The sequence below is a fragment of the Hydrocarboniphaga sp. FW305-C-57 genome (assembly GCF_058783045.1).
Genome location: NZ_JBYSYG010000007.1, coordinates 110,268 through 225,610 on the forward strand (window position 1 = coordinate 110,268; position 115,343 = coordinate 225,610).

The following is a 115,343-nucleotide window of genomic DNA, read 5'->3' on the forward strand; positions in this document are numbered from 1 at the left end:
CTATACGCCGCCGGGTCACGATCCCGAGGACGCCTTGCGCAAGGAGGCTGATGCGGCGGCGGCTTCGTCGGTGTTCTTCCGCTCGGGCGGCCAAGGCCAGGCCGCCTCCACGGTGGCGCAGGCGGCGCCTGGCGCTGCCAGCGCGCTCGCGGCCTTCGACCCACTCGCTGCCGGGCCGGCCTCGGTGGCTTCGCAGCCAGCCGACCCGACCGCCGTGCAGAACCGGCAAGACCAGAAAGAGGCATTCCTGAAAGGCGACTCTACGGAAACCCGCAATTCCGGCAACCTGGCGCTGCCGGCATCGCCTTATCAGGTGATGGCGGGCACGGCGATCGCCGGCGCGCTGGTGACAGGTATCAAGTCGGACTTGCCCGGCGACGTGATCGCCACGGTGACGGAGCCGGTCTTTGACACGGCCACGGGCAAGCTCCTGCTGATCCCGCAGGGATCGCGCATCCTCGGGCGTTACAACAGCCAGGTCAGCTACGGGCAGAGCCGCGTGCAGGTGGTATGGAACCGGGTCATCCTGCCCGACACGTCCTCGCTCACGCTCGACAACCTTGTCGGCACCGACCCGGCCGGCTACGCCGGCCTGGAAGACGACATGGACTGGCATTGGGATCGCATCGTCGCGGGCGCTGTGCTGACGACGCTGCTGGGCGTGGGCGCCGAGCTGGCCGCGCCGGAAAACCGCCAGGACGGCGACCGCATCGTCATCGCCGGACGCGACAGCGCACAGGACAGCATCAATCAGGTCGGCCAGGAGATCACCCGGCGCAACATGAACATCCAGCCCACGCTGACCAGCCGGCCCGGCCTGCCGGTGCGGATCATCGTCAACCGGGATCTGGTGCTGCGGCCGTACCAGCCACTGTTCTTCAACCGGGGAGCCTCGCAATGAGCACGGCCAAGAAGCTGCGGCTCGGGCCGCTGCCCAAGACCGAGAGCGTCAAGCTGACCTTCGCTTGCCCGGCCAGCCTGAAAGCCGACCTCGACCGCTACGCCGCGCTGCACGCCCAGGCGTATGGCGAGGCCGTCGATGCGACAACCCTGATTCCGTACATGTTGGAGGCCTTCATGACGGGCGACCGTGGATTCAAAAAGGGGGGGGCGACCAAGGTCGGCTCCCAGAACTCAAGCTGACGCGGTCAGTTTCCATTGGGTGGCATCGGACAGGATGACCATGGGATAGGTTGCAAAAAGGGCCACAAAACGGAGTAGACTCATTATCGAGTTCACTCATTGGCTAGGCTCATGCACGAGACTGATGCGACCCTCCGCCAGGGCCGGCGCGACCGCAACATGCAAGACAAGCACGGCCGCATCTTCCAGGCGGCCGCAGCGCTGTTCGAGGCGCATGGCTATACCGGCGTCACCACGCAAGCGATCTCCGAGCGGGCCGACGTGGCGGCGGGCACCTTGTTCCGCTACGCGTCTTCCAAGGACGAGCTGCTGATGATGGTCCTCAACCAGGCGCTGCGCGCGGGTCTGGCGCAGGGTGCCGAACAGGCCCATGCGCTGCGTGACCCGGTGGATGTGGCGGTAGCCATGGTTGCGCCCATCCTGCAGTTGGGCAGCCGGCACGCGGAAAACCTGGCGGTCTACCAGCGCCAGCTGATGTTCGGCGCCCCGGGCGAGAAATACCGCAACGAAGGCCTGGCACTGCTGGCCGGGCTGGAGGCGGCCGTGGCCGCCGGCCTGCTCGAGCAGGCCGGCGCGCGCGGCCTGCCGGCACGCCCGGAGCTGGCGCGAGTGGCCAGCATCTCGATCTTCGGCGCTGCGCATCTGGCGGTCTCGCGCGCCTCCACCGGCGCCCATCCCGGCCATGTCCCGATGGACGACCTGCGCGCGCAGGTCCGGCAAATCGTGGACGGCTATTTCGCGGGCCTGGCTACCGAAGGGCCAGCCTAGCCCTGTTCCCTTCGATACAAGGAGTTGTGCTTTGGACAAGATTAACAAGGTGACGGTGCTGGGCACGGGCGTGCTGGGTTCGCAGATCGCGTTCCAGACCGCCTACAGCGGCTTCGAGGTATCGGTCTACGACATCGACGAGGCGGCCATCGCCAAGGCGCGGCAGCGCCTGGACGGGCTGGTCGAAACCTACGAGGAGGAGGTGGCCGGCGCCGACGGCGACAAGCTGCACGCCGCATTGGCGCGCATCGCCTTGCACACCGACCTGGGTGCGGCCGTGGCCGATGCCGACCTGGTGATCGAGGCCATCCCCGAAGTGCTGGAACTCAAGCGCCAGACCTACGCCAGGCTGGACCGGCTGGCGCCGGAGAAGACCATCTTCGCCACCAACTCGTCCACGCTGCTGCCGAGCGCGATCCAGGACGCCACCGGCCGACCCGACCGCTTCATCGCCCTGCATTTCGCCAACCAGATCTGGAAGTACAACACCGCCGAGGTGATGGGCACGCAGGACACCGACCCGAAGGTGTTCGACGCGCTGCTGGCTTTCGCCGCCGACATCGGCATGGTGCCCATCGCGCTGCATAAAGAAAAAGCGGGCTACGTGCTCAACTCGCTGCTGGTGCCGCTGCTCAACGCGGCCGCCGAGCTGGCCGCCGGCGGCTATGCCGACCCGCACGACGTGGACAAGGTCTGGCGCATCGCCACCGGCGCGCCGCTGGGGCCGTTCCAGATCTACGACATCATCGGCCTGACTACGCCCTACAACATCCTGTCCCACGGCAACACCCACACCCAGCAGCTGGCGGCCTGGCTGAAGGAGCACTACATCGACCACGGCAAGCTCGGCGTCGCCTCCGGCGAGGGCTTCTACCGCTACGACAAGACCCCGAACTGACCCCTCATAAGGAAAGGACAACGCATGTACTACAGCAGCGGCAACTACGAAGCCTTCGCCCGCCCGCGCAAGCCGGCCGGGGTGGAGAACAAGACCGCCTGGTTCGTCGGCTCGGGCCTGGCTTCGCTGGCCGGCGCGGCCTTCCTGGTGCGCGACGGACACATGCCCGGCGAGCGCATCACCATCCTGGAGCAGCAGGCGATCGCCGGCGGTGCGCTCGATGGGCTGGACGTGCCCGAGAAGGGTTTCGTGATCCGCGGCGGGCGCGAGATGGAGGACCACTTCGAGTGCCTGTGGGACCTGTTCCGCTCGATCCCCTCGCTGGAGATTGAAGGTGCCAGCGTGCTCGACGAGTTCTACTGGCTCAACAAGGACGATCCCAACTACTCGCTGCAACGCGCCACGGTGAACCAAGGCGAAGATGCGCGCACCGATGGCCTGTTCACGCTCAGCGAGCAGGCGCAGAAGGACGTGATCAAGCTGTTCCTGGCCACGCGCGAGGAGATGGAGAACAAGCGCATCGACGAGGTGCTGGGCCGCGACTTCCTCGACAGCAACTTCTGGCTCTACTGGCGCACCATGTTCGCCTTCGAGGAATGGCACTCGGCGCTAGAGATGAAGCTGTATCTGCACCGCTTCATCCACCACATCGGCGGGTTGCCGGACTTCTCGGCATTGAAGTTCACCAAGTACAACCAGTACGAGTCGCTGGTGCTGCCGCTGGTGAAGTGGCTTCAAGGCCACGGGGTGAAGTTCCAGTACGGCACCGAGGTGACCGACGTCGATTTCGACATCGCCCCGGGCCGCAAGCAGGCCACCCGCATCCACTGGAAGCGCGACGGCGCCGATGGTGGCGTGGACCTTGGCCCGGACGACCTGGTGTTCATGACCATCGGCTCGCTGACCGAGAACTCGGACAACGGCGACCACCACACCCCAGCCAAGCTCGATGAAGGCCCGGCCCCGGCCTGGGACCTGTGGCGCCGCATCGCGGCCAGGGCACCGGACTTCGGCCGCCCGGATGTGTTCGGCGCGCATATTCCCGAGACCAAGTGGGAGTCGGCCACCGTCACCACGCTGGACGCGCGCATCCCGCAGTACATCCAGAAGATCGCCAGGCGCGACCCGTTCAGCGGCAAGGTGGTCACCGGCGGCATCGTCAGCGTCAAGGATTCGAGCTGGCTGCTGAGCTGGACGGTCAACCGCCAGCCACATTTCAAGAAACAGCCCAAGGACCAGATCGTGGTCTGGGTGTACTCGCTGTTCGTGGACACGCCCGGCGACTACGTCAAAAAGCCGATGCAGGCGTGCACCGGCGAGGAGATCACCCGCGAGTGGCTGTACCACCTAGGCGTGCCGGTGGAGCAGATCGACGAACTGGCCGCGACCGGCGCCAAGACGGTGCCGGTGATGATGCCGTACATCACCGCGTTCTTCATGCCGCGCCAGGCCGGCGACCGGCCCGACGTGGTGCCGGAAGGCGCGGTCAACTTCGCCTTCATCGGCCAGTTCGCCGAGTCCCGGCAGCGCGACTGCATCTTCACCACCGAATACTCGGTGCGCACGCCTATGGAAGCGGTGTATACCCTGCTGGGTGTGGAGCGCGGCGTGCCAGAGGTGTTCAATTCCACCTACGACGTGCGCACGCTGCTGGCGGCGACCGGCCGCCTGCGCGACGGCAAGGTACTGGACATTCCCGGCCCGGCGTTCCTGCGCAACCTGCTGATGAACCGGCTCGACAAGACCCAGATCGGCGCGCTGCTGCGGGAGTTCAAGCTGGTCACCGAAGATTGAAAACGCCGCGCGTGTAGACGCACGGCCTCATGCCGGGAGGCTCCATGCACACACCTCATCCGCCTGCCGGTCAGGCAAGCACAAGCGACAAGACCACCAGCCCACAGGTGGAGCATGGCCCTGGTGCGCACGGCCCTGGCAGCGCGCACCAGGTCACGCCGTTGCACGACCCGGTCTGCGGCATGGCGGTATCCGGGGACTCGCCGCACCGCGTCGAGCATGCCGGGGCCACGCAGGTGTTCTGCAGCGCCCGCTACCTTGAGAAGTTCGTCGCCGAGCCCGATCGGTATCTCCGGTCCGTGCAGGCGACCGCTGCGGTGCCATCCGCCCCTGGCGGGCACGGGGCACACCATGGCGAACATGCCGCACGGGCCGCTTCTGCCTCGCAGGCAACAGGGGCGCCGTCTCGCGCCGGGATGCTCTACACCTGCCCCATGCACCCGGAGATCCGCCAGGACCACCCCGGCACCTGCCCAAAGTGCGGCATGGCCCTGGAGCCGGAATTGCCCAGCCTGGAAGACGACGACAACCCCGAGCTGAAGGACTTCTCGCGCCGCTTCTGGTGGACGCTGCCGCTGTCGGTGGTGGTCATGCTGCTGGCAATGGCCGGCCACCGGCTGCACCTGTTCGACATGGCGACCCAGAGCTGGGTGGAACTGGTGCTGGCCGCGCCCGTGGTGCTGTGGGCTGGCGCGCCGTTCTTCCAGCGCGGCTGGCAATCGCTGGTCCATCGCAGCCCCAACATGTGGACGCTGATCGGCCTGGGCACCGGCGCAGCCTTCGTCTACAGCGTGGTGGCCACCGTGGCGCCGGGCGTCTTCCCCGCGTCCTTCGTCTCGATGGGGCGGGTCAACGTCTACTTCGAGGCGGCGGCGGTGATCATCTCGCTGACGCTGCTGGGACAGATGCTGGAACTGCGCGCGCGTTCGCAGACCTCGGCAGCGATCAGGTCACTGCTGGGGTTGGCGCCCAAGACCGCCCGGCGCGTGCGCGAGGATGGCACGGAGGAGGACGTGCCGCTGACCCACGTGCAGGTGGGCGACCGCCTGCGCGTGCGGCCCGGCGAGAAGGTGCCGGTCGACGGCATCGTGCTCGAAGGCGCAAGCGCGCTCGACGAGTCCATGCTGACCGGCGAGCCGCTGCCGGTGACCAAGCGCGCAGGCGACCGGCTGATCGGCGCCACCCTCAACACCAGCGGCGCGCTGCTGATGCGCTGCGAGCGGGTCGGTACCGACTCCGTGCTGTCGCAGATCGTGCAGATGGTCGCCCAGGCGCAGCGCTCCAAGGCGCCCCTGCAACGCATGGCCGATGGCGTGGCCGGTTGGTTCGTGCTGGCCGTGGTCGGCGTGGCCATCGTCACCTTCTTCGCCTGGGGGCTGTTCGGCCCCGCCCAGGGCTGGGTGTTCGGCCTGATCAACGCGGTCTCGGTGCTCATCATCGCCTGCCCGTGCGCGCTGGGCCTGGCCACGCCGATGTCGATCATGGTGGCGACCGGGCGTGGCGCCAGCCAGGGCATCCTGTTCCGCGACGCGGCGGCCATCGAGAACCTGCGCAAGGTCGACACGCTGATCGTGGACAAGACCGGCACGCTGACCGAGGGCCGCCCGGCCTTCGACCGGGTGGTGCCCGCCGAGGGCTTCGCCGCCGAGGAGGTGCTGCGCCTGGCGGCCAGCCTGGACCAGGGCAGCGAGCACCCGCTGGCCGACGCCATCGTCCGCCAGGCGCGCGAACAGGGCATCGCCTTGGATGCGGTGGAGCAGTTCGACTCGGGCTCGGGCATCGGCGTGCAAGGCCGCGTCGCCGGCCGTTCGCTGGCGCTGGGCAACACCGCGCTGATGGCCCGGCTCGGCGTGGCCGTCGAGGTGCTGGCGGCGCCGGCCGAGGCCCTGCGCCGGGAAGGCGCCAGCGTCATGCACCTGGCCGTGGAGGATCGGCTGGCCGGGCTGCTGGCCGTTTCCGACCCGGTCAAGGCGAGTACGCCCGAAGCCCTGTCGGCGCTGCACGCGGCGGGTATCCGCATCGTCATGGCCACCGGCGACGGCGTGACCACCGCCCGCGCGGTGGCCGCGCGCCTGGGGATCGACGAGGTGCACGGCGAGGTCAAGCCCGAGGACAAGCTGGCGCTGGTCGAGCGCCTGCAGGCCGAGGGTCGGGTGGTGGCGATGGCCGGCGACGGCATCAACGACGCCCCGGCGCTGGCGCGCGCCGACGTCGGCATCGCCATGGGCACCGGCACCGACGTGGCGATGAACAGCGCCCAGGTGACCCTGGTCAAGGGCGATTTGCGCGGCATCGCCGTGGCGCGCGGGCTGTCGCAGGCCACGGTGGCCAACATGCGCCAGAACCTGGCGTTCGCGCTGGTCTACAACGGCCTGGGCGTGCCGCTGGCCGCCGGCGTGCTTTACCCGCTGACCGGCTGGCTGCTCTCGCCGATGTTCGCGGCCCTGGCCATGAGCCTGAGCTCGGCCTCGGTGGTGGGCAATGCGTTGCGGCTGCGTGCGCAGCGGAGCAGCCTTGGGCCGGATTCTAGCGCGGCGTCCTAGACGGCCCCCTGACTCGTTGCGTCGGACGCCATCCTGTCTGCGACGAACGCGATCGGCCCGAAGTCAGTCTGCAGCGCATCGAAGACCAGTCCTGTTCGTGCCTGACGATCCGATCGTGCTGGTGAACAGTTGGGGTCGGCCGCCAACTCGCGTCTACCTTGAGAAGCAGCCCGTTGCCGCGCACCCTGCGATGGTCGTGGTGCCGATCTGGATGTGCGTATAGGCCTCTCGGGATCCCACAGGTTGCCCGGATCTTTGAGTGGCGGTTCGCGACAAGCGGGGACTATCATGACTATACGATCTTGCCTGCCGTGTCTTCCCTGGGGTTACCTCCGCGAAGCGCCTATGCGGCACCTGGCTAACAAAGGGGCAGCAGCAAGCGATGGTCAGAATCTGGCCTAACCTGTTGCCCCACAAGACCTTTCGCACTGCTAAACGTCTGTGCCAATGACTTGACAGCGGACATTTTTCATCGCCGAGAGTCTTACGAGGCGTGGGCATACAGCGGCATCACCGCCGTGCGACGCACCCAGCCGACGTGATCCTGATCGATCGCGATCTGCGACCAGGTCAGGAAGCTGCGGCGCGTCTGCACGATGGTGCCGGCGTTGGCGGGCGAGGTTTCTTCGCGCGGAACCAGATCGGTCGGCGCCGGGCTCAGGTTGATCGGTTGCAACAGGATGCAGGCGCTCGCGTCATGCAGCTTGCCGTAGGCGTTCCAGCTGCCGATCGCCAGCGTCATGAGCAGCAGGCCGGCCGCGATGCCGCTGCCTCCGCCGATCAGCAGCGGCTTGCGCATCGGGAGGTAGATCGACAGCACCAGCGCCGTGAGGCTCGCAGTGAGCAACAGGCCTGCGAACAAACCGAGACGCTGCCAACCCGATGCCGACAGCAGCGCCGGAATGCGCTGATACCAGCTGCCGAACAGCATCGGACGCAAGGTGGAATCCACGGCCTGTGCCTGCGTGATCGCATAGCGCAGGTTGTCGCGCGTCTCCTTCGCCGACGGATTGAGCAGGAACGATGCGGTGGCATGCGCGATCGCGGCGTTCCAGTTCTCGTGCTGGATGTTGTAGGCGGCGACGTTGTAGTGCGCGGCCCAGTCGTTCCAGTTGGCTTCGAGCGCCTTGAGCGCGGCTTCGTTCGCCGTGGTCAGATCGACGATCGCGGCCGCGGCCTCATCGACATCGGCATGTGCAGGCTGCACGCTCATGAAGCAGCTCATCGCGAGCGTGGCTGCGGCCAGCGAGGGAATCCAGTAGGCGAGGCGGTTCGGAAACAGGCGCTCGCGACGCGGAGGCACGACGGCGGCCGCGGCTTTGGAAGCGTCGTCGAGCCAGCCGCTCGGCGCCTTGCCGCCGGCTGCGAACAGACCGCGCTCGGTGGCCTGCCAGAGCTCGCGCCAGTTGCGCGTGACCGCTTCGTCGCCCGTGAGCGACAGCGCGGCCTGCGTGACCTGCTTGGCGGTCGGCGCGGAAACGCCGACGCCCCAGGTGCGTGCCGCGGCGCGCAACCAGGCGTGCAGGTATTGTGGCTCCAGCGTGCCATTGGCTCTGCGCATCCTGGCGAGCAGCTTGCGCAGCTCGCGCACGCCGGAGCGGCGCAGGCGCGTCGGATCTTCGTCGAGCGCCCGCTTCCAGGCCAGTCCGATCCAGGTCGCAGCGGGCAGCACGAGTGCGAGCAACAACAGCCAGGCGGGATTGAGCGCGCTCGGCGTGTTGCCGTTGCTGCCGAGCGGCAATGCGTCGTAGTGCACGGGCGGCGGTGCTTTGGGCTCGGTGCTGTCGCTTTCGTCGGCACTCGCCACGGCCGCTGCGGTCTGGTCCGCAGCAACAGCCGCAGCATGGTGCACCGATACGGCGCACAGCAGGCTGCCGCAGAGCAACCAGGGTTTCAGGCGGTCGCGAGCACTGGTGAAAAAGGTCATGGTCACAGTGGTCTGATGATGATCGTGGCGGGCGTTCGTCGAGTGATCGAGCCGATCACCAGTCGAAGGCATTGCTGTCCTGCTGCTCGAGGCTTTCGGCGAGCAGCTGATGCAGGCGGCCCGGAGAGTCCTTCTTGTTCACTTCTTCGAGCCGCTTCATGTTGAGCGCGAGAATCGGATCGTTGCTGACGTCGTTGCCGCCCGAGCCCGAGCTGGCTTTCGCCGTCATGCGCGCACGCTTCGGCGGCGGTGGCAGCTTCTTCGGGCGTGGCGGCGCGAGCTTCTGATCCGACGTGAGTTCGCCGAGCGCCGCGTCGGTCTTCGCCGACGAGCCCTGGCCGAACGAATCGCTGGCCGCCTGCGAACTGCTCTGCCCGGTGACTGTCGGAGGATTGTCTTCCTCGTCGAGCTGCTCTTTCTTGGCCTGCGATTCTTCCTCGCGCTTGGCTTCTTCCTTCTCGATCGGCTCGAGCATCGCGGTGAGCTGGCTGCGGTAGTAGTTCCAGTCGGCGACGGAGGTATCGAGCTTTTCGCCCTGGTAGGTGGCGTCGATCGCATCGCGAATGACGCCTTCGGTGACTTCGGTTTCGGTGCGCTGCGAGTCGAGTCCGTACTTGATGGTCTCTTCGACGAGCAGGCGCAGGTCGTAGGCGTCGTAGTCGTATTCGGCGAGATGCTCGGTGATCGCGCGCACACGCTTGATCGGATTGCTGTCGAAGACCTCGCGCACCTCGAAGCCGGCATCAGTGTCGAAGTGCGCGCGGGCTTGCGGAGCGGCCGCCGCGATGGCGATGGCCAGCGTCGCCCCCATCGCGAGTGCGGACTTGAGCTTGCTTCCACCCGTGTACTGCTTCTGCCGGATCTGGCGCGGACGCGGGCGCTGCTGGAATTCCTTGAACAGGCCGTAGAGCCCGAGCAGGATCGCGGGTAGCAGCACCCACTGGAAGCGCTCTTTCTGCGTGTTGCCGGATTCCTTGTTGAAGCGGCCCTTGCGGCCTTTCTCGACGGTGTCGGCGAGCAGCGCCTTGACGTCGTCGATATCGTTCAGCGAGCTCGCGTTGATGTACTTGCCGTTGGTGCGCTTGGCGATCGCTTCGAGCGTCGTCGTGGTCAGCTTGGAGTAGATGGTGTCGCCGTCTTCGTTGACCAGATAGCCGCCTTCGCCGTCCGGAATGAACGCGCCTTTCTCGGTTCCGAGGCCCATCGAGACGATGTGCACGTCGCGTTCGATCAGCGCGTCGAGCTTGGCGTTCCAGCCGTCCGTGCTGCTCTCGCCGTCGCTGAGCACGACCAGATAGCGATCGGTGTCGGCGGTTTCGCTGAAGCCCTCGAGCGCGGCCTGCAGCATGCCGGTGTAATCGGTGCCGCCCTGCGGCAGGTAATCGGTATCGAGTATCGGCAGGAACTCGCGAATGATGTGGTAATCCGGGCTCAGCGGAACCTGCACGAACGAAGTGCCCGAGAACACGACCAGGCCCACGCTTTCGCCCTTGAGGCTGTCGAGCAGATCGGTGGTGATCTTGCGCGCGTGCTCGAGACGCGAAGGTTCGACGTCCTCGGTGAGCATGCTGCGCGAGAGATCGAGCGCGATCATGACTTCACGCGTGTTCGCGAACATCTCTTCGGTCTGCTCGCCCCAGCGCGGCTTGGCGAGCGCGAGTATCACCAGGGCGATGGCGCCGAGCGTGATGAAAGCCGGGCGCATCGCTTGAGGCGCGGCGAAACGCACTCGGTTGCCGAGTATCGACACGCGCCGAATGACCTGCCAGCGCGGCTTGGGCGCCTGCATCGTGAGCCGGCGAATGCCGACCGCCGCGATCAGCGGGAAGATCAGTGCGAGCAGAAACCAGGGGTTGCCGAAACTCATCGATGAAGCTCCTGGGCGGCAAATGGCGCAGCGCCCATTATTGGTCTCAGAGGGTTATCCACCGAAAGCGCGCTGCACGAACCACACGACGGCGCACAGGCAGGCGAGGGCGGAGCCCACATGCAGCACGCCGATGCGATAGAAAGCGGTCTTGCGCAACGCGAATGCGATCGGAAGAAATGCGGCTACGATCGCGAGCTGGCCGAGCTCGACGCCGAGATTGAATGCGAGCAGCGTACGCCCGATCGGCCCCGCGTCCAGATCGAGCTCGCTGAGCGCCCCGGCGAAGCCGAAGCCATGCAGCAGGCCGAACGCGAATGCGAGCCAGGCGCCACGCCCGCCTGCGGTCCTGGGCAAAAAGTTATGCAGGGCCGCGAGCGCCACCGAGGCCGCGATCGCCGACTCCACGAAGCGGCTCGGCAGACGGACCCAATCGAGCATCGCGCAGCTCAGCGTGATCGAATGCGCGACCGTGAAGGCGGAGACGATGACCACTACGCGCAGCAATGCGCTGCCGAAGCTCGAAGCCGGCTCGCGTCCATTGCGGGTGCGCTGATAGACGGCCGGGATCAGCAGCACGAGCAGGAACAGAATGTGGTCGTAGCCGATCCAGATGTGCCAGACACCGGATCGCAGGAACTCCATGAAGCCGCCGTCGAGCGCATCGTCCGCCGTGAACGTCTGCCTGCCGGTCTCGGCGGAGATCACGGCATTGTTGCGGCGCTTGTCGGGCCAGACGATCTTGAGATGGCAGGAGTGTCCGGCGTTCAGCTCGGCCAGCAAGGTGTATTCGACGCCGAGCGCGCGCGTCTGCTCGGGGAGCGGTGACTTGATGCGCGTGAGAATGAAGTCTTCGCCGTTCTGGCTGCCGAACAGCAGGCGGTCGAACGACAGCCCCAGCTCGACTTCGTCGACCACGACATGCAGGTTCGAGCGCAGGTATTCCTCGATGTCGGCCTTGCGGGCGTTGATCTCGTCGCCCTTGATCTCACCATCGCCGTTGGTGTCCAGATGCAGGGCGGCACCGAGATCGGCGAGCTTGATCACCCATTCCCCGCTCAGGCTGCTCTCATGCACTTCCAGCGTCAGGTAGGCCTCGTTGGCTACATGCGCGCCCGCCGCGCCCGATAAAAGGACGGTGAGAGCGCAGAGAGCCCGGAGCAGAGATTTCATGAAATTTTATTTAATTTTGTCTCTATCGGCGTTTTCCGGCTCCGATGAGCACATTAATACGAATTCGTCGATCTGTTCATGGACGATTCTCGAATAGGGCACCAATTTGGGTTCCTAATTTGGAATCAGACCTTCCGACGATAGTGCACCAAATAAGTGCAAGCAAGGAGATGGCCGCACCGCCGCCCTTACCCTGCGAAGGTAAGGGCGGCGTCGATGATCAACGGGCCAGCGCGAGCTTGGGCATCGTCGGCTGGATGGCGCCGATGCAATCGCTGGCGACGTTCTTCACGCACTGCATGAAGCTGCGCTGCACGCTGTTGAGCGGGCCGTCGATGCGGTAGACCGCATAAAGCGGCACCGGCACCGCCGGCTCGACGAGGCGCACCTGCAGTTCGGGGCCGCTGTTGGCCGCGGTGAACGGGTCCACGAGGGCGAAGCCCTCGCCATTGGAGACCAGATCCTTGGCGATCTGATAGGTCTGCACCCAGATCGAGACGCGCGGCGGCGGATCGAGCAGTTCGAGGTGCGTCTGCAGCTTGCGGCCGAAGCTGTCGGACGTCGTGATGCCGACCATCGGAGCGTCTTCGAGATAGTCCATGCCGATCGGCATGCAGGCCTCACGCGGGCTCCAGCTGCCTGCGGGCGCGATCATCGCCAGGGAACCCGTGCAGAGGGGCTCGCAGCGCACGTCGGGGTGGTTGAGCTCCTGCAGCGTGAAGCCCACGTCGACTTCGCGCAGCACGATGGACTTGAGCATGTCCGGAGAATGCTGGGTGGAGAGCTCCACCGCGGTCTGTCCGAGCTGGCGGCGCAGGCGGGTGATCGACTTCGGGATGATCGCGTTCGCCAGCGTCGGCGTGCTCACCACGCGCAGCAGGTAGTTCTCGGCGCGGGCGATGTTCGAGGCCAGGCGCTGGAGGTCGCGAAGCTCATCGAAGATGCGCTCCATCTGGCCCTTGAGCATCTGGCTTTCGGGAGTCAGATGCAGGCGCCCCTTGGCTCGCACGAACAGCGGAAAGCCCAGGCGCCGCTCGGCCTGCTGCAGCAGCTTCGTTGCCGCCGGCTGCGAGATATTGAGCAACGAGGCCGCATCCGTAAGGGTTCCGGCCTGAACGATGGCCTGGAACATCTCGATGTAGCGGAGATGCATCGTCCCGATGGTCGAGACAGGAAAATCAGAGGATTGCGTCTTTGCGTCCATATTGATTTCACCGACTTAGTGAAATCCGAAAATCGCAGCATTCATGCCACGGAAAGCTTGGAACCGGGGACATGGGCCATGACAAATTCGCATAGCACTGCCGGCCGGCGGCCGTGACCTCCACCGGGCGGTCGCCCGGGCTCTCGTGGAGGGGTAAACCCTCATAAACAGGCAGGAAAGCCCACCTGATCGGGTAGTCAGACGGTGGCTCGGCACCGATATGGAACGGCGATTACCAGAACCGGGCGCGGTTGTTGCCTAGTGGGGCAAGTGCATAACACGAGGTTATGAACTTTCGCGTCTTTTTCATTGGTCGGCCCCAAAACCGCTTGCTAGCGTGAAAAAAGGGTTGAGCTAGCCGATCGCCGTTGAGACACACCAGCGAGCGATTGGTTTCATCAACGAATGCAGAGATCTCGCATTCGCCGCTGGCTTCCTTTCACCGCCGCTTCGCTGGATGTCCTAGGTAAAGCTGCGTAGGGAAAGCGCTTGGCCCCGTTCGCATAAGGGTTTTGCTCTCATGCAACTCGTCACGTCAGCAGTGACGCCTCGTTCTTGCGTAGCAGTAGTGGCTTTAGTGATGCGCCGGCATCAAATCAAAAAATCTGTTGAGAACCATCGATCATCATTTTGGGGGCTGTCCTGTGTTCATACCGAAGAAAACCACTGTTTCCGACCGCAGCGAGCTGGGCGGCCGGACCTGGAAAGTAGCCGCGGGATCGGCCAAGCATCTGCTTGGAGCGCTCGTCATCACCGGTGCCGCACATGCGCAGGAAGCGCCTGTAACCGAAGTCGCTCAAGCCGCGGCTCCTGCCGGCAGCACCGCTGTCGAAGTCGAAGAGATCATCGTCACCGGTTCGAGCCTCAAGCGTGAAGACGACGCCGCTCTGCCGGTTACCGTCGTCAGCAAGGAAGAGATGGACCTGCGTGACGCAGGTACTCCGGTCGACCTGCTGACCTCGCTGCCCGCCGTTACCGGCGTGCCGCTGAACGAATCCACCCAGGGTGGTGCAGGTGCCCGCGGTGACGTCGCCGGTGTTGCGATGCGTGGCCTGGGTACCGGCTCCACGCTGCTGCTGCTCAACGGCCGCCGTATCGCCGCGCACGGCATCGCCTCGGGCACCAACATGACGGTCAACGCCAACACGATGCCGGCTCGCGGCCTCGAACGCGTCGACGTGCTGCGTGATGGTGCTTCGTCGATCTATGGTTCCGACGCCGTCGCCGGCGTGGTCAACTTCATCGTCGACAACAAGTTCGTCGGCAACGACATCGAAGCGCAGGTCGGCATCACCGAAATCGGCTCGGGTGCCGATCGCCGCATCACGCTGACCCACGGTGGCTATTACTTCGATGAGAAGCTGCACTGGATCACCACCCTCGACGCCTACGATCGCGATCCGCTCGAAAGCTCGGACGTCGGTGGCGACTCGAACAAGCTCTCCAAGGCTCCTTACGGCTTCGATTCCACCAGCGGTCCGTTCTTCGATCGCAACGTCTCGAGTCAGTATCCACGCTTCACCATCGCCGGTGTGAGCGGCACGCGCTACATGGTGCCGACCGCCGATGGCGCGATCGTTCGCAACACGCAGCCGGATCGTACCGATCCGATCGAAGGTCAGGCCTACTTCGACATGAACGAAGGCTACTCGCTGCCTTCGACCACGCGCTTCAACTGGTTCAATCAGGTCGACTACAAGCTCAACGACAGCGTCACGCTGTTCGGCGAAGGTCTGCTGTACTACGCCAAGTCGACCATGGAACGTCCGCCGGTTGCGTACAGCAGCACGGCCGATATCCCGATCGTCATCTCGGCCAGCAACCCGAACAACCCGTTCGGCTCCGACGTCACGCTGCTGAACTATCGCTTCGTCGACAACGGCAACGAGCGCGCCGAAGTCGAAACCATGGCCTACCGTCTGGTGGCTGGTGCTCGTGGCAACTTCAGCGACGCCTGGAACTGGGAAACGGCCGCCACCTATTCGCGCAACGGCACCCACGACATCTCGCAGAATGCGATTCGTGAAAGCGCCATGCGCGCCGCCATCGCCAGTGGCGCCTACAACCCGTTCGGTTATACCTTCTCGGGGACCGGCGCCGGAGCACAGCCGGCCGCGCTTGATCCGAACGACCAGGACGTCATCGACACGTTCTCGCAGCACTTCCGCCAGACTGGCCGCGATATCTTGACCACGGTGGATGCGCGCGTGACCGGCGAGCTGTTCGATACCTGGGCCGGTGCGGTGCAGCTTGCTGCCGGTGGCGAGTACCGCTTCGAGGACTACGCGCTGTATCGCCCGCAGTTCCACGGCATGAACTACGAGAACGATGCCGGCCTCGATCCCGAGAACAACGACTTCGTCCAGGCTTCGCCGGTCGATAACATCTTCGATGATCGCACGGTGACTGCCGGCTTCCTCGAGACCATCATTCCGCTGGCGGCTCCTGAGAACGAATTGCTCGGGCTCTACAGCCTGTCGATCGGTGCTTCGCTGCGCTATGAGCACTATGACGACTTCGGCAGTACTACCAATCCGAAGTTCACCATGGACTGGCGCCCGATCCGCGAGGTCATGATTCGCGGTTCGTACAACGAAGGCTTCCGCGCTCCGAACCTCGCGATGATGAACTACTCGCGTGAAACGGTGGCTTCGTATGCTGACCCGTATCGTCAGGGCCTGTCCGGCGGTGAATCGTCTCCGCGTCTGCAGACCAGCGGTGCGCTCGGTGAGCTTGGCCCGGAAACCTCCAAGGGCGTCACTGCAGGTATCGTGGTCGACATTCCGTGGGTCGAAGGTCTGCGCTTCTCGGTCGACTACTTCCAGATCAAGATGGATAACGTCATCGCGACGCCGAACGCCAGCCAGATCCGCAACGACGACGCCGCGCTGCTGCGCGCCGCGACCGCCGCTGCGCTGGCGGCTGGTCAGTCGATCGACCAGATCGACCTGGGCAGCGGCACCGACAGCTACGCCGGTAACCCGAATGTGGTGCGCGCCGCCGTCACCGATGCCGATCGCGAGGCCTTCGCGGCCTATAACTCCAACCCCGCCAATGCGAACAACCAGCTCGCGACGGTCGGTGCGCTCGTCAACACGCTGACGCCGTTCGCCAATGCGGACAAGCAGGAAGTGGCGGGTTACGACTTCAACATCACCTACAACATGCCGGCCTTCGATTGGGGCAAGGTGTCGTTCTCGACCGACTGGACCTACCTCGACAAGTTCACGCAGACCGGTGGTCTGAGCGGCGTGTCGAGCGTGCTGCTCGGTGCGGATGGCAACACCCGCCTGCGTGGTTCGGCGGCGCTGTCGTGGTCTTACGAAACCTGGGCGGCTGGCCTGTCGGCCTACTACATCGGTGACTACGCGGATACCTCCGCAGTGTTCGCTCCGACGGCTGGCGACACCAGCGTTCCGAACTACGTCAAGACCGTTGGTGGCGTGAAGTACTGGAAGGTGGATGACAACATCACCTTCAACGCCTTCGTCTCCAAGACCCTGGTTTCCGAGAGCAAGCTGTTCGACGGCATGACGGTTCGCGTCGGTGTGAAGAACCTGCTCAACGAAGAGCCGCCGCTCTCGCCGGACATCGCGGGCTACGATGCCGAGGTTTACAACAGCATCGCGATGGGTCGTACCTGGACGCTGCGTCTGAACAAGTCGTTCTAAATCGGTTGTAGCTATACACGCCCAGCAAAGGGTCCGATGCAGCCGCAATGCATCGGACCCTTTGCCGGTCCGTCATCACTCGGTTCATCGAGTCACTTTCCAACAATGGCCATGAAACAGAAAAAACACGTACTCGCGAATCTGATTGTGGGTGCCGCGCTCATGCAGGTGGCTCCGTCGGCTCTCGCGGCCAAGCCTTCTCCGGGGTGGGAGTCCGCGGCGGGCAAGTCCGATGAAATGGTGTTCGCGCTGACTGGCGACTCCATCATCAACCGTCGCATCTCGGTGCAGGCCGTGCCGGGCGGAGACGATCTCTACGGCGTCATTCGCGGCGCCGACGTCGCTTTCACCAATTTTGAAACGCTGATCCACGGTTTCACCGAAGCGCCGGCCGTGCACAGCGGTGGCACCTACATGGGTTCACCGCCGTTCATCACCGATGAACTCAAGTGGGCCGGTTTCGATCTGCTCGGCGCCGCCAACAACCACGCCAACGACTACGGCGTGGAAGGGATGCGCAAGACGATGGAAGCGCTCGACAAGACCGACTTCACCTACGCGGGCATTGGCGAGAACCTCGCGCTCGCGCGTTCGCCCAAGTATCACGACACTTCCAAGGGGCGCGTCGCGCTGATCGGACTTTCTTCGTCGTTCCCGTCCGAAATCGCCGCTGGCGCCCAGCGCAAGGACATTCGTGGCCGCCCGGGCCTGAATCCGCTGCATCACGAAACCACGCATACGGTTCCGCAGGCGACCTTGGACACGCTCAAGCAGCTCAAGGGCCCGAGCAGCTTCACGCTCGGTGGCGCGGACAAGGGCTTCAGGTTCGGCGAAGATTTCTACGTCGTCGGCGACAAGGTTGGCACCAGCACCAAGGCCGACGAGCGCGATCTGAAGGAGCTCGTGGCGAGCGTCAAGGATGCGAACAAGATGGCCGATTGGGTCGTCGTCAGCATTCACGCTCACGAAGGCATCACTGGCGATCGCAGCAAGCCGGCCGAGTTCGTCGAGGAGTTCGCTCACGCGATGATCGATGCCGGTGCCGACATGGTCGTGGGCCACGGTCCGCACATCCTGCGCGGCATCGAAGTCTACAAGGGCAAGCCGATCTTCTATTCGCTCGGCAACTTCATCTTCGAGAACGATCTCGTCGAGTTCCAGCCGTCCGACAACTACGAGAAGACCGGCCTGCCGGCCGATGCACTGCCGGGCGACTACTTCGCCGGCCGCACCAAGAACGACACCGTCGGCTTCCCGGCCGATCGCAAGTTCTGGCAGTCGGTGGTGCCGGAAGTGATCTACAGCAAGGACCGCACGCTCAAGTCGATTCGCCTGCATCCGGTGGCGCTCGGCTATGGCACCTCGCGCGCCAAGCGTGGCCAGCCGTATCCGGCGACGCCCAAGGATGTCGCAGAAATCTTCGGCGACCTCAAGGCGCTCTGCGAGCCGTACGGAACCAGCATCGCAGTGAAGAATGGCGTTGGCACACTGTCCTGGAAGTAAATCTTGAAGCGGCACTCGCCGCGACATTGGAAGCAAGAGCAGCGGGCATCAGCTGCATCGTGGGACACATCGGCCGGGCCAGCATGGTCCGGCCGATGGGAGCGGAAAGCGGAGGACGGTCACGCTGGATCAGCCTCCGTTCGCGGATGTAGTGCAGCAGTAAGGAAAGCAAGCGGCCTGGGGACCGTGAGCTGATGGTGGATGCACCGATCGGTGCGCCATCCGGTCAATCGTTGAGCGAGTCGCGACGGCAGCCTCGATGCTGCCAGGGACGCGGCTTGCCGACGACAACTCAGTCATCGTCTCTAACTCAAGGGGGCTGTCGTGTCATCGCAAAACGTTTCATCCCGTTCCGATCAGCGCAACGCAAGCGCTTCGATCTGGAAGCTTTCCACCAAGGGTCTGCTGAGCGCCCTGGTGCTTGCCACGATGGCGAGCGCGCATGCTCAGGAGGCCGCTCCGGTTTTGCCCGATCCTGCCGACGCATCGCCCGGCCAGGTCGAAGTCGAGCCTAATGCACCGACCGGTGCCACCACCGCCGCCGAGGCGCCGAGCACGCCCACGGCTACCGCCGATTCCACTGCGGAAGTCGAAGAGATCGTCGTCACCGGCTCGCGCATCGTGCGCAATGGCTACGACACGCCGACGCCGGTCACCGTGATCGGTGAAGCCGATCTGCAGGCTTCGGGCCGATCCAACGTCGCCGACTTCGTCAACGAACTGCCGTCGGTCGCCGGCAGCACCGCGCCCGCGACGTCGAACCGCAGCATCAGCGGCGGCACCGCGGGCATCAGCTCGATCAACCTGCGTAGCCTCGGCAACAACCGCACGCTCGTGCTGCTCGACGGCAAGCGCTCGGTGGGTTCGATCGCCAACGGCACCGTCGACATCAACACCTTCCCGCAGGCACTCGTCAAGAACGTCGAAATCGTCACCGGCGGCGCTTCGTCGGTGTACGGCTCCGACGCCGTCTCGGGCGTCGTCAACTTCATCCTCGATCGCAAATACACCGGCCTCAAGGGCAGCGTCGAAGCCGGAGAGACCACCTACGGCGACGATCGCAGCCTGCTCGGCACGCTGACCTTCGGTACCGGCTTCGCCGGCGGCCGCGGCCACTTCCTGATCAACGGCGAAAGCTCGCGCCGCGACGGCATCTTCGGCGTTCCGCGCCAGTGGGCCGAGAAGGGCTGGTACATGGTGCAGAACCCGGCCTACACGGCGACCAACGGCCAGGCGCAGTACATGCCGACCAGCCAGGCCGGCATGGCGGTGATGACGCCGGGCGGCATCATCACCTCGGTGGGCTTCCGCAATCCCGACGGCACGATTACGCAGCGCACGAATACCGCGCTGCAGGGCAACTATTTCGGCGGCAACGGCGTCGTCAATCAGTTCAACTACGGCGCGGTCGGCGGCCAGTGGACCGTCGGTGGCGACTGGAAGCTCGGCCAGTCCTACGACCGTACCTCGCTCGAGCCCGAGAGCAATCGCGATGGCCTGTTCACGCGCCTGAGCTTCGACGTCGCCGACAACCTCAATGTGTTCGCGGAAGCCTCGTACAACAAGAACGAGGCGTATCAGTGGGGCGGCACCAACTCGGACAAGGGCAGCGTCGTCATTCGTTCGGACAATGCTTTCATTCCGGATGAAATCAAGTCGCAGCTCGATGCGCTGGGGGCGACGCAGTTCAACCTCGGCACCTCGAACGCCGACATTCCGACGCGCATCACCGACAACGAGCGCGAAGTGCAGCGCTACGTGCTCGGCTTCGAAGGCAGCTTCGACGTCGGTGCACAGGGCTTCAAGTGGGACGGCTACTACCAGAAAGGCATCACCGACGCGCACGAGGGCCTGTACGTCTACAACACGCAGCGCCTGGCCTGGGCGCAGGATGCGATCGAAGTCAACGGCCAGATCGTCTGTCGTGCCACCGCCAACGGAACCGCGGGCGCCGAGAACTGCGTGCCGTTCAACCGCATGGGCGTGGGCATGAACAGCCAGGAGGCGGTGGACTACATCATGGGTTCGCCGTTCCGCAAGCAGAAGTTCGAGCAGGACGTCGCCGCGGTCAACTTCAGCACCAGCATCGACAATGTCTGGTTCAATCCGATCGGCATCGCGTTCGGCGCCGAACACCGCATCGAAAAGATTTCGGGTGAAGTCGATCCGCAATACTCGAGTGGCTGGGCCTTCGGCAACTTCCTCGTTACCGACGGCAAGTACGACGTGACCGAGGCCTACCTCGAAGCGCTCGTGCCGATTACCGACAGCCTCGAGTTCAACGGGGCCGTGCGCGGCACCGACTACAGCGAGTCGGGTTACGTGACGACCTGGAAGGCGGGCCTGACCTGGTCGCCGTTCGACGACCTCAAGTTGCGCGTGACGCAGTCGCGCGACATCCGTGCGCCGAACCTGCAGGAGCTGTTCCAGGCCGGCCAGCGTCGCACGAACTTCCTCGGCAATCCGTATCAGCTCGATGAAAATGATCAGCCCAAGTCGATGCGTTTCACCGAAACCACGATGGGCAATACCGACCTCAAGCCCGAGAAGGCCGATACGCTGGGCCTGGGCCTGATCTATCGTCCGTCGTTCGTGCCGGGGCTGGGCTTCTCGGTCGACTATTACGACATCGAGATCAACGACGCCATCGGCACGGTCGTGGCCCAGGACATCGTCGACCGCTGCTTCTCCGGGATCACGCAGTTCTGCGGTCAGATCGGGACCGTCGATGGCCGGGGCCTGGATACGACGCAGAGCGACATCCTGATCACGAACCAGCCGTTGAACTTCGTCTCGCAGCGTGCGCGTGGCCTCGATCTGGAAGCCAGCTATTCGGTGCCGATGGCGATGATCTCCGATGGTCTGGAAGGCATGCTGTCGTTCCGCGCGCTGGCGACGCACTATCTCGAAATGTCGTCGGACAACGGCGTGGATGGAGAGATCGATCGCGCGGGCCAGAACAGCGGCGATGGTCCGCCCGACTGGCGCTATCGTCTGTCGGCGACGTACAACCTCGATCGCTTCACGTTCATGCTCACCGGCCGTGGCATCAGTGCCGGTACGTATGACAACACCTACATCGAGTGCAATGGCGATTGCCCGGCTTCGACCGGCCGGAACCGCACGATCACCAACAACAAGATCGCCGGCGCGTTCTACGTCGACACCTTCTTCTCGTACAACCTCGGTGCGAGCGGCAAGTCCAACAACCAGGTGTTCTTCAAGATCATGAACTTCTTCAACGAAGATCCTGAAGCCGTGGGCCTCGGTCCGTCGGACAGCTCCAACGTGGAGCCGGGCGTCAACCGCGCGCTCTACGACTACCTGGGGCGGACCTTCCGCGTCGGTTATCGCTTCGAATTCGGGGCCTGATAAACATCGTGTAGAACCTAGCAAGGGTTGGAGGTGCCCAGCTTGATCGGGCACCTCTTTTTTTGATCACGGGTCATACAAAAGTGAAAAACTTCTTACGTCGCGTGCTGGTTCTGGGCCTGCTCGGTTCATCGGGCTCGGCGCAGGCGCACAACGTCTCGGAGCTCGCCAAGCAGCGCATGCTGGATGGCAACTACCTGGACTTCGCGATGGTGGGAGCCGAGCACATGCTGACCGGCTACGACCATCTGCTGTTCCTGCTCGGAGTGCTGTTCTTTCTCAAGAGCTTCATCGACATCGTCAAGTTCATCACCGCGTTCACCCTGGGCCACACGCTGGTGCTGATCTTCGCGACCAGGGCAGGCATCGGCGCCAATCCCTATCTGATCGATGCGGTGATCGCGCTGACGGTGATCTACAAGGCGTTCGAGAACCTCGATGGCTTCCGTCGCTGGCTCAAGTTCAATGCGCCGAGCCTGTTGCTGATGGTGTTCCTGTTCGGACTCATCCATGGCTTTGGCCTGTCGACGCGCCTGCAGCAGATGACGCTCGCCAAGGACCCGATGCTGGTCTCCAAGGTGATCGCGTTCAACGTCGGCGTCGAGCTCGGGCAGATCGCGGCGCTTACGGTGATGGCCGCGGTGATTCGCCTGTGGCGCGAGACCTCGGCCTGGCCCCTGGTCTCGCGTGTCGCCAACACGGCGCTCATCTGCGCCGGCGCGGTGTTGTTCGTGCAGCAGTTGCAGGGCTATGCGAGTACGCGCGGGAAGGCGGTGACCGAACAGGCGAACGTTTCATTCGAATCGGCCCGTGAAAGGTTTCATCGGGCCTGAAGGCTGTAAAACCCATCACTCGAAATCCAATGATCAAACCCATCATCCCGGCGGCGAGCGCTTCGACTTGCCCGCTGTTCCGCAAGCGCAGCATGGCGGTCGTCGCAAGCCTGATGCTGGCTCCGGCCTATGCCCAGAGCCCAAGCGGCACGAGCGACGTCCAGATCGCCGCCGCCGAAGTGGCCGTCATGGAAGAGGTCATCGTCAAGGGCCAGTCCTTGCGCCGTGCAGACAGTGGCTACTCGTCGACGACGCTCGATCAGCAGCAGATTCGCGACGAACGCGTCTCGCAGGCGCAGGAGCTGTTTCGCCAGGTGCCCGGCATGAACGTGCTCGACTACGGCCTGCCGGGTGTCGGCAGCGCGGTGGTCATTCGCGGCTTTGGCGGCGGCGGTCATGGCGGCGATCTGGGTACCGTCCTCGATGGCATTCCGCTCAACGAGGCGATGTCGCACGCCGATGGCTACGTCGACTTCAGCGTCGTGGTGCCGCTCGAGATCGATCAGATGACGGTGTTCAAGGGTCCGGTGTCCGCGCTCTATGGCAACTTCAATCGTGGCGGTCTCGTCAACCTGGTCACGCGCAAGACCGGCGACTACCTGCAGGCCGACTTCGCGCTCGGCGCTTTCGATACCTTCGATGCACAAGTCGCGACCGGAACACCGATCGGCGAAAGCCAGCAGCTCAACCTCGCCGCGCAGGCGTATCACAGCGATGGCTTCCGTCCGCAGTCGCGTACCGATCGCGGAACCTTCGCGGGGCGCTGGAGCATCGCCGCGACCGAGAAGCTGCAGTTCGCGGTCTCCGCGCGCGTGCATGAGGCGAACTCGGCCGGTCCCTCGTACATGACGCAGTCGCAGTTCGACCGTGATCCTTATGGCATCGATCCAAACGTGCAGAACGACGGAGCGGAAAAGGGCTTCTCGACGTTCAGGCTCGATGCGAATTACACCCTGAGCAAGACGCTCAAACTGCTCAGCTTCGCTTACACCACGCGGCAGGACTTCACGCGCTGGTTCACGCGTCCGGTCAATGCGACCGAATGGCGGCAGCGGGAGGAGACCTACGATCGCGAAGTCTACGGCCTGGGTACGAGTCTCAATGGCCGCCAGCAACTGCTCGACAAACCGATCAACTGGGTGGCCGGCGTCGAGGGCTTTACCGAGCGGACCGACTATGCGTACTACGATGGCCTAGACCATCGGCAGCGTCTGAATCCGGCGATCAACGATCGTCGCGCCGAGCTCGACAGCCTGTCGGCGTTCGCCGAAGCGGACTGGAGCCTGCATTCGCTGTTCATGCCGTCGCTGGGCCTGCGCGTCGATCGTTTCAGCGGCGATTGCTCGCTCAATGGCCCGGAGACCAGCACGAGCCCCTGCGGCGACCTCAACGATCTCGACAACCTGAGCCCCAAGCTCGCGCTGCGCATGCAGCCCTGGAGCTGGCTGGGGCTGCGCGCGAGCTGGGCGCAGGGTTTCGCGCTGCCGAGCGGCTTCATCAAGTACGCGGCGTCGGCCAGTTCGCTCGATCCGAACGTCTTCAAGCAGACCGAGATCGGCGCCACGATCAAGCCCGTCCAGGGCGTTGCCTTCGACATTGCCGCGTTTCGCCTGAGCTCGACCAACGAAGTGCGCACGCTGGCGACCGGCGATTACGACAACTTCGGAGCGACCCTGCGCCGTGGCATCGAGAGCAGCCTGCAATGGCGTCCGCTCGCTGCCTTGGAACTGTCGGCCGTCTATGCCTACACCGATTCCGAGATCAGGAAGAACGGCAACGCTGCGCTGATCGGCAACGAGGTTGCGGGTGTTTCGCGTGACACCGCGACGCTCAATGCGCGCTGGCTGCCGGATCAGGACTGGGCCTTCGATGCCACCTGGCGTCTCGTCGGCGACTACGAGATCGATGCGGCAAACTCCGAACGATCGGCCAGCTTCACCACGGTGGATGTCGGCGCGACGCGCGCCGTTCGCAGTGGATTACACGTATATCGCTTCTACCTGAGCCTCGACAACGTCACCGACCGTGTTTACTCCGCGTCGACGACGCGCATCGGCGGACAGACGCTTTACGCACCGGCCGCACCGCGCACGTTGCGCGCCGGCGTTCAATTCGATTTCTAAGGAGACCTTCATGTCGATGAACATCGTTCGATCCATCCGCTCTCTGGCCGGCATCGGCTTCGCCGCCGCCACGCTGTTCTCCGCCAGTGTTTCGGCGCACACGGTGTGGCTGCAACCCGATTCGACGCCGGGCGTCTACCGTGTCTACTTCGGTGGCCATGCGGGCAAGCTCGAATCGTATCCGGCCGACAAGCTCAAATCCGCCGAGGCCTATGACGCAAGCGGCAAGCGCATCGACATGATCAGAACCGATGCCGCCGACGGTGTGCGCCTGCGCCCGGCGCGCGAGCCGGCGCTGATCGCGATGCATTACGAAAACGGCATCTGGGCGCGCACGCCCGAAGGTCGCAGCGTGAACAAGACCATGGATGCCGTGCCTGGCTCCAAGCAGGCGACCAACGCGGTCAAGTATCACAAGACCATCCTGCAGTGGACGCCGTTCGTGACGCAGGCGATCGGCCAGCCTTTCGAAGTCACGCCGCTCGATGTCAGGGCCCCGCGCGCGGGCGAGCCGCTGCGCGTGCGCGTCACGATCGACGGCAAGCCCGCGGCCGGCATCAAGATCGGTCGCGACGAAGAAGGCAGCGAAGGTGTGACCGATGCGGACGGTGTGACGAGCTTCGTGCCGACGAGGGGCTTCAACAAGCTGTGGTCCGGCCAGCGCACGAAAGTCAGCGGCAACCGCGAGTTCACCGAGTTCAGCTACGAGTACCTGTTCGGGTTCTATGCGGAGTAATGCAATGCGAAAGATCAAGCCGATGTGCGCGGGCCTGCTGTTGTCGATGGTTTCGCTCGCGGTGCACGCTCATGGCTTGCTAGTGAGCGTGAAAGGCGAGGGAAGCAGCATTGTCGGTACTGTCTACTATTCGGATGGAGCGCTGGCGGTCGGCGAGTTCGTGCAGCTCATCGACACTGACGCGCCTTCCGAGCCACCTCGCACTGGCAATGCCGACAGCGACGGTCGTTTCCGCTTCGATGACGCGACGGTCGGACATCGCTATCGCATCATCGTCGAAGGCGAAGAGGGACACGTCACCGAAATGGAGCTGCTGCTGGCCGAAGGCGAAAAAGCCAGGCTCAACGATGCCGATGGCGCCGCCGAAGACGAGGGCGGGTTCCCGGCCTGGCTGGTGATCGGTGGCTTGCTGGTGTTGTCGGCGATCCCGGCCTATCTGCTGAAAAAGAAGAAGCCGTGAGCGGCGTTTGAAAGAAAAAAACCCGGAGCAGGCTCCGGGTTTTTCTGATGCGTGATCGAAGCGCGCTTTTCGATCCGCTCAGCCACCGCCCCAGACGTAGCCTTCGGGCGCGACGAGCTGACCATCACGCAGATAGGCGCCCCCCTTGTAGTCCTGCTCGAGCCAGAGCGGGCCATCGAGGTCGACGAAGCTGGCGTGGCGTGCGATGTGAAAGGCCGGCGCGATGCCGAGCGAGCTGCAGATCATGCAGCCGCTCATGATCTGCATGCCGGCCGATTGCGCGTTCCACAGCAGTTGCAGGGCACCCGTGAGTCCGCCGGCCTTGTCGAGCTTGATGTTGATGGCCTGATAGCGGTTCAGCAGTCTCGGCAGGTCTTCGGCGACGTGACAGGATTCGTCCGCGCAGATCGGGCGCAACGGAACGAAGCCTTCGAGCGCCGCGTCTTCGTCCGCAGGCAAGGGTTGCTCGACGAGGTCGACGCGCGCCTCGACGAGAATCGGCTGCATGGCCTTGAGGATCTCGAAGGTCCAGCTCTCGTTCGGATCGACGATGAGCCTGGCGTCGGGCGCCGCGGCGCGCACCGCGAGCAGCTGGGTCTCGGGATCATCGGCATCGACCTTGACCTTGAGCAGCGGGGCATTGCGAAGCTTGAGCGCCGCCGCGTGCATGGCCTCGACGCTGTCCAGGCTCACGGTCAGCGCGCTGACGAGCGCAGGCAAGGGGCCGAGCCCGAGCTGATCGTGCACGGGGCGGCCGATCTGCTGCGCAGCCAGGTCCCAGTACGCGCAGTCGATCGCATTTCGTGCGGCGCCAGGCGCGAGCGCCTCCTGCAGTTGCGATTGCGAAAGCCCGCTGGCAATCGCGTCGGAAACCTCGTTGATCTGCTCGATCACCGATTCCACGGTTTCGCCGTAGCGCGCATAGGGAACCGCTTCGCCGCGTCCGCGCCGATCGCCCATCCGAAGCTCGACGACGACCACCTCGGTCGCCACCCTGACTCCTCGCGAGATTCGAAACGGAGCCGTGAGCGGCAGCGACTGTCGGATAACGCTCAGCGTGGGAAACATTGGAGAAGTTGGTTGGTGATGCGTTCGACGCCGCTGGCGACCGGATCTTCGCAAGGCAATCCCAGGGCGTCTTCCGCGGCCTTGCAGGCGTCGACCGCAGCCTGTGGCGTGAGCCTGGAGGTGTTCAGCGCGATGCCGACGGCGACGACATCGGGCTGCGTGAGACGGGCTTGCTGCAGGTTGGATTCGAGCGTGGCTTTGAGACTCGGCAGCGCGTAATGCGGCAGGCCGCGCATGTGCGGACGCAGCGGCTCGTGGCACAGCACGAGCGCATCGGGCTGGGCGCCGTGCAGCAGGCCGAGCGAGACCCCCGCGTACGACGGATGGAACAGCGAGCCCTGGCCTTCGATGAGATCCCAGCCGTCGTCTTCGCGGCCCGGCGTGAGCCACTCGGCGCCGCCCGAGATGAAGTCTGCGATGAGCGCGTCGATCGGAACGCCGGAGCCCGCGATGAGGATGCCGGTCTGCCCGGTGGCGCGGAAATCGGCAGGGATGCCGCGCTTGCGCAGCTCGCGCTCGATCGCCAGCGTCGTGTACATCTTGCCGACCGAGCAATCGGTGCCGACCGTGAGCAGGCGACGGCCCGGACGTGGCAGGCCTTTGCCGACGGAGAGCTCGTACGGGAAGCTGCGCGCATCGAACAGCACGCGCCCGGTGCGTCGCGCCGTCTCGGCGATCTCGGCGACCGAATCGAGCCGCTGATGCAGGCCCGAGGCGACGTCGAGTCCGGCCTCGAGCGCGGCGACGATGTCCTGCACGTTGTGTGCGCTGAGCTTGCCGCCGGCATTGGCGAGCCCGACGACCATGGTGTTCGCGCCGGCGGCCCTGGCCTCGGCGAACGTGAGTTCGCGCAGCTCGAGGCTCGCACGGCAGTCCGGCCGGCGGAATTGCCCGATGCACCAGTCGGGCCGCCAGAACGCGAGCCCGCGAGCGGTCTTGATCGCGAGATCGTCCGACGCGTCGCCGAGGTACAGCAGATAGGGCGGCCCCCAGGCTGGCGCGGGGGACGGGTTGAGGATCATGAGGTCAGGCTTGGCTGGAGCAGCGTGGGTATCCGAAGAATCACTGAAGTCCCGGGCGCACCACCGGCGATGAGCGCAGTGGAATATCGCGGCGGAGACGTCGAAGTGAGACGGGCCGATGCTTGAACGATAGCCGTCCCTACGTAGACCTATCTAATCAAAAGACGGAGGGAATACATAACCACGAGTTATTCGCGTGCGATGCCGCGATCCATCGATGCAGCGGTGACTCAGTTCGAGCTGCTGCAGACGCTGAGCTTGTAGTCGACGAACAGCCGGGCGAACGACTTCCAGCGTTCCCCCGGAATGCCGTGACCGATCCTGCGCGTGTCGACGCTCACGATCGGGGTGATGTCCTTGGTCGAGCTGCTGATCCAGATCTCGTCCGCATCGTAGAGCTCGGCCTTGGAAATCTCCCGTTCCTCTAACGGAACGTGGTGGCGCGCGCACAACTCGATGATCAGCTCGCGCGTGATGCCGTTGAGAATGCGCGTGCTGCGCGGCGGCGTGCCGATGCGTCCATCCTTGATCAGGAACACGTTGGTCGAAGCGCCTTCGGTAACCATGCCATCGCGGATCAGGATCGCCTCGGCCGCGCCCATCGCATAAGCCTGCTGCTTGGCGAGCACGTTCGGCAGCAGCGAGACCGACTTGATGTCGCAGCGTCCCCAGCGGATGTCCTCGAGCGTGATCGCGGCGAAGCCGAGCGCCGCGTCCGGATCGTGGGTCGGAGACCGCGTCATCGGCGTGGCCGACATGAAAACCGTCGGTGGTACGGCCGGATACGGAAACGGGTGATCGCGCTTGTCGGGCGCGCCGCGCGTGACCTGCAGGTAGAGGCTCAGTTCGCCGCCGCCGTTGCGGCGTACGAGCTCGCGACACAGTTCGATCCATTCGGGGACGCTGTGAGGCGAGGGAATCTGCAGGCCATCGAGCGAGCGTTCGAGCCGGCGCAAATGCTGCTCGGCGCGGAACGCCACGCCGTTGAATACCGGGATGACTTCGTAGATGCCGTCGGCGAACAAGAAGCCCCGGTCCATCGGAGAGATGCGGGCCTGGCTGGCTTCGATGAAGCTGCCGTTGAGGAAAACCTCGCTCATGCGGATGCGGACCGGAAAACTTTTCGAATGATTGGCGACGACGCGCAAATCATATCAGGAGGCCACGGCCGGTCAGCCCGGAGCCTTGGCATTAGAAGGAGCCTGGGCGCATAACCGGAAGTTATGCCGGAAGCGAATCATTTCATTGGATCGATGCGGAACCGAAACCTACTTTCCCAGGCCATGGACCGCGGGGCCATGGCGATCAGCGGACCCGGCGGCCGAACCTTTCTCCACACCGGACAAAATCTAAGTGAAAATGTTCCAGCGCTTCACGGCCGTGCTTGCCTTGGGGGCGGTTGCCTTGCTGTCGTCCGTGCAGGCGCAAGCGGCCACCGCCACCTCCGCGAAATCGGGCTCGGCGCAAAAGCCGCTGCGCATCGCGGTCATGCGCTTCGAGCACGAGACGGTCACCTTCCTGCCGTTCGATACCGTCAAGGACGACTTCATCTACGAAGGCTCGCCCGCGCGCGGTGATGCGCTGCTCGAAGGCGCCAGCTATGACAAGAGCCGTTCTTCGATCGGCGGCTTCGTCAAGGTGGCTCGCGAGCATGCGAACGTCGAGCTCGTCGGCATCGAATCGCCGCTCGGTTCGAAGAAGGGGACCGGCTCGGGCTGGATCACCAAGGAAGCCTTCGATTACTTCGTCGACAACATGATCAAGGACATCAAGGCGCAAGGGCCGTTCGACGGCGCCTACCTGTCGCTGCATGGCGCGATGGGTGTTCGTGACGTCGCCAAGCCCGAAGCGGTGATCGCGCGCCGCGTGCGCGAAGCCATCGGCCCGAAGGCGATGATCGTCGGCACCTTCGATCCGCACGGCAACGAGGACGAAGACTTCCTCAAGTACGCGAACCTCGCGTTCACGATCAAGTACTACCCGCATTACGACGGCTATCTGCAGGGCGAGCGTGCCGCGCGCACGCTGATCCGTGCGCTGCGTGGCGACTACAAGCCGACGACCGCGACGCGCAAGCCGCCGATCATCACGGCGTCGGTGCTGCAGTGGACGGGTGCTTCGCCGTGGATGGATCTCGTGCAGCGCGCGCTGGTCTGGGAAGCGCGTTCGCCGGACGTCTACGTGAACTTCTACTACGGCTTTGCGTTCGCCGACGTGGTCGATGCGGGCATGACCTTCCAGGTGATGACCAACGGCGATCCGGAACTCGCGAACAAGATCGCCGACGACATGGCGAATACCGCCTGGCGCCTGCGCAAGGAACTCGTGTCGGGCACCAAGGTGTACTCGCACACCGAGGGCGTGAAGCTCGCCAAGGAAGCGATCGTCAAGGGCAAGACGCCGTTCGTGCTGGCCGACCACAGCGATCGCTCGGGTGCCGCGACCTGGCTGCTCAAGCAGATCATCGACCAGAAGCTGTCCGGCACACTGATCGGTACGATCGCGGATCCCGAGGCCATCGAGACGCTGCGCAAGAAGGGCGTCAAGGTCGGCGACAAGTTCGACATGATGATCGGCGGCAGGCTCGACGAATCGGCCGGCGATCCGGTGCGCGTGGTTGGCACCGTGAACACGGTCAGCGGCCCGGCCGGCGACGCCAAGGGCGCCCAGCTCTGGGTCAGCGTCAAGTTCGGTGACGGCAACGTCGTCATCATCAGCCCGAACCTGTTCCAGGTGCGCTGGCCCGAGGTGTTCAACGACATCGGCATCAACCCGGCCGACTTCAAGGGCTTCGCGATCAAGTCGCGCGTGCACTTCCGCCGCGGCTTCTACGACAACGGCTACGCGCCGACGATCCTGCTCGTCGAGCCCGACCAGCCTTTCCTCGGCACGGTGCGCCTCGAAGGCCTCAAGTACCAGCATCTGAAGCTCGACAAGTTCTACCCGTACGGCAAGAACGTGACGTATCCGGCCAAGTAAACCTGCCCCGAAATCGCGAGTCTCGCTTGCAGGAATGTCAGGGGCGGCACCAGCACGGTGCCGCCCCTTTTCGTTTCGGTGCGGTACGCGGTGGGCTTCGGGAGCCTGCCGCGACTCGATAACCCCAGGTTATGCGTCCCCAGCGTCAATTCATTGGATCACGGCGCAATCCGCCCCCTATCGTCGGTAATGGACTGCCACGGCTCGACCAGCGTCGTCTGGTCGATACGCTGGTTCTCCACCCTCTCATCGCTCGCCGGCTGACTCCCATGCACATGATTCGTCGCTTGCTCGCCGTTCTCGTTGTCGGATCCTTCGCGCTGCTCAGCGCTCCTGCTCTGGCCGCGCCCGCCAAATCATCCTCGGCGCAGAAGCCCATCCGCATCGCCGTCATGAAGTTCTCGCACGAGACCGTGACCTTCCTGCCATACGAGACGACCAAGGACGATTTCATCTACGAAGGTTCGCCGGCGCGCGGTGAAGCGCTGCTGGAATCGCAGCCGAGCGGCTACATCGGCGGCTTCGTGAAGGTGGCTCGCGAGCATGCGAACGTCGAGCTCGTCGGCATCGAATCGCCACTCGGTTCGAAGAAGGGCTCGGGCTCGGGCTGGATCACCAAGGAAGCCTTCGATCACTTCGTCGACAACATGATCAAGGATCTGAAGGCGCAGGGCCCGTTCGACGGCGCCTATCTGTCGCTGCACGGCGCGATGGGTGTGAAGGACGTCGCCAAGCCCGAAGCGGTGATCGCGCGTCGCGTGCGTGAAGCCATCGGTCCGAAGGCCTACATCGTCGGCACCTTCGATCCGCACGGCAACGAGGACGACGAGTTCCTCAAGTACGCGAACCTCGCGTTCACGATCAAGTACTACCCCCACTACGACGGCCAGCTGCAAGGCGAGCGCGCAGCGCGCACGCTGATCCGCAGCATCCGCGGCGACTACAAGCCGACCACCGCGACGCGCAAGCCGCCGATCATCACCGCGTCCGTGCTGCAGTGGACGGGTGCCTCGCCGTGGATGGACCTCGTGCAGCGCGCGCTGGTCTGGGAAGCCCGCTCGCCGGACGTCTACGTGAACTTCTACTACGGCTTTGCGTTCGCCGACGTGGTCGATGCGGGCATGACCTTCCAGGTGATGACCAATGGCGATCCGGAACTCGCGAACAAGATCGCCGACGACATGGCCAGCACCGCCTGGCGCCTGCGCAAGGAACTCGTCTCGGGCACCAAGGTGTATTCGCATACCGAAGGCGTGAAGCTCGCCAAGGAAGCGATCAAGAGTGGCAAGACGCCGTTCGTGCTGGCCGATCACAGCGACCGCTCGGGCGCCGCGACCTGGCTGCTCAAGCAGATCATCGACCAGAAGCTCAGCAACACGCTGATCGGCACCATCGCCGACAACGACGTGATCGAAGCCCTGCGCAAGAAGGGCGTCAAGGTCGGCGACAAGTTCGACATGATGGTCGGCGGCAAGCTCGACGAATCGGCCGGTGAGCCGGTGCGCGTGGTCGGTACCGTCAACACCGTCAGCGGCGGCATGAACCGTCGTGGCGGTGGCAATGCGGCTTCGTCGCAGCTTTGGGTCAGCGTCAAGTTCGGTGACGGCAACGTGCTGATCATCAGCCCCTACCTGCATCAGAACACCGAGCCGGAAGCCTTTCTCGACATCGGCATCAACCCGGCCGACTTCAAGGGCTTCGCGATCAAGTCTCGCGTGCATTTCCGCCGTGGCTATTACGACAGCGGCTATGCCAAGACGATCCTGCTCGTCGAGCCCGACCAGCCCTTCCTCGGCACGGTCCGGCTCGAAGGCCTGGATTACCAGCATCTCAAGCTCGACAAGCTGTATCCGTACGGCAAGAACGTGACGTACCCGGCCAAGTGATCGGGCGGGTGGCCTCTCTCCGATTCAACAACAGGATTCGCATCGACACATGAAAATCACGCGCAGAAAAATGCTGACCGCTTCGACCGTCGCAGGCCTGTCGGCCACCGGTCTGGCAGGCGGCGTGCAGGCGGCCGAGAAGAAGTCCGGCAGCAGTAGCAACAGCAGGCCGATCCGCATCGCGGTGATGAACTTCATGCACGAGAACGTCACCTTCCTGCCGTACGACACCGTGCTCGACGACTTCATCTACGAAGGCTCGCCGGCGCGCGGCGAAGCGCTGCTCGGCTCGGGTTTCGGCACCATCACCGGTTTCGTGAAAGTGGCGCGCGAACACGCGAACGTCGAAGTCGTCGGCATCGAATCGCCGCTGTTCCCGAAGCGCGGCTCGGCCTCGGGCTGGGTGACCAAGGACGCCTTCGAAACCCTGATGGCGAACATGATCAAGGACCTCAAGGCGCAGGGTCCGTTCGACGGCGCCTACCTGTCGCTGCACGGCGCCATGAGCGTGCGCGATGTGCCGCGCGCCGAAGCCGAGATCGCGCGTCGTGTTCGCGAAGTGATCGGTCCGAAGGCCTTCATCGCCGGCACTTTCGATCCGCACGGCAACGAGGACCAGGAGTTCCTGCGCTACGCGAACTTCGCGTTCTGCATCAAGTATTACCCGCACTACGACGATCATCTGCAGGGTGAGCGCGCGGCGCGCATGCTGATCCGCAGCATTCGCGGTGACTACAAGCCGACCACCGCGACGCGCAAGCCGCCGATCATCACGGCCTCGGTGCTGCAGTGGACGGGCGCTTCGCCGTGGATGGATATCGTGCAGCGCGCGCTGGTGTGGGAAGCGCGTTCGCCGGACGTTTACGTGAGCTTCTATTACGGTTTCGCGTTCGGCGATGCGGTGGACTGCGGCATGACCTTCCAGGTGATGACCAATGGCGATCCGGAACTCGCGAACAAGGTCGCCGAAGACATGGCGACGACGGCCTGGCGCCTGCGCAAGGAGCTCGTCTACGGAACCAAGGTGTACTCGCATGCCGAAGGCGTGAAGCTCGCCAAGGAAGCGCTCGCCAGCGGCAAGAACCTGCCGGTGGTGCTGGCCGATCACAGCGACCGCTCGGGCGCCGCCACCTGGCAGCTCGAACAGGTCATCAGCCAGAAGCTCAGCAAGACGCTGCTCGGCACCGTCGCGGACGAGCAGGCGATCGAGGCGCTGCGCAAGAAGGGCGTCAAGGTCGGCGACAAGTTCGACATGGAGATCGGCGGCCGTCTCGACGAATCGGCCGGCAAGCCGGTGCGCGTGACCGGCGTCGTTCACACCGTCAGCGGTGGCATCGGGCGTTTCGGCGGTGCGGCCAAGTCGCAGCTCTGGGTCAGCGTGAAGTTCGGCGATGGCAACGTCGTGATCATCAGCCCGTACCTGTACCAGAACCTCGAGCCCGACGAGTTCCTGGACCTGGGCATCAATCCGGCCGACTTCAAGGTGTTCTGCATCAAGTCGCGCGTGCATTTCCGCCGCGGCTATCACGACAACGGCTACGCCAAGACCATTCTGCTCGTCGAGCCCGAACAGCCCTTCGTCGGCACCGTGCGGCTCGAAGCGCTCAACTACAAGTACGTCAAGCTCGACAAGTTCTATCCGTACGGAAAGAACGTCACTTATCCCTGAGGCGATCTCGCCCGAGGCCAGGCGCCTCGGGTGTTCTCTTCGGGTGTCGCGAGCGCCACGAGCCGGTTGGGGAGCCGGCGAGTGGCGTTTTTTCCAGGTGCATCACGTGCGGTTTGAACCATTCGGAAAGTACGTCACGGAGTACAAGGGAGCAGCATGAAGATCACTCGAAGAGAAGTCATCAAAGCCATCGGCCCGGCCTCGCTGGCCGGGGTTTCGCTGGGGCTCACAGCGCAGGCGGCCGAGAAGTCGGCCTCGTCGAAGCCATCGGCCAAGCCGCTGCGGATCGCGGCGATCTATTTCGTGCACGAGACGGTGACGTTCCTGCCGTACGACACCACGCTCGAAGATTTCATCTACGAAGGTTCGCCCGCGCGTGGCGAGGCTTTGCTGTCGTCGGACCCGCAGGGTGCGATGGGCGGCTTCGTCAAGGTGGCGCGCGAACATGCGAACGTGGAAGTCATCGGCATCGAATCGCCGCTGATGCCCAAGACCGGCTCGGCCTCGGGCTGGATCGACAAGACCACCTACGATCATTTCGTCAACAAGATGATCGACGAGCTCAAGGCGCAGGGGCCGTGGGACTGCGTATATCTGGCGCTGCACGGTGCGATGGGCGTGCGCGGCGTCGAGCGTCCGGAGGCCGAACTCGCCAGGCGCGTGCGCGCGGTGGTCGGGCCCAAGGCTTTCATCGGCGGCACCTTCGATCCGCACGGCAACGAAGATCCGGAATTCCTGCGCCACGCGAACCTCGCGTTCTGCGTGAAGTATTACCCGCACTACGATTACTACCTGCAGGGCGAGCGCATGGCGCGTGCGCTGATCCGCTGCGCCCGCGGCGACTACAAGCCGACCACGGCCACGCGCAAGCCGCCGATGATCACGCCGTCGGTACTGCAGTGGACCGGCCAGTCGCCATGGATGGACATGGTGCAGCGCGCGCTGGTCTGGGAGGCGCGTCTGCCCGACGTCTACGTGAGCTTCTATTACGGCTTCGCGTTCATGGATTCGGCCGAAGCCGGCATGACCTTCCAGGTGATGACCAACGGCGATCCGGAACTCGCGAACAAGATCGCCGACGACATGGCGATCACCGCCTGGCGTCGCCGCGAGGAGTTCTACGCGACCAAGGTACTGTCGATGAAGGAGGGCGTCGCCAAGGCCAAGGAAGCGATGAAGGCCGGAAAGACGCCGATCGTGCTGGCCGACCACAGCGACCGCTCCGGTGCGGCGACCTGGCTGCTGCGCGAAGTGATCGATCAGAAGCTCAGCAACACGCTGATCGCCACGGTCGCAGACAAGGACGTGATCGAGGCTTTGCGCAAGAAGGGCGTCAAGGTCGGCGACAAGTTCGACATGACGGTCGGCGGCAAGCTCGACGTGTCGGCCGGCGAGCCGGTGCGCATCGTTGGCACCGTCAACACGGTCAGCGGTGGCTCGGGTGGCCGCCGTGACGGGCGCGTCAGCGCGGCGGCCTCGCAGCTCTGGGTCAGCGTCAAGTTCGGCGACGGCAACGTGCTCGTGATCAGCCCGTACCTGCACCAGAACACCGAGCCGGATGCGTTTCTCGACATCGGCATCAACCCCGACAGCTTCAAAGCGATCGCGATCAAATCACGCGTGCATTTCCGTCGCGGCTACTACGACAGCGGCTACGCCAAGACGATCCTGCTCGTCGAGCCCGACCAGCCCTTCGTCGGCACCGTGCGTCTCGATGCGCTCGACTACAAGCATCTCGACCTCAAGAAGTTCTATCCGTACGGGAAGAACATCTCGTATCCGTAGCGACATCCGGCCGGAGCGTTCGGGGGCACACAAGGCTGCCGGATTGGCGGCAGCTGCGGTACCGGCAGGCCCAGGCGATCGCGTTCTTCAACCTGTAACGCGATCGCTTTATTTTTGTTAAAAAATTTTCGATTGGAAACACATAACTTCGAGTTATGTCGGCAGTCGATCAATTCATTGGATAGGGTGATGCCGAAATCCTATCTTCCTACGGTCACGATTCATTTGGCCCTGAGTGTGAAAGCGCACATCAGAACCCGCCTGAAACTTTTTTCATCATCGCGATTTATGTGATCCATCCAAAAAACAGCGCAAGAAACAACAGAGCCCACCCGTAGGAGCGGCGACGGCCTTGTGAAGCACCTTTGGGAAAGCGCCCTTCGCTTTCCGCCATGCAGGAGTTAAATGATGGAATTTGGCAAACGCCAAGACCCCAAGAAGCGGTTGTACGGCATTGTGGGTGTGGTGCTTTTTCACGTTTTGCTGGTGTGGGGTCTCGTATCGGGTCTGGCTCGCAAGGCGATCGAAGTGCTGCCGTCGCCGATCGAAACCCAGATCCTCGAAGACGATGTTCCGCAGGAGGAGCCGCCACCGCCACCGCCTCCGCCGGATCTCGATATTCCGCCGCCGCCGTTCGTCCCGCCGCCTGAAATCAATATCGCGACGCCACCGCCGCCGTCACAGAACACGCTGTCCGCTGTGTCGACGACGCCGCCTCCGCCGGCCCCGCCGCCGGTCGCCGCACCCAAGCCCGCTGTTCGCGTTGCGCCCGTCGTCAAGGCCAGCGCATGCCGTCAACCGGAATATCCGCCGGTCTCGGAGCGCCTGGGTGAAGCCGGAACCGTGGTGTTGCAGATGCTCGTGGGAGTCGACGGCAAGGTGACCGAGAGCCGGATCGAGACGAGCAGCGGTTTCGAACGTCTCGACAAGGCCGCTCAGCAGGCGCTGTCGCGCTGTCGGTTCACGCCGGGCACCGTCGACGGCAAACCCGAGCCGAGCTGGGCCCCGCTCAAGTACACGTTCAAGCCGCAGTCCTGACGTCAATCTGACCCCATCATTTGGAGATTAATTCGATGTTGTTCAAAGCCTCTCTCAAGGCGCTGATCCTGAGCGCCACCGTGTTGCTGCCGACGGCGCTGATGGCGCAGGACGCTCCCGCCGAAGCCCCTGCCGCCGAGGCACCTGCCGAGACCGTCGCTCCGGCTCCGGTCGCAGCCGAAACCGCCGCTCCGGCCGAAGCCGCCGCGGGCGAGACCGAAACCATCGCCGTCGAAAATCCCTATGGCATCGGCGCGCTGTGGGCGCAGGGTGACTTCGTCGCCAAAGGCGTGCTCGTGCTGATGCTGATCATGTCGGGCGCCACCTGGTACATCATGATCGTCAAGCTGATCGACCAGACCAAGCTGTTCAAGCAGGCCAAGGAAGCCAACGCCACGTTCTGGAGCAGCAAGTCGGTCGCCGAAGGCCTTTCGAAAGTCAAGACTGGCACGCCGTTCTGGTACATCGCCGATCGCGGCGTCGCCGCGAGCCAGCATCACGAAGGCACGCTGGTCGAACAGATCGACCTGTCGAGCTGGGTGACGATGAGCATCAATCGCGCCGTCGACGAAATCCAGAGCAAGCTGCAGGGCGGCCTCGCGGTGCTCGCCACCGTCGGCTCGACCGCTCCGTTCGTGGGTCTGTTCGGCACCGTCTGGGGCATCTATCACGCGCTGACGGCCATCGGCATCAGCGGCCAGGCCTCGATCGACAAGGTCGCCGGTCCGGTCGGTGAAGCGCTGATCATGACCGCCATCGGTCTGGCGGTCGCCGTTCCGGCGGTCATGGGCTACAACTGGCTCGTGCGCCGCAACAAGGCGGGCATGGAAACGGTGCGCAGCTTCTCGGCCGACCTGCATTCGGTCCTGTTGTCCGGCACGCGCGTCGGCAACAAGTAAGACCCAAGGTTGTGAAGGGCAAGTACGCGAGGCGAGTTTCACTCTCCCCACGTCTCAAACGGCTTGCCTTTCACTTTTTGTTCGGGAATCGAGAATCGGTAGCCGGGAATCGTAACCAGGCAGACGGCCTGGGCGATCCCGCCTCAAGGTTTTTTCCGATTCCCCATTTCCAGTAGTTCGGAGAACGCCGCATGGCGATGCAAGTAGGTGGAGACGACGAAGGCGAAGATGCCGTCGTCTCAGCGATCAATACCACGCCACTCGTGGACGTGATGCTGGTGCTGCTGATCATCTTCCTGATCACGATTCCGGTGGTGACACAGACGGTGCCGGTGAAGCTGCCGAACGAGCGCAACCAAGCGCTGCAGACCAAGCCCGAGAACATCGTGATCGCGATCGACAAGGACGGGAACATGTACTGGAACGTGCAGAAGGTTCCGGACGCCAACGCCTTGTTCGAGAAGCTGAAGGTGGAAGCGGTGAAGGTCCCGCAGCCGGAAGTGCACATCCGCGGCGATCAGACCAGCCGCTACCAGGCCGTGGGGCAGGTGATGGTGACCTGCCAGCGTGCTGGTATCGCCAAGGTCGGGTTCATTCTCGAGCCGCCGCCGCGCGGCTGATGACGTCAAGCTTGTCCCCTCTCCCGCGTGCGGGAGAGGGTGGTGCGAAGCACCGGGAGAGGGGCCGATCGGAAAGAGCGTCCCACTTTTCAGATGAACCCTCTCTCCCCTCGCTCACGCGAGGGACTCTCTCCCGCAAGCGGGAGAGAGGACCAACCAAATCGAACGGAGCAATCCCATGGGTATGAACGTAGGAAGCGGCGGTGGCTCCGGAGATCCGGAAGTCGTCGTCGACGTCAACACCACGCCGCTGATCGACGTGATGCTGGTGCTGCTGGTGATGCTGATCATCACGATCCCGATCCAGACGCACGCGGTGAAGCTAGACATGCCGCAGGCGAACAGCCCGCCGTCGGATGCGCCGCCGCCGCCGGCGGTGGATCTCGAGATCGACTTCGACGGCACGATCCTGTGGAACGGCTCGCCGATGGACCGCGGCACGCTCGAAGCGAACTTCCGTCGTGAAGGTCACGCCGACGCGGCCAACCAGAGCGAGTTCCACATTCGTCCGAACAAGCTCGTGGAATACAAGTACGTTGCGGGTGTCTTGGCCAGCGCGCAGCGCAACGGCGTGACCAAGATCGGCATCGTCGGCAACGAACAGTTCATGTGAGCCTGATGACCATGAAGAAGCATTCCAATCGAATTCGCCTGTCGGCTTTTGTATTCCTGCTGGCCGTCCAGGCGCCTTTTATCGGCTCGGCGTTCGCCGCCGAGAAGCAGAGCCTGCGCGCCGAAGTCGGCGCTCCGCTGCAGGAGGCGCAAAAAGCGCTGCAGGCCAAGGATTACAAGGGCGCGCTGGCCAAGATCAATGCAGCCGAAGCCGTCAGCAAGCTGACTTCGTACGAGTCCTACATCATCAACGGCCTCAAGGCTTCGGCCGCGCTCGGCGGTGGTGACTACAAGACGGCGCTGTCGGCATTCGAACAGGTGCTCGAATCGCCCGAGCTTCCGCCGGCCGAAAAGCTGCAGAAGTACGATGCGTACGTGAAGATCGCCTACAGCAGCAAGGACTACGGCAAGACCGCCGAAGCGATCGAGAAGTACAAGGCCGCGGGCGGCAGCAACGCCGAGACGCTCGGCCTGTACGTGCAAAGCCTTTATCTGGGCGGCAAGTACAAGGAAGCCGGCACCGAGCTGACGAGCCAGATCAAGTCGCTCGAAGCGGCGGGCAAGCGGCCCACGGATACGCAGCTGCAGCTGCTCGCCTCGTGCGCGCTCAAGCAGAACGACATGGTGGCGTACACCACGGCGCTCGAGAAGATCGTCACCTACACGCCCAAGCCCGACTACTGGCTCGACCTGACGCTGCGCACGAGCAACAAGCCGGGCTTCTCGCCGAATCTCGCGCTCGACGTGTACCGCCTGCGCAAGCGCACCGAAACGCTGCAGAAGACCGGCGACTACATGGAAGCCGCCCAGCTCGCGTTGCAAGCCGGTTTCCCGGGCGAGGCGCAGGCTTTCGTCGATGAGGGCTATGCCAAGAAGCTGCTTGGCGAAGGCGCGGATGCACCGCGTCACCAGCGCCTCAAGGATCTCGTCGCCAAGAAGCTCGCCGAAGACAAGGCCACGCTCGCCGAAGGCGAGAAGGCCGCTGCCGCGCAGGCCACCGGCGATGCGCTGGTCGCCACCGGTTTCAACCTCGTGGCCTACGGTGATTTCGACAAGGGCATCGCGCTGATGGAGCAGGGAATCGCCAAGGGCGGACTCAAATCGGCGGATCAGGCCAAGCTGCATCTGGGCTATGCTCAGTTGCTCGCGGGCAAGACGAGCGAAGCGAAGAAGACGCTTGCCGATGTCAAGGCCGCCGACGGCAGCGCCGACATGGCGCGTCTGTACACGCTGGCTGGCTGAAGAGGAGCGGCTTCGAAAAACCTCCGAGTCGGTCGCTGCGTTTCTGTTCGCTACGCCGATCACCGCAGACTCAGAGGTTTTGTCGGATGAAGATCATCGTCATGGGGGCGGGAGTCCTTGGAGTGACTTCCGCCTGGTATCTGTCCAAGGCGGGACACGAAGTCGTGGTGCTCGATCGCAATGCGGGCCCCGCGCGTGAAACCAGCTTCGGCAATGGTGGGCAGATATCCGTCAGCCATGCGGAACCCTGGGCCAACCCGAGCGCGCCGCTGAAGTTGCTGCGCTGGCTCGGCAAGGAAGATGCGCCGCTGCTGTTCCGGCTTCGCGCCGATTCGGCGCAATGGGCCTGGGGTCTCAAGTTTCTGCGTGAATGCGGCGCCGCCAGGACACGGCGCAACATGACGCAGCTGGTCCGCCTGGGCACCTACAGTCGAGAGAGCCTGCAGGTGCTCAGAGCGGAAACCGGCCTCGAATACGAGCATCTCGAGCGCGGCATCCTGCATTACTACACGAGTGCGAAGGACTTCGACGCGGCGCTCGCCGCTGCACGTGTCATGCGTGAACTCGGTTGCGAGCGTCGCATGGTCGACGGCGACGAACTGCTGCGCATCGAGCCTGCTCTGGCGCACATCCGCCCCAAGCTGGCCGGCGCGACCTATACGAGTGCGGACGAGTCGGGCGACGCTTATCTGTTCACGAATCGACTCGCCGCCTTGTGCGAACAGCGTGGTGTTCGCTTTCGTTTCGGCGTGCGCCTGCAACGCCTGCATCGGCAACACGATCGCCTCGGCGGCGTGGAATTCGCCGATGAAAACGGGGCTTATCAACTCGAACAGGCCGACGCTTACGTGCTCGCGCTCGGAAGCTTCAGCCCGCAGCTCGCGAGGACCGCTGGTGTCTCGCTCGACATCTATCCGGTGAAGGGCTATTCGCTGACCTTGCCGATCACCGATTCGGGCAAGGCACCGACGATCAGCCTGACCGACGAAGAGCACAAGATCGTTTTCAGCCGCTTCGGCGATCGCCTGCGCATTGCGGGAACCGCCGAATTCAATGGCTATTCGATGCAGCTCAACGCCGTGCGCTGCAAAGCCTTGCTCGATCGTACGCTCGAGGTTTTTCCTGGTGTCGCCGACCCCGTGCATGCCCGTTTCTGGACCGGGCTACGTCCTGCGACGCCGGGCAACGTGCCCTATATCGGGCGCAGCGCGGTCCGCAATCTTTATCTCAACACCGGCCACGGAACGCTCGGGTGGACGCACGCCTGCGGCTCCGGACGAGCCATCGCCGACATCGTCGACGGACGCGTGCCCGATTGCGATTTCGAGTTCATGGGTGTCGAACGAGGTTCGCGGTCGGCCGTCGCGGCGGCCTAGGGAAACACTCTTTCGCTCGCGCTTCGCTTCGGTAAGATCGTTTCATCGGACATTTCCGGTTTGTGAGTAGGCGCCATGGATCTCAAATGGTTGGAAGACTTCGTCAGCCTGGCCGAAACGCGCAGCTTTTCGCGCTCGGCCGAGGAACGCCACGTGACGCAGCCGGCGTTCAGCCGGCGCATACAGGCGCTCGAAATGTGGCTCGGCGCGCCGCTGATCGATCGCACCACGTATCCGACGACACTGACCGAGTCGGGCCGGCGCTTTCGTGAGACCGCAGAAGAGATCATCCAGCTGCTCGGCACCGCGCGCGCCGACCTGACCGCGGAGAGCCGCACGCGCCGTCGCAGCGTGAGCATGGCCGCGCTGCACACGCTCGCGCTGACGTTCTTCCCGCGCTGGTTCGGCAGGATCGAAGAAGCGACGGGCTCGATCGGCAGCCGCCTGCTCGCCGATGATTTCCACAACTGCCTGCAGGCGATCGCCGAAAACGGTTACGACTTCCTGCTCACGTATCACCATCCCTGCGCGCCGGTCACGCTCGATCCCTCCAAGTTTCCGTATCTGGTCGTCGGCACCGATGCGCTCGTCGCGGTGCGCAGCCCGCGCTTGCCTGAGGAGTCATCGCTGTTTCTCGATTACGCGAGCAACTCCTTCCTCGGTCGCGTCGCCACGTATGCGCAAGCGATGTCCGGCCTGGAGTCCGCCATCGTGCATACGAGCGAGAACGCGATGGCCGAAGCGCTCAAGTTCATGGCGCTCGAAGGGCATGGTGCGGCCTGGCTTCCGCGCAGTCTCGTCAAAGTCGAACTCGAACGCGGGGAACTGGTGACTTTCGGCTCGGAAACTGCGTTGGAGATTCGGCTGTATCGCGCATTGGAGCGTCGTCGGGGGGCCGTCGATGCGGTGTGGAACGCGGCTTCCGCGCTCGCCGCAAAACCTATGTTCGAGGCGCATAACCCAGGCTGAGAAGGCATTGGACCCTCTCTTGGCTCGAGCGCATCGTAGCGAGCCGAATGAGGAGATTGCTGATGCTGGGCGTGTTGGGTGGAATGGGGCCGGCTGCAACGGTCGACTTCATGGAAAAAGTGATCGACTGCACGGGCGCCGATACCGATCAGGAGAACATCCCGATGATCGTGTGCTCGGCCAGCAACATTCCCGATCGCACCGCTTACATTCTCGGCAACGGCCCGGATCCGCTCCCCGACATGATCGTCGCCGTGCGCCGCCTCGAACGCGCCGGCGCCACACGCATCGCCATCCCGTGCAACACCGCGCACTACTGGCATGCGGCGCTGCAGGCGGTTACGCCTCTGCCGATCCTGCATATCGTCGAAGTGGTCTGCGATGTGCTCGAACGCGAGCCCAATGCGAAGGCGCGTGGACCGATCGGCATCCTCGCCACGCACGGCACGCTGGCGGCTGGAATCTATTCGCAGCATCTTGCGGAGCGTGGTTTCAGCAGCCTGCAGCCACAGGGCGACGATCAGCACGAGGTCATGCGCGCGATCGGCCTGGTCAAGGCCGGCTGCACGACCGAGGCCGTCGAGCCGCTGATGCGCCAGGCGCAGAAGCTCTGGGATCGGGGTTGCAGCGTGGTGGTGATGGCCTGCACGGAAATTCCGGTCGCGCTCGCGCATCGCCCCGAGGTGGCGCAGGGCCGACTGCTCGATGCCACCGACGAGCTGGCCAAAGCCTGCGTCGCGCTCTACAAGACCGCTCCGTCCGAGAACGAGCCCGACGTGGAGTCCGGTGCGCCGACCGCTCCTGTGCCGACGCTGCACGGCGCCTCGATCTATGGTGGGACGACACTGCTGGCCTGACGGTCGACGGGCTGCCGCAGACCGCTTCGAGCCCAGGCCCGCTACCATGCGGGCCTTGTGCCGTCTGGCGCCAGCAAATCGAGGAGATCGACCATGGAGATGCGCGCGCTCGGCCGCAGCGGCCTGACGGTGGCGCCGCTGGTATTCGGCGGCAACGTGTTCGGCTGGACCTGCGATCGCAAAACCAGCTTCGATCTGCTCGACGCCTTCGTCGATGCGGGCTTCAACGGCATCGACACCGCCGATTCGTACTCGTACTGGGTGCCCGGCAATCGCGGCGGGGAATCAGAAACCATCATCGGCGAGTGGCTCAAGGCCAATCCGGCCAAGCGCCGCAAAGTGCTGCTGATGACCAAGGTCGGCATGAAGATGGGCGAGGGTTGCGTGGGCTTGTCCGCGCGCTGGATCGAGCGTGCGGTCGAAGATTCGCTGCGCAGGCTGCAGACCGATGTGATCGACCTGTACCAGTCGCACAAGCCCGATGCGGAGACGCCGCACGAAGAAACGCTCGCCGCCTACGACAAGCTGCTCAAGGCCGGCAAGATCCGCGCGATCGGAACCTCCAATCTCGATGCGCAACAGCTGGCCGCGTCGCTCGATGCCGCGGCCAAGCACGGCCTGCCTCGATACGAGACGCTGCAGCCCGAATACAACCTCTACGATCGCGCCAAGTTCGAAGGGCCCTTGCGCGATCTCGTGATGCGCGAGCAGATCGGAGTGATCACCTTCTACAGTCTCGCTTCGGGTTTCTTGTCGGGGAAATACCGCTCGCAGGCCGATCTCGCCCAAAGCCTGCGCGGACCGCGCGTCGCGCATTATCTCGATGCCCGCGGCCACCGGATCCTGGCCGCGCTCGATGCGGTGGCGCAGGCGCATGGCTCGGCCCCGGTCGAAGTCGCGCTGGCCTGGATCATCCAGCAAGCGGGAGTGACGGCACCGATCGCGAGCGCCACCAATCTGCGCCAGCTCGACAGCCTGGTCCGCTCGGTCCGGTTGCGCCTCACGGTGGACGAACTCGCCGCGCTCGACACCGCGAGCGCGCCCTCAGCATGAAGCGACGGCACTTCGCGCGTGGCCTGGCCTTGGCCGGCTTCGCACTGTCGCCACTGGCCGGCCTGGCCGCGCAGCGCTCGACACGGAGCGACGGCGAAGCCTTCTGGCATGACATCGAAGCCGGCGTCGGCGGGCGCTTCGGCGTGGCCGTGCTCGATACCGGCAGTGGGCAGGTGAGGGGTCACCGGCTCGATGAGCGCTTTCCGATGTGCAGCACGTTCAAATGGATCGCGGCGGCGCAGGTGCTGCAGCGTGTCGATGCTGGCCAGGAGCAGCTTCAGCGCCGCGTCCGCTTTGGGCGCGAGGTGCTGCTGTCGCATTCGCCGGTGACCGAGCGGCGCGTCGGCGGCGACGGCATGACGCTCGCGGAGCTCTGCGCCGCCACGATCACGGTCAGCGACAACGCGGCGGGCAATCTGCTGCTCGACAGCTTCGGTGGCCCGGCCGCGCTGACGCGGTACGTGCGCGGCCTGGGTGATACCGTGACGCGGCTCGATCGCAACGAGCCGACGCTCAACGAATCCATTCCGGGCGATCCGCGCGACACCACCAGCCCGCGCGCGATGGCCGGCCTGCTGCAAACGCTGCTGCTCGGCGACGCGCTGTCGACCACGAGCCGCGAGCAGCTGCGCCGCTGGATGGAAGCCACCCAGACCAGCGACCGCCGACTGAGAGCGGCATTGCCGGCGGGCTGGCGTCTGGCCAGCAAGACCGGCACCGGTCCGCGCGGTAGCACTCATGACATCGGCGTCTACTGGCCACCGGGCGAGCGCCCGCCGCTCGTGGTGGCGGTGTACCAGACCGGATCGACCGCTCCGCTGGCCGCGCTCGAAGCGGCGATCGCCCGTGTGGCGGCCCGGGTCACGGGCGCCTGATCGGCGGTTCAAGATCGTCCGCGGCTAACCGGCTAAGCTGTCGCGCGAAAGCGGAGCGCCGGGGAGAGCGATGCGAGCATACGAGGCGGTGAAGGTCGCGCTGGCCGCGCTGACCATGCTGTTGGCGAGCGGGGCGTACGCGGCCGTGCCCAGCGTCGCGGAGATCGAAAGCTGCATGCGCGCCAACGTGCCGGCGGCGATGCAAGTGCGCGAGTTCAGCCTGAACTCGATCGACAAGAATGGCGGCGAGCGCAATCTGCGGGGCCGGCTGTTCGCGGCGCGTGAGAACGGCCAGCTGCGCAGCATGATGAAGATCGAAATGCCGCTCGATCTGCGCGGGGCCGCGTACTTGCTGCGCGAGGGCAAGCCTGGCGAGCAGGACGCGATGTACGTGTTCCTGCCGGCGCTCAACAAGACGCGGCGCATCGTCGGCGGAACGCAGGACGCGCCCTTGTTCGGCACCGACATTTCGTATGCCGACGTCAAGCAGATTCACGGCGCCTTCGTCGGCGGTGCGATCGAACTCGAGAAGACCGAGGTCTACGAGAACCGCGAGAGCTACGTGCTGATGCTGAGGCCCGACGCGCAGCAGCAGTCGCAGTTCAGCGGCATCCGCAGCTGGGTTGACAAGCAAAGCTGCGTGCCGCTCAAGGCGGAGTTCATTAACGAGCAGCAAGTGCGCAAGCGCTATACGGTCAAGCCGGCGGATCTCAAGCAGGCCGGTCCACATTGGTATGCGAGCAAGGCGCTGATGGAAGACATCGGCGGCGGAACGCGCACGCAGATCGAGCTCTCGGGCGTGAAGAGCCTCGAATCGCTGGCGAACAACTACTTCAACCCGCGCAGCTTCCAGCTCGCGAACTAGAAGAAAGACGCCTTGCTGGAGCGCATCGCCGAACGCATCGCACGCTGGCCCTGGGTGCCGCTGCTGGTCGTGGCCGTCATCACGGTTTTCGCCGCGCTTTCGTGTTTCGACGAGCACGGTCGGCTGCGGCTCGGCATCGATCCGTCGACCGAGAAGCTGCTGCCGGCCGACGACGCCGACCGCCTCAATTACGAACACCTGCGGCAGACCTTCGGCGATACCGACGCGGTGCTGCTCGCGGTGCGCTTCGATCCGGTCTGGACGCCCGCGAACCTCGCCGCGATCGCCAGGCTCAGCGATGCGCTGAAGCGCCTGGGTGGCGTCGCCTCGGTGTTCTCGATCGCCACGGCACCGAACCTGCTCGCCTCGGGCGAAGACATCGAGGTCGGCAGCTTCACCGAACAAGCCGCCGCCGATCCGCAGGGCATCGGGGCGCTCGAGCAGGCGCTGAAGACCAACCCGATCTATCACGGCAGCCTGGTATCGGACGACGGACGCTATGCCGCGTTCGTCATCTCGTTCGACGGCGTCGACGAAGCCCGCTTCCTGCACGAGCATTACGCCGATCGCATTCGCCAGATCGCGGCCGAGCAGACGCACAGCGCCGAGATCCGGGTCACCGGTGCGCCGGTCATTCGTAGCGCCACGACCACCGCGTTGATCGATACGCTGTCGTTCACGATCCCGACGATCTATGCATTGATCGTCGGCCTGCTGCTGTTCGCGTTCCGCTCGGTGCGGGCGACGCTTGCGGCGCTGGTCTGCGTGAGTACCGCGCTGGTCTGGACGCTCGCGAGCGCGGCCGCGCTCGGCATTCCGCTCAACGTCGTCACCGTCATCACGCCGCCGCTCGTGATCACGCTCGGTCTGGCCTACAACATTCACCTGCTGTCCGATTTCTTCGCCGAAGCCGCGCAGACGCCGGACGAGCGCCGCAAGCGCACACAGCACGTGATGCGCGAGCTCGCGGCGCCGCTGCTGCTCGCCACCGCGACGACGATCGCGGGCTTTCTCGCGCTGCTGTTCAATGCGCTGCCGGCGATCCAGCAATTCGTCTGGTTGTCGGTGCTCGGTGTCGCGTATCTGTTCGTGCTGACCTTGTTCTTCATGCCGGCGACGCTCGCAGTACTGCACTGCGGACGCCGCGAGCATCGCCAGCTCGGCCAGCGGCTCGCGGAGCGCTTCGCACCGATCCTCGCGCGCTTCGATACGCGCTGGCGCGGCCGCATCATCCTGGTCGCGCTGATCATGGTGCCGCTCGATCTGTGGCTCGCGACCGGCATTCCGATCGGCACCGACTACGTCAAGGGCTTCGTTGCGAGCCATCCGGCGCGGCAGGACTACGAGGCGATCAACCGTATCTTCAACGGTGCGAACCTGGTGTCGGTGCACATCGACAGTCATCTCAACGATGCGCTCACGCAGCCGGAGCTGCTGCAGGCCATCGACGGCTTGCAGAACTGGCTGCGCGAGCAGCCCGAAGTCGGTGCGGCGGTTTCGTACGTCGATCACGTCAAGCTCATCAACCAAAGCATGAGCGAAGGCGATGCGGCGGCTTATGCGATTCCGGACTCGGCCGCCGCGATCAAGCAATTGCTGGTCTTCGGTGGTGGCGAACAGATTCGTCGCTTCGTCGATCCGCGTTATCGCGAGGCGCTGATCTCGGTGCGGCTCAACGTCAACGACTCGGCCGAGATCGCGCGCTTCGTCGAACGCACCGAGCAGCGCCTGCGCGAGCTGCCGCCCGCGCTCGATGGCCAGCTCACCGGAAGCTCGGTGCTCGCGACGCGTACGGTCGAAGCGATCGGCAGCGGCCAGTGGGTTTCGCTCGCGGCCGCGAGCTTCGTGATCTGGGCCTTGCTCGCCTTCATGTTCATGTCGCCGCGCGCCGGGCTCTGGGCCTTGCTGCCGAACCTGCTGCCGGTGGCGGTGTACTTCGGCTTCCTGCGCCTGCTCGATATTCCGCTGAACCCGACCAACAGCCTGATCGCGAGCATCGTGCTCGGCATCGCGGTGGATGACACCGTGCATTTTCTCGCACGCTTCAACAGCCTCGCGCGCAGTCTCGGCAACGAGCGCAAGGCGATGGAGGCGGCGCTCGCGCATTCGCTGCGGCCGACTTCGCTCAATACGCTCGCACTGTGCGCGGGCCTGCTGATGTTCGCGGGCAGCGAGCTGCGCAGCCAGGTGCAGTTCGGCCTGCTCGCATCGTTCACGCTGTTCATCGCCTGGGTGTCGGAGATCACGCTGACGCCGGCGCTGGCCACCAAGCTCAAGATCGTCACCTTGTGGGACGTGCTGCGCGTCGATCTCGGCCAGTCGCCTCAGCACACCATTCCGCTGCTGGCCGGGCTTTCGCTGCGCCAGGCGAGGGTCTTCGCGCTCATTTCGAGGCTCGAGCGCCACGAGGCCGGGGCGACCGTGATTCGTCGGGGCGACCAGGCGCGCGACATGTACGTGATCGTCGATGGCGAGATCGAAGTCTGGATCGATCAGGCCAGCCAGAAAAAAGTCCTCGCCCGCCTGGGGCGCGGCACGGTGCTCGGAGAGGCGGGATACTTCGGCCAGCGACGCACGGCCAACGTGCTGGCGGCCACGCCGCTGCGCGTGCTGCGCTTCGATTCGCAGGATCTGGAGCGCCTGCGTCGCCGTTATCCGCGCATCGCCGCGACCGTGTTCCGCAACCTGAACCGGGTCCAGGCCGAACGCCTCGCGCGTGCCACCGCGATGCTGCAGGACGGCGAGCCGCGGCCGAACCTAGAACCGAATTTGCCTACACCCACTTGAGGAGACGTACATGAGCACGAGCGACAAGCCGCTGGCCGGGAAGACCGAAGCCAGCCGTCCGCTGGCCGGAAAGACCTTGTTCATCACCGGCGGCAGCCGCGGCATCGGCCTGGCGATCGCCGAGCGCGCCGCCAGGGACGGCGCCAACGTGACGATCGCGGCCAAGACCGCGGAGGCGCATCCCAAGCTCGAAGGCACGATCCACACGGCCGTCGAAGCGATCGAGAAGGCCGGCGGCAAGGGCCTGGCCGTGCAGTGCGACATCCGCGACGAGGAGCAGGTGCAGGCCGCGATCGCCAGGACCATCGAGCGCTTCGGCGGCATCGACATCCTCGTCAACAACGCGAGTGCGATCTCGCTGACCGGCACGCTCGAAACCGACATGAAGAAGTACGACCTCATGAACGGCATCAATGCGCGCGGCACCTATCTGGTCGGGCGCGCCTGTATTCCGCACCTGAAGAAATCCGCCAATCCGCACATTCTCACCTTGTCTCCGCCGCTCGAGATGAAGACCAAGTGGTTCGCTCCGCACGTGGCCTATTCGATGGCCAAGTACGGCATGAGCCTGTGCACGCTCGGCTGGGCGGAGGAGTTCCGCAAGGCCGGCATCGCCGCCAATTCGCTGTGGCCGCGCACGGCCATCGCTACCGCCGCGATCAACCTGATCGGCGGTGATGCGCTCATGAAGCAGTCGCGCACGCCCGAGATCATGGCCGACGCGGCGCACGTGATCCTGTCCAGGTCGAGCCGCGAATTCACCGGCCACTTCTGCATCGACGACCTCGTGCTGCACGAGGCTGGCGTGCGCGATTTCTCACGCTATGCTGCGGTGCCGGGCAACACGAAGTTCATGATCGACTTCTTCGTTCCCGACGATCTGCCCGAAGTCTGACAAGCACGACACTGATGAGCCGCTGGCGTCCTCCGAGCGAAAAATCCTCGCTGTACATCACTCCCGAAGGCTATGCCCGCCTGCGGGCCGAGTACGAAGAGCTCTGGAGCCGGCGCCGGCCCGAAGTGGTCAAAGCCCTCGCCGCCGCGGCGGCCGAGGGCGATCGCTCTGAGAACGCCGAGTATCAGTACCGCAAGAAGGAACTGCGCGAGATCGACCGGCGCGTGCGCTATCTGCAGGTCCGGCTGCCGGACCTGAAGGTCGTCGAGCGCGTTCCGGACGAAACCTCTCGCGTGTTTTTCGGCGCGCGCGTGGAGTTGGCCGACGAGACCGGGGACAGCCGGCACTACCGCATCGTCGGCCCCGACGAAGTGGGAATCGCGGCGGGCGACATCAGCGTCGATTCACCGCTCGCCCGTGCCCTGCTCGGCAAGTCGGAGGGCGATGTGTTCAAGGTGCTGCTGCCCGGCGGTGAATCCGAAATCGAGGTCGTCGCCGTAACGTATGGTCATGTTGGGTCATGACGGCTTTGCGGGTGCTAACCGAATTGCAGCTGAACCGAAACCCCGAGCGCGCTTTCGCTGTCAGATAATCGCCACACGGCACTTCCGCCCAGCGACGAAAAAGCTTTCTCAGGAGTCCTCCATGCGTACCTTCCTCCCAGGCGCACTCACGACCGGCCTTGCCCTGGCACTAGCGGCTTGCGCAACCGCGACGCCGTATCAACCGCTTGGCAAGAGCGGCAGCGGCTATGCCGAGCAGCGGCTCGAATCGAACCGCTACAAGATCACCTTCGCGGGCAATTCGATCACCCCGCGGCAGACGGTCGAGAACTACCTGCTGTACCGCTCGGCCGAGGTGACGCTGCAGAACGGCTACGACTACTTCGTGCTCGCCGACAACAACACCGATTCGCAGACCAGCTATTCGCAGACCTTCGGCGGCGGCTTCGGCTCGTACTACTGGGGGCCCTGGGGCGGGCCGGGTTGGGGCTGGGGTGGCAGCACGGGCACCTCGATTCCGCGTACCGAGTACCAGGCCCAGGCCAACATCCTCGTCTTCAAGGGTGAGAAGCCGGCCAACGATCCCAAGGCGTTCAACGCGCACGAGGTCAAGGCGAATCTCGAGAGCGTGATCGTCCGCCCGCAGACCAAGGGCTGATCGGCTCCGGCATTGCGGCAGGCGCCTGCGGGCGCCGGCCGGTCTGGCCTCAGCGGCGCAGCGACCCTGCGCCGCTTTTCTTTGCGAGTTCCAGAATCTCGTTGCGGAAGTCGGCGGCCATCGCCAGATAGCGGGGATCGATGTTCGGCAGGGATTCGAGCTGCTTCTCGGCCTGTTCGAACAGGGTTTCGGCCTCGGAGTAGCGGCCCAGGTGGCCGACGCTGCGGGCGTAGCTGTAGGTCATCACCGAGCGCAGGTAGTGATCGTCGGGCAGGCTGCTCTGGCGCGCCGCGGCCAGCGCGGCCTGCTCGGTATCGGCGGCGTCCTGCCAGCGGCCGACTTCCTGCAGGTCGCGCGCCGTGTTGTGCATGGCGATCAGCGATACCGTCGCGCTGCTGCCGAAGCGGGCGATCTGGGCGTCCATGATCTCCTTCGAAATCCTGAGCGCCTCGTCCTTGCGTCCGAGCTTGCTGTAGACCGAGGCGAGGCCGGACTTGGTCACCAGAGTGTCGGTGTGAGACGGGCCCAGCAGCGCCGACTGCTCGGGCAGGACGCGCTCGAAGATCCGCAGGGCCCGCTCCTGCTGGCCTTCGTAATTGAGCGCGACGGCCAGATCGTGCGCGATGCCGAGCGTGAGCCGGCTGACCGGGCCGAGCGCTTCCTCGGCGTCGCGCAGCAGGCTCTCCAGCAATGCGATCGCCTGTTTGCGCTGGCCGGTGACGATCAGCGCTGCGGCGAGCATGCGCCGGGTGTTGAGCACTTCCGGATGCTTGGGCGAGCGGGTCTTGAGCGTGGCATCGAGAATCTGGCGGTACTCGGCGATGCACTCCTGCAGGCGTCCGAGCTCGCAGATGGCATCGGTGCGGTAACGCGCGATCTGCAGCAGCTGCGCATCGTCCGCGGGCAGGATGCGGGCCGCCTCGACGCCCAGGCGTTCGAAGCTCGCGAGCGCGTCGGCGAAGCGGTTGGCCGCGAACTCCAGGTAGGCGAGCTGACTCTTCGCGCTCAGCGTTTCGAGCGGAAGCTTCGCCGCCTCGGCGATCTCGAACGCGGCCTGTGCCTCCTGCTCAGCCGCCTCGAAGCGCTCGAGTTCGACGAGCGTCTTCGACAGATCCAGATGCAGGCCGCTCGCGAGCGCAGGGTCGCTCGTGCCGTCGCCGAGCAGGCGGATCGCCTGCCGGTACTGCGGCTCGGCCTTGGCGAAGTCGCTGAATCCATACATGGCGTTGCCGAGCGCACGGCGCACGGTGGCCTCGACTTCGGGCTGGGTCCGCAGGCGCTGTCCGGCTCGTGTCGCGGCGAGATCGAGCAGCTCGCGCACGCTGATGTTGGCGCTGCCGTTGAGTTCTGGATCGGTGGCCGCGAGCAGGTCCTTGAGCAGGAACTGGTTCACCGCGCTCGATTCGGCCTCGGCCTGCCGTGCAGCATCGCGCGCCGTGCGGGCGTCGACATAGAGCCAGGTGCTGACGGCGAGGCCGGCGACCAGGGCCGCGAATGCGCCGCCGATCCAGCCGCGCTTGGCTTTCCAGCTCTCGAGCTGGCGCCGCGCGGCTTCCAGGCGCTCGGCCTCGATGCGCTGGTTGTCGAGTTCCCAGCGACGCCGTGAAAGTCCGCGCAGGCGCTGCGCGAGCGCGGCCGCGTCGGCCAGCCGGCGCGCCGGATCGAGCTCGGCCGCGGCCGCGATGTCCTCGCGCAGCAGCGGGTCGGCGATGTCGCGCTCCCAGCCCGGCGCGAGCGGGCGGCGCAGGTCGCCGACGATGAGCTGGAACAGCAGCACGCCGAGCGCATAGACGTCGCTCTTGAGCGTGGCCGGCTGGCCGGCGACGATTTCGGGCGCCAGGTACAGCAGCGAGCCCGAGCCGCTGCTGGCCTCGTCGTCGCGGCGCGTGAGTCCGAGGCGGGTTATCGACAGGCTTTGCAGCCGCGTGTCGTCGATCAGCAGGCCGCTGCCGAAATCGGCGAGCCGCACACGCGGTTCGCCGGCCTGCTCGACGATCAGCAGGTTCTGCGGCTTGACGTCCTTGTGCAGCACGCCCACAGCGTGCGCGGCCGCGAGTGCCTCGGCGGCCTGGGCCACCAGATCGATGCGTGTCTCGACGGGCGCATGGGCGTTGGCGCCGAGCCAGCGTTCGAGACTGCCGCCCGAGCACCATTCGGTTTCGATGAAGTAGGGCGCTTCCTGCAGGTTCCAGTCGAGCACCGCCACCACGGCCGCCTGGTTACCGAGGCTTTCGATCAGCAGGCGTTGCAGCGTGATTTCGCGCTTGAGCGTCGACAGGCCGATGCTGTCGCCGGCGAACTTGAACACGCGGCGCTCGCGCGTCTTGTCGTGCACGGCGAGCCAGGTTTCGTTGCGCCCTTCGCCGAGCCGCTCGACGAGCTGCCAGTTCGGTCGCAGCGGCGGCTTCTGTCCGGCTTGCAGGTGCAGCGTCGGCGCGGACTGGGTCTTGATCGGCGTGAGCCGCTCGACCGCCGCGTCGAAGCGGTAGCCGTAGCCGTGAACGGTCCGGATCAGCGTCTGCGAGCTGTCGGCCAGCGCCTTGCGCAGCAGCGAAACGGCGCGCGCGAGCACCGATTCGCTGAGCACGCGGCCGGGCCAGACGGCTTCCATGAGCTCGTCCTTGGTCAGGACCTCGCCCGGATGGCGCACGAACTGGCGCAGCAGTTCGAGCGCCTTGGCCTCCAGCGGCACGACTTCGCCGAGATGCAGGATCTCGAGCCGGAACTCGTCGAGCTCGCTGTCGCCGAAGCGCCAGCGGGCCGGCTGCAGGTTCGGGCTGGGAGGCGCCGGGGAAGTCATCGGACGCGAGCCGGCTTACTCGACCGGCAGCAGATCCTTGAGCGCGCGCCAGCCGCCGTCGACGTTGACGACCTTGTCGTAGCCCATGCGCTTGAGGTTGTCGGCCGCCAGCGCCGAGCGCGAGCCGCCTCCGCAGTACAGGTAAAGCGGGGTGCTGCGATCGGGGTACTTGACCTCGATGTCGCGTTCGATCACGCCCTTGCCGATGTGCTCGGCGCCCTTCAGGTGGCCGGCGGCGAATTCGCTTTCCTCGCGTGTATCGATGAGTTTGGCGCCCGGCGTGGCCGCGAGTTCGGCCGCCAGTTCGGTGGGGCGGATTTCGCGGACGCGGCTGCGCGCCTCGGCGACGAGGTCGGAGAACTTGAGAGGGCTGCTCATCGGGCGATCCTTGGCTTGGGGCGGGGCTGGAATTCTAGCGGCAGCCAACACTTGCATGCGTTTGTCGGTCGCTGCGTATGCGTTGACAAGCCTCGACAGCAATAAGAATCTTGCCCGATTGCAGAGCCCGACGCGCCGGATGCATCACCCGAAGAGCGCGATGAGGTGTGCGTCGAAGCGAGGAAGCGCAGTGTTGGCGAAACCCCGAGTGGCGGTTTGGTGCAGCGTTTGGGTGGTGAGCCTGGCGGTGGCCGCGCCGATGACGGCGTCCGGCGCCGATCCGGTCGGGCAGGCGATCAATGCGACGGTCGAGGCCAATCGCGGCGCCCGGGCCTCGCAGTCGCGTATCGATGCGCTCGACGACCAGACCCGGCAGATGCTCGAACGCTATCGGGCCGCCACCTGGCAGTCGCAGCAGCTCAAGGTGTATGCCGAGCAGCTCGAAGAGCTCGCGAGCGGCCAGGAGGCCGAGCGCGATTCGCTGCAGCGCCAGCTCGCCGAGGTCGATCGCACCGAGCGCGAGCTGCTGCCGCTGATGCTGCGCATGACGCAGGGGCTCGAAGCCATCCTGGCCGAAGACCTGCCGTTCCTGCAGCAGGAGCGGCGCGATCGCATCGCCGGCATCAAGCGGCTGATGGCCGATCCGTCGGCGAGCAACGTCGACAAGTTCAAGCGCATTCTCGAGGCCTACCAGATCGAAGCCGAATACGGCCGCACGCTCGGCGCCGAGCGCACGCAGGTCGAGAACCGCTCGGTCGACGTGCTGCGCGTCGGCCGCACCGCGCTGTACTACCTGAGCATCGACGGCCGCGAGGCCGGCTGGTGGAACGCGGCGCAAAAGCGCTGGGACAAGCTCGACGGCGGCGAGATCGCGCAGATTCGCCGCGGCCTGCGCATGGCGCGCGAAACGCTCGCGCCCGATCTGCTGCGGCTGCCGGTGCCGACTGCGGCGCTGCATGCCGGAGCGCAGCCATGAACCTGCGCAATGCGATGTTCGCCTTTGCGCTCTGCGGTTTGAGCATCGGCTCCGCGCTCGCGCAGAACGCGGCTCCGGTGCCGCAGGCGGCGAAACCGGCGCAAGGGCTCGATCGTCTGCTCGACCAGATTCGCGAAGGCTCGCAGCAGATGTCGAAGACCAACCAGGAGCGCGAGGCGCGTTTCCTGCGCGACAAGAACCAGCAGGCGCAGCTGCTCGCCGAGGCCGAAGCCGCGCGCAACGCCGCCGATGCGCGGGCCAAGCAGGCCAAGTCGCGCTACGACGCGGCGCAGGCCGGCATCGCCGCGCTCAAGCAGCAGCTGCAGGGCCGCGTCGGCGACAGTGCGCAGATTTTCTCGGCGGTGTCCGATGCGGCCGGCGCGCTCAAGGCGCAGGCGCAGGATTCGCTCGTGACGCCGCAGCTGCCGACGCGCAGCGCCGATCTCGACCAGCTCGCGCAGGCGCGTGAACTGCCCGGCGTCGATCAGATCGAGAAGCTCTGGTTCCTGTATGCGCAGGAGATCGCCGAGAACGGCAAGGTTGCACGCTTCAAGGCGCAGGTGTTCGACGACGCCGGCGAGCCGCAGCAGGCCGAGGTCACGCGCATCGGCGCGTTCTCCGCATTCGCGGACGGACGTTATCTGGCGATCGAACCGGGCACCGGCCAGCTCACCGCGCTGCCGCGCCAGCCTTCGGATTTCACCGGGCTGATCGGCGACTTCGGCGAAGAGCCGCTCGCCGACATCCTCGTCGATCCTTCGCGCGGCGCGCTGCTGCGGCTTGCGGCCGAGCGGCCCGCGCTGTCCGAGCGTGTTCACCAGGCCGGAGCGGTCGGCTACGTGATCATCGCGATCGGTCTGGTCGGCGCGGCGCTCGCGATCCATCAGCTCGTCTATCTGCTGCTGGTCGGCCAGAAAGTCGGAGCGCAGCTGCGCGATCTGGGCAACCCGCGCGACGACAATCCGCTCGGCCGCGTGCTCGGCTGCCTGCGCGGCGAATCGCCCGACAGCCTGCGGACGCTCGATACCGAAGCGATCGAAACGCGCCTCGCCGAAGCGGTGCTGCGCGAGACACCCAAGCTCGAACGCTATCAATCGCTGCTGCGCATGATCGTCGCGGCGGGCCCGCTGCTCGGCCTGCTCGGCACCGTGGTCGGCATGATCATGACCTTCCAGGTCATCACCGAACTCGGCTCCGGCGATCCGAAAGTCATGGCCGGCGGCATTTCGCATGCGATGGTCGCGACCGTGCTCGGCCTGCTGATCGCGATTCCACTGCTGTTCGCGAACAGCTTCCTCGGCGCGCGTTCGCGCGTGCTCACGCAGATTCTCGACGAGCAGGCGGCCGGCATGCTCGCGCGTCAGATCGAGGCGCGGCGCTCGCGTACTGCGCATGCTTGAGACGCTGCTGATTCCGTATCGCCAGTTCGACGAGTTCCTCGATCTGGGCGGCTGGGTGGTCGGCTGGATCGTGCTGTGTGCGCTCGTGATGTGGACGCTCGTGCTCGAACGTGCCTGGTTTCTGCTGCGCATCTATCCGCAGCTGCGCAAGGCCTGCGTGCGCGAGTGGCGCGAGCGCGATGAACGCGGCTCTTGGACCGCGCAGCGCATTCGCACCGCGATGGTGTCCGAGTTGCGGCTGGCCATGGAAAGCGGCCTGCCGATCATTCGCGTGATGGTGCCGATGAGTCCGCTGCTCGGCCTGCTCGGCACCGTCGTCGGCATGCTGCAGGTGTTCGATGCGATGACGGCCGCGCGCAGCGCCGATACGCGCGCGATGGCCGACGGCATTTCGCATGCGATGATCGCGACCATGGCCGGTCTCGTCGTGAGCCTGCTCGGCTTGTTCTGCGCGCATCTGCTCGGCTCTCGCGTAAAGCTCGAAACCGCTAGGCTCAACGAGCTGCTGGATGCGACGCCATGAAGCTTCGTCGTCGCGCTGAAATGCATGAAGACTCGGCGATCGATCTCGCGCCGATGCTCGATTTCGTCATGAACCTGCTGATCTTCTTCATCATCGCGGCGGCCTTCGTACACGAATCCGGCATCCGCGTGAACCGGCCCGCGGCCAAGACCGCCAAGCCCGAGGACCAGGGCAGCATCTTCGTCGCGGTCTCGGCGAACAATGAAATCTGGATCGATCGCGAGCACGTCGACATTCGTAGGCTGCGCGGCGAGATCGAGCGCATGAAGCGCGAGCGCCCGAAAGCCGCGGTCGTCGTGCAGGCCGATCGCGAGGCGCGCGCCGGCGTGCTCGTCGAAGTCATGGATCAGGCGCGTCTGGCTGGTGTCGCGGACGTCGCGATCGCGGCGACTCCGCAGTGACGCGCTCGCCGGGCGGCACATGCTGATCGAACATCGCTTGCCGGCTGCTGCGCGCAGGCGCTGGCTGTGGCTGCCGCCGCTGGCGCTCGCGCTGACCTGGCTGCTGTTTCTGTTGCTGTATCAGGCGATCCGCTCGGATGAAGCCGTGGTCGCGCCGACCACGCTGATCGACGCCGTGCGCGTGGTGCAGACCCAGCGCAGCGAAGCGACGCCGCAGCAAGTGATGCGCGCGCTCGAATCGCCGCCGCCACCGCCGCCTTCGGCTCCGCCGTCGCTCGCAGGCGGTGCGATGCCGACGCTATCGCTGCCGACGATGGCGGTGTCGCCGATCGAAGTCGGCAACATCGCGGTGCCGCTCGGAACGACGATCGGCGGCGGAGCCAGCCTGGGCTCCGGAAGCTTCGGCGGTTTCGCGCGCGGTGGTGGCGCTGGCAGCGGTTCCGGTGGAGGCGGCAACTACAGCGGCGGCAAATGGAAGGGCAAGCCGCTGGTTCCGATCTCGACCGCGCGTCCGCAGATGCCCGAATGGGCTTGCAAGCAGAAGATCGCGGGCTGGGTCGAGGCGGTTTTCACGATCACCGCGAACGGCCATGTGCGCGACGTGAAAATCGCCGATGCCGATCCCAAGGGCGTCTACGAAGCCGCCGCGATCGAGAGTATTTCGAACTGGCTCTACGAACCCACGGGCGCGAACCTCGAAATTCGCCAGCGCGTGCCGATGGATCCGGCCGATTGCGCATTCAACTGGCGCTGAGCGATGAGCTCGCTCGATAGAGTTGTCGCCTGCATCGCCTTGCTGTGCGTCTGCATCACGGCAAGTGCCGAGCAATACAAGAGCGAGGTGCGCGAACTGCCGAGCAATGCCGCCGACTCCAAACCGGTCGATGCGCAAACGCTGCTCAAGCAGACCACCGATCCCTACGGCAAGGCACTGCTGCTGCGCGATCTGGCCGCACAGGCCGCGCAGAAGAAGGACTACAAGCAGGCGACGCAACTGCTCGAGCAGGCGATCGCGCAGAAATCGCTGTCCGGTCCTGCCGAAAGCGCGATGCGCCAGGATCTCGCGCAGCTGTACATGGCCACCGGCAACACCAAGCAGATGGTTCCGCAGCTCGAAGCGCAGGTGAAGACCGGCAAGGCTTCGCCGGAGGCCTACGTCGCGCTCGGTGCGGCCTACGTCGAGCAGAAGCGCTATGCCGACGCCGTGCCGCTGCTCGAAAAGGGCGTTCGTGCGGTCAAGCAGCCCGACCCGAGCTGGAAGCAGGCGCTGCTCGCTGCGTATCTCGGCGCGGGCAAGGACAAGGAGGCCTTGCCGTTGCTCGAAGAGGCCGTGCGTCGCAGCCCGGCGCAAAAGGAGCTGTGGATTCAACTCGCGGCCGTCAGCCTCAAGGCGGGCGACAAGGAGAAGGCGCAGGCCGTGCTCGAACTCGCGAGCCGGCTCGGCCATCTGCGCGACGACACCGATCGCCTGCGCCTGGTCACGTTGACCGGCCAGATCGGTGCGCCCTTCGAAGCGGCGTCGCTGCTCAAGGGCTGGATCGCGGGCAAGCAGCTCGCGGACAACGCTGAGAATCGCAAGCTGCTCGCGACGCTCTGGCTCGCGGCGCGTGAGAAAAAACTCGCGCTCGACGCGATCGATCAGGCGCTCGCGGTGGCGCCGAGCAGCGACTTGCTGCAACAAAAGGCGCAGCTGCACATGGAGCGCGAGGAATATCCGCAGGCGATTGCGGTGCTCGAAAAGCTCACGGCCGCCAACGCCAAGTCTGGGGCGCTCTGGCTCACGCTCGGCATGGCGCGCTATCAGCAGGCCGACGTCGATGGCGCGCTCGTCGCGTTTCGCCAGGCCCAGGGGTACACGCCGAATCGCAAGCTCGCGGACGAATGGGTCAAGTATCTGGAATCGGGCAGGGCGCGCGAGCAAGCGATGATCGCGCTCGAGCAGACGCGTCAGCGCAAGCAGGAGGAATCGGTCGAAACGAGCGATCGCCTGCTCGGCGATTCGGTCGCGGTCAGCAATGCGGAAGGCGTGGCTGCGCCTGTTGCAGGCGCTGCCCGCAGCGGTGGCGCGCTGACGCCGATCGGCGCCCAGCGCGAGAGCAACGCGGCCGGCACGATTCCGGCCTGGACGGGCGGTATCCAGCGCTCGCAATGGCCGGCGGGGTTCGCCGCGGGCCAACGCCTCAAGGATGTCTACGCCCAGGACAAGCCGCTGTTCACGATCACCGCGGCGAACGCGGCGCAGTACGCGAACCAGCTCTCCGCTGGTCACCGGGCGCTGCTGCGCAAAAGCGGCTACGCGATGCCGGTCTATCCCTCGCGGCGCAGCGTCGCCTATCCGCAAGCGATCTATGAGGCGAGCGAGGCCAACATCGGCCGTGCCGGCTTGACCGGAACCGATTCGCTGCAAGGCGCGAAGCTAGGCGTGCCGTTCCCCAAGCCGGACAGCGGCGTGAAGATCATGTGGAACCATCGGACGCGCTATCGCGGCAATTCGATGCAGGCACAAAGCTCGCAGGCCGTGGTGCAGAAGGACGGCAGCGCGACCTGGCTCAAGCAGATGGAGCGCGTGCTGTATCGCTACGCCAACACGGACGATCCGATCGACCTGTCGCAGCGCAATATCCTGCTGTACTACCTGAGCGCGTTCGGGCGCAGCCTGACCCGGCTCGACTTCGTCGCGCTCGTGCACGAGACCGCGAATTCGACGCAGAACGGACGCAACGTCTGGGCGCTGCCGCTCGACATCGGCAAGCTGTTCCGCATTCCGCCGGTCGGCTACGACCAGCCATTTCCGGGCTCGGAAGGTTTGTACTTCATCGACATGGTCGACATGTACAACGGCGGGTTCGACCGCTACGTCTGGAAGCTGCAGGGCAAGCGCGAACTCTACGTGCCGTACAACAACTATCGCATCGGCGACGGGCGCTATCGCTACGCGCAGCTGATCAAGCCGGGCTACCTGAATCCGGAAGCGACACGTTACGAGTTGCACCGCGTCTGGGTGATCGAGGCGACCGAGCGCGGAGGCAAGAAGCACAGCTTCGGCAAGCGCGTGTTCTACGTGGATGAAGACAGCTGGAACATCGTGCTCGTCGAGAATTACGAGCATGACGATCAGACGCTCTGGCGCTTCCAGGAAGGCCATTTGCTGGCCCTCTACGATTCGCTGTCCGCGAACTGCGCGCCCGTGGTGACCTATGACTTCAAGGACGGGCGCTACTTCATCAATCGTCTGACGGCGGAAGACGCACCGGCACGCTTCAACGTGCCGATGCGTGAGCAGGACTTCACGCCGGATGCAGTACGAACGCGCTACAACCGGCGCTAGGCTGCGCTGCGCCGGCTTACTGCGCGCGCACCCATTCCTGCGTGCGGCCGAGCATCGAGACGCCCATGTAGCCTCGAACCTTGAGCTTCTGGCCGCCGGCCTCGGGTTCGAGCTTGGCGCCGTAGATCTTGCCCTTCTGCGGGTCGAGGATCTTGCCGTCGCCCCAGCTATCGCCGTCTTTCTTGACACCCCAGAGTATCGTCATGCCCTGAATCGGCTTGTCCTTGCGATCGCCTTCGCATTTCTCGCAAGTCGGATTCGGTTTCGACGGGTTGATGAGCTCGACGACGCTGCCTTGCAGCTCACCATTGACTTCCTTGATCTCGACGATCGACTTCGGCTTGCCGGTTTCGTCGTCGATGGTCTGCCAGCGGCCGACCGGAGATTCTCCGGCCGCGAACACCGAACTCGCACCAAGTGCAAGCGCCGCGAGGGTCATGGTTTTGAGCGAACGGGTGACGAACGTGGACGACATTTTCATGGCGGTCTCCTCCGCTGGTATGAGTGGGCCGGACCCTAGCTTCGACAGACTGAACCCGCCATGAGTTGCCTGCGAGGCCTCAAGGCTCGGCGGCATGCTCAGCCCAGGTATCCCGAAAGCGTCTTCGACAGCTCCGGCAACAGGGCTTCGAATTCGTCGCGAATGTTGCCGCGCAGCTTGCGATAGGTCGATCGAGCGGTATCGTTGGAACTCTGGGCCGCTCGAGCGTCGACCTTGCTCATGATCGCCTCGACGGTTTCGTCGGCGTTCTTGCGCAGGAACAGGCTGAAGTCGCGGTCGGTCGACTGGCCGAAGCGGGCATACAAGGGCTCGAGCGCGGCGATGAGGTCGGGCAGCAGGCGGCCGATCGCGCGCGGTATCAGGTCCGGCTTGGCCGCCTTGAGCATCGCGAGCCCGGCCTTGAGCGTGAGGCCGCGCAGGCTCCTCAAACTATTCAGATGGCGTTCGACTATCCTCACGCAGTCTGCGGCCAGTGCATCTTTCTGGTGCGGGGCCAGCAGAATCTCGGCAAGCGTGGACATATTTCTCCAAGGGCCTGGGTTGGATGGTCAAGAATAACGATGACGCCTCGTTGTTGCAGAGCAGCAAACGGGGCATGGACCGGCTCAAGACGAGGCCGTTCGAGCGCAATCTCGCACTGACCAAGCTCGGCTTCGGCGCTGGCAGCAAGATCGTCGCCCACGGCATTCGCAATATCTTCCGCGGCGAGATCGAGCGTAGCGAGGCCAATCGCGGTTTTTACGAACGCCAGGCTCAGGTGCTCGCCGATGAACTCGGCCAGCTCAAGGGCAGCGTCATGAAGGCCGGACAGATGCTGTCTCTCTGGGGACAGTATTTCCTGCCCGAAGAAGCCGTCGACGTGCTCGCGAGCCTGCAGGACGACACCGCGCCGGTGGCCTGGAAGTACATCGCTCCGGCGCTCGAGAAGGAGCTCGGACGAAAAAAATTGAGCGAGCTCGAGATCGATGAGGAGCCGATCGCGGCGGCTTCGCTCGGGCAGGCGCATCGTGCGCGCCGCAAGTCCGATGGCCTCGAACTGGTCGTCAAGGTGCAGTATCCGGGCGTGGCCGATGCGATCGACAGCGACATCCGCACGCTTTCGCGCCTCGTGCTGATGTCCAAGCTCACGCCCAAGGGGCTCGACGTCAACCCGATCTTCGCCGAGCTGCGCGAGATGCTGTATCAGGAGGTCGATTACAAGGTCGAGCGCCGCTACACCGAGACCTTCGCCGCCAAGCTCGCGGACGACGATCGCTTCGTCGTGCCCAAGGTGATCGCGGAGTATTCGAGCGGTCGCATCCTGACCACCACTTATGAGAGCGGCGTCAGTGCCCGCCACGCCTCGGTCGCCGCCTTGTCGCAGCCACGGCGCGACCGGCTCGGCAGCGCCTTCATCGAGCTGTTCCTGCGCGAATTCTTCGACTGGGGAATGGTGCAGACCGATCCGCATTTCGGCAATTATCGAATCCGCATCGACCCGCAGGACGAGCACGATCGCATCGTTCTGCTCGATTTCGGCGCCACCAAGCGCTTCGAGCGCAAGTTCATCGACTCGTACACCTGCATCGTCCGCGGCGCGCTCGAACGCAAGCCCGAGCTCATCGAGAAGGGCGCGCTACGCATCGGGCTCATGCAGCCGGATTTTCCGCGTGCGGTGCACGAAGCGTTCGCCACCATGTGCGAAGTCATCGTCGAGCCCTTCACCGATCCTTCCGAGGGCCGCGTGCCCGAGCCATTGTTGAATGAGACAGGGGGCTACCGCTGGGGAGCCAGTGATCTACCGATGCGCGTGACGCAGACTGGTGCTCGCAACGCCTTGTCTGTCTATTTCCGCGTGCCGCCGCGGGAGATCGTGTTTCTGCATCGTCGTCTGGCCGGCGTCTTCATTATGCTGGCCCAGCTGCGAGCCGAAATCTCCACGCGTGCCTCGCTACTGAAGGCGATCGAAGGCCTGGGCAGATGATGGCGCTTCATGCGATTCAGTACGCATGGATGCGCTTGCGTCTGGTTGTTTTTTGTGGTTTGCAGTCAGTTGGAAATTCGCTAGCATCGGCTCGTTTTTTAATTCAAAAATGACTCAGCGCTCACGTGCTCGAGTCCTGTCGAGGAGATGATCCATGAAACAGCGCATCGCGCTCACGCTCGGCGTCGCCTGTATGGCGTACGCCGCACTCGCATCAGCCAAAGTCGGTCCCGACGAGGCTGGCAAGCTCGGCAAGGACTTGACGCCGGTCGGCGCCGAAAAGGCCGGCAATTCCGACGGTTCGATTCCGGCCTGGGAGCCCGCTCCCAAGCACGGCAATCTGAGCGGCGAATTCCCGCACGATGAGAAGATCGACGCCGAAAAGCCCAAGTTCACGATCAACAAGGGCAACCTCGCGCAATACGAAGCCAAGCTCACCGAAGGTCACAAGTTCCTGCTGAAGACCTACGACAGCTACAAGATGAACGTCTACCCGACGCATCGTCAGGTCGACTACCCGGCCGAGATCAAGGACGCCACGGTCAAGAACGCGGGCACCTGCGAAATGATCGGCACCGATACGCTCGACAACTGCAAGCTCGGTTTCCCGTTCCCGATTCCGAAGACGGGCGCCGAGCCGGTCTGGAATCACAAGCTCAAGTTCCGCGGCGACTACGCCAAGCGCTACAACAACCAGATGATCGTGCAGCGCGACGGCCAGTTCGTGCTGACCAAGATCATCGAAGACGCCGCGTTCTACTACGGCTCGCCGAGCAAGCAGGTTCCGCTGACCAAGGATTCCGGCGAGTTCCTGCGCTATCTGTCGCGCACGATCGCGCCGCCGCGCCTGGCCGGCACCTTCATTCTCGTGCACGAGAAGGCGGGCACCGGTGAAGCGGGTCGTGCGGCCTGGCTCTACACGCCGGCGCTCAAGCGCATCCGCCGCGCGCCGACGGTCTGCTGCGACAACCCGTACGAAGGCACCGACGGCCACCAGTTCTACGATCAGGTGGACATGTTCAACGGTTCGCTCGAGCGCTACAACTGGAAGCTCGTCGGCAAGAAGGAAATCTACATCCCGTACGACAGCAACAAGATCGCGGGCAACACCATCAAGTACAAGGATCTGGTCCGTCCGAAGCACTTGAACCAGGATCTGCCGCGTTACGAGCTGCACCGCGTCTGGGTGGTCGAAGCCAACATCAAGCAGGGCACCAGCCACACCTTCGGCAAGCGCGTGATGTATCTCGACGAGGACAGCTGGAACATCGTCGCCGAGGACGACTACGACAACCGTGGCCAGCTCATGCAGTTCCATGAGGGCCATCTGGTGGTTGCGTACAACATCCAGGCCGCTTCGACGGTTCCGGAAGTGATCTATCACTTCAACTCGGGTCGCTACTTCATCACCGCCGCGTTCAACGAAGACAAGCCGTACGACCTCTCGGTCAAGTACAACGACGACTACTTCAACGCGAGCTCCGTGCAGAAGATGACGACCAAGTAAGTCGGCCTCAACGTCTCAAAACTCAGCCGCCGGGTTCATGCCCGGCGGCTTTTTCATGCCAGAGCAATGAATTTCAGTATTGAATTGCAGTACCCCGCCGCAGCCGAAACGGTGATGAAGATGGTCATCGACCAGCACTACTTCGAACGCAAATACCGGGCGCTCGAAGTGGCCGATTTCACGATCACGCAGCATCAGGTTTCGCACGAGACCTTCGGCATCGACTTTCGCTTCCGTGCTGCCGGCGCGACGAAGATTCCGGAGTTCGCGAAGAAATTCGTCGGCGATGCGATTCGCGTGAAGCAGGCCGAGCGCTGGCGGATCGCGCAGCGCAAGGGAACGATCGACATCGATATCGCCGGTGCGCCCGTGAGCGTGCATGCGGACATGCAGCTGTCCGCCAAGGACGCGAACCAGTCGACGCTCAGGCTCGACTGGACGATCCGCTGCGGCGTTCCGCTGCTCGGCGGCAAGGTCGAGAAACTCATCGCCGAAGACGTGCGGCGCCGCGCCGAGGCCGATGGCGCGATTTCCGCCAGGCTCGTGGGCGAGTACGCATGATCGAGCGGCTGCTCAAGCCGAATCGCATCGAGGTCGCGCGCGATCTGTCGCAGGTGACGACGCGCGATGCGGCGCTCGAAGTCGATCCCGCGTCGGTGCAGATGAGCCAGGCGCAGGTCGATCTGATCTGGCGGCGCATCGAGCAGCTGTACCAAACCGGCCTGCAGCCCGCGATTTCCTTCGTGCTCCGGCGCCAGGGGCGCATCGTCATGCGCCGGAGCATCGGCCATGCGGCGCTCGGTACGCGGGGGCCGCGGCCCGCGGCGCCATGCACGCCCGAGACGCCGATCTGCCTGTTCTCCGCATCCAAGGCGGTGACCGCGATGCTCGTGCACAAACTCGCCGAGCAGAAGCACATCGGCCTCGACGATCGCATCGAGCGCTACATTCCCGAGTACGGCGTCGAGGGCAAGGCGAGCACGACGGTGCGGCATCTGCTTGCGCATCGGGCCGGCATTCCGCGCGTGAAGCCGGGCACCGATCCGTCGATCCTGTTCGACTGGAAGGCGGTCGTGAAAATGCTCTGCGCGGCCAAGCCGATCAGCACGGAAGGCGAGGTGCAGTCGTATCACGCGATCACCGGCGGCTTCATTCTCGGCGAACTCGTGCAGCGCGTTTCGGGGCTGTCGTTGCAGGACTTCCTGGCCGAGCACGTCGCCAAGCCGATGGGGCTCGACGTCTTCAGTTACGGCCAGCCCGAATCGCGGCGCGGTGATGTGGCGATCAACTACGTGACCGGCCCGCGTCCGTGGTTTCCGCTGACGACCTACGTGCAGCAGATTCTCGGTGCGCCGTTCGAGCGCGTGGTCGAAGTTTCGAATTCGCCCGAATTTCTGTCGGCCGTGATTCCGGCCGGCAATCTCTACGCGACGGCCGACGGCATCGGCGCCTTCTTCGAGATGATGCTGAGCGGCGGGCAATGGAACGGCAGGCAGATCTTCAAACCCAAGACGATTGCCGAAGCCGTGCGTCCGGCCGGGCCGATCCACGTCGATCGCACCTTGTTCGTGCCGGTGCGGTTCAGTGCCGGAATGGTGCTCGGCGAATGGCCTTTCGGTCTGTACGGCCGTGATTGCCGCAGCGCTTACGGCCACCTCGGCTTCCTGACCACGATCTGCTGGGCCGATCCGGCGCGCGACGTTTCGGTGGCCTTACTGACCACCGGCAAATCGGTGTCGGCGGATCAGCTGCCTCCGCTGGTTCGCGTGCTAGGCACCATCAGCCGGGTTTGCAAGCCGCTTGCGCACTCGCGGCGCGCTGTTGATTGAGACCACGCGGCGCTCGACCTCATCGGGGTCGACCACGCCGAGCGCTTGCTCGAGTTCATCGAGCGCTTCGCCGGCGTAGACCGCGAGCTTCTGCACGCGCGGCAGCGAATCGCGGCAGGCCGTGAAGCTCAGCGTGAAGCTGTCCGCGTAGCCGAGCGCGGTGATGTTCAAGGCCTGCCCGCGAAACAGCACCGACAGCGGGAAGATGCCTTCGAGTTCGGCGCCGTCGAAATACAGCTTGTTGCGCGCAGCCGGCACGTTCGAGATCAGCACGTTGAACAGCGGCGGCAGCGTTCCCGAGAACCCGCTGACCTTCGCGACCGTGAGCGGCGCCATCAGCAGCAGACTGTACTGAGCGAGCGCGGTCGGCGACAGCTGCTGCACGTGGCGCTTGCCGGCCTGCGTCGAGGCGTTGATCGCGCCGAGGCGCTCGACCGGATCGGCGATCTGGGTTTCGAGATCGGTCAGCAGGCCGCACAGCGAATTGCCGCCGACCTGATTGCGGCGCGGACGCAAGGCGATCGGCACGAGCGAGACCAGCGACGAGCGCGGCAGCGCATCGAGTTCGAGCAGGTAGCGGCGCAGGGCGCCGCCGCAGACCGCGAGCAGCACGTCGTTGGTCGTGGTGCCGGTCTGTTCGGCGATGCGCTTGAGCCGGCTCAGCTTGAGTGCCTGCGTCGCGAAACGCCGCTGTCCGCTGATGCGCCCGTTGAGCAGGCTGTGAGGTGCCTTGAGCAAGGCCGGCAGGCTGCCGTTGGGATACTCGCGTCGCGCGCGAGCCAGGCTGCGATACACCTCGGGAAGCGCCCGCAGCTGCGAGCGCAACTGGGTCAGGCCGCGCTGGGCGGCGGCGAGCGGCCCCGGAGTCGGAGGACGCACGCTGGTCGGCAGCGGCATCGCCCACGGTGGCGGCTGATTGAGCGCTTCGGGGTTTTCGGAAAGCCAGCTCTTGATGAGCTTCAGGCCGCCGAGCCCGTCGATCGCCGCATGGTGGCCCTTGAGATAGATCGCGAAACGGTTGCCCTCGAGCCCTTCGATGATGTGGCATTCCCAGGGCGGGCGGCTCAGGTCGAGCGGATGCGAATGCAGCCGCGAGATCAGCATGCCGAGCTCGCGCTGGCCGCCGGGCTTCGGCAGCGCCGAATGGCGCAGGTGATAGTCGAGATCGACGTTGCGCTCGATCTCCCAGTACGGCGCGATCGCGGCGAGCGGGCCGCGCGCGAGCGCATGGTTGAACGGCGATCGGCTGACCGGATAGCTGCGCAGCCGGGCGACGAGCTGGCTCAGATACTGGCGCCCGGTCGCTGGCGGCAGGCGGAACGTCAGCAATGCGCCGACGTGCATCGGCGTGTCGGTCGACTCCATCCTCAGAAAGCAGGTGTCGATCAGGCTCAGCCTCTTCATCGCGCTCCTTGCATCATGGTTCAGCAGTCGCTGCGGCTGCGTACGATTTGGCATCAATTCGTAGGGAGCCTAATGGTTCGCCGCGGTTCGCGATAGTCGCCGGCTCAGCCGCTTGCCGCGGGCATCCAGTGCTTGAGCAGTTCGTGTGCAGGCCAGTACAGCAGCAGTGGCCAGCCGGCCAGCGTGAACGCGAGCCAGGCCCAGGCCGGCATCCAGGACTGCGGCGCGTCATCCGACAGCCCATGAACGTAGTTGATGTTCACCGGCTCGAGGCCGCGGACGGGCGAGGGCGGCGGCATGCAGAAATAGCAGATCAGCAGCAGCACGCTGGCGATCGCGGTCCAGCACGCCAGGGCGCGGACATCGTAGCCCGTGCGGCTCAGCAGGTAGAGCAACAGCAGCGGCAACCAGCCATGGAACAGCGAGAGTCCGCGCAGGCCGAGCGAGCGCTTGGAGTCGAACATGTAGTCGGTCATGCCCGACAGCCGCCACCCGAAGGCTCCGACCACGAAGTCGAGCAGCCAGAAGATCTGCGGGAGCAGAATGCCAACGGTCGCGATCGACAGCAGCAACGCGCTTTCGGTCCAGATGCCGGCGAGCGTCAGCAGCAGGGCCACATCGCAGAAGTAAAGAAAATTGCGAAGCCCATACTGGCGCAGGTAGACCGGCACGAGCACGGCCATGAACGCCGTGTAGGTCAGCTTCACGGACAACGGAATGAGCGCTTGGGGTGCGACGGCTTCCATGGGCCTCCAGGAGCGGATCGAACATCGATCGATGAAGCCGCGTTTATAACAGCCCCGTCGCCATGCGGCTGGCACGGCCCGTGCGATCGTGGCCGCGGCCGCAGACATTTGCACATCAACACAACAGGAGTTCGATTTTGGAAGACGACACGCAAGACCCCGACGTGATCCGCGAGGGAAGCCCGCTGTTTCCCGTCGTGGGATTCGGGCTCGCGCCGGTGCAGAACGGCATCGGCGTGCTCAAGCTTCGGTACTTCGAAGCGCCGGGCCAGTCGGTGCCCAGCGAGACGCCGGCCTACTCTTTGAACATCAGCACGCTGCGCCGCATGGGCGAGCAGTTCCTGGTGATGGCCGGCTATCTCGAAGCCGCGCAGGAAAAGCTCGCTGAAAGAGCGCAGAAGGTGGAGTGAAGAAAAGCCTTCTGGCAACAAAAAAGCGAAACCGGGCAGATCGGTTTCGCTTTGCTTGTCCGGTTGAACCGGAGACCTCAAGCCATTCGAAGATGGCGTCCCCACGGGGATTCGAACCCCGGTTACCTCCGTGAAAGGGAGGTGTCCTAGGCCTCTAGACGATGGGGACTTAGGAACGAAAATTTGGTGGAGCTAGTCGGGATCGAACCGACGACCTCCTGCATGCCATGCAGGCGCTCTCCCAGCTGAGCTATAGCCCCGTTTCAACGTGTTGCCCGTTGCAGCGGGCGCGCAGTATAGGCGGAACAAATTTGGCAAACAAGCATTTTTTTCAAATTGATGATGGTCCCTCGCGAGCGATTAAAACCTGTTCAAAGCGAGGCTTACATCGAATGGTTCGGTCCGGCGAAAGGGCCTCGTGCTTTAATCACGAGACCCATTTTCAGGAGGCTGTCATGCACGACGCCGATTGCTTCACCACGCACCAGGTCACCAACCAGCCGCCACCACTGCAGGGCTACAACGCTTTCGAGCTCGACGCCGCGCTGAAGTCCGCAGTACTGCGCGAGGCGGGCGACTGGGGCGCGTCGGATCTGCAGGTCTATGGCGCGATCGCGGGCGGCGAGCTGCTCGAACTCGGCTTCGCGGCCAACGAGAACAAGCCCAAGCTCAAGACTTTCGATCGCTACGGTCATCGCATCGACGAGGTCGAATTTCATCCGGCTTATCACCGGACCCTGTCGCTCGCGATGCAGCATGGCGTGCACAGCTATGCCTGGCGGCATCGGCGCGCCGGAGCGCAGGTGGTGCGATCGGCGCTGGCCTATCTGCACTATCAGGCCGAGGCAGGCACCAGCTGCCCGCTGACGATGACCTACGCGGCGGTGCCGGCCCTGCAGCACGCGCCAGCATTGGCCGAACGATGGCTGCCACGCATCACTTCGCTTCAGTACGACTCGCGCGTGCTGCCGGCCGATCGCAAGAGCGGCTGCACGATCGGCATGGGCATGACCGAGAAGCAGGGCGGCTCCGACGTGCGCGCGAATACGACGCGCGCGTTCTCGCGCGGCGACCATTACGAGATCGTCGGCCACAAATGGTTCTTCTCGGCGCCGATGTGCGACGCCTGGCTCGTGCTCGCGCAGGCTGAAGGTGGACTGAGCTGCTTTTTGATGCCCAAGCTGCTCGTGGACGGCACGCGCAACGCGATCCGCATCCAGCGGCTCAAGGACAAGCTTGGCGACTGGAGCAATGCGTCGAGTGAAGTGGAGTTCCACAACGCGCAGGCCTGGCTCGTCGGGGCTGAAGGCCGCGGCGTGGCGACGATACTCGAAATGGTCGCGCTGACCCGGCTCGATTGCATGACCGGCTCGGCCGGGCTCATGCGCCAGGCGCTCATGCAGGCGATTCACCATGCGCGGCACCGCACCGCGTTCGGGCGGCTGCTCGTCGATCAGCCGCTCATGCAGAACGTGCTCGCCGACATGGCGCTCGAAGTGGAGGCCGCGACCGCACTCGCGATGCGCACCGCGCGCGCGGTCGATGAAAAGGACACCGCGCTTGCGCGCATCCTCACAGCCGTCGGCAAATACTGGAACTGCAAGCGCGCGCCGGCCCTCGTCAACGAGGCACAGGAATGCCTCGGCGGCGCGGGCTATGTGGAGGAGTCGATTCTTCCGCGCCTGTATCGCCAGGCGCCGCTCAACTCGATCTGGGAAGGCAGCGGCAACGTGCAGTGTCTCGATGTGCTGCGCGCATTCTCGCGCGAGCCGGCTTCACGCGAGGCGGTGTTCGCCGAGCTGAGTTCGGCGCGCGGGGCGAACGGCGCTTACGACCGCGAGCTGACCGCGCTGACGTCGCTGCTCGGCGACGCCCAGCTGCTCGAATCGCAGTCGCGCGCGCTCGTCGAGCGCATGGCGCTGATGTTCCAGGCGGCGATCCTGATTCGAGCCGGCGACTCGTCGGTGTCGGATGCCTTCGTCGCGAGCCGGCTCGATGGCGGTCGCGGCCAAGTGTTCGGAACGCTGGCGGCCGATCTGCCGCTGCGCGCGCTGATCGATCGTGCCTGGCCCGGCTAGGGCCGGCTCACCACGATATAGGGGCGCGAGCTTGCGGGCGTCTGCGCGAGTTCGACGCGAATGCCGTACAGCTCGCTGAGCCGCTCGGCGGTCAGCACCTCGGCAGGCGGGCCGCTCGCAATGAGCTCGCCCGAGCGCAGCAGGCTCACGCGATCGGCGAAGGCCATGGCTTGGTTCGGGTCGTGCAGCACGGCGAGCGCGCCGCCGCCGCGATCGGCGAAAGCCCGTACCTGCGACAGGCAGTCGTACTGGTGCGCGAGGTCGAGGCTCGCGGTAGGCTCGTCGAGCAGCAGGTAGGCGGGCGGGCCGGGGCGATCGTTCCAGACCTGCGCGAGCACGCGGGCGAACTGGACGCGCGCGCGCTCGCCACCCGACAGCGTCGGATAGCGTCGCCCGGCGAGCTGGCTCACGCCGGCGGCGCGCAGGGCTTCGTCGATGATGCGGCTTTCCTCGCTCATTCCCATTGAAGCGCTCGCCAGCCGGCCGAGCTCCACGACCTCGCGCGCCGTGAAGCCGAAGCGCAGGTTTTCTTGCTGCGGCAACACGGCCCGGCGCGCTGCCAGCTGGGCGACGGGCCAATCCGAAAGCCGGCGGTCGTCGAGGCTGACGCTGCCGGTGCTCGGCTGCAGGTCGCCGCAAAGCAGTTGCAGCAAGGTCGACTTGCCGGCCCCATTGGCGCCGAGCACGGCGTGGACCTCGCCCGGACGCAGTTCGAGCGACAGCCCGGCCAGGCGGCGCCGCCCGTTCTGTGTAAGGCCCACGTCGATCGCCCGCAGCATCTACCAGGACTCGACGCGGTCACGGTGCCGCATCAGCAGGATCAGGAAGAACGGGGCGCCGAGCACGGCCGTCAGAATGCCGACCGGTAGTTCCTGCGGCGCGAAGCTCGTACGCGCGATGACGTCCGCGGTCGCGAGCAGCGCCGCGCCGCAGAGCGCGCTGGCCGGTAGCAGCGTGCGATGGTCCGGCCCGGCCCACAGGCGAATCCAGTGCGGAGCGAGCAGGCCGATGAAGCCGATCAGCCCGCTCAGGGCGACGCAGCAGGCCACGGCGAGCACGACGGCGGCAAGCACACGGCGCTTGAGGCGCTCGACGTCGACGCCCAGGTGGCGCGCCTCGGCTTCGCCTAGCAGCAGTGCGTTAAGGGAGCGCGACTGGCGTGGCAGCCAGAGCAGCAGGGCGAGCAGGATCGGCGCGATCAGCGCGATCTCGCGCCAGCCCGATTTGGCCAGCGAGCCGAACATCCAGAAGCTGATGTTGCGCAGGGCGCTCGGATCGGCGATCGACACGATGAAGCCGATGCCCGCCGCGAACAGCGCATTCGCCGCCAGGCCGGCGAGCAGCAGGGTGGTGACGCGCGTGTGGCCGTCGGAACGGGCCAGTCGGGAAGCCAGCCCGGCGCTCAGCAGTCCACCTGCGAACGCGGCGAGCGGGATCGACACGATCCGCATCGACTCGGGCGCATGGCGGCCCAGCAGGATTGCCAGCGCCGCGCCGAATGCGGCGCCGCTCGCGACGCCGATGAGGCCGGGATCGGCCAGTGGATTGCGAAACAGGCCCTGCATCGCGGCGCCCGACTGCGCGAGGCTCGCGCCGACCAGCAAGGCGAGCACGACACGTGGGAGCCGCAATTGCAGGACAGTGCCGACCTCGAATGCACCGAGCGGCGGATCGAGCCTGATCCCGAACGCAGGGATCAGGCTGCCGATCACCCTGGGCAAGGCGATGGAACTGCTGCCCAGGCAGAGCCCCAGAACAGACGCCGCGACGACGGCGACTGCCAGCAGGAGCATCAGCGCCGAGCGCGATCGGAGGCGGGAAGGGGCGGCCATAGCCGCCTATTCTGTCATCCCGAACCCGGCCCTCGCGCCGGCGCGAGAAATGATTTCCTACTTGTTCAGAATGAGCTTGTCGTTGCGCGTCAGGCGCAGGCGGTATTCCTGGCCCTGATGCTCGATGATCAGCTCATGCGTGCCGCGGAACAGGTCCTGGCTCTTGAGGCGGGGCTGCACGGAGGTGCGGATGACCGGGTTGCGACGCGGCATGCTGAGGGTGGCGCTTTCCATCGGTGACTCCTTCGTGGTTGATGATTGAATGATAATGATTATCAATAACGCGTCAATGGGATTCGGCACTCGGGTGACGAACGGTTACCCGTCGACGGCTTGGCTGCGCAAACGGGCAGTCGGCGTACGCGCTGATATACTTCCGGGCTCGGTCGCGCAGGCGAGAGTGGCGGAATTGGTAGACGCCCGGGATTTAGGTTCCCGTGCCGCAAGGCGTGCGAGTTCGAGTCTCGCCTTTCGCACCATCACCTTCGGGTGAGCGACCGACCGATCAAGGGTGCCGCTCGGCGGACGCCCCCGTACAAACCACAACACACCAATAAGAGTCATCTTCAATGGAAGTCCAACTCGAAACCCCGGGCGGCCTGCTCCGCCAGCTGAAGGTCCGCATCCCCGCCGAGAACGTCACCAAGGCGGTCGAACAGCGCCTTCGGCAGCTATCCAGCCGCGCCAAGGTGCCGGGTTTCCGTCCGGGCAAGGCTCCGCAGAAGGTGATTGAGCAGCAGTACGGCGCCTCCGCTCGTCTCGACGCGGTCAGCGACCTCGTCCAGAAGAGCTATCCGGAAGCGCTCGGCAAGGCCGGCGTGAACCCGGCCGGCATGCCGAAGATCGACATCACGGCTGAAGCCCCCGGCCAGCCGCTCGAGTACACCGCGAGCTTCGAGGTGTATCCGGAGATCACGCTGCAGGGCCTGGACTCGTTCAAGATCGAAAAGCCTGCCGTGCTGATCCAGGATTCGGACATCGACAAGCTCATCGAAAACCTGCGCAAGGGCCGTCGCACGTTCGAAACCGTGTCGCGTCCCGTGGCTTCGGGTGACTCCGTGAACATCGACTTCGAAGGCAAGCTCGATGGCGTGCCGTTCGATGGCGGCAAGGGCGAGAAGGTGGAGTTCGAAGTCGGCGCCGGCCAGTTCCTGCCGGACCTCGAGAACGGCATCGTCGGTCATTCGGCCGGCGAAACCTTCGACGTCCCGGTGAGCTTCCCCGAGGACTATCGCGCCGAGAACCTCAAGGGCAAGACGGCCGTCTTCACCGTGACCGTGCACGAGGTCAAGGAAGCCAAGCTTCCGGCGCTCGACGATGCCGATTTCCTGGCCGCCCACAACGTCGATTCCGCGGCGACCCTGCGCGACAAGGCCAGGTCGGCGCTCGAAGGCGAGCGTGACAAGGCGATCCGTAACCGCCTGAAATCTCAGGCGCTCGAGCAACTGCTCGCGCAGAACCCGATCGACGTGCCGGGCGCGCTGATCGAGCAGGAGATTCCGCGCCTGCGCGAAGATGCCGCCAGCCGCATGAACCTGCGCAACGTGCCGCCCGAGAAGCGCGACGAACTGCTGCCTAACTCGCTGTTCGAACAGACCGCGCGCCGCCGCGTGGCGCTCGGCCTGCTGATCGGCGAAGTGATCAAGGCCCAGAACATCCAGCTCGACGCGGCTCGCGTCGACAAGGCGCTCGACGAACTCGCCGCCGATTACGAGCAGCCCGAAGAGGTCAAGCAGTACTACCGCAGCAATGGCCAGATGATGCAGAGCCTGCGCGCGGTTTCACTCGAAGATCAGGTGGTCGAAGCGCTGCTTGCCGGGACCACGCCGACCGAGCAGCCGATGAGCCTGGAACAGCTCTTGAATCCCCAGGCTCAGGCCTGATTTCCATCAAGACGCGCTTCCAGACAACTCCCCAATCCAGCCGAGGATCAATGACCGACATTCGCGCCCGTGCTACCGGACTCGTCCCGATGGTGGTCGAACAGACCGCCCGTGGCGAGCGCGCCTACGACATCTACTCCCGGCTGCTCAAGGAGCGGATCATCTTCATCGTCGGCCCGATCGACGATTACATGGCGAACATCGTGGTCGCGCAGATGCTGTTCCTGGAGTCGGAGAACCCCGACAAGGACATCCATCTGTACATCAACTCGCCGGGCGGCATCATCACGGCTGGCCTGTCGATCTACGACACCATGAAGTTCATCAAGCCGGACGTGGCGACGATGTGCATCGGGCAGGCGGCCAGCATGGGCGCCTTCCTGCTGTCGGCCGGCACCAAGGGTAAGCGCTATTCCTTGCCGCATTCGCGGATCATGATTCACCAGCCGTCCGGTGGTGCTCAAGGAACGGCCGCCGATGTCGAAATACAGGCTAGGGAAATCCTGTTCCTGCGTGAGCGCCTCAACAAGCTGATGGCCGATCACACCGGGCAGCCCGTCGAGCGTATCGCCAAGGATGTCGAGCGCGACTACTTCATGAGCGCCGAGGCGGCCAGGGACTACGGCATGATCGACCGGATTCTGGAAACCCGGTTACCCTCAGCCACATAGGCGAATTCTTGACCATTTTGCGCACACGCGGGTGCGTGTTATATGTAGGTCGACCCGGTCCTGGGCCCGTTGCGCAGGCCGGAATGAGGAAAGATAGATGAGTGGAGATTTGCGCGGAGGCTCCCACAACGGCCGGGTGCTGTACTGCTCGTTCTGCGGCAAGAGCGAGCATGAAGTCCGGAAGTTGATCGCGGGTCCGTCCGTCTATATCTGCGACGAGTGCGTCGATCTTTGCAATGACATCATTCGCGAAGAAGTCCACGCCAAGCCGCAGACCAAGGGCTTGCCGAAACCGCAGGAAATCCGCGCGGTCCTCGACGAGTACGTGATCGGCCAGGAACAGGCCAAGAAGGTGCTGTCCGTCGCGGTCTACAACCACTACAAGCGGCTGTCGACCAAGGGTTCGCAGGACGGCGTCGAACTCGCCAAGTCCAACATCCTGCTGATCGGGCCGACCGGCTCGGGCAAGACCTTGCTCGCCGAGACGCTGGCTCGCCTGCTCGACGTGCCGTTCGCAATCGCCGATGCCACCACGCTGACCGAAGCGGGCTATGTGGGCGAAGACGTCGAAAACATCATTCAGCGCCTGTTGCAGAAGTGCGATTACGACATCGAGAAGGCGCAGCGCGGCATCGTCTACATCGACGAAATCGACAAGATCGCCCGCAAGAGCGAGAACCCCTCGATCACGCGTGACGTCTCGGGCGAGGGCGTGCAGCAGGCCCTGCTCAAGCTGATCGAAGGCACCATCGCCCAGGTTCCGCCGCAGGGCGGTCGCAAGCATCCGCAGCAGGAGTTCCTGCAGGTCAACACGGCCGGCATCCTGTTCATCTGCGGCGGTGCGTTCGCGGGCCTGGAGCGAGTGATCCAGCAGCGCACCGAGCGTACCGGCATCGGCTTCTCGGCCGACGTGAAGTCGCAGAAGGACACGGCGCAGCTCAACAGGATGTTCTCGTCGATGGAGCCGGACGATCTGATCCGCTTCGGCCTGATTCCGGAATTCGTCGGCCGCCTGCCGGTCGCCGCGATCCTCGAAGAGCTCGACGAAGCCGCATTGATGTCGATCCTCAAGGAGCCGAAGAACGCGCTGGTCAAGCAGTACGCCAAGCTGTTCCAGATGGAAGGCTGCCAGCTCGAGCTACGCGAGGACGCGCTGCGCGCTGTCGCGCGCAAGGCCAAGGAGCGCCGCACGGGTGCGCGTGGCCTGCGTACCATTCTCGAGAACATCCTGCTCGACGTGATGTACGACTTGCCGTCGATGCAGAACGTCTCGAAGGTGGTCGTCGACGAAGCCGTGGTGAAGGGCGAGGCCAAGCCGTTCATCGTCTACGAGAATGCCGAGAAGCGCGAAGTCAAGAACAGCGCCTGAGTCTTTCGCTCGGTCGCTGCTCGAATTGACGCCCCGCTCGATGCGGGGCGTTTTCGTTTAGGCCGAGGGGGCTTTGCCGCTATCGGAGCTTGAAACCACCGCACCGACCCTCATCTGCAATAATCAGGCATCACCGCCGCCAACGAGAGTTCTAAGTGGAAGCGACCCAAGACCGTCAAGCGCCCGTTCTTCCTCTGCGTGATGTGGTGGTCTACCCCCACATGGCGATACCGTTGTTCGTGGGCCGTGAGAAATCCATTCGCGCGCTCTCCGCCGCCATGCAGAACGACAAACGCATTCTGCTCGTCGCCCAGCGCACGGCGGACACGGATGATCCGAGCGCGAATGACATCTATCGCGTCGGCACGCTCGCGAGCATTCTGCAGATGCTCAAGTTGCCCGACGGCACCGTGAAGGTGCTCGTCGAAGGCGTGCAGCGCGCGCAGATTCTGAAGCTCGACATGGACGGCAACTACGCAGTCGCCGACTGCAAGCCCTTGCCGATCGACGAGGTTCCGGCCGCGGGCCGAGAAGTCGATGCGCTCGTGCGTTCGACGCTTGCGCAGTTCGAGCAGTACATCAAGCTCAACAAGAAAGTGCCGGCCGAATTGCTGCCGTCGCTCGCGAGCATGGATGCGCCGGGCCGCCTCGCGGACACCATCGCCGCGCATCTGAACCTGAAGCTCGAAGACAAGCAGCAGGTGCTCGAGATCGACGATCCGCATGCGCGTCTCGAACACGTGTTCTCGCAGCTCGAAAGCGAGATCGACGTGCTGCAGATCGAGAAGAAGATCCGCGGTCGCGTGAAGTCGCAGATGGAGAAGAATCAGCGCGAGTACTATCTCAACGAGCAGATGAAGGCGATTCAGAAAGAGCTCGGTGAAGGCGAGGACGCGCCCAACGAGCAAGAGGAATACGCGCGCAAGATCGAAAAGAGTGGCATGCCCAAGGAAGCCAAGGCCAAGGCCAAGGCGGAATTGAACAAGCTCAAGATGATGCCGCCGATGTCGGCCGAAGCCACTGTCGTGCGCAACTATCTCGATCACCTGACCACGGTGCCGTGGAAGAAGGCGACCAAGACGCGCATCGATCTGAAGGTCGCGCAGGACAAGCTCGACGAAGACCATCACGGGCTCGAGAAGGTCAAGGAGCGCATCCTCGAATATCTCGCCGTGCAGAGCCGCGTGAAGAAGCTGCGTGGGCCTATCCTGTGCCTGGTCGGTCCGCCCGGCGTCGGCAAGACCAGCCTCGGTCGTTCGATCGCCGAGGCGGTGAATCGCAAGTTCGTGCGCATGTCGCTTGGCGGCGTGCGCGACGAGGCCGAGATTCGCGGCCACCGTCGCACCTACATCGGCGCGATGCCCGGCAAGATCGTGCAGAACCTGACGAAAGTCGGCGTGAAGAATCCGCTGTTCCTGCTCGACGAAATCGACAAGATGAGCATGGATTTCCGCGGTGATCCGTCGGCCGCGTTGCTCGAGGTGCTCGATCCCGAGCAGAACTCGACGTTCAACGATCACTATCTCGACGTCGATCTCGATCTGTCGGACGTGATGTTCGTCGCCACCGCGAACACGCTCAACATTCCGGGACCGCTGCTCGATCGCATGGAAGTCATTCGCCTGTCGGGCTACACCGAGGACGAAAAGCTCAACATCGCCAAACAGTATCTGATTCCGAAACAGCTCAAGAACAACGGCCTGAAGGCCGAAGGCGAACTCGAGATCAGCGATGCGGCGATTCGCGCGCTGATTCGTCATTACACGCGCGAAGCCGGTGTGCGTAATCTCGAGCGCGAGATCAGCAAGGTTGCGCGCAAGGTCGTGAAGGAAGTGCTGCTCAAGCCCACCGACAAGGCGCTCAAGGTCACCGACAAGAATCTCGACAAGTATCTTGGCGTGCAGAAGTTCCGCTACGGTCGTGCCGAGGAGAAGAACCAGATCGGTCAGGTCACGGGTCTCGCATGGACCGAAGTCGGCGGCGAGCTGCTGTCGATCGAAGCGGCGCTTTCGCCGGGCAAGGGCAAGCTCACGCAAACGGGTTCGCTCGGCAACGTCATGCAGGAGTCCATCCAGGCCGCGTTGACCGTCGTGCGTTCACGCGCGCGTGGACTCGGCATCGATCCAAGCTTCCATCAATCGAACGACATCCACGTGCACGTGCCCGAAGGCGCCACTCCCAAGGACGGCCCGAGTGCCGGCATCGCGATGTGCACCGCGATGGTGTCCGCGTTGACTGGCATTCCGGTGCGGGCCGATGTCGCGATGACAGGCGAGATCACCTTGCGCGGGGAAGTGCTGCCGATCGGTGGCCTGAAGGAAAAGCTGCTCGCGGCTCAGCGTGGTGGTATCCGCACGGTGGTGATTCCGCACGAGAACGTGAAGGATCTCGCGGACATTCCGCCGAACATCAAGAAAGAGCTCAAGATCGAGCCGGTGCGCTGGATCGAAGACGTGCTCAAGACCGCGCTCGAAAGCATGCCGGAGCCCAAGCCAGCCGAATCGCCCTCACCGGTGCCGGCATCGCAGACCGATCTCGTCAGGCCGCACTGACGCGTCGAAGGACTTTCGGCAGGACGCGTCCCCTGCGTAAAAAACCGCGTTCCGGACGGGTGTTTTTCCTGGTCCGGAACGCGGTTTTCTTTGTTGACGCTCAACTCAGGCGCTTGCTATAAAAACAACCGTCCTCCATCGCGTAACTCACACTACATTGCAGCTCGGACATCTCACGCGGGTCTGATGTCGAGAGCTAGCGCGCGTGCGTAGGTTCCCAACATTGCATGACCGACGCCGCCGTTCGCGTCAGCTGTGGCGGCATCATTTCCCAGGGATTTTCAGATGAACAAAGCAGAACTCATTCAAGCCGTTGCGGACAAGGCCGATCTGTCGAAAGCCGACGCAACACGTGCGCTTGATGCTATGATTCTGGTCATCGGCAAGGCGCTCAAGAAGAAGGACAAAGTAGCGCTTGTCGGGTTTGGTACCTTTCAGGTTCGTGAGCGCGCAGCTCGTGTTGGTCGCAATCCCAAGACCGGTGCAGCGCTCAAGATCAAAGCCAGCAAAACGCCTTCATTTAAAGCTGGCAAAGCTCTGAAAGATGCTATAAAGTAGCGGACTCGGTGGGGCGATTCGGTTAGCGCGAAAATCTTCTCCGGCATCACCTGACGGGTGCTTAGCTCAGCTGGTAGAGCGTCGCCCTTACAAGGCGAATGTCGGCGGTTCGAGCCCGTCAGCACCCACCAAAAAAATAGTGGAGCGGTAGTTCAGTTGGTTAGAATATCGGCCTGTCACGCCGAGGGTCGCGGGTTCGAGTCCCGTCCGCTCCGCCACTTGTTGCAACAGATGGGGCACCTCAAAAGGGTGCCTTATTTGTTTGTGCCGCAAAAAATTGCGCGGCAATAAATCCTCAGAATTCCGCTAGCAAACTCATCATCGGAAGACCTCCATGCTGCAGTCCATCCGCGATCGCCTGTCCGGTCCCATCGTCTGGTTCGTGATCGGCCTGATCTGTATCCCGTTCGCATTCTGGGGTGTCGAGTCGTTCCGGAGCGGTGGGGCCGATCCGGCGGTGGCGAAAGTCGGTGACAAGGAAATCACGCAGGCCGAATTCCGTCAGGGCTACGATCAGCGCTATCAGCAGCTCGTCTCGCTGATGGGCGAGAACTTCCGTCCCGAGATGATCGATCAGGCGCGGTTCCGCCAGAACGTCATCAACGACATGGTGCAGGAATCACTCATGCGCCAGTACACGCAGGCCGAAGGCTATCGTGCGACCGATGCGGCGGTATTCGACTATCTGAGCAGCGTGCCGGCGTTCCAGGAGAACGGAAAGTTCTCCGCTCAGCTTTATCGCGATCTGCTCGCCCGTCGCGGCATGAATCCGCAGACTTTCGAATCGCAGCTCAGAAGCTCGCTGGTGATCGACCAGCTGCGCGAGGCCATCGTCGATTCGGCATTCGTGAGCAGCGAAGAAGCCGCATTGGCCTATCGCCTGGGTGCGCAGCAGCGTGAGATCGGCGTGGCCCTGTTCTCGGTCGACAAGCTCAAGGCCAGCGCGCAGGTGACCGATGCGCAGGTTTCCGAGCATTACGAAGCCAACAAATCGCGTTATACGGCGCCCGAGCGTCTCAAGCTGTCGTATGTCGATCTCGATATCTCGCAGTTGCCGAAGGCCGAGAACCCCGGTGCCGACGTGCTCAAGACGCTCTACGACGCGGAGAAGGACAGCCGTTTCGCGAGCCCGGAGGAGCGCAAGGCTCGCCATATCCTCGTGAACTTCGGTGCCGACAAGTCGGAAGCCAAGAAGAAGATCGAGAAGCTCGCTTCGGAGCTCAAGGGCGGCGCCGATTTCGCTACGCTTGCGAAGGAGAATTCCGACGACACCGGCTCCAAGGCGGCGGGTGGCGATCTGGGTTGGGTGCGTCGCGGTGTGATGGTCGGCAAGTTCGAGGAAGCCCTGTTCGGCCTCAAGCAGGGGCAGGTCAGCGACCCGGTCGAAACCGAATTCGGCTGGCATCTGATCCAGCTCGAAGAGCTCAAGGCGCCGGCCATCCGGCCGTTCGAAGACGCGGAAGTGCAGGCCGAGCTGCTTGAGGTCTATCAGCAGCGCGATGTGCAGAAGCGCTTCCAGGAACAGTCCGAGAAGCTCGGCGAGCTCGCGTTCGAGAACCCGACTTCGCTCGACGCGGTTGCCAAGGCGCTCGATCTGAAGGTGCAGACCACCGATTGGTTCACGCGTGAAGGCGGGGCCGGCATTCTGGCGGATGAAGGCGTCAAGCAGGCCGCTTTCTCGACGGAAGTGCTGGCCGACAACGAGAACAGCAAGCCCCTGCCGCTCGGTCAGGAGCGCGTCGTGGTGATTCGCAAGGCCGAGTACGAGGCGCCGCGCGAGCGCAAGCTCGAGGAAGTGGCCGAGACGATCAAGGATGAGATCAGGCTCGAGACCGCCAAGACGCAAGCCGCGGCCAAAGCGGACGAGCTGATCAATGCGCTGCAAAGCGGACAGGCTCTGCCGGCTGCGGCCGAAGCGGCTGGCGCGAGCGTCGAATACACCGGAACGGTCAAGCGCAGCGATGCGCAGCCGGATCGCGCGACGCTCGACACGGTGTTCCGTCTGCCGCGTCCTGCCGACGGCAAGACCAGCACGGGCAAGGCGGTGCTCGCCAATGGTGACGTGACCGTGGTGATGCTCAGCAAGGTCACCGAGCCGTCGGCCGCCGACGCCTCCGCCGAGAGCAGCGAGCGTTCGCGCCTGCGCGAGCAGGTCGCGGGCGCCGAGTTTGGCTCCATGCGCAAGGCGCTCGAGAAGGAGATCAAGGTCGAGATCAAGCAGGCCGAAGTCGACGAGGCCGCCAATCCCGAAGAGGGTGCCGCGCCCTAGCGGATGATTCGATGCGACTGCCCGCCCTCCACTGGCAGATCGTCATCGCCCTGGTCCTCGCGGCCGGGGCCGGTTTCTGGCTCGGTGAAGTGGAAGGCTTCATCACCTTCTGCGATTTCGTCGGCAAACTGTTCCTCAACGGGCTGAAGCTGCTCGTGGTGCCGCTGGTGCTGTCGGCGATGATCGCCGGCATCGGCACGATCACCCAGACCCAGGCGCTCGGTCGCTACGGTCTCGTTACGCTGGGCTTTTACGTCGGCACCGGATTCGTCGCGATTTTGACCGGGCTGCTGATGGTCAATCTGCTGCAGCCCGGCATCATCGGCGGCAAACCGGCGGGCCCGCTGCTCGGGCTCGATTCGAACGTCGGCGACGTGATGTCCTCGGTCGAAGGCAAGGGCGCCGGCGATCTGCTCGACGTCCTGCTGCGTCTGGTCCCCGAGAACCTGTTCGCCGCAGCCGCGGCCGGCGACATGCTCGGCCTCGTGCTGTTCGGCTTTCTGTTCGGCTATTTCGTCTCGCGACTGCCCAAGGACCTGCACAAGACGCAGCGCGAGTTCTGGCAGGGCCTCTACGAGATCATGATCGGCATCGCCAACCTGATCATGCGCCTGGCTCCGCTCGGCGTGTTCGGCCTGGTGGCGCCGATCATCGCCAAGACCGGCTGGAGCGCGTTCAAGCCGCTGGCCTGGTTCTGCGTCGCCGTGCTCGGCGCGCTGGCGATCCACGTCACCGTGACCTTGCCGCTGGTGCTGCGCTTCGTCGCGCGCGTTTCGCCGATCAAGCATTTCCGCACGATGGGGCCGGCGATGCTGACGGCGTTCTCGACAAGCTCCTCGGCCGCGAGCCTGCCGGTGACGATCGATCGACTGCAGAAGCAGGGCGGTGTGCCGCAGCGCATCACCGGTTTCGTGCTGCCGATCGGGGCGAACATCAACACCGACGGCACCGCGCTCTATGAGTGCGCCGCCGCGATGTTCATCGCGCAGGCCTACGGCTTGCCGCTAGCTCTGCCGACGCAGTTCATCATCGTGCTCGCGGCCTTGCTGACCTCGGTCGGCGTGGCCGGGATTCCGTCGGCGAGCCTCGTCGCGATCGCGTTGATCCTGGGCTCGATCGGCCTGCCGCTCGAAGGCGTCGGCCTGGTGCTCGCGGTCGATCGCATTCTCGACATGTGCCGCACGGCTGCGAACGTCTTCGGCGATTCCTGCGCCACCGTGGTCGTCGCGCGGCTCAACGGCGAAGACGGGGTGCATGGTGAGCCGGCCCTGGGTTCCAAAGCCCATCCCAGGTCGTAAAAAAGCCCGCGATCGACGCGGGCTTTTGCATTGCGGCTCGACAGCTCAGCCGACCACGTTCGCGATCGGCGTGACCGGATCGACGTCGGCCTCGTAGTCGACGCCCGCGATGTCGAAACCGAACAGGCGCAGGAACTCCCGGCGATACGAGGCGAAGTCCGTGAGCGTGTTGATGTTGTCGTTCTCGACGAGGTTCCAGGTCTTCTCGATCTCGTCCTGCACGGCCGGCTCGAGCTCCTTGTAGTCGGTGCGGATGCGGCCTTCGTCGTCGAGGCGCGGCGTGGCGCCGTAGAGGTTGTCCTTGTAGAGCTCGACGAGCTGTTCGATGCAGCCCTCGTGGGTGCCGTTCGCCTTCATAATCTTGAACAGCATCGCCAGATACAGCGGCATCACCGGAATCGCCGAGCTGGCTTGCGTGACGACGGCCTTGAGCACGGCGACGCGCGCATCGCCGCCGCTGGCACCGAGCTTGGCGCGAATGTCGAGCACCTTCTTGTCGAGATCCTTCTTGGCGGCGCCGATGGTGCCGTTCCAGTAGATCGCGCGCGTGACCTTCTCGCCGAGGTAGGTGAAGGCCGTGGTCTTGGCGCCCGGCGCGAGCACGCCGGCGGCGTCGAGCGCGTCGATCCACATCTGCCAGTCTTCGCCGCCCATGACCGCGACGGTGTTGTCGATCTCTTCCTGCGTCGCCGGCTCGAGCGTGATCTCCTTGATGATCACCTTGTCGGTGTCGAGTCCGCGCTGCGTGAGCGACTGGCCGATCGGCTTGAGCGTGGAGCTGAAGACCTCGCCGGTCTTCGGATGCTTGCGGCGCGGAGAGGCGAGGCTGTAGACGACCAGATCGACCTGCCCGAGATCCTGCTTGATGACCTCGATGGTCTTCTGCTTGATCTCGTCGGAGAAGGCGTCGCCGTTGATGCTCTTGGCGTAGAGGCCCTTGCCCTCGGCGAACTTGTGGAAGGCCGCCGAGTTGTACCAGCCGGCGGTGCCGGTCTTGCCTTCCTCGCCGGGCTTCTCGAAGAACACGCCGAGCGTCGCGGCGCCATAGCCGAAGGCCGCGGTGATGCGGGCGGCGAGGCCGTAGCCGGTCGAGGCGCCGATCACGAGCACTTTCTTGGGGCCGGCGCCGAACGCGCCCTGGGCCTGCACGTACTCGATCTGCTGCTTCACGTTGGCTTCGCAGCCAGCCGGGTGAGCGGTCACGCACATGAAGCCACGGATACGGGGTTTGATGATCATCAGAGCGAAATCAGTAGGGGATCGGCCGCCCATGATACGGGGGCCGATGCGCAGGCCCAATACGCCGGGCGAGGGGATCGAATCGAGACGCTTCCCGGCGCTAGGCCGGGAAGAAGGTCATCGGATAGTTCGGATAGGTGAACGCGGGGACGTTCTTGGCACCGAAGTTCAGCAGCATGACGCGCTGGACGATCTTGTTCTCGAGCTCGGGATCGCCGAGTTCGGACGAGACGATGTTGCAGGCCGTGACGGCGCCGCTCGGAGCGATCGTGAGGCTCAGGATCACCTTGCCGCGCAGGTTCGGGTTGTCGCGCACGGCGCGCGTGTAGAGCGCGTAGAACGCCGACTTGTTGCGGTCGAAGGTCAGCTGGATTTCTTCGAGCGTGCGCGCCGCGAGCGCCTTGTCGCCGCTCTGCCCGGCCTTGCTGCGTTCCGGGCCGGCGCCGATCGGGCTTTCGACCGTCGTCGTGCGGCGCTGGCCAAGGCCGGCGCCGGACTGCGAGCGGCGCGTTTCGCCAGTGCCGCTGCCCGAAATACCGCCCGAGCTCGCGGCAGCCGAGCCGGCGATCGCGCCGCCGCTGGCCGCGCCGCCCGAAGCGCCGGTGCCGGCCTTGGCCGTCACCACGTCCGAGGACAGCGGACGCGCCGAATCGAGGCCCTGCAGCGAATTGTCGCGCAGCGCCTTGAGCTGGTCGGCCATCGCCATCACACCAGTCTGGGCGGCTTTTTCACGCGCGCTCTCGACCTGCTGTTCGCGCGTCGGCTCGGGCTTGGGTTCGGCCTTGGGCTTGGCCGGCTCGGGCTTCTTGGCTTCCTGCGGCTTGGGCTCCTCGGCCGGCTCGGGCGAATTGTCTTCGCTTGGCTTGGGCTCCTCGACCTGATCGGCGACCTCGGCCTCGGGCAGCAGGCTCACGTAGCGGCGTTCGAGCGTATCGCCACCGCCGCGCTGCAGGCCGGCGAGCTTGAGGAACGGCACGACGATCGCGAGCACCAGGAACAGCCCTACGGCGATGGCGGCCACCTTGCGGAACCGGCGATCGGTCTCATCGACGATGCCCCAGGAGTCGAGCCCGAGGGGATGGTTATGGAAGGTGGCGGAAGTCATAGGGCGTGATTACGTGGTGCTGGCGAGGCTCAGAGACTCGAACCTTTCTTCTCGACGACGGCAAGAGAGATGCGGGCGAATCGCGTGTCGGTGCAGGTGGCCATCACTTTCTTCAACAGGCGATAAGGGATGGACTTGTCGGCGACGATGTTCACTTCGCCGCGGGTCAGGCGATTCTGGGCATCGCCTTCGACCTGCATGAGCGGGGCGAGCAGCAGGGCGGACTTGAGCGGGGCGAGCAGCTTGACGTCGGCGGCCAGCGCCTGCGCCGTCGGCATCACCGGCTGGTTGTCGACCAGGATATTGTCGGGCGTCACGACGATGGTGACCGACAGGCGCGGCTGATCCTTGATCACCGACTCGGGCAAGGTCAGCGAGCGCGGGCTCGGAATCACCTCGACCACCAGCGCGTTGACGAGCAGGTAGAAGACCAGCATCGCGAAGATGTCGATCAGCGAGACGATGTTGATGACCACCGTCTGGCCCTTGCGGCGGACCGCACGTTCGGTGCGACGGTCTCTGCGTCTGGAACTCATGGCGCAGAGCCTCCCGAAACCGGCGTGGTGCCCTGCGCGTCGCCGAGCGAGATCAGCGGATAGAGCTCGCGCGGCAGGCCCAGGTTGCGCGCCTCGGCCGGCGTCAGGCGTGCGGCGTCCATGACCTTCACGACGTCGTCGTAGGGCACGTCCGGCGCCACCAGCAGCGTCAGCGAGTTCTCCGACGGCGCCGCCTTCTTGGTCTCGACGAGCACTTCGGAGAGCGCCTGGATGTTGTAGCCGGCCGGCGTGTTGTCGAGCCTGCGAATGGCGCCGTTGCGGTCCGACACCACGATCGCACCCGGAATCAGGCTCACCGTCAGCTGCAGCGGCAGCTTCTCGGGCGGCGTGGCCTGATCGTTCGACGGCAGGTTCAGCGACAGCACGTTCAGTCGCGCGGCCGCGATCGACGAGCTCACGAGCAGGAAGAACACCAGCACCGCGAAGACGTCGATCATCGAAACGATGTTGAGCTCCTCGTTGCTGCCGCGCTTCAAGTGCCGCTCGAGCCGGCGCGTGCGCCGGGCCTTGCGGGGCGCCTGGTCTTCTTCCTCGAGAAGGACCGGAGTCGTCATGACGAACTCAGCGGCGCTTGCAGACGGCGGAGACGAAACGCGAGCAGACCGACTCGAGCGTGTCGATGAGCTCGGTGGTGCGGCTGTTGAGCCAGGCGTGGGCGAGCAGCGACGGAATCGCGACCATCAGGCCGAAGGCCGTGCAGTTCATGGCCTCCGAGATGCCGGCCGAGAGCAGATCGGCCTTTTCGGCCGGATCGGCATTGCCGAGTGCGGCGAAGGCGCCGATCAGGCCGAGCACGGTGCCGAGCAGGCCGAGCAGGGTCGACATGTTCGAGAAGGTGCCGAGGTAGTGCGTGCGGCGCTCGATGGCGGGCAGCACTTCCATGAGGCCTTCCTCGGTGGCGATCTCGACTTCGGAGCGGCGGTTGTCGACGCGGGCCTGGGCGAAGCCGGTGGTCAGCAGCTTGCCGACGGCGGTATCGGACTCGCTGGCCAGGCGCTCGGCCTCGTTCAGATCGCCGGCCTTGAGCAGCGGGGCGATCTTCGCCCAGAGGCTGCGATTCTCACGCTCGGTGCGACCCAGAAAGATCACCCGCTCCACGCCCACGGCCAGCGCCAGCGCCAGCACCAGCGCGATCGGATACATGAATGCACCGCCAGCCTGGAAAAAACGGATGACGTGGTTGAAAAGCTCCATGAAGCTCGCTCCTATGCGGGTCTTTGAATGACAGGACTACGGTGAAGAGGAAGACGGCGCCGCTGCGGCGGGCGCCGGGTTTTTGGCACGCTGCGCCGCCGTGAGCGCCTCGTAATACTCGACTTGGCGCGAAAAGACACGCTTGTCGACCGGCTCGAGGTCGAGGCTCAGCAGACGAGCGGGGCGATCGATGTCAACTTCGGCCGCCGCATTGCGCCAGGGGGTGATGTAGAGGCCGATCGGCGATTCGCGGTCGCCGATGATGGTGGTGCCGTCGCTGCCTGGCTTGGGCGCGGCTTTGGCGGTATCGACGGCCGGCGCTTCGGGCTGCGCGGTGTTGACGGCGGGTTTCTCGTTCTGCGCGTGGGCGGGGTCGCACAGCGCCAACAGCAAGGCCGGAATCAGGAGGCGGATTCGGATGCTCACTTGGCGGCGCCTCCGCTGGTGGCGGCCGGAGCCGGAGCGGCGGGCGCGGCAGCTTTCTGCGCGGCCTCGATCTCGGCGATCCAGGCCAGCACGCGCAGGTCTTCCTTGCCGTACTGCTGCAGATACTGGCGATAGTGTGGGATCGCGTCGGCCGGGCGCTTCATGTACTCGTCGAGCAGGATGCCGAGGTTCAGGTGCACGGCCGGGTAGTTCGGCTTGACCGCCAAGGCCTTCTCGTAGGCTTGCTGGGCCATCGGATAGTTGCCGCTCTCGCGGTAGACGATGCCGAGCCAGTTGAACGCGGCCGCATTCTGCGGGTTGCTCGTCGCCGCCTTGTTGAAGGCCGAAGTCGCGATCTGCAGGCGGTTGGACTTCGCGTAAAGGATGCCGAGGTTCATCTGCGGGCCTGTGAAATCCGGGAAATCCTGCGCAAGCTTCAGGAAGGCCGCTTCGGCTTCGGCGGTCTTCTTCGTGCGCATGAGTTCCAGCGAGGCCTTGAAGCGGTCCTCCGGATTGCCTTTTTCGGCGGCAGCCTGGTCGGCGGCCGTTTTCTCGGCCTCGGCTGCGGCCTTGTCCGCAGGCGTTTCGGCGGCCGGCCGCGCCGGCTTGCTGGACGGACGCGTGCCGACACTGCCGCCGCAGGCGGCCAGCGTCAGCATCAGGGCGGCTGTCAGCAGCCGGCTCGCGACCGTCATGGTCTTAGCGCAGGGTTTCATAAATCTCCTCGCCCTGTTCGCGCTTGGCGTACTTGCCCGGCGCGATCTGGGCCAGCGCCTTGTAGCTCTTGGCGACCCATTCGTCGTAGATGCCCTGCGGAATGCGGCGCAGGTTGGATTCGTGGGCCTCGATGGCTTTTTCCTCGAACGGGAAGGCCTGCTCTTCGAGCAGCAGGTTGTACTGCTCGAGCTCCAGGCCCGACAGGTTGCGCGGCCGCTCGGAATCGTTCAGCGACTTGGCGAAATCCAGCTGCAGCACGCCGAGCTCGTAGGTCGCGGCGGTGGTGACGTCGGCGAAGCCATAGGTACCGGCGCGATTGAACGACTGGATCGCCGCTTCGACCGCCCGCTGCTTGGCCGGCAGCGACTTCTCGATCGGCAGCGTGATCCGCAGCGTCCTGGCCTGGGCCGCGCTGAGGCGGCCGATCTCGAGGCTGGACTTGGCGGCCAGGGCGCGCGTCGCATCCGTGCGTTCCCCACCGGCGGCCGCGTCGGCGTTGACGATCTCGCGCAACCAGAACAGTTCCTGCTCGCTGTTGCGGCCGTCGCGAGCGATTTCGACGAGGCGGTTGCGCGCCTGCATCGAACGATCGAGCGGGCGAGGGAAGGCCCCGACGTAGGACTGGTACGCAGGCCCCGACTGGGCCGGCAGCTTGGCCTCGTCGTAAAGCGTGGCCGTGAGCCAGGCCGCTTCCTGGCGCACCTGCGGGGACTCGGTCTGGCGCTGGGCGATGCGCGCGTACGCGCCCGCGGCCTGCGCCGGCTTGTTGTCCTTCTGGTAGGACATCGCGAGCTTCTTGTCGACGTCCGGGATCAGGTTGTTGCTCGGGAAGCGCGTGCGGAAATTCTCGAGCGTCTTGGCGGCCGTGGGCCAGTCTTCCATGTCGACGAGGCTCGAGGCCGCGTCGTACTCGGCGTTCGGGCGGATGCCGGCATCCGGCACCACTTCGCCGAGGCGCAGGAAGTGGCCGACGGCGCCGCGCAGGTTGCCGGCCGCGCGCGCTTCTTCGCCCTGCTTGTAGATCGAGGCCGCGAGCTGGTCCGACACTTCGCGGCGCTGCGGTGCATTCGCCGCGGTGAGCTTGAGTTCGGAGGCGAAGGCCGCTTCGGCTTCCGGATAACGCTTCTGCGCGAACTGCGAATCGCCGATCACGCTGTAGGCGATGCGCTGTAGATCCGCGGTGGCGCTCGGCTTGTTCGTTAGCACGCGCTGGGCGACGCTGATGGCTTCGTCGAGCGCCTTGAGCTCGTACAAGTCCTCGGCCGCCTGCGTGAGCACCTTGAGCTTCTCGGGGTGGTACTCGAAGCGATCGGCGAGCTTGACGCCCGAATCGACCGCCAGCCGCAGCGCGGCCGGACGCTGGGCGGCCGGCACTTCCTTGGCGTATTTCTCGTAGGCCTGGAACGAGGCCAGCGCGGCGTCGGCGGTCTTCGGGTGCGGCTTGTAGTCGTAGGCTGTGCGCGCGTACTGCTCGGCCGCCTGCTGCGTCTTGCCGCCGTCGAGCAGCGCGTCGGCGAACAGCATGTTGATCTCGGGCGCCTTCGGATCGGTCGGGAAGACCTCGAGAATGCGCTGGTACCACTTGGCCGCGACGAGGAAATCGCCCTGGTGCTTGGTCTTGTCGGACTGAGCGAGCGCGTGATAGTGGCGGGCCAGATCCTCCATGTGCTTGCGCAGTTCGGTCAGCACCGCCTCGGTGGCCGGACGGCCGCTCCAGTAGGCGGCCTGCGGATCGTAGACGGTGGCGTAGCGTTCCTTCTCGCGGATCACGAGGTCGCGGAAGCCGCCTTGCTCATACGCGGTGATGACCTGCGACTGGAACACCGGCGCGAGCGCATGCGTCGGATAGCGCTGCGTGAACGCGGCGAAGGCTTCGGCTCCGTCGGTGTAGCGCTCGCGTTCGAGCAGCAGCTTGCCGAGCGCGTCGTAGACCAGCGGAAAGAAGCGCGCGTCGCCGTGCTTCTGGAAATATTCGTTGGCCGCCACGCCGCCACCCTGGGCGGCCAGCGACAGCGAGACCACGCGCAGCGAATCCTTGACGAGGTCGCTCTTGCCTTTCTTCGCGGCCGCGACGGCGGCTTCGCTGTCCTTGAGTTCGCCCGGCGGCAGCTCGCGATCGAGCACTTCGAAGAAGTTGCCGATCGCGGCGTCGTACTTGGCCTGGCGGTACAGCGACCAGCCGTACTTGTACTGCGCGGGTTCGTAGAACGGCGTCGCCTCGCGCAGATCCATCACGATGCGGTATTCGCCCTCGGCCTCGGTGAAGCGCTCGCGCACGAACAGCAATTCCGCGCGACGGAAATGCGCGTCGCCGCCGAGCTTGGACTGCGGGAACTCGCTGTTGAGCTTGGCCAGCGTCTTGATCGCGCCGTCGGTGTCTCCGCTGTTCTGCTGGGCACGCGCGAGCTGGTAGAGCACGCGATCGTTGTTCGGATCGCCCGGGCGTTCCTTGAGCAGCTGCTCGTAGGTGCCCATCGACTTGGCGAGCTGGGCCGCGCTGTCTTCGCCGCCGCCCTTGAGATCGTCGGTCTGCACCTGCAGGTCGGCCATGCGGCGCATCGCCTCGGCGCGCGTCGCATCGTCGGGTGCGAGTTCGAGCAGCTTCTTGTAGTTGGCGATGGCCTTGTCGGGATCGGGCGCGACCGGATCGCTGCGCTGGATCTGCAGCTTCTGCGCGGCCGGCTGCTCCTTCTTGATCGTCTCGCGGATCGACGGAGCCGCGTCCTTGACCACGGCGGGCGTGCCGCCGCAGGCCGACAGCAGCAGCGCGGCGCTCGCCGCGCCGATCAAGGGATGTGCCGAAACGGACAGCAACGGTCGGAGGCGCATCATTTCTTGATCTCGTACTCGTCGGGTTCGTCGACGTTGCCCAGCGGACGGTCGTAGAGACGGGCCAGCGCGAAGCGCGCTTCCACCAGATACTTCTCGATCAGCGTCTTCTGCGCCGACAGTTCGGTGCTCGCCATCTGCTGCAGCAGGCGGCCCTGCTCGTCCCCCATCTTGATCAGCGCGGGCTTGAGCGAATCGAGGCGCTTGCGCAGGTCACCGACCTGTTCGAAGGTGCCGCGGAACAGTTGCGGCTCGGGCGGATTGGCGAGCTTGAGTTCGGGCGTGCGCAGCGGCGGCGCGGCGAACTGCTTGTCGTAGCGGCCCGGCTCGGCGAGGTTGATCTCGGTGGCGAGCTTGATGCTCACGCTGCTGCGCAGCTCGCTGCGGTTTTCCTTGGCGCGCGAGAATAGGATGCCGGGGTCGATGGTGCCGCGGCCGGCACCCGTGGAATAGCCTTTCTCGACGTCCGTCAGGCGCTTTTCCCAGGCTTCGAGATTGCGCTGCAGCAGGCGCGCGTCGCGGTAATTCTTGAGCGCCTCGGCGAAGCGGTGCTCGGCGAGCAGGGTCTGCAGGTAATAGGTTTCGGGCGCGTCGGGCAGATCCTTGAGCTCCCAGTTCCAGCCCGATTCGGCGTCCACCTCGCGCTTGATGATGGTGTCGATCATGCGATTGCTGCGAATCGCGGCGAGCGCCTTGTCGGTGCGCTCGCGAGCGCCTTCGAGGCGCTCGATCGCCTGCTCGTAGTAGCTGCGTGCCTGCTCGTGGGCGCCGACCTGGTCGAGCGCGTACGGAACGGCGAGCCAGCTCTCCTGCACGGCCGGATCCTGCGGATCGCGGTCGATCAGCAGCAGCCAGACCGACAGTGCACGATCCATCGCCTGCTCCTGGTCGCTCGATCCGAGCGAGCGCGTGAACTGGCGCTTGCGCATCCAATCGTCATCGACCTGGCCGCGACGCAGCAGCACGCCGAGCGTCGAGAACGAGGCGAACGGATCGCGCTTCTGGTCCGAGCTGCCGTCTTCGAGTTCGCCGCGCTTGGCGCGCTCGCCGTTGGGCAGCAGCTCCGCCCAGCCCAGGCCGAGCAAGGCGCGATTCGAAAACGGGCCTTCGACGCGCACGCGCTGCAGGATCGGCTTGGCGGCGGCTGCCTGCTGGTTCTGCAGAAAATCCCAGCCCAGCGTCAGATTGGCCTTGTCGGCGAGCGCGAGCGTATCGCGATCGCTGGGGTCGAGCTTGCCGACGCGGTCGAGCACGGTATGGCCTTGCTCCGCGCGCTTCTCACGCAGCAGGCCGATGCCGAGGTTGTAGCGCGTGTAGTCGCTCTGATCGTTGCCGTTCTTGGGCTCCGTGAGCACTTCGACGGCGTCGGCGTTGCGGCCTTGTTCGAGCAGCACCTTGGCGAGCAAATCCTGCCATTCGAGCAGCAATTCCTTGGGCAGGCCTTCGCGAATCCTGAGCAGGCGCGCGCGCGCTTCGGGCAGATAGCCGCGCGTGTACTCGAAGCGCGCTTCCTTGAGCTGGGCGCGCGCGAGCTGCAGCGGATCGGAAGTGCCCTGTGCGAGCGTCTCGTAGATCGCATCGGCGCGCTCGCGCAGGCCGAACGACAGGTAGTTGTCGGCGAGCAGCCACGGAAACTGCACGTCGCTCGATTGTCCGGCCTCGGCCTGCACGCGCAGCAGTTCGATCGACGCCGACATGTGGCGCTTGTCTTCGCCGAGGAAACGCGCCGAGCGGATGCGGGGGTCGTTGTCGTCCCCGGCCTTGTAGAAGTTGGCTGCGGCCTGGGCGCTGCCGGCCGAGAGCACGAACGCGCCGAGCGCGAGCGCGAAGCGGTTGCGACGCAGGTTCATCACTGGGACGCTCTCCACTCCTGCAGGCGCAGCACCGGCTTGCCACCGCGACGGGCCTTGCCGACGACGAGCTCGAGCGTGGTGGCGGTCAGCGATTTGTCGAACACCGCGTCGATGCGATCCGCGATGACCGGCTCGCCCTCCTTGGCGTCGGCGTACTGGGCGACGAAATCGGCGCTGATCTTGTGCGCGCCCTTGGAGACGTTGAAGCGGCCCAGACGCTGCAAGCCGCGGCTGCGGACCAGCGAGCGCGCGTCCGCATCCTTGTAGGTGTAGTTGACCGGCTCGCCGCCGTCGATCGAGACCGTGATGCGCTGCAGCAGCAGGGCCTGCGTCTCCACGCTCACGTAGACCTCGACACGCGAATGCTCGGGATACAGATAGTTCTCTTCGGCGGTGAGAGCGTCGCGGTTGAACTGCAGCACCTCGTCCTTGAGCGCCTGGATGTTCTGGTCGAGCAGCAGGGCCTTCTCGGAAGTGGGGTCGGCCGCCGTCGCAATCGCGACCGGAGCCAGAACCAGCGCCAGGAACACCGCCCACATCGGGGCCGGCGTGGGCACGAGCGCAGCGCAACAGCGTCTCAAGGTCGTCAGACCGCGAACAAGAAGCATCAGGGAAGGGGTCTCGAATTTTGGCCCGAGTGTATCAGGGGCATTATGGGCTGGGCATGTCATATGCTGCCGCAGTCAGGTCTTGCGCGCTCGCTCCTCAAAGCTCGCCGAGCGGTCGGAAATGATCCTTCCATCGGCGCAAACTTGCAAAGGTCTGCACCGGATCGCGGGAGTCCGGCGGCTCGGGCGCCCGAGCCGCGATGCCGGGTTTGTCCACGCGCAGGAACGGGTTCACGCGGCGCTCGCGCCCGATCGTCGACGGCAATGTCGGGCGGTTGAGCTGGCGCTGCGCCTTGGCTTCGCGAACGGCTGACGCGATGTCGGAATTTTCTGACTCCACGGCGAGCGCAAATGCCAGGTTCGACAGCGTGTACTCGTGTGCGCAATAGACCGCCGTGCGTTCGGGCAGTGCGGCAAGCCGCGACAGCGAGGCGTACATCTGCTCGGGCGTGCCTTCGAACAGGCGTCCACAGCCGGCATAGAACAAGGTGTCGCCGCAGAAGAGCGCATCGAGACCAGCGAAGTAGTAGGCGATGTGGCCGAGCGTATGCCCGGGCACGGCGATCACCTCGGCCTGCTGGCCGAGCAGCTCGACGCGGTCGCCGCCGTCCAGCAGATGCGTGAGCGTGCCGATGCGCGGCTGCTCCGCGCGCGGACCATGGACGGGTACCGCGCGATGCTCCAGCAATTGCGGGATGCCGCCGACGTGATCGCCGTGGTGATGCGTGACGATGATCGCTTCGAGGGTGAGATGGCGGCGCTCGAGCTCCGCGATCACCGGCGCCGCGTCTCCGGGATCGACGACCACCGCCTGGCTGCCGCGAACGAGCAGCCAGATGTAGTTGTCGTTGAAGGCCGGGATCGGAGTGATCTCGATCGGCGTAATCTCGATGGCGGGCGTCGACATGGCTAAGATGGTCTGTGTATCAACCGCATGAGTCAATGATGCCGTTTTCGTCGTCGCGTCCGGGCCGGGTTCCGTTCAATCGCTACACCTTGTCGCTGTGGCTGCGCTCCTCGCGCGGCAAGCAGCTGATCGAGCTCGAATCGGCCGAGTTGCGTCGCGTGCTGCCCGAAGTGTTCGGCCGCCACGTGCTGCAGATCGGGTCCTGGGGGCGTGGCGACGAGTTGCTCGAAAGCTGCGAAACCCTGCACCACGCGGTGATCGGGACGGTGGCCGACTTCGGCGAGCAGGCGCGTTCGCTGCCCGAGGAGCTGCCGGTGCTCAGCAAGAGCGTCGACGGCGTGGTGCTGCCGCATACGCTCGAATTCAGCCAGTCGCCGCACAACGTGCTGCGCGAGGCTGCGCGCGTGCTGACCGACCGCGGCCGCCTGTTCGTGCTCGGTTTCAATCCCTGGGGCGGCTGGGTGATGCGCCAGCGCATCGGGCTCGGCTATCGCGCGTTTCCGCCGCCGGCGCGCTACTACGGCATCGGCCGCATCAGCGACTGGCTCGAGCTGCTCGATTTCGAAGTCACCGAAGTGCGCCGCTTCAGCGTCGGCTTTCCCTGGAATGCGCCGCGCAGCCAGCACCAGAGCTGGAGCATCGGCAGCCTGCTGTCTCCGTTCGCCGAGAGCTATCTGGTGGTCGCGCGCAAGCGCGTGTTGCCGGTGAACTTCGTCGGCAAGCTGCAGCGCGCGCAGGTCAAGCCGATCATCGGCGGCGCGGTGCAGGGCGCCGCGCAGTCGACCGCCTCGAGCCAGGCGGCGAACCCGTGAAAGCCATCACCATCTACAGCGACGGCGCCTGCAAGGGCAATCCGGGGCCGGGCGGCTGGGGTGCGGTGCTGCGCTACGGCGAGGCCGAAAAGCGCATCAAGGGCGGCGAGCCGGGCACGACCAACAACCGCATGGAGCTCACGGCCGCGATCCAGGCGCTCGATTCTCTGCGCGAGGCCTGCGAGGTCACCCTGTTCACCGATTCAATCTACGTCATGAAGGGCCTGAACGAATGGCTGCCGGGCTGGAAGCGGCGCGGCTGGCGCACGGCCGACGGCAAGGCGGTCAAGAACCAGGATCTGTGGGAGCGCCTCGACGCCGCCTGCGCGCGTCACAGGATCGATTGGCGCTGGGTGAAAGGCCATAACGGCGACCCCGGCAACGAGCTCGCCGACCAGCTCGCCAACGAAGGCTGCCTCGAAGCGACGGCAAAAGTCGGAGGCGGTTAAGCTTCAGCGCTTTCCGTCCAGTCTCCCGTCATGCGCCAGATCGTTCTCGATACCGAAACCACCGGCCTCGAAGTCATCCAGGGCCACCGCGTCATCGAGATCGGCTGCGTGGAGCTCGTGAACCGCCGGCCGACCAGCAACGATTTCCATCGCTACATCCATCCGGACGACAAGGACATCGATCCGGGTGCCGAGCAGGTGCACGGCATCAGCATGGCGTTTCTGGCCGACAAGCCGAAGTTCGTCGAACTCGGCCGCGAGCTCTGGGACTATCTGGCCGGCTCCGAGCTCGTGATCCACAACGCGGCTTTCGACATCGGCTTTCTCGACGCGGAGTTCCAGCGCCTGGGCATCACCCAGAAGCTTTCCGAGGTCTGCTCGGTGGTCGACACGGTGGCGCTCGCGCGTCGCCTGCATCCGGGCCAGAAGGTGAATCTCGACGCGCTCTGCCGTCGCTACGCGGTCGACGCCTCGCACCGCGATTTCCACGGCGCCCTGCTCGACGCCCGGCTGCTCGCCGACGTCTACCTGGCGATGACCGGCGGCCAGTCCGCGCTAGGGCTCGACGACAGCAGCGCGCAGGCCGGCGCGCAGCGGCGTTCGCGCTTCGTCGAACTGCTCGGTGCCGTCGAAGCGCCGCTGCGCGTGATCCGCGTCGGCGAGAGCGAGCAGGCCGCGCATCTCGACCGGCTCAAGACCATCGACAAGAAATCGGGCGGCAAGCTGATCTGGGCGGACGAGCTTTCGCAAGCCGTCCATTGACATCGGCCGCGATTATTTGCGGCCCAGCGCGGTGACCACTTCGAAATAAGGCGCGCGCGTCTCGCGCGAGCTGATCCGGCAGGATTCCACCGTCAAGCCCGCTGCGCGCATGAGCTTGCCGAGCTGATCGGGGCTGATGCCCAGATTGACGTGATCGTAGGCGCGCATCGCTTCTTCGTGGCGGTGGGCGGCCAGCGTCGCCACCACCAGGCGACCGCCAGGACGCAGCACGCGGGCGGCCTCGCGCAGCACTTTGTCGGGCGCCAGGCTGTAGGGCAGCGCATGCATCGCGAAGACGTGATCGAAGCGGCCGTCGGCGAACGGCAGCGCGTGCATGTCAGCCTCTTCGACCTCGACGTTGGTGAACGCGGCGAGCCGCTTGCGCGCGGCGGCGACGACGGTCGGGCTCACATCGACGCAGGTCACGCGGCGCGCGTGGCCGGCGATCAGTTCGGTCAGCACGCCATCGCCCGAGCCGAGGTCGAGCACCTCGCCGAGCTGCATGAGGCCGATCAGGGCACGCGCGGTGGCTTCCCAGGTGCGGCCCGGCGAGTAATGCAGCTCCATGCGCCCGGCGACCGATTCAGCCCAGGTCTGGCCATGCTTGCGGGCGAGCACGGCCTGTTCGGCGCGTTCGAGATCGATGCGGGTCTGCGCGTCGCTGATCTGCGTGCGCAGGTGCGCCCAGAGCTCGCCGGCGGCGCCGCCGTTGCCGCTCGCCGAATAAAGCGCGGCGCTGCCGACGCGCTTGTCCTGCACCAGGCCCGCGCGCTTGAGCCGCGCCAGATGCGTCGAAACGCGGCTCTGCGCGAGCCCGGTGATGTCGGTCAGTTCGGCGACCGAGAGCTCATGGGCTTCGAGCAGGATCAGCAGCCGGCAGCGGCTGGTATCGGCCAGCAGGCGGCAGAGTTCGGTTCCTTGTTCGAGCGAGAGCGACATGGGCGGCGGGCTGAGTCGGGTTTGCAGGCCTGTTCAAAACGAAGGCCCGTCCGCGTGACGCGGGCGGGCCGCTGGAATGCGAGGAGCGGTGCGCGGCTCGGTTGCCGTCGCCCGCGAACAGCAATGCCGCGACCGCGGCTCCCTCTGCCTACTCGGCAGCGCTCGTCGTCACGACGATCGCAGGCTCCGCGGCGGCGGCTTTCTTGCTCGCCTTCTTGGGGGCTGCTTTCTTGGCGGCAGGCTTCTTGGCCGCCTTCTTCGCCGCGGGCTTCTTCGCGGCCGGCTTCTTGGCGGCAGGGGTTTTCACCGGAGCGCTTTCGCTTTTGGGCTTGCTCTTGGCCGCCGATGCTTCGCCAGCTTTCGAAACCGTTTCCAGCGATTCGCGCGCGTTGGCGATCAGCGTGTTGAAGGTGCCCTGCATGAGATCGAACTGGGTCAGCACCACGGACTTGATGTCCGCGCCGCTCTTCTTCTGCGCCTTGAGCGAGGTCAGCGCGCTGTCGTAGTAGCTGTGCAGGGCCTTGAGTTCCTTGTCGGCGAACTGCTGCAGGCCGCTGTAGATGGCCTCGTTCGTCGTGCCGACGGAAGCCAGCGAATCTTTGCGCAGCCGGTCGAACTGCTTCTTGAGCTGGTTCAGGCGTTCCTTGGCTTTCATCGCAGGTTCCTCGTCGTCAAGTGATCATCGGAAGATCATGGGGTAAGCCGGAGTGTAGGTGCTGCGCGGGGGGCGAGTCATCCTGCGTCTTACCGATTGTGTGGCAGACCCATGCGCGGGCCCATTCGCAAGCTGCCCATCGCGTGTTGTTGTCGGCGATGCGACGCGAACGCTATGATGCAGGCCCTTTCCATACCGCTGAGTATGGAAACGTTTGCGACGCTCGAGACTCGCCGACGACACGAGACACAGAATTCAAAACCACCAGGAGGCTGCTTCCGCCATGTTCGAAGGACAATCCATTCGCGTGACGAAACTCGACGGCGGTATCGCCGAACTGTGTTTCGATCGCCAGGGCGATGTGATCAACAAGTTCGACAAGCGTACCGTCGAGGAACTCGCCGCCGCCGCGGCAGCCATCAAGGCCGATAGTGGCGTCAAAGGCCTGCTCGTCACCAGCGCCAAGGACGTCTTCATCGTCGGCGCCGACATCACCGAGTTCGGCAAGAACTTCGAAATGTCGGAGGCGGAACTCGCCGCCTGGGCGATCAACGCCAATCAGTCGTTCAACGCGATCGAAGATCTGCCGTTTCCGAGCGTGGTGGCCATCAACGGCTTCGCGCTCGGTGGCGGTTTCGAAATGTGCCTGTCGGTCGACTATCGCGTGATGAGTGCGACGGCGCAGATCGGCTTTCCCGAGGTCAAGCTCGGCCTGATCCCGGGCTTTGGCGGCACCACGCGCTTCCCGCGCCTGGTCGGGGCCGACAACGCGATCGAGTGGATCGCCGCGGGTGGCCAGCACAAGCCCGAAGCCGCGCTCAAGGTCCACGCCGTCGACGGCGTGACCCCGCCCGAAAAGCTGCGTGAGAGCGCCCTGAAGCTGCTGAACTCGGCCATCGAAGGCAAGTTCGACTGGAAGGCGCGCCGCGCCCAGAAGACCGGCAAGCTGCATCTGAACCAGCTCGAAGCCGCGATGGTGTTCGAGACCGCCAAGGGCCTCGTCGCCCAGCAGGCCGGCCCGAACATGCCGGCCCCGATGACCGCCGTCAGTGTGATCCAGAAGGCCGCCGGCCTCGGCCGCGACGAAGCGCTCAAGATCGAGGCCGCCGGTTTCGCCAAGGTGGCCAAGACCACGGTCGCCGATGCGCTGATCGGCATCTTCCTGAACGACCAGCTGCTCAAGAAAAAGGCCAAGGTCGCCGGCAAGACCGGCAAGCCGGTCAAGCACGCGGCCGTGCTCGGCGCCGGCATCATGGGCGGCGGCATCGCCTACACGAGCGCCGTCAAGGGCGTGCCGGTGACGATGAAGGACATCGCGCCCAAGCAGCTCGATCTCGGCATGTCCGAGGCCAACAAGCTGCTGGCCAAGGAAGTGGAACGCGGCAAGCTCAAGCCGGCCAAGGCCGGCAGCGTGCTGGCTTCGATCCGTCCGGTGCTGAGCTACGGTGAGTTCAAGGACATCGACGCGGTCGTAGAAGCCGTCACCGAGAACCCGAAGATCAAGAAGATCGTGCTCGCCGAAGCGGAAGCCGCCGTCGCGCCGGGCACCGTCATCGCCTCGAACACCTCGTCGATCTCGATCGACGAACTCGCCACCGCCCTGAAGGCGCCCGAGAATTTTCTCGGCATGCACTTCTTCAATCCGGTGCATCGCATGCCGCTGGTCGAAGTCATCTACGGCGAGAAGACCAGCAAGGAAGCCATCGGCACGATCGTGGCCTACGCGAGCGCGATGGGCAAAACGCCGATCGTGGTCAAGAACTGCCCGGGCTTCCTCGTCAACCGCATCCTGTTCCCGTACTTCTTCGGCTTCATGGGCGCGATCCGCGACGGCGCCGACTTCGTGAAGATCGACAAGGCGATGGAGAAGTTCGGCTGGCCGATGGGGCCGGCCTATCTCGAAGACGTCGTCGGCATCGACACCAGCCATCACGTCGGCGAGGTGCTCGCGGCCGGCTATCCGGACCGCATGGCGCCGAAGGACAAGTCGGCGCTCGATGTCATGTACGAGAACAAGCGCTACGGCCAGAAGAACGGTGTCGGCTTCTACAAGTACGAAACCGACCCCAAGGGCAAGCCGAAGAAGATCGCCGATCCGGCCAGCTATGAGCTCATCAAGAGCGTGCAGCCGAACGGCCAGGTCGACATGAGCGAGGAAGAGATCGTCGACCGCCACATGCTGCCGATGATCATCGAGACGGTTCGCTGCCTCGACGACGGCATCGTCGAAACGCCGACCGAAGCCGACATGGGCCTGCTCTACGGCGTTGGCTTCCCGGCTTTCCGTGGCGGCGCGCTCAAGTACGCGGACACCATCGGTCTGAAGACCATCATCGAGAAGTGCGCCAAGTACGCGCACCTCGGCAAGCTCTACGAGCCCACCGAGTCGATGAAGAAGATGGCCGCCGAAGGCAAGACTTTCTATTCGAAGTGAGCCCTGCGCTCACGACTGGAGTGACATAACAATGGCTAACCAAGCAGTCATCGTCGACGCGATCCGCACGCCCATGGGACGTTCCAAGGGCGGCGTGTTCCGCAACGTGCGCGCCGAAGTGCTGTCGGCGCATCTGATGCAGGAAATCCTCAAACGCAATCCGGCGGTCAAGCCCGGCGACGTCGAAGACGTGATCTGGGGCTGCGTGATCCAGACGCTGGAGCAGGGCTTCAACATCGCGCGCAACGCCTCGCTGATCGCGGGCCTGCCGCAGTCCGTTTCGGGCCAGACCGTGAACCGCCTGTGCGGCTCGTCGATGACGGCGATCCACATCGCGGCCGCGCAGATCGAAGCGGGCATCGGCGACACCTTCCTCTGCGGCGGTGTCGAGCACATGGGCCACGTGCCGATGACGCACGGCTTCGACGGCGCGCCGGAAATGTCGGTCAACACCGCCAAGGCCGCGGCGATGATGGGCCTGACCGCTGAAATGCTCACGCAGACGCATCAGATCGATCGCAAGAGCCAGGACGAATTCGCGCTTGCTTCGCACCAGAAATCGTTCGCGGCCTGGAAGAACGGTGAGTACAAGAGCCAGATGGTCGGCACGCCCGGCCACGATGCCGACGGCACGCCGATCGTCGTCGACTTCGACGAAGTGGTGCGCGCCGACGCGAGCCTCGATTCGCTGCTGAGCCTGAAGCCCGCGTTCAATCCGAAGGGTTCGGTCACCGCCGGCAACAGCTCGGCGATCTCCGACGGCGCTTCGTGCACGCTGATCATGAGCGAGGAGAAGGCCAAGGCACTCGGCCTCAAGCCGCTCGCGCGCATCATCGGCATGGCTTCGGCGGGCTGCAATCCGTCGATCATGGGCATCGGCCCGGTGCCGGCGACGCAGAAGGCGCTCAAGCGCGCCGGCGTCGACATCAAGGACGTCGACTACTGGGAGCTCAACGAAGCCTTCGCCGCGCAGTCGCTCGCGGTGATCAAGGATCTCAAGCTCGGCGATCGCATGGACCGCATCAACATCAAGGGCGGCGCGATCGCGCTGGGTCATCCGCTGGGCTGCTCGGGTGCGCGCATCACCGGCGCGCTCGCGCACGTGCTCAACGAGAAGAACGCGCGCTACGGTGTGGCGACCATGTGCATCGGCATGGGCCAGGGCGTGGCGACGGTGCTCGAACGCGTCGCCTGATATTTCGTAACCGGTAACGAAAAAGCCCCGCTTCTGCGGGGCTTTTTCGTGGAAGCCATCGGCTCAGCTGAACTTGCTGAAATCCGGCTTGCGCTTCTGCATGAACGCGCCCATCGCCTCGAGCGCCTCGGGCATCTTGAGCATCGGCATGAACTCGGCCGCTTCGCTGCGGATCACTTCGGGCATGCGGTCCTGGGTCCAGCGCTTGAGCAGGGCCTTGGTGGTGCGCAGCGCGTTCGGAGGCTGGCGCGAGAGCTTTTCGGCCTGGGCGCGGGCAAGCGCCTCGAGTTCCGCGGCCGGCGTGACGCCGTTGACGATGCCGGCTTCCTTGGCGGCCTGGGCGTTGAACATCTCGCCGAGCAGGCAGAGTTCGGAGGCGCGCGCCGGGCCGATCATCATCGGCAGCAGCAGGGTGGAGCCGAATTCGGGGCAGATGCCGATGCTCGCGAACGGTAGCTGGAAGCGCGCGTTGTCGGCCGCGTAGACGAGGTCGCAATGCAGCAGCATCGTCACGCCGACGCCGACCGCGATGCCGTTGACGGCCGCGACGATGGGCTTCTTGAAGCTCGACATCGTGCGCATGAAGACCATCACCGGCGCCTGTTCGGCATCGCTCGGCGTGTTCTGCAGGAAGTCGACCAGATCGTTGCCCGCGCAGAAGCTGTCGCCGCTGCCGGTGATCAGCACCACGCGCACGCTGCTGTCCGCGGTCGCCTGGTCGAAGGCGGCTGCGAGCGCGGTGTACATGGTCGCCGTCAGCGAGTTCTTCTTGTCGGCGCGATTGAGCCGCAGCGTCATCACGCCGTCCGTAATCGAGGTTTGAATCAGTGCTTCGCTCATGCAGGGCTCCGTCTCGGCACCAAGGTCGTTTTTGGGAAAGGGGAAAGGGGAAAGGGGAAAGGGGAAAGGGGAAAGGGTTGAAATTCGTCGAGCCGCGATTCTAGTCCGCCTGCCGCAGAAGCAGCACCTCACAATGCATTAGGCCGGCAAGCGCCGGCCCAATGGTGCAGCGGATGTCGAATCGCGGCGCGATCAGAACAGATCGGCCTTGTCGACCTTGCCGACCGGCTTGGCCGTGGCCTGGCGCGTCGGAATCCAGTCGCCCGTGATCATCTGCTCGTAGGCCATGCCCGGGCCGACCATCGGATAGACGCTCGCGACCGGATCGATGATCACTTCGAGGAAGGCCGGGCCATCGAATTCGATGAAGGCCTTCACCGCGGCGTCGAGGTCTTCCTTGCGTTCCACACGCACCGCGAACTGGAAGCCGTCGGCCTCGGCCGCCTTGATGAAGTCCTTGCGATGCAGGCCCTTGTCCGAACCCGCGTAGCGCGATTCGAAGAAGAGGCGCTGCCACTGTTTGACCATGCCGTCGCCGAAGTTGTTGAGCACCACGATCTTCACGGGCAGGCCGTAGGTGGTCGCGGTTTCGAGCTCGCCGAAGTTCATGCGGATCGATGCGTCGCCATCGATGTCGATGACCACGCGATCGCGCGCTGCGAAGGCGGCGCCGAGCGCGGCCGGCAGGCCGAAGCCCATCGTGCCCATCGAGCCCGAGGTTAGCCACAGGCGCGGTTCGGCGAAGTCGAAATACTGCGCGGCCCACATCTGGTGCTGGCCGACGCCGGTGGCCACCACCGCGCGGCCCTGGGTGATCTGGTTGATCGCGCGAATCACCGCATGCGGCTGGATCGCTACCGATTCGCGGTCGTAGTTCAGCGCGTAGGTCTGCTTGAGGTCGGCGATGTGGCGATGCCATTCGGCGTAGCGGCCGTCGGCCGACGGCCGGTAGCCGCGCGCCGTCGCGAATTCGCGCAGGGCGTCGAGCGTCACGTCGAGCGCGCCGATGTGGTGCCACTGCACGCGCTTGACCTTGCCGATCTCGGACGGATCGATGTCCAGATGCGCGATGGCCTTGGCGTTCGGCGCGAACTTGGACGGCACGCCGGCGACGCGATCGTCGAAGCGGGCACCGACCGCGATCAGGAAGTCGCAGTCGTCGACCGCGTAGTTCGCGAACGCGGTACCGTGCATGCCGAGCATGTGCAGCGACAGCGGGGCGGTGGTGTCGACCGCGCCGATGCCCATCAGGGTCGTGGTCACCGGAATGCCGAAGTCGTCGGCGAAACGACGCAGGCTGGCCGAGGCCTCGCCGTTGATGACGCCGCCGCCCGCATAGATCAGCGGACGCTTGGAAGCGTTGAGCAGCTTGTAGAAGGATTCGGCGGACTCGTCGCTCAGCGCGTTGCCGTAGGCCTCGCGCAGACGGGCGCGGAAGCCGGGCAGGGGCAGCAGGCCTTCGCCACGGTAGCTGCCGGACCAGTTCTGCACGTCCTTGGGGATGTCGACCACCACCGGGCCCGGACGGCCGCTGCGCGCGATCTCGAACGCCGTGCGCAGCGTGGCTTCGAGCTTGAGCGGGTCGGTGACCAGAAAGATGTGCTTCGCGCAGGGGCCCATGATCGAGCTGATCGGGGCTTCCTGGAAGCCGTCAGAGCCGATCGCCGCGGTCGGCACCTGGCCGCAGATGACCACGATCGGGATCGAGTCCGCCATGCTGTCTCGCACTGGCGTGACCGTGTTGGTCGCGCCGGGGCCCGAGGTCACGAGCGCGACGCCGACCTTGCCCGAAGCACGCGCGAAACCGGCCGCCATGAAGCCCGCGGCCTGTTCGTTGCTCGGCACGATCAGCGGCATCGGATCGACGCCTTCGGCGCCGCGATGGGTCTGGTTGTAGCGGAACACCGCGTCGTAGGTCGGCAGGATGGCGCCGCCCGAGTAGCCGAAAATGACGTCCACGCCCTCGTCGGCGAGCACCTGTACGACGATCTCCGCTCCGGTCATGGTGGTACCGGAAAGGGGATGGCGGGCAGAGGGATGCGCAGCGTTCATGACGGGACGGTGACGACCGGCTGGTTTGAAGGGCGCGAATTATAGGTGGTAAACCCTCATGTAGACAGGGCCAAGGTTGCGTATAGGGGGACCGCCGATTATCCTGCGCGCCCCTCGGGCCTGCGCCTTCAAGCGCCGGCCTCGTGTACGCCCAATCACCCATCAATCAATCGGTTGCCGCGCCGGCTCAATGCGCCACATCATCTCGATCCTGTTGCAGAACGAGGCGGGTGCCCTTGCCCGCGTGGCCGGCATGTTCTCCGCGCGTGGCTACAACATCGACTCGCTGTCGGTGGCACCGACGCATGATCCGACCGTTTCGCGCCTGAGCCTGGTCACCACCGGCTCCGATGCGGTCGTGCACCAGATCATCCAGCAGACCCGCAAGCTCGTCGACGTGGTCGAGATCGTCGATCTGGCGAGCCATGATCATCTCGAGTGCGAACTGCTGATGGTCAAGGTCGAGGTCACCAGCGGAGCGGCACGCGAAGTGGTCGAATGCGTGCGCCGCCACCATGGCTCGATGCTCGACGAGACCGAGAACACGCGCATGGTGCAGCTGGCCGGCACCGCGTCGGAGATCGACGCCTTCGTCGCCGAGATCGGTGGCATCGCCCGCATCCTCGAGCTTGTGCGCAGCGGCGTCGCCGCGATGGGCCGCGGGCAGCAGATTCTCGCGCTGCCGAGCTGAAAACCAATAACCGACAACGTCATCGTCTCAACCAGGACGGCCTCACGAGCCATCCACCAGCAAAGAGAGTAGAGCCATGAGCATCAAGGTGTATTACGACAAAGACGCCGACCTTTCGCTGATCCAGGGCAAGAAGGTCGTCATTCTTGGCTACGGTTCGCAGGGCCACGCCCACGCGCTGAACCTCAAGGATTCCGGCGTCGACGTCACGGTCGCCCTGCGCAAAGGCTCCAAGAGCTGGGCCAAGGCCGAGAACTCCGGCCTCAAGGTGCTCGACGTCGCCGAAGCCGTGAAGATCGCCGACCTCGTGATGATCCTGGCGCCCGACGAAGGCCAGAAGAAGATCTACGACGAAGTCGTGGCTCCGAACATCAAGAAGAACGCGGCGCTGGCTTTCGCGCACGGCTTCAACATCCACTTCGGCCTGATCGAGCCGCGCGAAGACCTCGACGTCATCATGATCGCGCCGAAGGGCCCCGGCCACACGGTGCGCTCGGAGTACCTCAAGGGCGGCGGCGTGCCGACCCTGGTCGCCATCCACCAGGACGCCACCGGCTCGGCCAAGCAGATCGCGCTGTCGTACGCTTCGGCCAACGGCGGCGGCCGCGCCGGCATCATCGAAACCAACTTCCGCGAAGAAACCGAAACCGATCTGTTCGGCGAACAGGCCGTGCTCTGCGGCGGTGCCACCGCGCTGGTCCAGGCCGGTTTCGAAACGCTGGTCGAAGCGGGCTACGAGCCCGAAATGGCCTACTTTGAGTGCCTGCACGAGCTCAAGCTCATCGTCGACCTGATGTACGAAGGCGGCATGGCCAACATGCGCTACTCGATCAGCAACACGGCCGAATACGGCGACTACGTGACCGGCCCGCGCATCATCACCGAAGAGACCAAGAAGGAGATGAAGCGCGTCCTGAACGACATCCAGACCGGCAAGTTCGCGCGCGACTTCGTGCTCGAGAACCAGGCCGGCCAGCCGACGCTGAAGGCCAAGCGCCGCATCGGCGGCGAGCACCAGATCGAGGAAGTCGGCGCCAAGCTGCGCGCGATGATGCCCTGGATCGCCAAGAACAAGCTCGTCGACAAGACCAGGAACTGAAGTTCTCGTTCAGCGTCACGACGAGCTTCGATAAGGCCGGCCTCAGCTGCCGGCCTTATCTTTTGGGCATGCGACCTTCCTACAATCCCACGATGGGCATCGCGATCGAAGGCTGGATCGTGCTGCTGGCGGTGATCGCGCTCTGGTGGGCGCTGTCCGCCGCGGGCCATCCGCTCGCGGGCTGGTGCGTGCTCGCGCTGCTGCTGCCGCTGGCCGTGTTCTTCGTCGATCGCGGGCGCTCGGTACCGTCGAAGCCGCGCGGCGTGCTCGCGCCGGTCGACGGCCATGTCGTCTACCGGCGCGAAGCGCATGATCCATTGCTCGATCGCGAATCGATCCGCATCGGCATACGCGTGAGCTGGTGGGGCAGTTATGCGCTGCGCTCGCCGGTGGAGGGCGAAGTCGACGTCGTCGACGATTCGCGTCACCGCGCTTCGATCATCCGCACCGACGAGGGCGAGCATTTCGTGATCCAGGTGCGTCGCGGCAGCCTGCTCGGCGCCTTGCCGGTCTGGGTTCCGGTCGGCGACCGGGTCGGGCAGGGACGTCGCTGTGGCTTGCGTCGTCTGGCCCGTGAGATCGACCTCTATCTGCCGGCGGGCGCGCGCGTGGAAGTGCCGCTCGGTAGCCGGGTAAGATGCGGCCAGACCTTGATTGCGACCATCGTGCGGAGAAACAGTTAAATGAGCGAGGAGCTTGGGCCAGAAGTGCCGGCGACGCCTTCCGTGCGCAAGCGCCGCAAGGGCATTTACCTGCTGCCCAACCTGTTCACCACCGGCACGCTGTTCGGCGGCTTCTACGCCATCATCATGGCGATGAATGGGCGATTCGAAGCGGCCTGCGTCGGCATTCTGATCGCGATGATCGCCGATGGCCTCGATGGCCGCATCGCACGCCTGACGAACACCGCGAGCGACTTCGGCAAGGAGTACGACTCGCTTTGCGACATGGTCGCCTTCGGCGTCGCGCCTGCGATCGTCGTCTACGCGTTCAGCCTGCGCTACCTCGGGGATTATCAGTGGCTCGGCGGCAAGCTCGGCTGGGGCATCGCCTTCGCCTACGCGGCCTGCGCGGCGCTGCGCCTCGCGCGCTTCAACGTGCTCGCCGCGATCGCGAGCAGCAACAAGGACTTCTTCGGCGTTCCGAGCCCTGCGGCAGCGGCAGTGGTGACCTTCTTCGTCTGGAGCTGCGTCGACGACAGCCGCTCGCTGTTCGCATGGATCAGCGGCCGCGTGCCGTTCACGGGGCAGGAGGTGCTGTGGCTCGCGGCCCCGCTGACCTTGCTGACGGCGCTCTCGATGGTGTCGAGCATTCGCTACAACAGCTTCAAGAAGCTCAATCTTACGGGCTCGGTGAAGTTCGCGACCTTCGCGGGCGTGGTCGGCGTGCTCGTGCTCGTCGCGATCGATCCGCCGCGCGTGCTGTTCCTGGGTTTTCTGGCCTACGCGTTGTCCGGTCCGGCGGCGGTGATCTGGCGCCGCCTGCGGCGCAAGCCGGCGTCCGCGGCCTGATCGATCTTTGACGCGGGATCGGTTTGTTTTCTAGAATCCGCGCCCATGAAAGCCGCCCGCAACATCGTTGCCTGCCAGAACCGCGAGATCTCGCGGAACACGGCTGCGAGTGCGGTTGCGCCGGCGCTGCTTCTTTCGCTGCTCCTTCTGCCGTAAGGCAGACAGAACGCACACGGCCGCACGGGGCTCAAACCGTGACCACCCAGACAAGACACCGACCGCCCAGCCTAGGCAGGCGCGGTCATGCGTTTTCATCGCACGCCTGGCGTGCACAACGTCGCAACGCTTGCCGCTCACTTGGAGCGCGTTCGACCTAGCCTGGAATCACCCTCATGGCCATGCTGAAAAATCCCGCTACCAAATACCGTCCGTTCGCGCCCGTGCGTCTGAAAGACCGCACCTGGCCCGACGCCGTCATCACCAAGGCGCCGATCTGGTGCAGCGTGGACCTTCGCGACGGCAACCAGGCGCTCATCGAGCCGATGAATGCGGAGCGCAAGCTGCGCATGTTCGAGACGCTGGTGAAACTCGGCTTCAAGGAAATCGAAGTGGGCTTCCCGTCCGCCTCGCAGACCGATTTCGATTTCGTGCGCAGCCTGATCGAAGAAAACCGCATTCCGGACGACGTGACGATCCAGGTGCTGACGCCGGCTCGCGAGCCCTTGATCCGCCGGACCTTCGAAGCCTTGAAGGGCGCGCGCCGCGCGATCCTGCATTACTACAACGCCGTCGCGCCGATCATGCGCAACGTCGTCTTCAACATGAGCAAGGACGAGGTGCTGTCCGAACTCGCGGTCAAACATGCGAAGCTGGTGCAGGAACTCGCCGCTCGGCAGCCCGATACGCAGTGGGTGTTCCAGTATTCGCCCGAGATGTTCTCGGGTGCCGAGCTCGAATTCTCCAAGCAGATCGTCGATGCGGTGACCGAAGTCTGGCAGTCGTCGCCGAGCAATCCCTGCATCATCAATCTGCCGTCGACGGTCGAGCATTCCACGCCCAACATCTTCGCGGACATGATCGAGTGGATGCACCGCAACCTGCAGCGCCGCGACGGCATCATCCTGTCCGTGCATCCGCACAACGACCGCGGCACCGGCACGGCGGCCGGCGAGTTCGCGATCATGGCCGGTGTCGATCGCGTGGAAGGCTGCCTGTTCGGCAACGGCGAGCGCACGGGCAACGTCGACGTCGTCAACATCGCGCTGAACCTGTACACGCAGGGCGTCGATCCGCAGCTCGACTTTTCGAACATCGATGCAGTGCGCGAAACGGTCGAATACTGCAACCAGCTGCCGGTGCATCCGCGCCATCCCTACGTCGGCGATCTGGTCTACACCTCGTTCTCGGGCTCGCACCAGGATGCGATCAAGAAGGCCTTCTCGGCGCGCAAGGAAAGCGACATCTGGGTGATGCCGTATCTGCCGATCGATCCGAAGGATCTCGGGCGCAGCTACGAGGCGGTGATTCGCGTGAATTCGCAGTCGGGCAAGGGCGGCATCACCTACCTGCTCGAGCACGAATACGGCTTGTCGCTGCCGCGTCGCCTGCAGATCGAGTTCAGCCAGGTCGTGCAGGCCGACATGGACGCCTCGGGCAAGGAAGTCACCGCCAAGGACATCTGGCGCATCTTCGAGCGCGAATACCTCGCTTCGGCGCAGCCCTATGCCTACGTCGCGCATCATCTGGTCGAAGACTCGACGCGCGATTCGGTCGAGCTCAAGTCCGAAGTCAGCGTCGGCGGCGAGCGCAGGCAGGTCGTCGGCAACGGCAACGGGCCGATCGATGCCTTCGTGGCCGCGCTGTCCAGGCTCGCGGGCATTCCGATCGCGGTCGTCGATTACCACGAGCATGCGATCGGCGCGGGCGCCGATGCGGCCGCGGTGACCTACATCGAGCTGCGCGTCGGTGAAGGGACGGGTTCGCAGCGCACGCTGTTTGGCGTCGGCAAGGACGCGAACATCGTGACGGCCTCGTTCAAGGCGATCCTGTCGGGCCTGAACCGCGCGCTGCGCGTTTCGCAGGCGGATCGCGCCGCGGCCTGATCGAGGTCGGCTTCAATGCAGAAGGCCCAGCTTCAAGCTGGGCCTTCTGCGTTTGCGGGATTCCACCTCAGAAATCGTCGTCATCGTCGTCGTGCGGCGGCTCCTTGCGGGCCGCGTCGAGTTCGCCGCGCAGCTGGCCTGCATCCGCGATGAAGGCCTCGAGCGACTGCGCCGGTGCGAGACGCAGGGTGGGCGGCAGCAGATCGTCGACGACGACCGCGGGCCCCGTACGTTCGCGCGCATCGCGCTGCGAGAGTGCACCGGCGCCGACGCCGAGCAGCGTGAGCGCCGCAACCACCGCGAGCTTGAAGCGCGGATAGCCGCCACCGATAAGTCGCAGATGACCTGCGCAGAGCAGACCCGCGGTGAGCCAGAACACGAGGTAGTGGTAGCGCGTCAGCGAAGGCCAGGACAGCGAGTAGGCCGAGGTCTCGAGCAGCAGCGTGATCAGCGAGCTGCCGACCATCGAGGCATACGTCAGCGTGAGATGCCGGGAAAACTGCACGATGCCGGCGAACAGGCGGTTCACCAGCGACCACGCCAGGGCCCAGACGACGCCCACGACCAGGGCCATCACGGTCACGGTCAGATAGCGGCTGATCGCCGGTTCGCCGGTCTGCTGCAACCACAGCGAGAGCATGATCTGGGCTGCCAGCAGCAGGCCCAGCGCCGGCGCGATCCAGGTCGAAGCGAACCGCGAGCTTCCGATCGGTCGCTCCTCGGGCACCGCGTGGGCGCTGTCGCGCAGGCGCAGGCGCGTATCGCCGATCGCATAGATCGCATCGGCTCCGAGCTCGATCACGCAGCGTTCGACACGCTCGCGATTCGCAAGGCGCAGGCCATTGCGGCTGCCGAGATCTTCGGCGACGAGTTCACCGTCGTCGTCGCGAAAGATGCGCAGATGGCGCGCCGCCAGCGTCGGATCGTCGATCAGCAGATCACTCTCGTAACCGCGGCCGATGACGATCGGCAGGCGTTCGACCCGATGGCGGGACAGCACCTCGTCGTGGCGCGAGAGGCGCTCGATCCAGATCGCGCGATCCATCGGCGGGTTCGTTCCGGAGATCATCGCTTCGCCCACGAGATCGCTCCGAGATAGTCGCGCGCGAGTTCGAGCGCCAGATCGTAGGGCGCGGCTTCCATCGTCAGGCGCAGCGTCATCGCTTCCCGGCTTGCATCCTGCGTCACGGCGGTCACGGTGACGTCGTAGAGGCCGTCGAAGTCCCGATAGGCGCGCGCACAGATGCCGGCTCGCAGCAGCGGCTTGTCGACGCCGCCGTCGGTCTGCACGACGAAGTCGTCGTGGCAGCGCGGCGTGGCCTTGCGCGACGAGCTCCAGTGCATCGCGCCTTGCAGCGGCTGGTAATATGCGCTCAGAAAACTCGCGAACTGGAAATCGTTGAGCTTGATGCTGCGCAGGTGATCGTGCCGCAGCTGCACGCTGCCGGGCTGCAGGTCGTCGGCGATGAACAGGTCGGTCTCGGCGCTGCACTGCGTGGTGTCGACACGCGCGCGCGGCTTGGGCACCTGATCCGCATTGGTGCTCGCCCAGCACTGGAACCACGGCGCTTCGCTTTCGGGCGCTTCGTAGCGGCCGGCGGCGCCGTTGCGAAAGCCGTGGTCGATCATCTGCCGATACAGATCGCTCTGGCGCTCGAGCAGCTGGCGGCCGATTTCGGCCTCGGCCTGCCTGGCTTCGGCGAGCGGGCTGTTGCGCGCGCGCTCGATCAGCGCGGCGCTGAAGCGCACCGGCACCAGGAAGCTCACGAGCTCGCCGTCGAGCCGCTTGGCGACGTTGATGCCGACGACGCGCCCGGCCTCGTCGACGGCGGGGCCGCCGCTCATGCCCGGATTGATCGCCCCGGTGAAGTGGAAGCGATCGCTGTAGCTGCGTTCGGCGAGACCGTTGTAGGTGCCTTCGACGATCGTGAAGCCGATGTCGAGCGGATTGCCCATCGCGTAGAGCCGCTGGCCCTGGCGCAGCTCGCTGCCGGCGGGATCGAGCGGCAGCGTGCTGCCGGCCGGTTCGTCGAGCTTCACCACCGCCAGATCGTGGGCGACATCGACGGCGAGCAGGCGCAGCTTGCCGCGCTTGCCGTCGGTGCGCGTGTACTCGAGCCGATAGGTGGCCGGCTCGAGCGCGTGTTCGGAGATGACGTGATAGTTGGTCACCGCAAGGCCGCTCGCATCGACCTGGAAGCCCGAACCGATCGACGACTGGCGTCCCGAGACGTCGACGAGGCTGCGGATCTGCAGCAGCCCGGCGCGTGCCGCGTCGTAGGCGCGGTGCGTCTCGTCACCCGCAGGTGCGGCGAGAACGAAGTGGGGAAACAGGGCCGCGGTGGCGGCGATCAGCAGGGCAGCGGGCGTGCGACGCATGCGGAAGTCGTGGAGTGCTCGGTCGTCGCCGGGGTTTCGGCGGTGCCCGGCGATCATAACGGCGGACCGCGGCGACCGCTGCGGGATAAACTGCGCCCATGAATCCGACTCGCCGCCGTCGCTATCTCAACGCCTTGTCCATCGACAGCTACCGCTCGCGGTCCGGCGTCGCCGAGCAAGCGGCCGAGGAGATCGCGGTCGAAACGGTGTCGAACGAAACGGGGCGTCCGCCGGTGGAAGCACGGCCGCCGTCCGCACTGTCGCGGCCCCTGCTTGCGCCGCCCGCGCCTCCACCGACGCCCGAGGCGAGCCCGAGCATCGCCTCGACGCCGGCCGTGGACGTGCCCGCCGACTGGTCCGGCCTGCGCGCGATGGTCAAGGATTGCCCGCGCTGCAAGCTCTGCGCGACGCGCACGCAGACCGTGTTCGGCGTCGGCCCGGAGGACGCGCCGCTGATGATCGTCGGCGAAGGCCCCGGCGCGGACGAGGATCTGAAGGGCGAGCCCTTCGTCGGCAAGGCCGGCAAGCTGCTCGACCAGATGCTCGCGGCCATCGGACGCTCGCGCGGCGAGAACACCTATATCGCCAACGTCGTCAAATGCCGTCCGCCCGGCAACCGCGATCCCGAGGCCGACGAGGTCGCCGCCTGCCGGCCGTACCTCGATCGCCAGATCGAGCTGCTCAAGCCGCGGCTGATCGTCGCGCTCGGTCGCGTCGCCGCGCAGCGGCTGCTGCAAAGCGATGCACCGCTGTCGCGCCTGCGCGGTCCGCTGTATCAGTACGGAGCCGAGCGCACGCCGGTGCTCGTGACCTATCACCCGGCCTATCTGCTGCGCAGCCCGCGCGAAAAATCCAAGAGCTGGGACGACCTCAAGCGCGTGCATCAACTGCTCGCCCAATCCACAGCTGCCGTCCAGGCTTGATCGCGTGCCGAGTCTGCAGCCCATGCAGGCGCATCACTTGCCGCAGGTACTCGCAGTGGAGCGCGCCGCCAACGCGCATCCCTGGAGCGAGGCGAACCTGCGCGATTCGCTGCAGGCCGGCTATCCGGGCTGGGTGCTGCTCGATGGCGAACAGGTGATCGGCTACGCGATCCTGATGATCGCGGTCGGCGAGGCGCAGGTGCTCAACATCGTGGTGTCGCCCGAGCGCCGGCGCGAAGGCCTCGGCCGCGTGCTGATGGAACGCATGATCGAGGCCGCGACGACTGCGCAATGCGAGCTCATGCTGCTCGAGGTGCGACGCTCCAACACGGCGGCGATCGCGCTGTATCGCGCTTATGGCTTCGCGCAGATCGGCCTGCGCCGCAACTACTATCGCTCGGACGACGGCGTCGGCGAAGACGCTTTCGTACTTACGCTGCCGCTGCGCACAGCCGCTTGAGGGAATCGATGACTCCGGAACGCCGCCGACAACTCGCCTGGGCCAGCTACGACTGGGGCAATTCGGCTTTCGCGACGACGGTCATCGCCGGCCTGTTTCCGATCTTCTTCGAGCAGTATTGGGCCAGCAATCTCGATTCGGCGAGCCGCACGTTCTGGCTCGGCGTCGCGAGCTCGGTGTCGAGCCTGGCCGTGGTGATCCTCGCGCCGCTGCTCGGCAGCATCGCCGATCGCGGCGGGCTCAAGAAGCGCTTCCTGGCGGTGTTCACCGCGCTCGGCGTGCTCTCGACCGCGGCGTTCTACTGGGTCGGCCAGG

At 65.0% G+C, this 115,343-nt stretch carries 97 protein-coding genes and 5 tRNA genes (2 of these 102 cut by a window edge); 67 read left to right on the top strand and 35 right to left on the bottom strand.

Annotation, left to right across the window (positions count from 1 at the left end):
- The 6 genes from AC3WUM_RS15325 to AC3WUM_RS15350 form a co-directional block, all read left to right on the top strand.
- Positions 1-901 carry the 3' portion of a TraB/TrbI/VirB10 family type IV secretion system protein gene (locus AC3WUM_RS15325; RefSeq protein ID WP_492411184.1) on the top strand. Its footprint begins 374 nt before the window's first position, so only the last 901 of its 1,275 coding nucleotides appear in the window; the start codon falls outside the window, past its left edge; the stop codon is at positions 899-901.
- Positions 898-1,143, top strand: a complete 246-nt coding sequence (locus tag AC3WUM_RS15330) for a DUF2274 domain-containing protein (protein WP_492411185.1) — start codon at positions 898-900, stop codon at positions 1,141-1,143. Before AC3WUM_RS15325 ends, AC3WUM_RS15330 begins: the two co-directional genes overlap by 4 nt.
- Before the next feature lie 159 nt (positions 1,144-1,302).
- Positions 1,303-1,911 (top strand): TetR/AcrR family transcriptional regulator, encoded by a 609-nt coding sequence (locus tag AC3WUM_RS15335; RefSeq protein ID WP_492411186.1) that lies wholly within the window; start codon positions 1,303-1,305, stop codon positions 1,909-1,911.
- 31 nt (positions 1,912-1,942) lie between these two features.
- Positions 1,943-2,809, top strand: a complete 867-nt coding sequence (locus tag AC3WUM_RS15340; RefSeq protein ID WP_033474862.1) for a 3-hydroxyacyl-CoA dehydrogenase — start codon at positions 1,943-1,945, stop codon at positions 2,807-2,809.
- A 24-nt stretch (positions 2,810-2,833) separates the two neighbouring features.
- Entirely contained in the window at positions 2,834-4,603 is a 1,770-nt protein-coding gene (locus tag AC3WUM_RS15345) for an oleate hydratase (RefSeq protein ID WP_492411187.1), read from the top strand.
- Positions 4,604-4,785: 182 nt separating this feature from the next.
- On the top strand, positions 4,786-7,146 hold the full coding sequence (locus tag AC3WUM_RS15350) for a heavy metal translocating P-type ATPase (RefSeq protein ID WP_492411413.1): 2,361 nt from the start codon (positions 4,786-4,788) through the stop codon (positions 7,144-7,146).
- Positions 7,147-7,630: 484 nt separating this feature from the next.
- Here AC3WUM_RS15350 and AC3WUM_RS15355 read toward each other — a convergent pair whose 3' ends face one another.
- The 4 genes from AC3WUM_RS15355 to AC3WUM_RS15370 form a co-directional block, all read right to left on the bottom strand.
- Positions 7,631-9,073: a hypothetical protein gene (locus tag AC3WUM_RS15355; RefSeq protein ID WP_492411188.1), complete on the bottom strand. Its 1,443-nt coding sequence runs from the start codon at positions 9,071-9,073 to the stop codon at positions 7,631-7,633.
- Positions 9,074-9,128: 55 nt separating this feature from the next.
- A complete protein-coding gene (locus AC3WUM_RS15360; protein WP_492411189.1) occupies positions 9,129-10,940 on the bottom strand; it encodes a vWA domain-containing protein in 1,812 nt (603 codons plus the stop codon).
- A gap of 54 nt (positions 10,941-10,994) precedes the next feature.
- Positions 10,995-12,113 (bottom strand): HupE/UreJ family protein, encoded by a 1,119-nt coding sequence (locus AC3WUM_RS15365; protein WP_492411190.1) that lies wholly within the window; start codon positions 12,111-12,113, stop codon positions 10,995-10,997.
- Between the two features lie 220 nt (positions 12,114-12,333).
- Positions 12,334-13,266 carry a LysR family transcriptional regulator gene (locus AC3WUM_RS15370; protein ID WP_492411191.1) on the bottom strand — a complete coding sequence of 311 codons (933 nt, stop codon included), beginning with the start codon at positions 13,264-13,266 and terminating at the stop codon, positions 12,334-12,336.
- 695 nt (positions 13,267-13,961) lie between these two features.
- On the opposite strand from AC3WUM_RS15370, the gene AC3WUM_RS15375 reads away from it, so the two are divergent.
- The 7 genes from AC3WUM_RS15375 (at position 13,962) to AC3WUM_RS15405 (ending at position 26,015) form a co-directional block, all read left to right on the top strand.
- Positions 13,962-16,988 (top strand): TonB-dependent receptor domain-containing protein, encoded by a 3,027-nt coding sequence (locus AC3WUM_RS15375; protein WP_492411192.1) that lies wholly within the window; start codon positions 13,962-13,964, stop codon positions 16,986-16,988.
- A gap of 111 nt (positions 16,989-17,099) precedes the next feature.
- Positions 17,100-18,491 carry a CapA family protein gene (locus AC3WUM_RS15380; RefSeq protein WP_492411193.1) on the top strand — a complete coding sequence of 464 codons (1,392 nt, stop codon included), beginning with the start codon at positions 17,100-17,102 and terminating at the stop codon, positions 18,489-18,491.
- 324 nt (positions 18,492-18,815) lie between these two features.
- Complete coding sequence (locus AC3WUM_RS15385; protein WP_492411194.1) at positions 18,816-21,863, top strand: TonB-dependent receptor plug domain-containing protein; 3,048 nt, start codon at positions 18,816-18,818, stop codon at positions 21,861-21,863.
- An 83-nt stretch (positions 21,864-21,946) separates the two neighbouring features.
- On the top strand, positions 21,947-22,696 hold the full coding sequence (locus tag AC3WUM_RS15390) for a HupE/UreJ family protein (RefSeq protein ID WP_492411195.1): 750 nt from the start codon (positions 21,947-21,949) through the stop codon (positions 22,694-22,696).
- A 29-nt stretch (positions 22,697-22,725) separates the two neighbouring features.
- The gene (locus AC3WUM_RS15395; protein WP_492411196.1) at positions 22,726-24,819 is read left to right on the top strand and encodes a TonB-dependent receptor; all 2,094 of its coding nucleotides are present in this window, start codon (positions 22,726-22,728) and stop codon (positions 24,817-24,819) included.
- A 10-nt stretch (positions 24,820-24,829) separates the two neighbouring features.
- Positions 24,830-25,555 (top strand): DUF4198 domain-containing protein, encoded by a 726-nt coding sequence (locus AC3WUM_RS15400; RefSeq protein WP_492411197.1) that lies wholly within the window; start codon positions 24,830-24,832, stop codon positions 25,553-25,555.
- Positions 25,556-25,559: 4 nt separating this feature from the next.
- Positions 25,560-26,015 (top strand): carboxypeptidase-like regulatory domain-containing protein, encoded by a 456-nt coding sequence (locus AC3WUM_RS15405; RefSeq protein WP_492411198.1) that lies wholly within the window; start codon positions 25,560-25,562, stop codon positions 26,013-26,015.
- 78 nt (positions 26,016-26,093) lie between these two features.
- Here the strand turns inward: AC3WUM_RS15405 and dgcA are convergent, their stop codons facing one another.
- The 3 genes from dgcA to AC3WUM_RS15420 all read right to left on the bottom strand — a co-directional run bounded on the left by dgcA (position 26,094) and on the right by AC3WUM_RS15420 (position 29,205).
- Positions 26,094-27,083 carry an N-acetyl-D-Glu racemase DgcA gene (gene dgcA, locus AC3WUM_RS15410; protein WP_492411199.1) on the bottom strand — a complete coding sequence of 330 codons (990 nt, stop codon included), beginning with the start codon at positions 27,081-27,083 and terminating at the stop codon, positions 26,094-26,096.
- On the bottom strand, positions 27,068-28,105 hold the full coding sequence (gene dgcN, locus AC3WUM_RS15415) for an N-acetyltransferase DgcN (protein WP_492411200.1): 1,038 nt from the start codon (positions 28,103-28,105) through the stop codon (positions 27,068-27,070). The genes dgcA and dgcN overlap by 16 nt, the downstream gene beginning before the upstream one ends.
- 230 nt (positions 28,106-28,335) lie before the next feature.
- The gene (locus tag AC3WUM_RS15420) at positions 28,336-29,205 is read right to left on the bottom strand and encodes a D-amino acid aminotransferase (protein ID WP_492411201.1); all 870 of its coding nucleotides are present in this window, start codon (positions 29,203-29,205) and stop codon (positions 28,336-28,338) included.
- A gap of 373 nt (positions 29,206-29,578) precedes the next feature.
- Here AC3WUM_RS15420 and AC3WUM_RS15425 point away from each other — a divergent pair, with 373 nt between their 5' ends.
- The 19 genes from AC3WUM_RS15425 (at position 29,579) to AC3WUM_RS15515 (ending at position 51,673) form a co-directional block, all read left to right on the top strand.
- Positions 29,579-31,084 (top strand): M81 family metallopeptidase, encoded by a 1,506-nt coding sequence (locus AC3WUM_RS15425; protein WP_492411415.1) that lies wholly within the window; start codon positions 29,579-29,581, stop codon positions 31,082-31,084.
- Between the two features lie 377 nt (positions 31,085-31,461).
- On the top strand, positions 31,462-32,970 hold the full coding sequence (locus AC3WUM_RS15430; protein ID WP_492411416.1) for a M81 family metallopeptidase: 1,509 nt from the start codon (positions 31,462-31,464) through the stop codon (positions 32,968-32,970).
- Positions 32,971-33,019: 49 nt separating this feature from the next.
- Positions 33,020-34,639: a M81 family metallopeptidase gene (locus tag AC3WUM_RS15435; protein WP_492411202.1), complete on the top strand. Its 1,620-nt coding sequence runs from the start codon at positions 33,020-33,022 to the stop codon at positions 34,637-34,639.
- 279 nt (positions 34,640-34,918) lie between these two features.
- Positions 34,919-36,424, top strand: coding sequence for a M81 family metallopeptidase (locus AC3WUM_RS15440; RefSeq protein ID WP_492411417.1), 1,506 nt, complete (start codon positions 34,919-34,921; stop codon positions 36,422-36,424).
- A 408-nt stretch (positions 36,425-36,832) separates the two neighbouring features.
- Positions 36,833-37,462: an energy transducer TonB gene (locus AC3WUM_RS15445; RefSeq protein WP_492411203.1), complete on the top strand. Its 630-nt coding sequence runs from the start codon at positions 36,833-36,835 to the stop codon at positions 37,460-37,462.
- Between the two features lie 35 nt (positions 37,463-37,497).
- Positions 37,498-38,361, top strand: a complete 864-nt coding sequence (locus AC3WUM_RS15450; protein ID WP_492411204.1) for a MotA/TolQ/ExbB proton channel family protein — start codon at positions 37,498-37,500, stop codon at positions 38,359-38,361.
- 191 nt (positions 38,362-38,552) lie between these two features.
- Positions 38,553-38,981 (top strand): ExbD/TolR family protein, encoded by a 429-nt coding sequence (locus tag AC3WUM_RS15455; protein WP_492411205.1) that lies wholly within the window; start codon positions 38,553-38,555, stop codon positions 38,979-38,981.
- A 178-nt stretch (positions 38,982-39,159) separates the two neighbouring features.
- Entirely contained in the window at positions 39,160-39,594 is a 435-nt protein-coding gene (locus AC3WUM_RS15460; RefSeq protein ID WP_492411206.1) for an ExbD/TolR family protein, read from the top strand.
- 5 nt (positions 39,595-39,599) lie between these two features.
- On the top strand, positions 39,600-40,835 hold the full coding sequence (locus AC3WUM_RS15465) for a hypothetical protein (RefSeq protein ID WP_492411419.1): 1,236 nt from the start codon (positions 39,600-39,602) through the stop codon (positions 40,833-40,835).
- Between the two features lie 86 nt (positions 40,836-40,921).
- Positions 40,922-42,211: a D-amino acid dehydrogenase gene (locus AC3WUM_RS15470; RefSeq protein ID WP_492411207.1), complete on the top strand. Its 1,290-nt coding sequence runs from the start codon at positions 40,922-40,924 to the stop codon at positions 42,209-42,211.
- A gap of 75 nt (positions 42,212-42,286) precedes the next feature.
- Positions 42,287-43,180 (top strand): LysR family transcriptional regulator, encoded by an 894-nt coding sequence (locus AC3WUM_RS15475; protein WP_492411208.1) that lies wholly within the window; start codon positions 42,287-42,289, stop codon positions 43,178-43,180.
- Positions 43,181-43,242: 62 nt separating this feature from the next.
- Positions 43,243-44,037, top strand: coding sequence for a cysteate racemase (gene cuyB, locus AC3WUM_RS15480; RefSeq protein ID WP_492411209.1), 795 nt, complete (start codon positions 43,243-43,245; stop codon positions 44,035-44,037).
- Positions 44,038-44,130: 93 nt separating this feature from the next.
- Positions 44,131-45,090, top strand: coding sequence for an aldo/keto reductase (locus AC3WUM_RS15485; protein ID WP_492411210.1), 960 nt, complete (start codon positions 44,131-44,133; stop codon positions 45,088-45,090).
- Positions 45,087-45,965, top strand: coding sequence for a class A beta-lactamase (gene bla, locus AC3WUM_RS15490; protein ID WP_492411211.1), 879 nt, complete (start codon positions 45,087-45,089; stop codon positions 45,963-45,965). Before AC3WUM_RS15485 ends, bla begins: the two co-directional genes overlap by 4 nt.
- Before the next feature lie 70 nt (positions 45,966-46,035).
- A complete protein-coding gene (locus AC3WUM_RS15495; protein WP_492411212.1) occupies positions 46,036-46,830 on the top strand; it encodes an outer membrane lipoprotein-sorting protein in 795 nt (264 codons plus the stop codon).
- A gap of 12 nt (positions 46,831-46,842) precedes the next feature.
- Positions 46,843-49,617, top strand: coding sequence for an MMPL family transporter (locus AC3WUM_RS15500; RefSeq protein ID WP_492411213.1), 2,775 nt, complete (start codon positions 46,843-46,845; stop codon positions 49,615-49,617).
- A gap of 10 nt (positions 49,618-49,627) precedes the next feature.
- On the top strand, positions 49,628-50,512 hold the full coding sequence (locus AC3WUM_RS15505; protein ID WP_492411214.1) for an SDR family oxidoreductase: 885 nt from the start codon (positions 49,628-49,630) through the stop codon (positions 50,510-50,512).
- 14 nt (positions 50,513-50,526) lie between these two features.
- Positions 50,527-51,036: a transcription elongation factor GreB gene (gene greB, locus AC3WUM_RS15510; protein ID WP_492411215.1), complete on the top strand. Its 510-nt coding sequence runs from the start codon at positions 50,527-50,529 to the stop codon at positions 51,034-51,036.
- A gap of 121 nt (positions 51,037-51,157) precedes the next feature.
- A complete protein-coding gene (locus tag AC3WUM_RS15515; RefSeq protein WP_492411216.1) occupies positions 51,158-51,673 on the top strand; it encodes a CC0125/CC1285 family lipoprotein in 516 nt (171 codons plus the stop codon).
- A gap of 49 nt (positions 51,674-51,722) precedes the next feature.
- On the opposite strand, the gene AC3WUM_RS15520 is transcribed toward AC3WUM_RS15515, so the two are convergent.
- Both AC3WUM_RS15520 and AC3WUM_RS15525 read right to left on the bottom strand, forming a co-directional pair.
- Positions 51,723-54,473, bottom strand: a complete 2,751-nt coding sequence (locus AC3WUM_RS15520) for a tetratricopeptide repeat protein (RefSeq protein ID WP_492411217.1) — start codon at positions 54,471-54,473, stop codon at positions 51,723-51,725.
- A gap of 15 nt (positions 54,474-54,488) precedes the next feature.
- Positions 54,489-54,851 carry a rhodanese-like domain-containing protein gene (locus AC3WUM_RS15525; RefSeq protein ID WP_492411218.1) on the bottom strand — a complete coding sequence of 121 codons (363 nt, stop codon included), beginning with the start codon at positions 54,849-54,851 and terminating at the stop codon, positions 54,489-54,491.
- Positions 54,852-55,044: 193 nt separating this feature from the next.
- Here AC3WUM_RS15525 and AC3WUM_RS15530 point away from each other — a divergent pair, with 193 nt between their 5' ends.
- Genes AC3WUM_RS15530 through AC3WUM_RS15555 form a run of 6 tightly spaced genes read left to right on the top strand, consistent with a single transcriptional unit; the run spans position 55,045 to position 61,479 of the window.
- The gene (locus tag AC3WUM_RS15530; protein ID WP_492411219.1) at positions 55,045-55,827 is read left to right on the top strand and encodes a DUF3450 domain-containing protein; all 783 of its coding nucleotides are present in this window, start codon (positions 55,045-55,047) and stop codon (positions 55,825-55,827) included.
- Positions 55,824-57,227 carry a MotA/TolQ/ExbB proton channel family protein gene (locus AC3WUM_RS15535; RefSeq protein WP_492411220.1) on the top strand — a complete coding sequence of 468 codons (1,404 nt, stop codon included), beginning with the start codon at positions 55,824-55,826 and terminating at the stop codon, positions 57,225-57,227. The genes AC3WUM_RS15530 and AC3WUM_RS15535 overlap by 4 nt, the downstream gene beginning before the upstream one ends.
- A complete protein-coding gene (locus AC3WUM_RS15540) occupies positions 57,220-57,750 on the top strand; it encodes a MotA/TolQ/ExbB proton channel family protein (protein WP_492411221.1) in 531 nt (176 codons plus the stop codon). Before AC3WUM_RS15535 ends, AC3WUM_RS15540 begins: the two co-directional genes overlap by 8 nt.
- The gene (locus AC3WUM_RS15545) at positions 57,747-58,151 is read left to right on the top strand and encodes an ExbD/TolR family protein (protein ID WP_492411222.1); all 405 of its coding nucleotides are present in this window, start codon (positions 57,747-57,749) and stop codon (positions 58,149-58,151) included. Before AC3WUM_RS15540 ends, AC3WUM_RS15545 begins: the two co-directional genes overlap by 4 nt.
- 19 nt (positions 58,152-58,170) lie before the next feature.
- Positions 58,171-58,905 (top strand): energy transducer TonB, encoded by a 735-nt coding sequence (locus AC3WUM_RS15550; RefSeq protein ID WP_492411223.1) that lies wholly within the window; start codon positions 58,171-58,173, stop codon positions 58,903-58,905.
- A gap of 3 nt (positions 58,906-58,908) precedes the next feature.
- Positions 58,909-61,479, top strand: a complete 2,571-nt coding sequence (locus AC3WUM_RS15555; RefSeq protein WP_492411224.1) for a DUF1329 domain-containing protein — start codon at positions 58,909-58,911, stop codon at positions 61,477-61,479.
- Positions 61,480-61,495: 16 nt separating this feature from the next.
- Here AC3WUM_RS15555 and AC3WUM_RS15560 read toward each other — a convergent pair whose 3' ends face one another.
- Positions 61,496-61,954 (bottom strand): DUF2147 domain-containing protein, encoded by a 459-nt coding sequence (locus tag AC3WUM_RS15560; RefSeq protein ID WP_492411421.1) that lies wholly within the window; start codon positions 61,952-61,954, stop codon positions 61,496-61,498.
- Between the two features lie 104 nt (positions 61,955-62,058).
- Positions 62,059-62,502 (bottom strand): DUF6918 family protein, encoded by a 444-nt coding sequence (locus tag AC3WUM_RS15565; protein ID WP_492411225.1) that lies wholly within the window; start codon positions 62,500-62,502, stop codon positions 62,059-62,061.
- Between the two features lie 23 nt (positions 62,503-62,525).
- Between AC3WUM_RS15565 and AC3WUM_RS15570 the strand changes: the two genes are divergently transcribed.
- From AC3WUM_RS15570 to AC3WUM_RS15585, 4 genes are all read left to right on the top strand, one after another.
- The gene (locus AC3WUM_RS15570) at positions 62,526-63,944 is read left to right on the top strand and encodes an ABC1 kinase family protein (RefSeq protein WP_492411226.1); all 1,419 of its coding nucleotides are present in this window, start codon (positions 62,526-62,528) and stop codon (positions 63,942-63,944) included.
- A gap of 154 nt (positions 63,945-64,098) precedes the next feature.
- Positions 64,099-65,451: a DUF1329 domain-containing protein gene (locus tag AC3WUM_RS15575; RefSeq protein ID WP_492411227.1), complete on the top strand. Its 1,353-nt coding sequence runs from the start codon at positions 64,099-64,101 to the stop codon at positions 65,449-65,451.
- A 66-nt stretch (positions 65,452-65,517) separates the two neighbouring features.
- Entirely contained in the window at positions 65,518-66,012 is a 495-nt protein-coding gene (locus AC3WUM_RS15580; RefSeq protein WP_492411228.1) for a DUF2505 domain-containing protein, read from the top strand.
- Positions 66,009-67,280 (top strand): serine hydrolase domain-containing protein, encoded by a 1,272-nt coding sequence (locus tag AC3WUM_RS15585; protein WP_492411229.1) that lies wholly within the window; start codon positions 66,009-66,011, stop codon positions 67,278-67,280. The genes AC3WUM_RS15580 and AC3WUM_RS15585 overlap by 4 nt, the downstream gene beginning before the upstream one ends.
- Here the strand turns inward: AC3WUM_RS15585 and AC3WUM_RS15590 are convergent.
- Positions 67,221-68,684 carry a WS/DGAT/MGAT family O-acyltransferase gene (locus AC3WUM_RS15590; RefSeq protein WP_492411230.1) on the bottom strand — a complete coding sequence of 488 codons (1,464 nt, stop codon included), beginning with the start codon at positions 68,682-68,684 and terminating at the stop codon, positions 67,221-67,223. The two genes, AC3WUM_RS15585 and AC3WUM_RS15590, sit on opposite strands and share 60 nt — an antisense overlap.
- Before the next feature lie 104 nt (positions 68,685-68,788).
- A complete protein-coding gene (locus AC3WUM_RS15595; protein WP_492411231.1) occupies positions 68,789-69,430 on the bottom strand; it encodes a hypothetical protein in 642 nt (213 codons plus the stop codon).
- Positions 69,431-69,567: 137 nt separating this feature from the next.
- Here AC3WUM_RS15595 and AC3WUM_RS15600 point away from each other — a divergent pair, with 137 nt between their 5' ends.
- Positions 69,568-69,840, top strand: coding sequence for a hypothetical protein (locus AC3WUM_RS15600; RefSeq protein ID WP_492411232.1), 273 nt, complete (start codon positions 69,568-69,570; stop codon positions 69,838-69,840).
- A 93-nt stretch (positions 69,841-69,933) separates the two neighbouring features.
- On the opposite strand, the gene AC3WUM_RS15605 is transcribed toward AC3WUM_RS15600, so the two are convergent.
- Together AC3WUM_RS15605 and AC3WUM_RS15610 are read right to left on the bottom strand one after the other, a co-directional pair.
- Positions 69,934-70,009, bottom strand: a tRNA-Glu gene (locus tag AC3WUM_RS15605).
- Positions 70,010-70,024: 15 nt separating this feature from the next.
- Positions 70,025-70,100: transfer RNA gene (locus AC3WUM_RS15610), tRNA-Ala, on the bottom strand.
- 195 nt (positions 70,101-70,295) lie between these two features.
- Here AC3WUM_RS15610 and AC3WUM_RS15615 point away from each other — a divergent pair.
- The gene (locus AC3WUM_RS15615; RefSeq protein WP_492411233.1) at positions 70,296-71,918 is read left to right on the top strand and encodes an isovaleryl-CoA dehydrogenase; all 1,623 of its coding nucleotides are present in this window, start codon (positions 70,296-70,298) and stop codon (positions 71,916-71,918) included.
- Here AC3WUM_RS15615 and AC3WUM_RS15620 read toward each other — a convergent pair.
- Genes AC3WUM_RS15620 through hemP form a run of 3 tightly spaced genes read right to left on the bottom strand, consistent with a single transcriptional unit; the run spans position 71,915 to position 73,963 of the window.
- Positions 71,915-72,697: a heme ABC transporter ATP-binding protein gene (locus AC3WUM_RS15620; protein WP_492411234.1), complete on the bottom strand. Its 783-nt coding sequence runs from the start codon at positions 72,695-72,697 to the stop codon at positions 71,915-71,917. The genes AC3WUM_RS15615 and AC3WUM_RS15620 overlap by 4 nt on opposite strands.
- Positions 72,698-73,750 (bottom strand): FecCD family ABC transporter permease, encoded by a 1,053-nt coding sequence (locus tag AC3WUM_RS15625; protein WP_492411235.1) that lies wholly within the window; start codon positions 73,748-73,750, stop codon positions 72,698-72,700. It lies immediately after the preceding gene.
- A gap of 57 nt (positions 73,751-73,807) precedes the next feature.
- Positions 73,808-73,963: a hemin uptake protein HemP gene (gene hemP, locus AC3WUM_RS15630; protein WP_492411423.1), complete on the bottom strand. Its 156-nt coding sequence runs from the start codon at positions 73,961-73,963 to the stop codon at positions 73,808-73,810.
- 181 nt (positions 73,964-74,144) lie between these two features.
- On the opposite strand from hemP, the gene AC3WUM_RS15635 reads away from it, so the two are divergent.
- The 10 genes from AC3WUM_RS15635 to AC3WUM_RS15680 all read left to right on the top strand — a co-directional run bounded on the left by AC3WUM_RS15635 (position 74,145) and on the right by AC3WUM_RS15680 (position 84,350).
- A tRNA-Leu gene (locus AC3WUM_RS15635) sits at positions 74,145-74,229 on the top strand.
- Positions 74,230-74,319: 90 nt separating this feature from the next.
- Positions 74,320-75,633, top strand: a complete 1,314-nt coding sequence (gene tig / locus AC3WUM_RS15640; RefSeq protein WP_492411236.1) for a trigger factor — start codon at positions 74,320-74,322, stop codon at positions 75,631-75,633.
- A gap of 50 nt (positions 75,634-75,683) precedes the next feature.
- The gene (clpP, locus tag AC3WUM_RS15645; protein WP_492411237.1) at positions 75,684-76,304 is read left to right on the top strand and encodes an ATP-dependent Clp endopeptidase proteolytic subunit ClpP; all 621 of its coding nucleotides are present in this window, start codon (positions 75,684-75,686) and stop codon (positions 76,302-76,304) included.
- 97 nt (positions 76,305-76,401) lie between these two features.
- On the top strand, positions 76,402-77,673 hold the full coding sequence (clpX, locus tag AC3WUM_RS15650; RefSeq protein WP_492411238.1) for an ATP-dependent Clp protease ATP-binding subunit ClpX: 1,272 nt from the start codon (positions 76,402-76,404) through the stop codon (positions 77,671-77,673).
- 221 nt (positions 77,674-77,894) lie between these two features.
- The gene (gene lon / locus AC3WUM_RS15655) at positions 77,895-80,225 is read left to right on the top strand and encodes an endopeptidase La (protein WP_492411239.1); all 2,331 of its coding nucleotides are present in this window, start codon (positions 77,895-77,897) and stop codon (positions 80,223-80,225) included.
- Between the two features lie 285 nt (positions 80,226-80,510).
- On the top strand, positions 80,511-80,783 hold the full coding sequence (locus tag AC3WUM_RS15660; RefSeq protein WP_007186932.1) for an HU family DNA-binding protein: 273 nt from the start codon (positions 80,511-80,513) through the stop codon (positions 80,781-80,783).
- Between the two features lie 55 nt (positions 80,784-80,838).
- Positions 80,839-80,914: transfer RNA gene (locus AC3WUM_RS15665), tRNA-Val, on the top strand.
- 10 nt (positions 80,915-80,924) lie between these two features.
- Positions 80,925-81,001: transfer RNA gene (locus AC3WUM_RS15670), tRNA-Asp, on the top strand.
- Between the two features lie 116 nt (positions 81,002-81,117).
- Positions 81,118-83,052 (top strand): SurA N-terminal domain-containing protein, encoded by a 1,935-nt coding sequence (locus AC3WUM_RS15675; protein ID WP_492411240.1) that lies wholly within the window; start codon positions 81,118-81,120, stop codon positions 83,050-83,052.
- An 11-nt stretch (positions 83,053-83,063) separates the two neighbouring features.
- On the top strand, positions 83,064-84,350 hold the full coding sequence (locus AC3WUM_RS15680) for a dicarboxylate/amino acid:cation symporter (protein WP_492411241.1): 1,287 nt from the start codon (positions 83,064-83,066) through the stop codon (positions 84,348-84,350).
- 45 nt (positions 84,351-84,395) lie between these two features.
- Here the strand turns inward: AC3WUM_RS15680 and fabV are convergent, their stop codons facing one another.
- The 11 genes from fabV to gloB form a co-directional block, all read right to left on the bottom strand.
- Positions 84,396-85,589 carry an enoyl-ACP reductase FabV gene (gene fabV, locus AC3WUM_RS15685; RefSeq protein WP_492411242.1) on the bottom strand — a complete coding sequence of 398 codons (1,194 nt, stop codon included), beginning with the start codon at positions 85,587-85,589 and terminating at the stop codon, positions 84,396-84,398.
- 100 nt (positions 85,590-85,689) lie between these two features.
- On the bottom strand, positions 85,690-86,694 hold the full coding sequence (locus tag AC3WUM_RS15690; protein WP_492411243.1) for an AgmX/PglI C-terminal domain-containing protein: 1,005 nt from the start codon (positions 86,692-86,694) through the stop codon (positions 85,690-85,692).
- Positions 86,695-86,723: 29 nt separating this feature from the next.
- Positions 86,724-87,230 (bottom strand): ExbD/TolR family protein, encoded by a 507-nt coding sequence (locus tag AC3WUM_RS15695; protein ID WP_492411244.1) that lies wholly within the window; start codon positions 87,228-87,230, stop codon positions 86,724-86,726.
- Positions 87,227-87,805: an ExbD/TolR family protein gene (locus AC3WUM_RS15700; RefSeq protein WP_492411245.1), complete on the bottom strand. Its 579-nt coding sequence runs from the start codon at positions 87,803-87,805 to the stop codon at positions 87,227-87,229. Before AC3WUM_RS15700 ends, AC3WUM_RS15695 begins: the two co-directional genes overlap by 4 nt.
- A 7-nt stretch (positions 87,806-87,812) precedes the next feature.
- Entirely contained in the window at positions 87,813-88,445 is a 633-nt protein-coding gene (locus AC3WUM_RS15705) for a MotA/TolQ/ExbB proton channel family protein (protein WP_492411246.1), read from the bottom strand.
- Positions 88,446-88,481: 36 nt separating this feature from the next.
- On the bottom strand, positions 88,482-88,871 hold the full coding sequence (locus tag AC3WUM_RS15710) for a hypothetical protein (protein WP_492411247.1): 390 nt from the start codon (positions 88,869-88,871) through the stop codon (positions 88,482-88,484).
- The gene (locus AC3WUM_RS15715) at positions 88,868-89,587 is read right to left on the bottom strand and encodes a tetratricopeptide repeat protein (RefSeq protein WP_492411248.1); all 720 of its coding nucleotides are present in this window, start codon (positions 89,585-89,587) and stop codon (positions 88,868-88,870) included. Before AC3WUM_RS15715 ends, AC3WUM_RS15710 begins: the two co-directional genes overlap by 4 nt.
- On the bottom strand, positions 89,571-92,420 hold the full coding sequence (locus AC3WUM_RS15720) for a tetratricopeptide repeat protein (RefSeq protein WP_492411249.1): 2,850 nt from the start codon (positions 92,418-92,420) through the stop codon (positions 89,571-89,573). Before AC3WUM_RS15720 ends, AC3WUM_RS15715 begins: the two co-directional genes overlap by 17 nt.
- Positions 92,417-94,267 (bottom strand): tetratricopeptide repeat protein, encoded by a 1,851-nt coding sequence (locus AC3WUM_RS15725; RefSeq protein ID WP_492411250.1) that lies wholly within the window; start codon positions 94,265-94,267, stop codon positions 92,417-92,419. Before AC3WUM_RS15725 ends, AC3WUM_RS15720 begins: the two co-directional genes overlap by 4 nt.
- Positions 94,267-94,827, bottom strand: coding sequence for a hypothetical protein (locus AC3WUM_RS15730; protein WP_492411251.1), 561 nt, complete (start codon positions 94,825-94,827; stop codon positions 94,267-94,269). The genes AC3WUM_RS15725 and AC3WUM_RS15730 overlap by 1 nt, the downstream gene beginning before the upstream one ends.
- 148 nt (positions 94,828-94,975) lie before the next feature.
- The gene (gene gloB / locus AC3WUM_RS15735; protein ID WP_492411252.1) at positions 94,976-95,785 is read right to left on the bottom strand and encodes a hydroxyacylglutathione hydrolase; all 810 of its coding nucleotides are present in this window, start codon (positions 95,783-95,785) and stop codon (positions 94,976-94,978) included.
- Positions 95,786-95,823: 38 nt separating this feature from the next.
- On the opposite strand from gloB, the gene AC3WUM_RS15740 reads away from it, so the two are divergent.
- From AC3WUM_RS15740 to dnaQ, 3 genes are read left to right on the top strand one after another with little or no spacing between them, the layout of a single operon-like run.
- Positions 95,824-96,597 (top strand): methyltransferase domain-containing protein, encoded by a 774-nt coding sequence (locus AC3WUM_RS15740; protein WP_492411253.1) that lies wholly within the window; start codon positions 95,824-95,826, stop codon positions 96,595-96,597.
- The gene (gene rnhA, locus AC3WUM_RS15745) at positions 96,594-97,046 is read left to right on the top strand and encodes a ribonuclease HI (protein WP_492411254.1); all 453 of its coding nucleotides are present in this window, start codon (positions 96,594-96,596) and stop codon (positions 97,044-97,046) included. Before AC3WUM_RS15740 ends, rnhA begins: the two co-directional genes overlap by 4 nt.
- 30 nt (positions 97,047-97,076) lie before the next feature.
- Entirely contained in the window at positions 97,077-97,808 is a 732-nt protein-coding gene (dnaQ, locus tag AC3WUM_RS15750; RefSeq protein ID WP_492411255.1) for a DNA polymerase III subunit epsilon, read from the top strand.
- Between the two features lie 12 nt (positions 97,809-97,820).
- Here the strand turns inward: dnaQ and AC3WUM_RS15755 are convergent, their stop codons facing one another.
- Together AC3WUM_RS15755 and AC3WUM_RS15760 are read right to left on the bottom strand one after the other, a co-directional pair.
- Entirely contained in the window at positions 97,821-98,747 is a 927-nt protein-coding gene (locus tag AC3WUM_RS15755) for an ArsR/SmtB family transcription factor (RefSeq protein WP_492411256.1), read from the bottom strand.
- A gap of 148 nt (positions 98,748-98,895) precedes the next feature.
- A complete protein-coding gene (locus AC3WUM_RS15760) occupies positions 98,896-99,402 on the bottom strand; it encodes a phasin family protein (RefSeq protein ID WP_492411257.1) in 507 nt (168 codons plus the stop codon).
- Positions 99,403-99,685: 283 nt separating this feature from the next.
- Between AC3WUM_RS15760 and fadB the strand changes: the two genes are divergently transcribed.
- Both fadB and fadA read left to right on the top strand, forming a co-directional pair.
- A complete protein-coding gene (fadB, locus tag AC3WUM_RS15765) occupies positions 99,686-101,836 on the top strand; it encodes a fatty acid oxidation complex subunit alpha FadB (protein WP_492411258.1) in 2,151 nt (716 codons plus the stop codon).
- A gap of 31 nt (positions 101,837-101,867) precedes the next feature.
- Positions 101,868-103,031, top strand: coding sequence for an acetyl-CoA C-acyltransferase FadA (gene fadA / locus AC3WUM_RS15770; protein ID WP_492411259.1), 1,164 nt, complete (start codon positions 101,868-101,870; stop codon positions 103,029-103,031).
- 63 nt (positions 103,032-103,094) lie between these two features.
- On the opposite strand, the gene AC3WUM_RS15775 is transcribed toward fadA, so the two are convergent.
- Positions 103,095-103,871, bottom strand: a complete 777-nt coding sequence (locus AC3WUM_RS15775) for an enoyl-CoA hydratase (RefSeq protein WP_492411260.1) — start codon at positions 103,869-103,871, stop codon at positions 103,095-103,097.
- A 192-nt stretch (positions 103,872-104,063) separates the two neighbouring features.
- On the bottom strand, positions 104,064-105,875 hold the full coding sequence (ilvB, locus tag AC3WUM_RS15780) for a biosynthetic-type acetolactate synthase large subunit (RefSeq protein ID WP_492411261.1): 1,812 nt from the start codon (positions 105,873-105,875) through the stop codon (positions 104,064-104,066).
- 238 nt (positions 105,876-106,113) lie between these two features.
- Between ilvB and ilvN the strand changes: the two genes are divergently transcribed.
- The 5 genes from ilvN (at position 106,114) to leuA (ending at position 111,266) form a co-directional block, all read left to right on the top strand.
- Positions 106,114-106,614, top strand: coding sequence for an acetolactate synthase small subunit (ilvN, locus tag AC3WUM_RS15785; RefSeq protein ID WP_492411262.1), 501 nt, complete (start codon positions 106,114-106,116; stop codon positions 106,612-106,614).
- Positions 106,615-106,696: 82 nt separating this feature from the next.
- Positions 106,697-107,713: a ketol-acid reductoisomerase gene (gene ilvC, locus AC3WUM_RS15790; RefSeq protein WP_492411425.1), complete on the top strand. Its 1,017-nt coding sequence runs from the start codon at positions 106,697-106,699 to the stop codon at positions 107,711-107,713.
- Between the two features lie 92 nt (positions 107,714-107,805).
- On the top strand, positions 107,806-108,396 hold the full coding sequence (locus AC3WUM_RS15795; RefSeq protein ID WP_492411263.1) for a phosphatidylserine decarboxylase: 591 nt from the start codon (positions 107,806-107,808) through the stop codon (positions 108,394-108,396).
- On the top strand, positions 108,397-109,224 hold the full coding sequence (gene pssA / locus AC3WUM_RS15800; protein ID WP_492411264.1) for a CDP-diacylglycerol--serine O-phosphatidyltransferase: 828 nt from the start codon (positions 108,397-108,399) through the stop codon (positions 109,222-109,224).
- Positions 109,225-109,562: 338 nt separating this feature from the next.
- Positions 109,563-111,266: a 2-isopropylmalate synthase gene (leuA, locus tag AC3WUM_RS15805; RefSeq protein WP_492411427.1), complete on the top strand. Its 1,704-nt coding sequence runs from the start codon at positions 109,563-109,565 to the stop codon at positions 111,264-111,266.
- A 67-nt stretch (positions 111,267-111,333) separates the two neighbouring features.
- Here the strand turns inward: leuA and AC3WUM_RS15810 are convergent, their stop codons facing one another.
- Both AC3WUM_RS15810 and AC3WUM_RS15815 read right to left on the bottom strand, forming a co-directional pair.
- Complete coding sequence (locus AC3WUM_RS15810) at positions 111,334-112,347, bottom strand: FHA domain-containing protein (RefSeq protein ID WP_492411265.1); 1,014 nt, start codon at positions 112,345-112,347, stop codon at positions 111,334-111,336.
- Complete coding sequence (locus AC3WUM_RS15815) at positions 112,332-113,645, bottom strand: S1C family serine protease (protein WP_492411266.1); 1,314 nt, start codon at positions 113,643-113,645, stop codon at positions 112,332-112,334. Before AC3WUM_RS15815 ends, AC3WUM_RS15810 begins: the two co-directional genes overlap by 16 nt.
- Before the next feature lie 98 nt (positions 113,646-113,743).
- On the opposite strand from AC3WUM_RS15815, the gene AC3WUM_RS15820 reads away from it, so the two are divergent.
- The 3 genes in view from AC3WUM_RS15820 to AC3WUM_RS15830 are tightly spaced (at most 8 nt apart) and all read left to right on the top strand, a layout consistent with a single transcriptional unit that may run on beyond the window.
- Positions 113,744-114,568: a uracil-DNA glycosylase gene (locus AC3WUM_RS15820; protein WP_492411267.1), complete on the top strand. Its 825-nt coding sequence runs from the start codon at positions 113,744-113,746 to the stop codon at positions 114,566-114,568.
- A 4-nt stretch (positions 114,569-114,572) separates the two neighbouring features.
- Positions 114,573-115,028 carry a ribosomal protein S18-alanine N-acetyltransferase gene (rimI, locus tag AC3WUM_RS15825; RefSeq protein WP_492411268.1) on the top strand — a complete coding sequence of 152 codons (456 nt, stop codon included), beginning with the start codon at positions 114,573-114,575 and terminating at the stop codon, positions 115,026-115,028.
- Positions 115,029-115,036: 8 nt separating this feature from the next.
- Positions 115,037-115,343 carry the 5' end (the start) of an MFS transporter gene (locus tag AC3WUM_RS15830; RefSeq protein ID WP_492411269.1) on the top strand. The gene runs 959 nt beyond the window's last position, so 307 of the gene's 1,266 nt are visible here — the first part of the coding sequence; it begins with the start codon at positions 115,037-115,039; the stop codon falls past the right edge of the window.

Bases quoted from the DNA above. Each gene is read 5' to 3' on its own strand.
- AC3WUM_RS15330 (WP_492411185.1), top strand. From the start codon at position 898: ATGAGCACGGCCAAGAAGCTGCGGCTCGGGCCGCTGCCCAAGACCGAG.
- AC3WUM_RS15335 (WP_492411186.1), top strand. From the start codon at position 1,303: ATGCAAGACAAGCACGGCCGCATCTTCCAGGCGGCCGCAGCGCTGTTC.
- AC3WUM_RS15345 (WP_492411187.1), top strand. From the start codon at position 2,834: ATGTACTACAGCAGCGGCAACTACGAAGCCTTCGCCCGCCCGCGCAAG.
- AC3WUM_RS15350 (WP_492411413.1), top strand. From the start codon at position 4,786: ATGGCGGTATCCGGGGACTCGCCGCACCGCGTCGAGCATGCCGGGGCC.
- AC3WUM_RS15355 (WP_492411188.1), bottom strand. From the start codon at position 9,073: ATGACCTTTTTCACCAGTGCTCGCGACCGCCTGAAACCCTGGTTGCTC.
- AC3WUM_RS15360 (WP_492411189.1), bottom strand. From the start codon at position 10,940: ATGAGTTTCGGCAACCCCTGGTTTCTGCTCGCACTGATCTTCCCGCTG.
- AC3WUM_RS15365 (WP_492411190.1), bottom strand. From the start codon at position 12,113: ATGAAATCTCTGCTCCGGGCTCTCTGCGCTCTCACCGTCCTTTTATCG.
- AC3WUM_RS15370 (WP_492411191.1), bottom strand. From the start codon at position 13,266: ATGCATCTCCGCTACATCGAGATGTTCCAGGCCATCGTTCAGGCCGGA.
- AC3WUM_RS15380 (WP_492411193.1), top strand. From the start codon at position 17,100: ATGAAACAGAAAAAACACGTACTCGCGAATCTGATTGTGGGTGCCGCG.
- AC3WUM_RS15395 (WP_492411196.1), top strand. From the start codon at position 22,726: ATGATCAAACCCATCATCCCGGCGGCGAGCGCTTCGACTTGCCCGCTG.
- AC3WUM_RS15400 (WP_492411197.1), top strand. From the start codon at position 24,830: ATGTCGATGAACATCGTTCGATCCATCCGCTCTCTGGCCGGCATCGGC.
- AC3WUM_RS15405 (WP_492411198.1), top strand. From the start codon at position 25,560: ATGCGAAAGATCAAGCCGATGTGCGCGGGCCTGCTGTTGTCGATGGTT.
- dgcA (WP_492411199.1), bottom strand. From the start codon at position 27,083: ATGTTTCCCACGCTGAGCGTTATCCGACAGTCGCTGCCGCTCACGGCT.
- dgcN (WP_492411200.1), bottom strand. From the start codon at position 28,105: ATGATCCTCAACCCGTCCCCCGCGCCAGCCTGGGGGCCGCCCTATCTG.
- AC3WUM_RS15420 (WP_492411201.1), bottom strand. From the start codon at position 29,205: ATGAGCGAGGTTTTCCTCAACGGCAGCTTCATCGAAGCCAGCCAGGCC.
- AC3WUM_RS15435 (WP_492411202.1), top strand. From the start codon at position 33,020: ATGAAAATCACGCGCAGAAAAATGCTGACCGCTTCGACCGTCGCAGGC.
- AC3WUM_RS15445 (WP_492411203.1), top strand. From the start codon at position 36,833: ATGGAATTTGGCAAACGCCAAGACCCCAAGAAGCGGTTGTACGGCATT.
- AC3WUM_RS15450 (WP_492411204.1), top strand. From the start codon at position 37,498: ATGTTGTTCAAAGCCTCTCTCAAGGCGCTGATCCTGAGCGCCACCGTG.
- AC3WUM_RS15455 (WP_492411205.1), top strand. From the start codon at position 38,553: ATGGCGATGCAAGTAGGTGGAGACGACGAAGGCGAAGATGCCGTCGTC.
- AC3WUM_RS15460 (WP_492411206.1), top strand. From the start codon at position 39,160: ATGGGTATGAACGTAGGAAGCGGCGGTGGCTCCGGAGATCCGGAAGTC.
- AC3WUM_RS15465 (WP_492411419.1), top strand. From the start codon at position 39,600: ATGACCATGAAGAAGCATTCCAATCGAATTCGCCTGTCGGCTTTTGTA.
- AC3WUM_RS15470 (WP_492411207.1), top strand. From the start codon at position 40,922: ATGAAGATCATCGTCATGGGGGCGGGAGTCCTTGGAGTGACTTCCGCC.
- AC3WUM_RS15475 (WP_492411208.1), top strand. From the start codon at position 42,287: ATGGATCTCAAATGGTTGGAAGACTTCGTCAGCCTGGCCGAAACGCGC.
- cuyB (WP_492411209.1), top strand. From the start codon at position 43,243: ATGCTGGGCGTGTTGGGTGGAATGGGGCCGGCTGCAACGGTCGACTTC.
- AC3WUM_RS15485 (WP_492411210.1), top strand. From the start codon at position 44,131: ATGGAGATGCGCGCGCTCGGCCGCAGCGGCCTGACGGTGGCGCCGCTG.
- bla (WP_492411211.1), top strand. From the start codon at position 45,087: ATGAAGCGACGGCACTTCGCGCGTGGCCTGGCCTTGGCCGGCTTCGCA.
- AC3WUM_RS15495 (WP_492411212.1), top strand. From the start codon at position 46,036: ATGCGAGCATACGAGGCGGTGAAGGTCGCGCTGGCCGCGCTGACCATG.
- AC3WUM_RS15505 (WP_492411214.1), top strand. From the start codon at position 49,628: ATGAGCACGAGCGACAAGCCGCTGGCCGGGAAGACCGAAGCCAGCCGT.
- greB (WP_492411215.1), top strand. From the start codon at position 50,527: ATGAGCCGCTGGCGTCCTCCGAGCGAAAAATCCTCGCTGTACATCACT.
- AC3WUM_RS15515 (WP_492411216.1), top strand. From the start codon at position 51,158: ATGCGTACCTTCCTCCCAGGCGCACTCACGACCGGCCTTGCCCTGGCA.
- AC3WUM_RS15520 (WP_492411217.1), bottom strand. From the start codon at position 54,473: ATGACTTCCCCGGCGCCTCCCAGCCCGAACCTGCAGCCGGCCCGCTGG.
- AC3WUM_RS15525 (WP_492411218.1), bottom strand. From the start codon at position 54,851: ATGAGCAGCCCTCTCAAGTTCTCCGACCTCGTCGCCGAGGCGCGCAGC.
- AC3WUM_RS15535 (WP_492411220.1), top strand. From the start codon at position 55,824: ATGAACCTGCGCAATGCGATGTTCGCCTTTGCGCTCTGCGGTTTGAGC.
- AC3WUM_RS15540 (WP_492411221.1), top strand. From the start codon at position 57,220: ATGCTTGAGACGCTGCTGATTCCGTATCGCCAGTTCGACGAGTTCCTC.
- AC3WUM_RS15545 (WP_492411222.1), top strand. From the start codon at position 57,747: ATGAAGCTTCGTCGTCGCGCTGAAATGCATGAAGACTCGGCGATCGAT.
- AC3WUM_RS15550 (WP_492411223.1), top strand. From the start codon at position 58,171: ATGCTGATCGAACATCGCTTGCCGGCTGCTGCGCGCAGGCGCTGGCTG.
- AC3WUM_RS15555 (WP_492411224.1), top strand. From the start codon at position 58,909: ATGAGCTCGCTCGATAGAGTTGTCGCCTGCATCGCCTTGCTGTGCGTC.
- AC3WUM_RS15560 (WP_492411421.1), bottom strand. From the start codon at position 61,954: ATGTCGTCCACGTTCGTCACCCGTTCGCTCAAAACCATGACCCTCGCG.
- AC3WUM_RS15565 (WP_492411225.1), bottom strand. From the start codon at position 62,502: ATGTCCACGCTTGCCGAGATTCTGCTGGCCCCGCACCAGAAAGATGCA.
- AC3WUM_RS15570 (WP_492411226.1), top strand. From the start codon at position 62,526: ATGGTCAAGAATAACGATGACGCCTCGTTGTTGCAGAGCAGCAAACGG.
- AC3WUM_RS15575 (WP_492411227.1), top strand. From the start codon at position 64,099: ATGAAACAGCGCATCGCGCTCACGCTCGGCGTCGCCTGTATGGCGTAC.
- AC3WUM_RS15580 (WP_492411228.1), top strand. From the start codon at position 65,518: ATGAATTTCAGTATTGAATTGCAGTACCCCGCCGCAGCCGAAACGGTG.
- AC3WUM_RS15585 (WP_492411229.1), top strand. From the start codon at position 66,009: ATGATCGAGCGGCTGCTCAAGCCGAATCGCATCGAGGTCGCGCGCGAT.
- AC3WUM_RS15590 (WP_492411230.1), bottom strand. From the start codon at position 68,684: ATGAAGAGGCTGAGCCTGATCGACACCTGCTTTCTGAGGATGGAGTCG.
- AC3WUM_RS15595 (WP_492411231.1), bottom strand. From the start codon at position 69,430: ATGGAAGCCGTCGCACCCCAAGCGCTCATTCCGTTGTCCGTGAAGCTG.
- AC3WUM_RS15615 (WP_492411233.1), top strand. From the start codon at position 70,296: ATGCACGACGCCGATTGCTTCACCACGCACCAGGTCACCAACCAGCCG.
- AC3WUM_RS15620 (WP_492411234.1), bottom strand. From the start codon at position 72,697: ATGCTGCGGGCGATCGACGTGGGCCTTACACAGAACGGGCGGCGCCGC.
- AC3WUM_RS15625 (WP_492411235.1), bottom strand. From the start codon at position 73,750: ATGGCCGCCCCTTCCCGCCTCCGATCGCGCTCGGCGCTGATGCTCCTG.
- hemP (WP_492411423.1), bottom strand. From the start codon at position 73,963: ATGCCGCGTCGCAACCCGGTCATCCGCACCTCCGTGCAGCCCCGCCTC.
- tig (WP_492411236.1), top strand. From the start codon at position 74,320: ATGGAAGTCCAACTCGAAACCCCGGGCGGCCTGCTCCGCCAGCTGAAG.
- clpP (WP_492411237.1), top strand. From the start codon at position 75,684: ATGACCGACATTCGCGCCCGTGCTACCGGACTCGTCCCGATGGTGGTC.
- clpX (WP_492411238.1), top strand. From the start codon at position 76,402: ATGAGTGGAGATTTGCGCGGAGGCTCCCACAACGGCCGGGTGCTGTAC.
- lon (WP_492411239.1), top strand. From the start codon at position 77,895: ATGGCGATACCGTTGTTCGTGGGCCGTGAGAAATCCATTCGCGCGCTC.
- AC3WUM_RS15660 (WP_007186932.1), top strand. From the start codon at position 80,511: ATGAACAAAGCAGAACTCATTCAAGCCGTTGCGGACAAGGCCGATCTG.
- AC3WUM_RS15675 (WP_492411240.1), top strand. From the start codon at position 81,118: ATGCTGCAGTCCATCCGCGATCGCCTGTCCGGTCCCATCGTCTGGTTC.
- AC3WUM_RS15680 (WP_492411241.1), top strand. From the start codon at position 83,064: ATGCGACTGCCCGCCCTCCACTGGCAGATCGTCATCGCCCTGGTCCTC.
- fabV (WP_492411242.1), bottom strand. From the start codon at position 85,589: ATGATCATCAAACCCCGTATCCGTGGCTTCATGTGCGTGACCGCTCAC.
- AC3WUM_RS15690 (WP_492411243.1), bottom strand. From the start codon at position 86,694: ATGACTTCCGCCACCTTCCATAACCATCCCCTCGGGCTCGACTCCTGG.
- AC3WUM_RS15695 (WP_492411244.1), bottom strand. From the start codon at position 87,230: ATGAGTTCCAGACGCAGAGACCGTCGCACCGAACGTGCGGTCCGCCGC.
- AC3WUM_RS15700 (WP_492411245.1), bottom strand. From the start codon at position 87,805: ATGACGACTCCGGTCCTTCTCGAGGAAGAAGACCAGGCGCCCCGCAAG.
- AC3WUM_RS15705 (WP_492411246.1), bottom strand. From the start codon at position 88,445: ATGGAGCTTTTCAACCACGTCATCCGTTTTTTCCAGGCTGGCGGTGCA.
- AC3WUM_RS15715 (WP_492411248.1), bottom strand. From the start codon at position 89,587: ATGAAACCCTGCGCTAAGACCATGACGGTCGCGAGCCGGCTGCTGACA.
- AC3WUM_RS15720 (WP_492411249.1), bottom strand. From the start codon at position 92,420: ATGATGCGCCTCCGACCGTTGCTGTCCGTTTCGGCACATCCCTTGATC.
- AC3WUM_RS15725 (WP_492411250.1), bottom strand. From the start codon at position 94,267: ATGAACCTGCGTCGCAACCGCTTCGCGCTCGCGCTCGGCGCGTTCGTG.
- gloB (WP_492411252.1), bottom strand. From the start codon at position 95,785: ATGTCGACGCCCGCCATCGAGATTACGCCGATCGAGATCACTCCGATC.
- AC3WUM_RS15740 (WP_492411253.1), top strand. From the start codon at position 95,824: ATGCCGTTTTCGTCGTCGCGTCCGGGCCGGGTTCCGTTCAATCGCTAC.
- dnaQ (WP_492411255.1), top strand. From the start codon at position 97,077: ATGCGCCAGATCGTTCTCGATACCGAAACCACCGGCCTCGAAGTCATC.
- AC3WUM_RS15755 (WP_492411256.1), bottom strand. From the start codon at position 98,747: ATGTCGCTCTCGCTCGAACAAGGAACCGAACTCTGCCGCCTGCTGGCC.
- AC3WUM_RS15760 (WP_492411257.1), bottom strand. From the start codon at position 99,402: ATGAAAGCCAAGGAACGCCTGAACCAGCTCAAGAAGCAGTTCGACCGG.
- fadB (WP_492411258.1), top strand. From the start codon at position 99,686: ATGTTCGAAGGACAATCCATTCGCGTGACGAAACTCGACGGCGGTATC.
- fadA (WP_492411259.1), top strand. From the start codon at position 101,868: ATGGCTAACCAAGCAGTCATCGTCGACGCGATCCGCACGCCCATGGGA.
- AC3WUM_RS15775 (WP_492411260.1), bottom strand. From the start codon at position 103,871: ATGAGCGAAGCACTGATTCAAACCTCGATTACGGACGGCGTGATGACG.
- ilvB (WP_492411261.1), bottom strand. From the start codon at position 105,875: ATGACCGGAGCGGAGATCGTCGTACAGGTGCTCGCCGACGAGGGCGTG.
- ilvN (WP_492411262.1), top strand. From the start codon at position 106,114: ATGCGCCACATCATCTCGATCCTGTTGCAGAACGAGGCGGGTGCCCTT.
- AC3WUM_RS15795 (WP_492411263.1), top strand. From the start codon at position 107,806: ATGGGCATCGCGATCGAAGGCTGGATCGTGCTGCTGGCGGTGATCGCG.
- pssA (WP_492411264.1), top strand. From the start codon at position 108,397: ATGAGCGAGGAGCTTGGGCCAGAAGTGCCGGCGACGCCTTCCGTGCGC.
- leuA (WP_492411427.1), top strand. From the start codon at position 109,563: ATGCTGAAAAATCCCGCTACCAAATACCGTCCGTTCGCGCCCGTGCGT.
- AC3WUM_RS15815 (WP_492411266.1), bottom strand. From the start codon at position 113,645: ATGCGTCGCACGCCCGCTGCCCTGCTGATCGCCGCCACCGCGGCCCTG.
- AC3WUM_RS15820 (WP_492411267.1), top strand. From the start codon at position 113,744: ATGAATCCGACTCGCCGCCGTCGCTATCTCAACGCCTTGTCCATCGAC.